This is a genomic window from Pseudomonas putida, assembly GCF_001941965.1.
GTDB classification, from domain to species: domain Bacteria; phylum Pseudomonadota; class Gammaproteobacteria; order Pseudomonadales; family Pseudomonadaceae; genus Aquipseudomonas; species Aquipseudomonas putida_L.
In genome coordinates, this window is record NZ_MKZO01000024.1 from 1 (window position 1) to 87,894 (window position 87,894).

The 87,894-nt window shown below is 64.6% G+C and carries 78 protein-coding genes and 1 pseudogene; 38 read left to right on the top strand and 41 right to left on the bottom strand.

Annotation, left to right across the window (positions count from 1 at the left end; genetic code table 11):
• Nucleotides 1–213: 213 nt before the first annotated feature.
• Nucleotides 214–1,197 (bottom strand): hypothetical protein, encoded by a 984-nt coding sequence (locus tag PSEMO_RS13940; RefSeq protein ID WP_075803580.1) that lies wholly within the window; start codon nucleotides 1,195–1,197, stop codon nucleotides 214–216.
• 424 nt (nucleotides 1,198–1,621) lie between these two features.
• Here PSEMO_RS13940 and cprA point away from each other — a divergent pair, with 424 nt between their 5' ends.
• From cprA to PSEMO_RS13960, 4 genes are all read left to right on the top strand, one after another.
• Nucleotides 1,622–2,758 carry a cationic peptide resistance protein CprA gene (cprA, locus tag PSEMO_RS13945; protein WP_075803581.1) on the top strand — a complete coding sequence of 379 codons (1,137 nt, stop codon included), beginning with the start codon at nucleotides 1,622–1,624 and terminating at the stop codon, nucleotides 2,756–2,758.
• 93 nt (nucleotides 2,759–2,851) lie between these two features.
• Nucleotides 2,852–3,166: a DUF7693 family protein gene (locus PSEMO_RS13950; protein WP_075803582.1), complete on the top strand. Its 315-nt coding sequence runs from the start codon at nucleotides 2,852–2,854 to the stop codon at nucleotides 3,164–3,166.
• Between the two features lie 126 nt (nucleotides 3,167–3,292).
• The gene (locus tag PSEMO_RS13955; RefSeq protein WP_075803583.1) at nucleotides 3,293–3,508 is read left to right on the top strand and encodes a hypothetical protein; all 216 of its coding nucleotides are present in this window, start codon (nucleotides 3,293–3,295) and stop codon (nucleotides 3,506–3,508) included.
• A 112-nt stretch (nucleotides 3,509–3,620) separates the two neighbouring features.
• A complete protein-coding gene (locus PSEMO_RS13960) occupies nucleotides 3,621–7,742 on the top strand; it encodes a CheR family methyltransferase (protein ID WP_075803584.1) in 4,122 nt (1,373 codons plus the stop codon).
• A 224-nt stretch (nucleotides 7,743–7,966) separates the two neighbouring features.
• On the opposite strand, the pseudogene PSEMO_RS13965 reads toward PSEMO_RS13960, so the two are convergent.
• From PSEMO_RS13965 to PSEMO_RS14045, 17 genes and pseudogenes are all read right to left on the bottom strand, one after another.
• Nucleotides 7,967–8,470, bottom strand: a pseudogene (locus PSEMO_RS13965) (DUF4142 domain-containing protein); the annotation flags it as partial.
• A 265-nt stretch (nucleotides 8,471–8,735) separates the two neighbouring features.
• Nucleotides 8,736–9,599 (bottom strand): SDR family oxidoreductase, encoded by an 864-nt coding sequence (locus PSEMO_RS13970; RefSeq protein ID WP_075803586.1) that lies wholly within the window; start codon nucleotides 9,597–9,599, stop codon nucleotides 8,736–8,738.
• A 141-nt stretch (nucleotides 9,600–9,740) separates the two neighbouring features.
• Nucleotides 9,741–10,661, bottom strand: coding sequence for a pyridoxal-phosphate dependent enzyme (locus PSEMO_RS13975; protein WP_075803587.1), 921 nt, complete (start codon nucleotides 10,659–10,661; stop codon nucleotides 9,741–9,743).
• Complete coding sequence (locus PSEMO_RS13980; RefSeq protein WP_075803588.1) at nucleotides 10,658–11,455, bottom strand: PhzF family phenazine biosynthesis protein; 798 nt, start codon at nucleotides 11,453–11,455, stop codon at nucleotides 10,658–10,660. Before PSEMO_RS13980 ends, PSEMO_RS13975 begins: the two co-directional genes overlap by 4 nt.
• Before the next feature lie 9 nt (nucleotides 11,456–11,464).
• The gene (locus tag PSEMO_RS13985; RefSeq protein WP_075803589.1) at nucleotides 11,465–12,136 is read right to left on the bottom strand and encodes a helix-turn-helix transcriptional regulator; all 672 of its coding nucleotides are present in this window, start codon (nucleotides 12,134–12,136) and stop codon (nucleotides 11,465–11,467) included.
• Between the two features lie 171 nt (nucleotides 12,137–12,307).
• Entirely contained in the window at nucleotides 12,308–12,886 is a 579-nt protein-coding gene (locus PSEMO_RS13990; RefSeq protein WP_075803590.1) for a flavin reductase family protein, read from the bottom strand.
• 95 nt (nucleotides 12,887–12,981) lie between these two features.
• Nucleotides 12,982–13,923: a peptidylprolyl isomerase gene (locus tag PSEMO_RS13995; protein ID WP_075803591.1), complete on the bottom strand. Its 942-nt coding sequence runs from the start codon at nucleotides 13,921–13,923 to the stop codon at nucleotides 12,982–12,984.
• A complete protein-coding gene (locus tag PSEMO_RS14000) occupies nucleotides 13,920–14,381 on the bottom strand; it encodes a YbjN domain-containing protein (RefSeq protein WP_075803592.1) in 462 nt (153 codons plus the stop codon). Before PSEMO_RS14000 ends, PSEMO_RS13995 begins: the two co-directional genes overlap by 4 nt.
• A 115-nt stretch (nucleotides 14,382–14,496) precedes the next feature.
• A complete protein-coding gene (locus PSEMO_RS14005) occupies nucleotides 14,497–15,693 on the bottom strand; it encodes an EAL domain-containing response regulator (protein WP_075803593.1) in 1,197 nt (398 codons plus the stop codon).
• A 114-nt stretch (nucleotides 15,694–15,807) separates the two neighbouring features.
• Nucleotides 15,808–19,452 carry a transporter substrate-binding domain-containing protein gene (locus PSEMO_RS14010; RefSeq protein ID WP_081430258.1) on the bottom strand — a complete coding sequence of 1,215 codons (3,645 nt, stop codon included), beginning with the start codon at nucleotides 19,450–19,452 and terminating at the stop codon, nucleotides 15,808–15,810.
• Complete coding sequence (locus PSEMO_RS14015) at nucleotides 19,439–20,065, bottom strand: response regulator transcription factor (RefSeq protein WP_075803594.1); 627 nt, start codon at nucleotides 20,063–20,065, stop codon at nucleotides 19,439–19,441. The genes PSEMO_RS14010 and PSEMO_RS14015 overlap by 14 nt, the downstream gene beginning before the upstream one ends.
• A 171-nt stretch (nucleotides 20,066–20,236) precedes the next feature.
• A complete protein-coding gene (locus tag PSEMO_RS14020) occupies nucleotides 20,237–20,968 on the bottom strand; it encodes a pilus assembly protein (RefSeq protein ID WP_075803595.1) in 732 nt (243 codons plus the stop codon).
• A 21-nt stretch (nucleotides 20,969–20,989) separates the two neighbouring features.
• Nucleotides 20,990–21,979, bottom strand: coding sequence for a hypothetical protein (locus tag PSEMO_RS14025; protein WP_178391998.1), 990 nt, complete (start codon nucleotides 21,977–21,979; stop codon nucleotides 20,990–20,992).
• Between the two features lie 198 nt (nucleotides 21,980–22,177).
• Entirely contained in the window at nucleotides 22,178–24,718 is a 2,541-nt protein-coding gene (locus PSEMO_RS14030; RefSeq protein ID WP_075803596.1) for a TcfC E-set like domain-containing protein, read from the bottom strand.
• Between the two features lie 103 nt (nucleotides 24,719–24,821).
• The gene (locus PSEMO_RS14035) at nucleotides 24,822–25,304 is read right to left on the bottom strand and encodes a CS1 type fimbrial major subunit (RefSeq protein WP_075803597.1); all 483 of its coding nucleotides are present in this window, start codon (nucleotides 25,302–25,304) and stop codon (nucleotides 24,822–24,824) included.
• A gap of 395 nt (nucleotides 25,305–25,699) precedes the next feature.
• A complete protein-coding gene (locus PSEMO_RS14040) occupies nucleotides 25,700–26,995 on the bottom strand; it encodes an ATP-binding protein (protein WP_075803598.1) in 1,296 nt (431 codons plus the stop codon).
• A 9-nt stretch (nucleotides 26,996–27,004) separates the two neighbouring features.
• The gene (locus PSEMO_RS14045; protein ID WP_075803599.1) at nucleotides 27,005–27,706 is read right to left on the bottom strand and encodes a response regulator transcription factor; all 702 of its coding nucleotides are present in this window, start codon (nucleotides 27,704–27,706) and stop codon (nucleotides 27,005–27,007) included.
• 160 nt (nucleotides 27,707–27,866) lie between these two features.
• On the opposite strand from PSEMO_RS14045, the gene PSEMO_RS14050 reads away from it, so the two are divergent.
• The 3 genes from PSEMO_RS14050 (at nucleotide 27,867) to mobA (ending at nucleotide 32,952) form a co-directional block, all read left to right on the top strand.
• Entirely contained in the window at nucleotides 27,867–29,045 is a 1,179-nt protein-coding gene (locus tag PSEMO_RS14050; protein WP_144443576.1) for an efflux RND transporter periplasmic adaptor subunit, read from the top strand.
• 11 nt (nucleotides 29,046–29,056) lie between these two features.
• On the top strand, nucleotides 29,057–32,179 hold the full coding sequence (locus PSEMO_RS14055) for an efflux RND transporter permease subunit (RefSeq protein WP_075803600.1): 3,123 nt from the start codon (nucleotides 29,057–29,059) through the stop codon (nucleotides 32,177–32,179).
• Nucleotides 32,180–32,358: 179 nt separating this feature from the next.
• On the top strand, nucleotides 32,359–32,952 hold the full coding sequence (gene mobA / locus PSEMO_RS14060) for a molybdenum cofactor guanylyltransferase MobA (protein ID WP_075803601.1): 594 nt from the start codon (nucleotides 32,359–32,361) through the stop codon (nucleotides 32,950–32,952).
• On the opposite strand, the gene PSEMO_RS14065 is transcribed toward mobA, so the two are convergent.
• The 3 genes from PSEMO_RS14065 to gnd form a co-directional block, all read right to left on the bottom strand.
• A complete protein-coding gene (locus PSEMO_RS14065; RefSeq protein WP_075803602.1) occupies nucleotides 32,938–33,366 on the bottom strand; it encodes a MarR family winged helix-turn-helix transcriptional regulator in 429 nt (142 codons plus the stop codon). The two genes, mobA and PSEMO_RS14065, sit on opposite strands and share 15 nt — an antisense overlap.
• 597 nt (nucleotides 33,367–33,963) lie before the next feature.
• Entirely contained in the window at nucleotides 33,964–35,466 is a 1,503-nt protein-coding gene (zwf, locus tag PSEMO_RS14070; RefSeq protein WP_075803603.1) for a glucose-6-phosphate dehydrogenase, read from the bottom strand.
• Nucleotides 35,463–36,503: a phosphogluconate dehydrogenase (NAD(+)-dependent, decarboxylating) gene (gnd, locus tag PSEMO_RS14075; RefSeq protein WP_256721138.1), complete on the bottom strand. Its 1,041-nt coding sequence runs from the start codon at nucleotides 36,501–36,503 to the stop codon at nucleotides 35,463–35,465. Before gnd ends, zwf begins: the two co-directional genes overlap by 4 nt.
• A gap of 127 nt (nucleotides 36,504–36,630) precedes the next feature.
• Between gnd and PSEMO_RS33495 the strand changes: the two genes are divergently transcribed.
• The gene (locus PSEMO_RS33495) at nucleotides 36,631–36,798 is read left to right on the top strand and encodes a DUF6026 family protein (RefSeq protein WP_178391999.1); all 168 of its coding nucleotides are present in this window, start codon (nucleotides 36,631–36,633) and stop codon (nucleotides 36,796–36,798) included.
• A gap of 1 nt (nucleotide 36,799) precedes the next feature.
• Here the strand turns inward: PSEMO_RS33495 and PSEMO_RS14080 are convergent, their stop codons facing one another.
• Nucleotides 36,800–37,408 (bottom strand): LysE family translocator, encoded by a 609-nt coding sequence (locus tag PSEMO_RS14080; RefSeq protein WP_075803605.1) that lies wholly within the window; start codon nucleotides 37,406–37,408, stop codon nucleotides 36,800–36,802.
• 112 nt (nucleotides 37,409–37,520) lie between these two features.
• Between PSEMO_RS14080 and PSEMO_RS14085 the strand changes: the two genes are divergently transcribed.
• From PSEMO_RS14085 to PSEMO_RS14095, 3 genes are read left to right on the top strand one after another with little or no spacing between them, the layout of a single operon-like run.
• Nucleotides 37,521–38,453 carry a LysR substrate-binding domain-containing protein gene (locus tag PSEMO_RS14085; RefSeq protein ID WP_081430260.1) on the top strand — a complete coding sequence of 311 codons (933 nt, stop codon included), beginning with the start codon at nucleotides 37,521–37,523 and terminating at the stop codon, nucleotides 38,451–38,453.
• A gap of 36 nt (nucleotides 38,454–38,489) precedes the next feature.
• A complete protein-coding gene (locus tag PSEMO_RS14090) occupies nucleotides 38,490–40,139 on the top strand; it encodes an MFS transporter (RefSeq protein ID WP_075803606.1) in 1,650 nt (549 codons plus the stop codon).
• On the top strand, nucleotides 40,136–41,269 hold the full coding sequence (locus tag PSEMO_RS14095) for an HlyD family secretion protein (protein WP_075803607.1): 1,134 nt from the start codon (nucleotides 40,136–40,138) through the stop codon (nucleotides 41,267–41,269). The genes PSEMO_RS14090 and PSEMO_RS14095 overlap by 4 nt, the downstream gene beginning before the upstream one ends.
• A 1-nt stretch (nucleotide 41,270) precedes the next feature.
• Here the strand turns inward: PSEMO_RS14095 and PSEMO_RS14100 are convergent, their stop codons facing one another.
• Nucleotides 41,271–41,873, bottom strand: a complete 603-nt coding sequence (locus PSEMO_RS14100; protein ID WP_075803608.1) for a TetR/AcrR family transcriptional regulator — start codon at nucleotides 41,871–41,873, stop codon at nucleotides 41,271–41,273.
• Nucleotides 41,874–42,000: 127 nt separating this feature from the next.
• On the opposite strand from PSEMO_RS14100, the gene PSEMO_RS14105 reads away from it, so the two are divergent.
• The 4 genes from PSEMO_RS14105 to PSEMO_RS14120 all read left to right on the top strand — a co-directional run bounded on the left by PSEMO_RS14105 (nucleotide 42,001) and on the right by PSEMO_RS14120 (nucleotide 47,303).
• A complete protein-coding gene (locus tag PSEMO_RS14105; RefSeq protein WP_075803609.1) occupies nucleotides 42,001–43,239 on the top strand; it encodes a serine hydrolase domain-containing protein in 1,239 nt (412 codons plus the stop codon).
• 9 nt (nucleotides 43,240–43,248) lie between these two features.
• Nucleotides 43,249–44,346: a polyamine ABC transporter substrate-binding protein gene (locus PSEMO_RS14110; RefSeq protein ID WP_075803610.1), complete on the top strand. Its 1,098-nt coding sequence runs from the start codon at nucleotides 43,249–43,251 to the stop codon at nucleotides 44,344–44,346.
• A 137-nt stretch (nucleotides 44,347–44,483) separates the two neighbouring features.
• Nucleotides 44,484–45,305 (top strand): TorF family putative porin, encoded by an 822-nt coding sequence (locus PSEMO_RS14115; protein ID WP_075803611.1) that lies wholly within the window; start codon nucleotides 44,484–44,486, stop codon nucleotides 45,303–45,305.
• A gap of 150 nt (nucleotides 45,306–45,455) precedes the next feature.
• A complete protein-coding gene (locus PSEMO_RS14120; protein WP_075803612.1) occupies nucleotides 45,456–47,303 on the top strand; it encodes a CocE/NonD family hydrolase in 1,848 nt (615 codons plus the stop codon).
• A 132-nt stretch (nucleotides 47,304–47,435) separates the two neighbouring features.
• Here PSEMO_RS14120 and PSEMO_RS14125 read toward each other — a convergent pair whose 3' ends face one another.
• Complete coding sequence (locus tag PSEMO_RS14125) at nucleotides 47,436–48,359, bottom strand: carbon-nitrogen hydrolase family protein (RefSeq protein WP_075803613.1); 924 nt, start codon at nucleotides 48,357–48,359, stop codon at nucleotides 47,436–47,438.
• A gap of 85 nt (nucleotides 48,360–48,444) precedes the next feature.
• Between PSEMO_RS14125 and PSEMO_RS14130 the strand changes: the two genes are divergently transcribed.
• Entirely contained in the window at nucleotides 48,445–49,344 is a 900-nt protein-coding gene (locus PSEMO_RS14130) for a LysR family transcriptional regulator (RefSeq protein WP_075803614.1), read from the top strand.
• A gap of 121 nt (nucleotides 49,345–49,465) precedes the next feature.
• Here the strand turns inward: PSEMO_RS14130 and PSEMO_RS14135 are convergent, their stop codons facing one another.
• From PSEMO_RS14135 to pedF, 3 genes are read right to left on the bottom strand one after another with little or no spacing between them, the layout of a single operon-like run.
• Nucleotides 49,466–50,392 carry a quinoprotein relay system zinc metallohydrolase 1 gene (locus PSEMO_RS14135; protein WP_075803615.1) on the bottom strand — a complete coding sequence of 309 codons (927 nt, stop codon included), beginning with the start codon at nucleotides 50,390–50,392 and terminating at the stop codon, nucleotides 49,466–49,468.
• Between the two features lie 8 nt (nucleotides 50,393–50,400).
• The gene (locus PSEMO_RS14140) at nucleotides 50,401–51,156 is read right to left on the bottom strand and encodes a quinoprotein dehydrogenase-associated SoxYZ-like carrier (protein ID WP_075803616.1); all 756 of its coding nucleotides are present in this window, start codon (nucleotides 51,154–51,156) and stop codon (nucleotides 50,401–50,403) included.
• A 4-nt stretch (nucleotides 51,157–51,160) separates the two neighbouring features.
• A complete protein-coding gene (pedF, locus tag PSEMO_RS14145; RefSeq protein WP_075803617.1) occupies nucleotides 51,161–51,598 on the bottom strand; it encodes a cytochrome c-550 PedF in 438 nt (145 codons plus the stop codon).
• A 354-nt stretch (nucleotides 51,599–51,952) separates the two neighbouring features.
• Here pedF and exaA point away from each other — a divergent pair, with 354 nt between their 5' ends.
• A complete protein-coding gene (exaA, locus tag PSEMO_RS14150) occupies nucleotides 51,953–53,740 on the top strand; it encodes a quinoprotein ethanol dehydrogenase (protein WP_256721139.1) in 1,788 nt (595 codons plus the stop codon).
• A gap of 177 nt (nucleotides 53,741–53,917) precedes the next feature.
• Nucleotides 53,918–54,571, top strand: coding sequence for a pentapeptide repeat-containing protein (locus tag PSEMO_RS14155; RefSeq protein ID WP_075803619.1), 654 nt, complete (start codon nucleotides 53,918–53,920; stop codon nucleotides 54,569–54,571).
• A gap of 94 nt (nucleotides 54,572–54,665) precedes the next feature.
• On the opposite strand, the gene PSEMO_RS14160 is transcribed toward PSEMO_RS14155, so the two are convergent.
• Entirely contained in the window at nucleotides 54,666–55,298 is a 633-nt protein-coding gene (locus tag PSEMO_RS14160) for a response regulator (RefSeq protein WP_075803620.1), read from the bottom strand.
• Nucleotides 55,299–55,456: 158 nt separating this feature from the next.
• Between PSEMO_RS14160 and PSEMO_RS14165 the strand changes: the two genes are divergently transcribed.
• The 12 genes from PSEMO_RS14165 (at nucleotide 55,457) to PSEMO_RS14220 (ending at nucleotide 68,999) form a co-directional block, all read left to right on the top strand.
• The gene (locus tag PSEMO_RS14165; protein ID WP_075803621.1) at nucleotides 55,457–56,005 is read left to right on the top strand and encodes a PQQ-dependent catabolism-associated CXXCW motif protein; all 549 of its coding nucleotides are present in this window, start codon (nucleotides 55,457–55,459) and stop codon (nucleotides 56,003–56,005) included.
• Between the two features lie 48 nt (nucleotides 56,006–56,053).
• The gene (locus tag PSEMO_RS14170; RefSeq protein ID WP_075803622.1) at nucleotides 56,054–56,719 is read left to right on the top strand and encodes a response regulator; all 666 of its coding nucleotides are present in this window, start codon (nucleotides 56,054–56,056) and stop codon (nucleotides 56,717–56,719) included.
• Nucleotides 56,720–57,257: 538 nt separating this feature from the next.
• Nucleotides 57,258–58,340 (top strand): 3-deoxy-7-phosphoheptulonate synthase, encoded by a 1,083-nt coding sequence (locus tag PSEMO_RS14175; RefSeq protein ID WP_075803623.1) that lies wholly within the window; start codon nucleotides 57,258–57,260, stop codon nucleotides 58,338–58,340.
• A gap of 187 nt (nucleotides 58,341–58,527) precedes the next feature.
• Entirely contained in the window at nucleotides 58,528–58,809 is a 282-nt protein-coding gene (locus PSEMO_RS14180) for a peptidylprolyl isomerase (RefSeq protein WP_064304619.1), read from the top strand.
• 9 nt (nucleotides 58,810–58,818) lie between these two features.
• Entirely contained in the window at nucleotides 58,819–60,663 is a 1,845-nt protein-coding gene (locus PSEMO_RS14185; protein WP_075803624.1) for an extracellular solute-binding protein, read from the top strand.
• The gene (locus PSEMO_RS14190) at nucleotides 60,660–61,712 is read left to right on the top strand and encodes a microcin C ABC transporter permease YejB (protein WP_075803625.1); all 1,053 of its coding nucleotides are present in this window, start codon (nucleotides 60,660–60,662) and stop codon (nucleotides 61,710–61,712) included. The genes PSEMO_RS14185 and PSEMO_RS14190 overlap by 4 nt, the downstream gene beginning before the upstream one ends.
• Entirely contained in the window at nucleotides 61,712–62,734 is a 1,023-nt protein-coding gene (locus tag PSEMO_RS14195) for an ABC transporter permease (RefSeq protein ID WP_075803626.1), read from the top strand. Before PSEMO_RS14190 ends, PSEMO_RS14195 begins: the two co-directional genes overlap by 1 nt.
• A gap of 21 nt (nucleotides 62,735–62,755) precedes the next feature.
• Complete coding sequence (locus tag PSEMO_RS14200) at nucleotides 62,756–64,150, top strand: sigma-54 interaction domain-containing protein (protein WP_075803627.1); 1,395 nt, start codon at nucleotides 62,756–62,758, stop codon at nucleotides 64,148–64,150.
• 275 nt (nucleotides 64,151–64,425) lie between these two features.
• Nucleotides 64,426–65,817, top strand: coding sequence for a GntP family permease (locus PSEMO_RS14205; RefSeq protein WP_075803628.1), 1,392 nt, complete (start codon nucleotides 64,426–64,428; stop codon nucleotides 65,815–65,817).
• A gap of 13 nt (nucleotides 65,818–65,830) precedes the next feature.
• Nucleotides 65,831–66,601, top strand: a complete 771-nt coding sequence (gene hbdH, locus PSEMO_RS14210) for a 3-hydroxybutyrate dehydrogenase (protein ID WP_075803629.1) — start codon at nucleotides 65,831–65,833, stop codon at nucleotides 66,599–66,601.
• 128 nt (nucleotides 66,602–66,729) lie between these two features.
• Entirely contained in the window at nucleotides 66,730–68,685 is a 1,956-nt protein-coding gene (locus PSEMO_RS14215) for an acetoacetate--CoA ligase (RefSeq protein WP_075803630.1), read from the top strand.
• A gap of 38 nt (nucleotides 68,686–68,723) precedes the next feature.
• The gene (locus PSEMO_RS14220) at nucleotides 68,724–68,999 is read left to right on the top strand and encodes a peptidylprolyl isomerase (protein ID WP_064304626.1); all 276 of its coding nucleotides are present in this window, start codon (nucleotides 68,724–68,726) and stop codon (nucleotides 68,997–68,999) included.
• Between the two features lie 122 nt (nucleotides 69,000–69,121).
• On the opposite strand, the gene PSEMO_RS14225 is transcribed toward PSEMO_RS14220, so the two are convergent.
• The 7 genes from PSEMO_RS14225 to PSEMO_RS14255 form a co-directional block, all read right to left on the bottom strand.
• Entirely contained in the window at nucleotides 69,122–69,364 is a 243-nt protein-coding gene (locus tag PSEMO_RS14225) for a DUF1652 domain-containing protein (RefSeq protein ID WP_372239120.1), read from the bottom strand.
• Between the two features lie 137 nt (nucleotides 69,365–69,501).
• Entirely contained in the window at nucleotides 69,502–70,128 is a 627-nt protein-coding gene (locus PSEMO_RS14230) for a LysE family translocator (protein WP_075803632.1), read from the bottom strand.
• A 233-nt stretch (nucleotides 70,129–70,361) separates the two neighbouring features.
• Entirely contained in the window at nucleotides 70,362–72,785 is a 2,424-nt protein-coding gene (locus PSEMO_RS14235) for a TonB-dependent siderophore receptor (RefSeq protein ID WP_075803633.1), read from the bottom strand.
• 77 nt (nucleotides 72,786–72,862) lie between these two features.
• Nucleotides 72,863–73,693 (bottom strand): FecR family protein, encoded by an 831-nt coding sequence (locus PSEMO_RS14240; RefSeq protein ID WP_075803634.1) that lies wholly within the window; start codon nucleotides 73,691–73,693, stop codon nucleotides 72,863–72,865.
• Nucleotides 73,690–74,196: an RNA polymerase sigma factor gene (locus PSEMO_RS14245; RefSeq protein ID WP_075803635.1), complete on the bottom strand. Its 507-nt coding sequence runs from the start codon at nucleotides 74,194–74,196 to the stop codon at nucleotides 73,690–73,692. Before PSEMO_RS14245 ends, PSEMO_RS14240 begins: the two co-directional genes overlap by 4 nt.
• Nucleotides 74,197–74,589: 393 nt before the next feature.
• Nucleotides 74,590–75,519 carry a LysR family transcriptional regulator gene (locus PSEMO_RS14250; protein WP_075803636.1) on the bottom strand — a complete coding sequence of 310 codons (930 nt, stop codon included), beginning with the start codon at nucleotides 75,517–75,519 and terminating at the stop codon, nucleotides 74,590–74,592.
• Nucleotides 75,516–76,490, bottom strand: a complete 975-nt coding sequence (locus PSEMO_RS14255; protein ID WP_075803637.1) for a quinone oxidoreductase family protein — start codon at nucleotides 76,488–76,490, stop codon at nucleotides 75,516–75,518. Before PSEMO_RS14255 ends, PSEMO_RS14250 begins: the two co-directional genes overlap by 4 nt.
• Nucleotides 76,491–76,718: 228 nt before the next feature.
• Here PSEMO_RS14255 and PSEMO_RS14260 point away from each other — a divergent pair, with 228 nt between their 5' ends.
• Nucleotides 76,719–77,516 (top strand): alpha/beta fold hydrolase, encoded by a 798-nt coding sequence (locus tag PSEMO_RS14260; protein ID WP_075803638.1) that lies wholly within the window; start codon nucleotides 76,719–76,721, stop codon nucleotides 77,514–77,516.
• 98 nt (nucleotides 77,517–77,614) lie between these two features.
• On the opposite strand, the gene PSEMO_RS14265 is transcribed toward PSEMO_RS14260, so the two are convergent.
• The gene (locus PSEMO_RS14265; protein WP_075803639.1) at nucleotides 77,615–78,295 is read right to left on the bottom strand and encodes a metallophosphoesterase; all 681 of its coding nucleotides are present in this window, start codon (nucleotides 78,293–78,295) and stop codon (nucleotides 77,615–77,617) included.
• Nucleotides 78,296–78,374: 79 nt separating this feature from the next.
• Here PSEMO_RS14265 and PSEMO_RS14270 point away from each other — a divergent pair, with 79 nt between their 5' ends.
• Together PSEMO_RS14270 and PSEMO_RS14275 are read left to right on the top strand one after the other, a co-directional pair.
• The gene (locus PSEMO_RS14270; RefSeq protein ID WP_075803640.1) at nucleotides 78,375–78,872 is read left to right on the top strand and encodes a DUF3016 domain-containing protein; all 498 of its coding nucleotides are present in this window, start codon (nucleotides 78,375–78,377) and stop codon (nucleotides 78,870–78,872) included.
• A 60-nt stretch (nucleotides 78,873–78,932) separates the two neighbouring features.
• Nucleotides 78,933–79,160, top strand: a complete 228-nt coding sequence (locus PSEMO_RS14275; RefSeq protein ID WP_075803641.1) for a hypothetical protein — start codon at nucleotides 78,933–78,935, stop codon at nucleotides 79,158–79,160.
• Nucleotides 79,161–79,175: 15 nt separating this feature from the next.
• Here the strand turns inward: PSEMO_RS14275 and PSEMO_RS14280 are convergent, their stop codons facing one another.
• Together PSEMO_RS14280 and PSEMO_RS14285 are read right to left on the bottom strand one after the other, a co-directional pair.
• Nucleotides 79,176–79,358 (bottom strand): hypothetical protein, encoded by a 183-nt coding sequence (locus PSEMO_RS14280; protein ID WP_075803642.1) that lies wholly within the window; start codon nucleotides 79,356–79,358, stop codon nucleotides 79,176–79,178.
• Between the two features lie 70 nt (nucleotides 79,359–79,428).
• Nucleotides 79,429–79,905, bottom strand: coding sequence for a GNAT family N-acetyltransferase (locus PSEMO_RS14285; protein WP_075803643.1), 477 nt, complete (start codon nucleotides 79,903–79,905; stop codon nucleotides 79,429–79,431).
• 194 nt (nucleotides 79,906–80,099) lie between these two features.
• On the opposite strand from PSEMO_RS14285, the gene PSEMO_RS14290 reads away from it, so the two are divergent.
• Nucleotides 80,100–80,384, top strand: a complete 285-nt coding sequence (locus PSEMO_RS14290; RefSeq protein WP_075803644.1) for a hypothetical protein — start codon at nucleotides 80,100–80,102, stop codon at nucleotides 80,382–80,384.
• A gap of 3 nt (nucleotides 80,385–80,387) precedes the next feature.
• Here the strand turns inward: PSEMO_RS14290 and PSEMO_RS14295 are convergent, their stop codons facing one another.
• A complete protein-coding gene (locus PSEMO_RS14295) occupies nucleotides 80,388–80,786 on the bottom strand; it encodes an SH3 domain-containing protein (protein WP_075803645.1) in 399 nt (132 codons plus the stop codon).
• A 565-nt stretch (nucleotides 80,787–81,351) separates the two neighbouring features.
• Here PSEMO_RS14295 and PSEMO_RS14300 point away from each other — a divergent pair.
• A complete protein-coding gene (locus PSEMO_RS14300) occupies nucleotides 81,352–82,938 on the top strand; it encodes an ABC-F family ATPase (protein WP_075803646.1) in 1,587 nt (528 codons plus the stop codon).
• A gap of 134 nt (nucleotides 82,939–83,072) precedes the next feature.
• The gene (locus PSEMO_RS14305; protein ID WP_075803647.1) at nucleotides 83,073–84,269 is read left to right on the top strand and encodes an MFS transporter; all 1,197 of its coding nucleotides are present in this window, start codon (nucleotides 83,073–83,075) and stop codon (nucleotides 84,267–84,269) included.
• Here PSEMO_RS14305 and PSEMO_RS14310 read toward each other — a convergent pair.
• Together PSEMO_RS14310 and PSEMO_RS14315 are read right to left on the bottom strand one after the other, a co-directional pair.
• Nucleotides 84,249–85,280 carry an alpha/beta hydrolase family protein gene (locus tag PSEMO_RS14310; protein WP_075803648.1) on the bottom strand — a complete coding sequence of 344 codons (1,032 nt, stop codon included), beginning with the start codon at nucleotides 85,278–85,280 and terminating at the stop codon, nucleotides 84,249–84,251. The genes PSEMO_RS14305 and PSEMO_RS14310 overlap by 21 nt on opposite strands.
• A gap of 103 nt (nucleotides 85,281–85,383) precedes the next feature.
• Nucleotides 85,384–85,995: an FMN-dependent NADH-azoreductase gene (locus tag PSEMO_RS14315; RefSeq protein WP_075803649.1), complete on the bottom strand. Its 612-nt coding sequence runs from the start codon at nucleotides 85,993–85,995 to the stop codon at nucleotides 85,384–85,386.
• A gap of 121 nt (nucleotides 85,996–86,116) precedes the next feature.
• On the opposite strand from PSEMO_RS14315, the gene PSEMO_RS14320 reads away from it, so the two are divergent.
• Nucleotides 86,117–87,025 (top strand): LysR substrate-binding domain-containing protein, encoded by a 909-nt coding sequence (locus PSEMO_RS14320; protein WP_075803650.1) that lies wholly within the window; start codon nucleotides 86,117–86,119, stop codon nucleotides 87,023–87,025.
• Nucleotides 87,018–87,380 carry an MmcQ/YjbR family DNA-binding protein gene (locus PSEMO_RS14325; protein WP_075803651.1) on the top strand — a complete coding sequence of 121 codons (363 nt, stop codon included), beginning with the start codon at nucleotides 87,018–87,020 and terminating at the stop codon, nucleotides 87,378–87,380. The genes PSEMO_RS14320 and PSEMO_RS14325 overlap by 8 nt, the downstream gene beginning before the upstream one ends.
• Nucleotides 87,381–87,894 lie beyond the last annotated feature (514 nt).

Here is an 87,894-nt window from a genome sequence, read left to right on the forward strand (position 1 = left end):
TCAAGAACCATGCTGGCAGCACGTTGCTTAAACTCGCGGGTGTAGGTCTTCCGTTCTTGCATAGAACCTCCTGAATGGGCGAATCATATCGCCCTTAAGAGGTGTCCGGGATCATTAGGCCAGTTCACGCCGGCTCCCACAAGGACCGCGTGCACCGCAGGACCTGTGGGAGCTGGCTTGCCAGCGATGAGGCCGGGAGCAGCAACCAACGAATCAAGGCAGATCGAACAGCACCGAGCGCCCCTCGACCGAAGGCAGCACACACTCCACCCGATGCCCGCACCCCGGCACCACCAGCATCCGCCGCTGCACCTTCAGCACCTCCCGCTCGTAGGCCTGGAACCCCAGCCCGCGCTGCAACCTGAACGGCCCCTGCAGCATCGCCCCGCAGGACTTGTCGAGCACCGGATAGGCCGCGCCCTTGCTCGCGCTGCTGTCCAACCCGCCTTCCAGATAATCCACCCGCGCCGCCGCATATCGCGCACGGGCCTGCGCGGCATCCCCGGACAACCAGCCGGGCAAGGCTTCGGTGCCGTATTTCCAGGCGTTGTAGCCCGCGCACACCTCCGTCGGTACGGCCATGACAAAGCCGCTACCCTGTGCCACCGGCCGCAGCGGATCGAAATACAGCCAGCTTCCCGGGTCGGCGATCACATAACGCAAGCCGACCCCGGCCGGCGACTCGGCGGCAAAAGCAATGCTGTGCTGGAGCATCTGCGCCCCGGCGGAAAACCCGGCCAGCGTGACATTGCGCACCTGCGGAAATTGCCGGACCAGCTCGACCAGCAGAGCATCCAGCGCGGCAAAGGCACTGATCGGATGCGCTCCCAGCGAAGGTTCGCCGGCCAGCCAGCTACCACAGGTCCACAGCGCATCCCCCGGCTGCGCCGGAGGCTCACCCGGCGAGCTGCAATGACGCGCATCCTCGACCTGGTACAGCGGCGCCACCACCAGGGTGTCCTGCAGCCGCCCCGCCATCCGCGCTGCCTGCAAGCCGGCGGCGAAACTGCGACCGGCATCCCGCGGGTGACCATGCATCACCAGCAGTACCGTTCGCACATTGTCATCACCCGCCGGACGCGACGCGTAGTAATGCAGCGCACCCGCCTCATCCGGCAGCTCGAATGTGCGCAGATCAGCGGCAAGTGCGCCACGGGCGAGGGTCAGCAGGAGGAGCAGGCAAACAGAAAATTTCATCCGGACTCTCTTGTTGTCATTTGAACATCGATGAACTTGGGTTCATATTCGCAAGCATGCTAAGCAATTGAGCCGATTAAAACCCCTGTCAACATGCGTGCCAGAACAACAACATGAGATTAATTTAATAATTTCCCTCCCGGGCAACTTTCCAGTGGCCTGATTAACTTTATTTCACTGAAATGACGCTGCTGTTTAATTGCCATCCTGGCTTTCCCCGGAGATCATGGCTCGCCCTTGTCACTCCCGTGCAAGGCACATTCCACAAGGCATCCCGCCCATCCACCACGCCCGAGAACCCGCGTGGAGGATAACCGCATGCTGCCAGAAAGTTCGCCGTCATCGACAACCCAGGTTAATCCAGAAGTTCCGGCACGAGGCCTTGAAACATGGGTAACCCACTCTTTGCAGGACACCTGTGACTATGCAAGCCGCTCCTATCGCTATTGAAGAACGCATTCTGCTGACCGGTGCCACCGGATTCCTCGGCGGCTCGGTGACCGCGCAGCTGCTTGCCGAGGGCCTTGGCGACAACCTGTCGTTCCTGGTGCGTGCCGACTCCCGCGAACAGGGCCTTGAGCGCCTGCGCGACAACCTGCGCCAACACGGTGTCGGCGAGTGCGCCCTGCAGTTCCTGCACGCCGAGCAGATCATCTGCGGCGACTTCCTCGATACCACCTGGCTACCCCGGGAAACCCCACGCCTGATGCAGATCGAGCGGGTGATCAACTGCGCTGCCGTGGCCTCGTTCTCGAAGAACCCGACCATCTGGCCGGTCAACGTCGAGGGCACCTTTGCCTTTGCCGAAGTGATGAGCCGCTCCAAGCGGCTCAAGCGTTTCCTGCATGTCGGCACCGCCATGTGCTGCGGTCCGCAGCAGGAATCGCCGATCAGCGAATCCTGGAACTTCCCCGACGGCGCCGAGCAACTGGTGGACTACACCGCCTCCAAGGCGGAAATCGAGCGGCGCATGAGCGAAGACCTGCCGGGCCTGCCGCTGGTGGTGGCGCGCCCGTCCATCGTGGTGGGCCACCGCACCCTGGGTTGCCAGGCTTCGGGCAGCATCTTCTGGGTGTTCCGCATGGGCTTCGCCCTGGAAAGCTTCACCTGCGGCCTGGAAGAGCAGATCGACGTGATCCCGGTGGATTACTGCGCCGAGGCGCTGATCGGCCTGGCCCTGAAGCCGCAACTGCGGCACAACCTCTACCACATTTCCGCCGGTCATCATGCCGCCTGCACTTTCGCCGAGATCGACGAAGCCTTTGCCAGCGCCAACGGCGCCACGCCGGTCGGCGCGCGCTATCGCAAGATCGGCGTGGACGACCTCAAGGAACTGGCCGGCAGCTTCGAAGCGCGCATCGGCCCGGCCAACCCGCGCCTGGTCCTGCGTGCCCTGCGCCTGTACAGCGGCTTCGCCGACCTCAACTACCTGTTCGACAACAGCCGCCTGATCGAGGAAGGCATCGCCCTGCCACCGCGTTTCACCGACTACCTGGATGTCTGTGTCAGGTCCTCCAGCGGGGTCAGCATCGCCACGCAAATGCAATGGGATTTCAAATAGTTAGCCTTTCGGCTGATTCGGGCGGCTGGCGGATGAATTGCGCTGGCCGCTGCTGTACCCTCAGCCGCGAAACCCGCCAGATACCCGCCGACCTTGAATACTCCAGCACTGACACCCCGTGAGGCTTACCAGATTCTCCGCGACATCGCCCAGGGCATCCGTCCCATGCGGCGAATCGGCGAGCAGGGCTGGAGCGATGTGCGCAATGGACTGCTGACGGTGGAAGTGGATGGCTGGGTCTTCACCCTCTACAACGATGGCGATGCCCTGGGCCATTGCGACCGCTGCTATAGCCCTGAGGGTGCCGCCTATATCTTCGATGCCGGGCATCCCTACGGGACCAATCCCGTGGAGTTCATGAGCCAGTGGGAGCGCCAGCGGGTCGAGGAGATGCTTCAGGTTATCTAGATCTTTCAAGGCGCGGCCCGGGTCTCTGGCGGGTGCTGCTGCAAAGAATCTCTCCACCAGGCAACCTTCCACCTATCCTCAGGGTCCATAACTAGATCGAACCTAAATCTGCCAGGGAAATCTCCGATGCGTTTGCCCGACGAACCCCAACGGACACGGCACCTCCTGCAAGGCGCGCAGTTGGGCGACTCCATCGCCGCCCACCTCGACAGCCTCAAGCGCCTGCAAGCCCAGGTCAGCTACATGACCCGCGCGGCAGAACTGCTGGACCTGCACCTGAGCAGCATCGAGAACGACCTCGACCAGGTTCGTGCACAACTCGCCGCTCGCCCGCGACTTTGAGCCCTGCACGGCGATTTATGCGGTAAAGTTCCGCCCTTGCGCCAGGAAGGCAGCAGCTTGGCTGTCTGAATTTTCACTGGTCGGCCTTCAAGTGTCAGCAGAGCACCGATAAATGAACAAACCCGACGAGACGCTACAGGCCCGGACGCCCTACACCTCGCTCCCCTCTTTCCTGGCCTTCCCCATCGTCGGCCTGGGCGCCTCCGCTGGCGGCCTGGCCGCGCTGCTGCATTTTTTCGAGGAAATGCCCAACGAGAGCGGCATGGCCTTCGTGGTGGTGATGCACCTCTCCGCCGAACACGAAAGCAGCGCCGACCGTATCCTGCAGAAAGTCACCGGCATGCCGGTACAACAGGTGACCAAGCCGACGCCAGTGGAGGCCAACCACGTCTACCTGATTTCCCCGGCCATGCAGCTGGAAATGCTCGACGGCTACCTACGTGTCACCGAACGCCCAAGCGGCCGACCGCGGCATATCGCCATCGATGTGTTCTTCCGCACCATGGCCGATGCCCATCGCCATCGCAGCATCGGCATCGTCCTCTCCGGCGCCGGCAACGACGGCAGCGCCGGACTGGTGCGGGTCAAGGAACAGGGGGGCATGACCCTCGCCCAGTCCCTCGACGACGCCGAATACGAAAGCATGCCGCGCAACGCCATCGCCACCGGCCAGGTGGACTTCGTTCTGCCGGTGGTGGACATGCCGCAGAAGCTGGTGGAACTGTGGGACAACATGCGCAAGATCGAACTGCCCCTGGGCGACGAGATCGAGCCGCCGCTGCACAACCCCGACACCGCCGAGGACGAACGCGCCGCCGATGCCGCCCTGCGGGAAATCATCGTCATCCTGCGCACCCGTACCGGCCACGATTTCAAGCACTACAAGCGCGCCACCGTGCTGCGCCGCATCGAGCGGCGCATGCAGGTCAACCGGGTCAGCGACCTGCCGGCCTATCGCGACTTCCTCAACGCCAACTCCGACGAAGCCAGCGCCCTGCTCGACGACATGCTGATCGGCGTGACCAATTTCTTCCGCGACCGCGAGGCCTTCGAGGCACTGGAACGGGAGATCGTCCCGCGCCTGTTCGAGCTGCCCGGCGAAGGCGACCCCACGGTACGCGCCTGGTCGGCGGGCTGTTCTTCCGGCGAGGAGGCCTATTCCATCGCCATGCTGCTGGCCGACCACCTGGATTTCAGCCACAGCACCCACAAGTTCCAGGTGTTCGCCACCGATATCGACGAGCACGCCATCGGCGTCGGTCGTGCCGGGGTCTATCCCGAGGCGGTGGTTACCGATATTCCGCCGGCCCGCCTGCGGCAGCATTTCGCCAAGGAACAGACGCATTTCCGGGTGAAGAAGGAGATCCGCGAGCGGGTCCTGTTCGCCCTGCACAACCTGCTGCGCGACCCGCCGTTTTCCAAGCTGCACCTGATCAGTTGCCGCAACCTGCTGATCTACCTCGACCGCCAGGTACAGGCGGACATCCTGCAGATGTTCCACTTTGCCCTGGCCCCGGGCGGCTACCTGTTCCTCGGCAGTTCCGAGTCGGCGGACGTGTGCCTGGACCTGTTCACTCCGGTGGACAAGAAGAACCGCATCTACCGGGCCAAGGCCAGTTCCAGCCTCGGGCGGCCGACCCCTACCCTGCCCCTCAACGCCTTCACCGGGTTTTCCCTGCCCAACGTCGAGCGCAACCTGGAGCGGCGCAAGGTGTCCTTCGCCGAGGTCCACCAGCGCGTGCTGGAGCAGTACGGCCCGCCGAGCGTGGTGGTCAACCAGGACTCGGACATCGTGCACATGTCCGACCGCGCCGGGCGTTTCCTGCGCTATGTGGGCGGCGAGCCCTCGCACAACCTGCTGGTGCAGGTCCTGCCGGAGCTGCGCCTGGAGCTACGTACCGCGCTGTTCCAGGCCTTCCAGACCGGCAAGAGCATCGAGGCGCGGCGCGTGCAACTGGAGCGTGACGGGCGCAACTATTACGTGAACATGGTGGCCCGACCGTTCCGTGACCTGGACGCCGACTTCGTCCTGGTGCTCTTCGACGAGGTCGAGGAAACCATGAGCGCCGAGGTCAAGGGGCCTCGCGACAACGGTAAGGACAGCGTGCTGTCGCAGCTCGAAGGCGAGTTGCAACGGACCAAGGAACAGTTGCAGGCCACCGTCGAGCAGTCCGAGACCTCCACCGAAGAACTGAAGGCCTCCAACGAAGAGCTGCAGGCGATCAACGAGGAACTGCGCTCCACCACCGAGGAACTGGAAACCAGCAAGGAAGAGCTGCAATCGATCAACGAAGAGCTGATCACGGTCAACCAGGAACTCAAGAGCAAGGTCGAGGAAACCGGCAAGATCAACGACGACCTGCAGAACCTGATCGCCTCCACCGATATCGCCACGGTGTTCGTCGACCGGCGCATGCGCATCAAGTCCTATACGCCGCGGGCCACCGAGATCTTCAGCATCATTCCTTCGGATACCGGGCGCTCGCTGCTGGATATCACCCATCGCCTCGATTACCCGGGCATGGCCGATGACGCCGTGGCCGCCTTCGAGTCGCTGCGCATCATCGAGTGCGAAGTGCCGAGCAACGATGGCCGCTGGTATATCGCCCGGCTGCTGCCGTACCGCACCACCGAGGACCTGATCGATGGCGCGGTGCTGACCTTCATCGACATCAGCGAGCGGCGCCAGGCCGAGGAGCAGGTCCGCGAAGGCGAGGAACGCCTGCGCCTCGCAGCGGAAAGCACCCAGGACTTCATCATCCTGACCATGGACGCTCAAGGCCTGATCACCACCTGGAACCGCGGCGCCGAGCGTACCTTCGGTTACCGCGAGGAGGAAGTGCTGGGCCGCAGCGCCGAACTGATCTTCCTGCCCGAAGACCGCGACAACGACGTGCTCCAGGAAGAATTGCGCCTGGCCCGCCGGGATGGCCGCGCCGACGACGAGCGCTGGTTGCAGCGCAAGGACGGCAGCCGCTTCTTCTGCAGCGGGGTGACCACCGCGCTGCACAACGGCCAGCACGGTTTCGCGAAAATCGGCCGGGATATCACCGACAAGAAACGCCAGGAGTCCGAGCAGGTCTGGCAACTGCAACAGAGCCGCACCAGCAGCAAGCTCAAGGACGAATTCTTTGCGGTCATGTCCCACGAGCTCAAGCACCCGCTCAACCTGATCCAGCTCAACGGCGAGCTGATGACCCGCCTGCCCCAGGTGCGCGGCAATGCCGTGGCCGGGCGCGCAGTGGACACCATCCTCGGCGCGGTGCGCAGCCAGGCGCGGATCATCGATGACCTGCTCGACCTGTCGCGGATCAACACCGGCAAGCTCAAGCTCAACCGCGGGCCGGTGTTGCTGCAGCAACTGCTCGGCGATATCGCCAGCGTGGCCCGGGCCGATGCGGCCAACGAGCAGATCCAGGTCGAACTGGAGCTGCCCGACGACAGCCACGAGCCGCTGGTGATCGATGCCGACCCGGTGCGTGTCGAACAGATCATCTGGAACCTGCTGAACAATGCCCTCAAGTTCACCGATGCCGGCGGACGTGTGTGCCTGCGCCTGGTGGATGAAGGCAACCAGGTGCGCCTCGATGTGCAGGACAACGGCCAGGGCATCGCGGTCGAATCGCTGCCGCTGATCTTCGACATGTTCGGCCAGGTGCCGGAGCACCGGCATGGGCAAAACCGTGGTGGGCTGGGGATCGGCCTGGCCTTGGTACGCGAGTTGGTGGAGGCTCATCACGGCCGGGTCGAGGCGAAATCCGCCGGGCTGGGGCGTGGCGCGACCTTCAGTGTGTGGTTGCCGCACTACAGTCGCGAGCAGGTGCCGGTGATTAACGAACTGGACGAAACGCCGGGGAATTTCCTCGGGCTCAAGGTGCTGATCGTCGATGACTCCGAGGATATCCTCGAGATCATGACGGCGCTGATGGAACTGGAAGGTGCCGAAGTCACCGTGGCCGGCAACGGTGCCCAGGCGCTGGAGCGGCTTGAGGAAGGCGTAGTGTTCGACCTGGTCCTGTCGGACTTGGGCATGCCGGTGATGAATGGCCTGGAGTTGATCGCGCGGTTACGCAGTGACGAGCGTTTCCGCAGCCTGCCGGTGGTGGCGCTGACCGGATTCGGGGCCAGCCAGGACAAGGCTGAAGCGCTGAAGGCCGGGTTCAATGCCCATGTCGACAAGCCGGTGGCGTTCGAGGTGTTGCAGGAGACGGTGAGGACGGTGCTGGGCCGTTAACCTTGCTGTGTTCTTTAGGGCCCTATCGCTGGCAAGCCAGCTCCCACAGGTATCGCATGCACCGCTGAACCTGTGGGAGCTGGCTTGCCAGCGATAGGGCCATCAGCAGCCCCGATAATCTATGGCTTGGTGGTTTCCGAATGGTCTTTCGGAGTAGTCGGCACCCCACCAGGCCCCGGCACCACCGGATCCACCGCATCCCGGGTGGTAGCGCCCGGCCCTACCGAACTCCCGCCATGGGCCGCAGCCAGCTGGCGAGCCTTCTCCAGATGCGCCTTCAACGTCGGCAGCGTCTCCTGGGCAAATGCCTTCAGTTCCGCATCCTTGCCATCCTTCGCATAGTCATCGAACAGCTTGATCGCCGCCTCATGGGCATTGACCTGGTTGTTGGCATAGGCCTGGTCGAACGACTTGGCCCCGCGCAGTTCCAGGATCATCGCCTTGGCCTTGTCGATCAGGTCGGCATCGGTCGAGACTTCCAGCTTCTTGCTCGCCGCCAGCGCCTTGAGCTTCTCGTTGGCTGCGCCGTGATCCTTGAGCATCATCGCGGAGAAGGTCTTCACATCCGCCGCCGTGCCTTTCTCCTGCGCCAGTTTGGCCGCTTCCACTTCGGCCACGCCCTTGGCCGAGGCGTCCTCGACGAAGTCATCGGCATCCTGGGCGGCATGCACCGCGCCCGCCAGGGTGAAGGCCAGGGCAAAGCCCGCGCTACGCAACAGTGTGTTCATCATTGAATCCTCGGGTCAGTTCCGGTTCTGGTGTCACTAGTTGTTCTGAGCCGGGCACCGCGACCGAGGTTCATCTTTTTTGCGAGGAAGGGTTGGCGCTGGTTTAGGAGCTCCTGAAAGAAATCCAGCCTTTGAGGCCTGCACCGTACCCTGTGGGAGCTGGCTTGCCAGCGATGGGGTCGGCACTGGCAATGATGTTGTCAGATAGGGCCAAATCGCTGGCAAGCCAGCTCCCACAGGGGACGATGCAGGGTTTCAATATTGTTCAGGGCAACGGATTGCCCCCCGTCACTCCAAACACCTCCCCGGTGATATAGCTCGACTCCTGCGAAGCCAGCAGCACATACAACGGCGCGCACTCCGCCGGCTGCCCCGGCCGCTTCATCGGTACCTGCTCGCCAAAGTGCGGGATCTTTTCTGAAGGCTGCCCGCCGCTAGGCTGCAGCACCGTCCAGATCGGTCCCGGCGCCACGGCATTGACCCGGATCCCGCGCTCCACCACCTGCTTGGCCAGCGCCTTGGTGAAGGCCACGATCGCCGCCTTGGTGGTCGCATAGTCCAGCAAGGTCGCCGATGGCTGGTACGACTGGATCGAAGCGGTATTGATGATGGTCGCCCCCGCCGGCATCAACGGCACCGCCGCCTGGCACAGCCAGAACAACGCATAGACATTGGTCTTCATGGTCGCGTCGAACTGCTCGCTGCTGACCTGCCCCACGTCCTTGCGCGCCACTTGCTTGCCGGCAACGTTGACCAGGATATCCAGCCCGCCCAGTTGCTCATGGGCCTGGTCCACCAGTTCCTTGCAGAAGCGCTCGTCCTTGAGGTCACCAGGAATGGCGACAGCCCGACGCCCCTCGGCCTCGATCAGTTTCACCACCTCCCGTGCGTCAGCCTGCTCGATGGGCAGGTAGTTGAGCGCGATATCTGCCCCTTCGCGAGCAAAGGCGATGGCCACGGCGCGCCCGATACCCGAGTCGGCACCGGTGATCAGCGCCTTGCGCCCGGCCAGGCGACCGAAGCCCTTGTAGGTGGTCTCACCATGGTCCGGCTCCGGGTTCATGTGCGCATCCAGCCCCGGCGCCGTCTGGCCCTGGGCCGGAAACGGCGGCTGCGGGTACTGGGTCAGCGGGTTCTAATGCTGAACTGGTCGTGTTTTTTCGTCGACATCGGAACACCTCCACGGAACGGAAAACTTCAGGCTCGTGGAGGTGAGAGAGGATGCGGTCCGGGAAGGTTTGTCCGGGACGGGCTCAGGGCCGACAGGCGGTCAGTCCGCGGCTTTGCGCCATTCGCGGATCTGGTTGATGGACGCCGTGACACCGCCGCAGACCACTACCAGCACGCGCTGGTACTGACGCAGTGCTTCGCTCGGGGCGTAGGCCAGGGCCAGGGCGGCACCGCAGGCCGGCTCCACCAGCACGCGATGGTCGGAGAGAAAACGCTCACAGGCATCCAGCGCCTCGGCGTCGCTGACCACATGGCTGATCACGTTCATCTGCTGGCTGACGCGGAAGGCCTCGTCGCAGACGCGTTTGGCCCCAAGCGAGGTGGCCACCGTAGCGATGCTGTCGATGGTGACCAGCTCACCCTCGGCCATCGCCGCCGCCAGCGAGGCTGCTCCCAGGGTCTCCACGGCGAAAACCGGGAGATCAGACCAGCCATTGCGCTGCAGCCCTTGCGCGACGCCCGACAGCAGGCCGCCGCCGCCGACTGCCACGACCACGGCGTCGGGCTTGATCCCGGCCGCAGCCACTTCATCCACCAGGCTGGCATGGCCTTGCCATAGCAGCGGATTGTCGAAGGGATGGATGAACGCGTCGTCGGCACCTACCAGCGACAGTGCCAGCTCATTGGCCTCCTGCCACACCTTGCCGTGAACGATAACCTCGGCGTTTTCCTGGCGAATCAACTGGCGTGCGCGTTCGGTGGTGGTTTCCGGAACCACCACAGTGACCGGCAAACCGAGACAGCGCCCGGCATAGGCCACGGCGATACCGGCATTGCCGCCGGAGGACGAGACGAAGCGACGCTTGCCCTGTTGGGCGAAGTGCTCACAGGCCAGGCCGACGCCGCGCAGCTTGAACGAACCGCAAGGCTGCAGGGCGTCCATCTTCAGCCAGACGTCCTGCCCGGTCGCGAGGCTCAGCGGCCGCGACGCCAGCAACGGCGTATCCAGATGCAGGCTCATGCGCGCTCTCCCAGGTACAAGGTGCCGCGCATATACAGCGCACCTCTGCCGCTGATGATCACCCGGCCATTGCCCGGCAGTTCGCAGTGCAACTGGCCACGCCGCGCGCCACCCTGGCGGGCACTCAGGCGGGTCTTGCCAAGGCGCCGGGACCAGTAGGTCGCCAGCGAGGTATGCGCCGAACCGGTCACCGGATCTTCATTGACCCCGACCTGCGGCCCGAACCAGCGCGAGACGAAGTCGAATTCGCCCGTGCCCGGCGCGGTGACGGCGACACCACGCACGTCGTAGCGGCTCAGGGCCGCGAAGTCCGGTTGCAGGCCTTCGATCACGGCGGCGCTTTCCACCACGGCGATGTAGTCGTCACTGCGCAGCAGTTCGAGAATCTCGCAACCCAAGGCTTCGGCCAATCCCTCCGGCATTGGCGCCGGTTGCGGATGCTTAAGCGGGAAGTCCAGCGCCAGGCGCTCGCCGTCGCGGCTCACCCGCAATTCACCGCTGCGGGTGAAGAAGCGCAAGGTCTCATCGGTCGCGCCCAGTTCGTTGAACAGCACCCAGGCCGAGGCCAGCGTGGCATGCCCGCACAGGTCCACTTCCATGCCCGGGGTGAACCAGCGCAGCCGGTAGCCCTCGCCTTCTGCCACGAAGTAGGCGGTTTCCGACAGGTTGTTCTCTTCGGCGATGCGTTGCAGGGTCGCGTCGTCCAGCCAGCTGTCCAGCGGGCACACGGCGGCCGGATTGCCGCCAAAGATGACGTCGCTGAAGGCATCGACCTGATAGATCGGAAGTTGCATGGGGATTCCTCAACCGTTGCGGATTTCTTCGAGATAGTTGTAGACCGTGTAGCGGCTCACTCCGAGGGCGGCGGCGGCCTTCTCCACCGCGCCCTTGACGATGAACAGGCCGCCGTCGTGCATCTGCCGTACCGCTTCGAGCTTCTGCGCCTTGCCGAAGCGCACGCCCTGGGCGCGGGCGTCCTGCAGGGCGCCGTCGATGATGCGGGTCATGAGCTGTTCCAGGTCCGGGGTGGGTTCCGGGGCGGGGGCCGGGGCTTCGGAGGTGGCCAGCAATTGTTCGAGACAGGCCTGGGCGGCAGCGATGCCACTCAGGTCGGTATTGACGCAAAGACTGGCGAAAGGCTCGCCGGCCGCATCGCGGAACACGGCGGTGGCGCTGCGGAAGGTTTTGCCGTCGTGGCCCTGGGTCGGGTAGTTGCCAATCACTACCGGGGTCTGGCTGCCCTTCTCCAGCGCAGCGTGGAGCACAGCGTCGAAGCCACGGTCATGCCGCGGGCCGGCGAGGATCGGGCTGCCGACCTGGCGGCCGCTGATATGGCCATTGACGATCGCCAACACCGAGTGCTCGGGCCGGGTCAGGTCGTGCAAGACCACTTCGGTGTTGCGGCCGAGGACGGTACCGAGCATGCGCACGGTGGCCTGGAGGACGTCGAGGACGAGCTGGCGTTCGGGGGGCATGGGGGCTGTCCGTCAGAATCGGACAGGAAAAATATCAACATAAAGTTGAATATTCAACAGAAAGCCAGATTTCTTGTTGTTCTCTGGTCAGTCATCGCTGGCAAGCCAGCTCCCACAGGGTTCGCGGCGCTGCACAATCCTGTGGGAGCTGGCTTGCCAGCGATGAGGCCCTCAAGGCTGCTCTACATCCAGCGCCTCACCAATGGCATAGAAATGCCCACCCGCCACATAGTGCAAGCTGCGCAACGCCGGATCGGCCTTTTCGAACACCCAGTGCCCCTCCTCGAACACGCGCTCGTCCGCCCAGGCAGCCACCACCTCGGCAATGAACAGGTCATAGGTGTTCTGGTTATGCGGCTCGTCGATCACCCGGCACATCAGCCAGGCCGAGCAGCCTGCCACCAGCGGCGCAGGATAGCCCTCGACTCGGAACAGCTCGACGCCAGCCCGGGCCAGCTTGTCCGGCGCTTCCGCCAGGCTGTGGCTGCCAACCTGGTGAGTCAGTTGCAATTGCCCGGCATTGGGCACCTGCAGCACCATCCAGCCGCTGTTTTCCACCAGCGCGCGGGTGCGGGTGATCTTGTCGATGACCACCGTGACCTTGGGCGGGTCGAAATCCAGGGCGCAGGCCCAGGCGGCAGCCATGACGTTGTCGACGCCGGCGTGGCTGGCGGAGACCAGCACGGTCGGGCCATGGTTGAGCAGGCGGTAGGCTTTTTTCAGGTCGACAGGCTTGAAGTGGGGAGACATGGTTACCTCGGGAGTAATGGGGCTGCAAACGCGGCCCCAATACTGACTCACCCGCGGTAGAGAATCACCCGGTCATTGACCGGCCCCGGCGGACGCTACTTCTCCGCTTCGATCACCTGGTTCAGCACTTTCCCGTCGATGGTCAGCGACGCGGTGTTGAACATGTTCTCGACATAGGCCTTGGCCGCCTGCTCCTGGCGCTGGGCGCGCAGGGCATCACGCAGTTGCCCGCGCATTTCGTCGAAGGTCGCCACCCGCGCCGGCAGCAGCTCGGTCAGCTTGATGATGTGCAGCCCCAGCGAGCTTTGCAGCGGCTCGCTGACGTTACCCACCTTCATCTTCGCCACGGTGCCGCGCACCTCCGGCAACAGCTGGTTCAGCGGTTGCAGGCCAGTGTCGCCACCGCGGTTGTTGCTACCGGCGTCCTGCGAGTAGGAACGCGCCAGTTCGGCGAAGTCCGCATCGCTGGCCTGGGCGCGCTTGGCCAGGCTTTGCGCCTGCTTGCGCACCGACTCCAGGGCACCCTCATCCGGCACGGCGAGGAAGATCTGGCTGACCCGATACAGCGCCGGCACCTGGAAGCCTGCCTTGCCGTTCTCGTAGGCCTGTTTCAGCTCGTCGTCGCTGGGAAAGTCCTTGGGCACTTCGGTCACGCTGTTCAGGTAGCTGCGCAACACGATCTGCTCGGTGGCCGCGCGGGTCTGGGCTTCCACGTCGGGACGCTTGGACCAGCCCTTGGCCTCGGCCTGCTGGTACAGGGCCTTTTCCGCAAGACGGGCACGGATCCAGGTTTCCAGGGCCGAACGGTCGTTACGCAGTTGCTGGCGCGCCTGCACCGGCAGTTGCGCGAACAGCGCCTTGAGCTCGTCGGCATCGACCTTTTGTTCACCGAGGCTGGCCAGGGCGGTACCGCTGGCCGTGGCTTCCGGCACAGCACGGCTGGCCGCGACCGGGTCGGCACCCGGACGCAGGGCCAGCCCTACCGCCACCGCAAGGATGGCCAGCGCACCCGCGCCGGCCCACAGTTTGCGACTCACGAGGCGTTGGCCTCTGCGGCAGCTTGTGCGGCAGCGAGGTTACGGCTGAAGTCGCGCAGGTAGATGACGAACTCCTGCAGCACGCGATCCCACAGGACCAGCGAGCCCAGCAGGTTTTTCGGGCTGACGCCGTCGGCGACCACGACGTCCTGTTCCAGCACCAGGAATTCGCCCTGGGACGACAGGCGCGCGAAGCGACGGGAGATGTTCCACTGGTTGACCAGGTTTTCCGGGATCTCGCCCTGGACACGCAGGGCGCAGCTGTAGGTGAAGTCGAGGAACTCGCCCTGCTCCCTGGCGTGGTTACCGAAGCGTACGGAGTAACCGATGCCCTGGCTGGCGGTCTGCAACTGAACGACCTGGTTCTGCTCGATGCGGTTGACGCGGCAACCGGCGTCCTGCAGCAGAGTGGTCATGGAATCGGCGGTTACGACTTCGATCAGGGTGGCTTCAGTCATGAATCTACTTCCTTGTGCAGTTAATAGTTTGAAGTACAAGGCAAAATTTGTAGCACATTGATAGTAGCCGGTATAGCGCGTACGCAAACCTTCTTCGCAACGATCGGGCTACCGTTCATCCGTTCCGTGCGCCACTGCCGAGGCGCCTGAGCAGTTCTTCCGCGCTCAGCAGCGGCGCGAAATACCGCCCCTGGCCCAGGGTGCAGCCCATGTCCATCAGCAGCAAATGCTGCTCGGGGCTTTCCACACCGGTCACGGTGATTCCGAGACCCAGGCTGCGGGCGATGCCCAGGCAGCCACGCAAGACCGCACGATGGCGTGGCTGCTGCTCCAGTTCGTGCATGAACCGCGCGCTGGTGCGCACCTCGTTGAACGGCAACTGGCACAGGCGCTGCAGCGAGCCGGCGTGGGAGCCGAATTCGCCGAGAGCCAGGGCGCAACCCAGTAGGCGCAGGCGAACCAGGCTTTCCAGGTGAATGACCGTGGGTTGCCCCGGCTCGGCGAAGCTCAGCTCGAAGGCGACGCCCTGCCCCATCGAGCGCTGGAACTGCATCAGCGACTTGATCCGCCGGGTCAGGCCGCGGCGGCCCAGTTGCTCCAGATGCAGGGCAAAGGACATGCGCAGCATCTGGCCGCTGGAGAACAGCTCGCGCTGCAGTTCAAGGCCCTGTTCGAGCAGCGTCAGCAGCAGGTCGTCGAGCAGAGCGGTGTTCTCCAGCACCGGCATGAAGCGGTTCTGCTCGAGCGGGCCAAGGTGCGGATGGTGCCAGCGGGCAAGCACATCGACACCGCGGACTTCGCCATTGCCCAGGTCGCAGCGCGGCAGATAACAGGCAACGAATTCGTTGCAGGCCAGCCCGCGGCGGATATCCGCTGCGCTGACCCCGCCGGCCGGGGCCGGCGCCGGCAGCGCCAGGACCACCGGCTGGCGGCTGCCTTCAAGGGCCAGGCGCATGCTGTCCAGGTGCAGCGGCTTGCCGACATCGCCCAGGAACGCGATCCCCAGCCCGTTGACCCATTGCGCCATCGCCCGGCGCACTTCCGCATGCAGGCCGCTGCTGACGATCACCCCGCCGATCAGTGCCGCCCGCGCGGCACGATGAATGAATTCGAGTCCGTCCATACCTTCCATGCGCACGTCGCATACCACTACATCGACCCGGCCGATACGGTCGAGCAAGGCCAGCGCCCCGGTGCCGTCACAGGCTTCGAATACCTCGCGACAGCCCAACTGGCCGAGGATCTTCACTGCAATCGCACGCTGGAACGACTGGTTTTCGAGAATCAATACACGCAAAAACTTGGCAGGCACATCCACTTCCCTCGCAAAGGTCGAAACGTCATGGTGCTACCGCTTCGCTGCGGATAAATCAGGAGACTTCCCAGCCAGCGACGGAATTCTCCGACGGCTACCAGCGGTACTGGCTCAGGCCCGGCAGACCTGCTCCAGGCGCTGGGCCAGGGTCGCCATGGCCAGGCGCAGGTCAGCCACCAGGGGCTCGATGGGCTGCGTCTTGCGCGGCCCGTGAACCGCCTGCTCGATGTTTTCGCAGGCCCGCAGCAGCCAGCGCGCCTTGATGATTCGCGCGCCGCCCTTGACCCGGTGGGCCAGGTCGGCCAGCCCGCCGAGGTCGTCGGGGTGCAGCTCGGCCAGGCGCGCGAGGTCGTCGCGGTTGCTCAGCAACAGGTCGCGCAGCAGGTCCTTGATCGCCTGGTCATCGCCGCCGGTGAGCTGGCGCAGGCTGGACAGGTCATGGCCCTCGCCCAGTACGCCAGCAGCGCCGGGCTCGACCGCCAGGCGCTCTTGCGCGCGGGGCGCCAGCCTGGCGGCCAGCGCCGTCAGGTCCAGGGGTTTGAACAGGCAGTCATCCATGCCTGCCCGCAGGCAACGCACGCGCTCCTCGGCCTGGGCGTTGGCCGTGCAGCCGAGCAGCAGCACCGAGGACTTGCCCTTGCGCCGTTCATCCTCGCGTACCGCCCGGGTCAGGGCGTAGCCGTTCATACCGGGCATGTTGCAGTCGGTGATCAGCACATCGAAGTGCTGGCGCAACCAGGTGCGCAGGCCCTCATGGCCGTTGGCCGCGGTGACCACGCGATGGCCGAGGTAGCTCAGTTGCTGTTGCAACAGCAGGCGATTGGCCGGGTAGTCATCCACCACCAGGATGTCCAGCGCAGCCATCTCCCCGGCCTCGGGTTGAGGCAGGCTGGCCAGGGTCTCTGCGCAGGGCGTCAGCCGCGGCAGGTCGAGGCGCAATTGCGCCCGCGTGCCGACGCCCAGGGTGCTGTCCAGGTGCATCTCGCCGCCCATCATGGCGCACAGCGCATGGCTGATGCTCAGGCCCAGGCCCGTGCCGCTGCGCGCGCCCTGCAGGTTGTTGCTGGCCTGGCGGAACGGCCGGCCCAGTTGGCTCAGTTCGTCGGCCGGAATACCGACCCCGGTGTCTTCCACGGCCAGGTGCAGGCCAACCCGTTCGGCGCCGAGTTCCAGGCTCAGGGTGACGCATACCAGGCCTTCGTCGGTGAACTTGATGGCATTGCTGATCAGGTTCGACAGCACCTGCTGGAAGCGCAGCGGGTCGAGCAGCACCTGCACCGGCCCGTGGCCCTCCATGTCCAGTTTCAGTTGCAGGCGCTTTTGCCGGGCCTGGCCTTCGAACAGACGCACCGTGCTTTCCACTTCGCGATACAGGTCCACCTGCTGTGGCGCCAGGGTCAAATGGCCGGATTCGATGCGGGTGATATCGAGGATATCGCCGACCAGGTCACGCAGCCCCCGCGCTGCGCCGGAGGCGACCTCCAGGGCCAGGCGGTCGAGCACACCCTCGCCGGACTTGCGCAGGGCCAGCTCGAGCATGCCCAGCAGGGCGTTGAGCGGGTTGCGGATCTCATGGCTCATGGTCGCGAGGAAGTGGGTCTTGGCCCGGTTGGCCGCCTCGGCCTCGTCCTTGGCCTGTTGCAGGGCATGGTAGAGCTGCTGGCGTTCGGAAATGTCGATCCAGCCACCGATCAGGCCCTTCACCGCACCGTCGCTGCCACGATACGGCAGCATCCAGTGATAGATGGTGATGCGCCGGCCGCCGAGCACCAGCTCGCGGTCCTCCACCAGTTTCTGGCCGAGGGCAATGACCTGGCGCGAGGCTTCGCGACAGTGGCGGCTCTGGGCTGCGCCGATCAACCATTCCGGCAGCGCCTGGTCGATCACCGACTCGAAGGTGACGCCCAGGGCATCCAGGTAACTGACATTGCAGGTGATCAGCCGCCCGCGGCGGTCGCGCACGTAGATCGGGTTCGGCGTGCCGTCGATCATCACCCGCATGAACTCCACCTGCTCGTTCAGCGCCTTTTCCGCTGTCTGGCGCCGGCGTACCTGGCGGCGCAGACTGCGAATCCAGTACACCGCGAGAAACATCAAGGCCACGGCCATGAGGAAGGTCTGCAGGATCATCCCGCGGTACTTGCGCCAATAGGTGTCGGCGATGATGACCTCGCTGCGCCAGCGACTGGTCAGGTCGTCCATTTCCTGCGGGCTGATGCTCAGCAGCACCTTGTTGAGGATCGACATCAGCTCGCTGGCGTCACGGCGCCCGGCAAAGGCGAAATGCAGGGCCGGCAGGGGCAGCGCGGCGCTGATGTGCAATTGGCCGCGGTAAAAGCGCGCGATGCTGTAGCGCGCGCCGATCAGGCTCACCACTGCGGCATGCGCCTCGCCGCTGACGACCCGCTCCAGGGCTTGCAGCGGGCCGTCGCTCCACAGCGGACGGATACCCGGGTGCTGTTCGCGCAGGTAGTCCTCGATCACGCTGCCCTCGACCAGCGCCAGGCGCTTGCCGTCCAGTTGCTCGAGGCTGTCGAAGCGGACGTTGTCGCGGGTCACCAGGACCAGGCCGTTGCTCAACCAGGAGCGGCTGAAGGCAACCTGTTGCTGACGGTCCTGGCTGAACGGCAGCGCGGCCAGCAGATCGACCTCGTCGGCCTCCAGGCGCCGGGTCATCTCGTTGAAGCCCGCGCGTTCGACAATGTCGAACGCCAGCCCGCTGCGCTGGCTGATGATCTCCAGCAGATCGGCGCTGATGCCGCGGAACGCGCCGTTGTCGTCGCGGTAGGTGACCGGCGGGAACTGCTCGTCGATGGCCACCCTGATTCGCGGATTGCGCTGCAGCCATGCCTCCTCGTCCGGCGTCAGGTCCAGCCGCTGGGGCTCGACGAAACCGGCCCTGCCGGCGTTCCAGCGGCGCAGGATGTCCTGGCGGGTCTGCTCGGGAATCTGTTCCAGGGCCTGGTCGACCAGCGCCTTGAGGCGCCGGTTGGCCGGGCTCAGGGCAAAACCGTAGTGGCCATCCTGGAAGCGTTCGGCGGCGCTCAGTTGCAGGGCGCTCAGATAGCTTTTTTGCAGCAGGTAGCGCGACCCCAGGGCGTCACCGATAAACAGATCGGCCTGGCCGAAGGCCACGGCGCCCAGGGCGTTGAGTACCGACGGGTAGACCACCGGCACGGCCTGGGGAAACAGCTGGTGCACACGCTCGGTGGACAGATAGCCCTCGCGCAGGGCCAGGCGCACACCGGGCTGGTGCGGGTCCGCTGGCGTCGCGCGGTCATTGCGGCTGACCAGTACCGGGAGGTTTTCCGCATAGGGCTGCGACAGCAGCAGGCCGCTGCGCAACGCCTCGTCGGCGTTGGAGGTGCCGAGCAGATCGATTTCGCCGCGGGCCAGGGCGTCCAATGCCGCGCTGCGGCTGGCATAGCGGCGCACCCGCAGGTCCAGGCCGAGCAATTCGCCGAGCAGGCCGGCATAGTCCGCCGTCAGGCCCTCGTAATCGCGCCCGATGGTGGTAATGTCGAACGGCACCCGGTCCGGACGGCTGACCCCCAGCCAGAGCGTGCGCCGCGCCCACAGCCATCGGCGGTCGTCATCCTCGAGCTGCAGCGGCAGTTGGTCGCCGAGGCTGGAGCGGGCCAGCAGGCTCGGCGCCTCGCCCCAGGCCAGGGCGGCGCCCAGCCACAGGCAGGGCCCGAGCAGGAGCAGCAGGCGGACCAGGCGCTTCAGCGGCCAGCGCCGCTCAGATAAGGTCATGACGCCTGGCCAGGTCGGCCAGGTCAACCTGGGAATCGACCCGCAGTTTCTCCAGCAAGCGGGTCTTGTAGGTACTGATGGTCTTGTTGCTCAGCAGCATGGTCTCGCCAATGACCTTGTTGCTCAGGCCACGCGCCAGTTGCTGAAGGATCAGCAGCTCGCGGTCGGTCAGGCGCTCGATGCGCTGCGCCTCGGTGGCCTGGCAGTCGTAGCGGTTCACCGAACTCAGCGACACCTCGGGAAAATAGGTATAGCCCGACAGCACCGCCATGACCGCCTTGCGCAGTTCGGTGAGGTCGTCGTTCTTCGAAACGAAGCCCGAGGCCCCGAGGCGCATGCAGCGCATGGAGAAATAACCAGGCACCTGGGAGGTCAGCACGAGCATTTTCATGCGCATGTTCGCCGACTTGACCCGGGTGATGATCTCCAGGCCGTCCATGCGCGGAATGGAAATGTCGAGGATGGCGATATCCGGCTCGTGCTCGCGCATCATGCGCAAGGCATCCACGCCGTTGTCGGCCTCGGCGACGATGTTGATGTTCTCCTGGCGCAGCAGCATGCGCACGCTGGCACGAATGAATGGGTGATCGTCGACGATCAAGGCTGTGTACATGTGTCCCTCACTCTCTGGGTGACATACCTGTCGGCGGGCAGTGCTGAATCGCAACCAGTCGCAATAGCGTCAAAGTGCCACTACCTTGTGGCACGCAGTATCGGTTGCCGGACGGGCACATGTGCATCAGACATTTCCTGTGTCGGCGCAGGAAATTTCCCAGCGTTAGCTTCAACCCTTGATTTCGACGCGTCGTCGCTCTCCTCCCTCGATCAGTTCGAAGCGGTACACCCGCCCCGGCGAGCGGGCGAACAGCCGCGACACGCCGGGGCGGATATGGTGCTTGGTGGCCACGGCACAGTGCTTGCCGCTGCTGTCGCAGTCATTGAAATGATCGAGGACCACGGTGGAGCTGCCCTGGTTGCTGACCCGGAACTGGCCGTCCAGCTCGCTGATCCCGGTGTCGAAGCGGGTGTCCTGTGGGCGGATGAACAGCAGCGAGCCATAGCCGGCAAGGATGTTCACCCCGGCCTTGAGCTCCTGCTCGTAGCGCTCGGCTTCTTCGTCGCTGATGGCGAAGCCGTCACCGTGCTCGGGCAGCACCGGCACGAAACGCAGGCGGAAATAACGTTCACCGCCCCGCTCGCCGCGGTACAGCAGGCGCACCGCCTGCATGCCGCCGGCCGGGACGATCAGCCGTGCCGGGCTGGCAATCAGCGGCCGCTCGGCCACCGGCAGGTCATCATGGGACACCTCGCGGGGCGCGCTCTGCCCGTCATGGATCAACTCGACCACGCTGACCTTGACGAAGGCGGTAGTGTCGCCCAGGTTGCGCACGCGCTTGAGCAAGGTACTGGATCCACCGTCGAGGTAGTCGTAGAGGCCGCCGACATTGATTTGCGGGCCGGCCTGCGCAGTGCCGGCCAACAGGCCCAGGCACAGCGCGAACAACAGGGTTTTCATGGTGCAGCTCCTGAAGAACACTTAGAAATCGGCATCGAATACCACCGTGACATCACCTTCGTAGCGCGCCCCGGGGTAGCGGGTCATTTCACTCACGGCGTGCTTGTCCACCTGGAAATGCAGGCTGCCGCCGCGGTTCAACGCCGGTTGCGTGGCCTCCAGTTCGATGGCGGTAGCCTCGCCAACCGGTAACGGCAGGCGGGTGACCGGTTGACCGTTGTGCAGGATGACGCTGGGCAGGGTCAGGGCGACCTGGACCGGCACCTGGTGGTCATTGGCGTCGTTGCGGATGGCGCACTGGCTGCCCAGCGGGTACTCGCAGCGGGTATGCACGGTGAACGGCCCCGACGACCAGATGCGCAGCGGCAGATCGCGGTACAGGCGCTCGGGCAGGCGCTTGTTGTTCAGCCATTGCGTCCAGCCACCCGGCGGCTCCAGCACCACCCGCTCGGAACCGGCCGGGAAGTCGATGACGAAGGCGTGCACCACGTCCAGTTCGAAGTTGATGGTCAGGTTGCTGGTGTTGAGGTTGCTGACGTCGTTGCCGAAGTCGAAATCGGCACCGGGGCCGACCTGGTAGGTGGTCTGGCCGCGGTACATGCCCTGCTTCATGCGCAGGGGCGACGGGGTTACCAGGCGGTAGGCAACGCCGAAATCACGAGTCTCCACATCGCGTTCCATCCCTGGCGTACCCGGACTACCGATGGGATAGCAGTAATCAGGGTTGCCCGGGCTTTTCACGCTCCACAGGTAGGACGCCCAGGCCCCGGTGCCCAGGGTGTACAGATAGCCGCACCCCCCGCGGACATACAAGGTGTACACCGGGCTGTTGCTGGTCGTGCTTACATACTGGCTGATAGCGAAGATTTCAAAGGTCAGTTGGTAGCTCTCGCCGGTCAGATCGTGGGTCACCGTCACCGTGCGCCGGCCTGGAACCTTGATGTAGAACAGGTCGCGATGGTCCGGCGCACTGTGGGTGGTCTTCTTGCTGTAGGTGATGGGTATGCCCACCGTTTCCACGCCGTTGCAGTAATGCGGCCAGCGTCCGCAAAACGCGGCCTGGGGCGTGGTGTTGATGAACTCGTTGCCCGCCGCGGTATTCGGCGGTGATGGTGACCTCCTCCGCCACCGCCGGCAGCGACAGGAGCAAGGCCAACAGTGCGAGGCCGATCAGCAGGCTTCGGGTCATGATGATTTCCTTGCGTGGCATCAGGCGTCACCTCCCTGGGTGCGCGGGTGGCGGACGGCGAGGCTGTCCGGCGAGCAGACCTGGTCGCCCACCAGCAGCACATCCTCCTGGCGCTGTACGCCGGGATCGAGGCTGAGCAGGCAGAGGCGCTGGCCGCCCTGGCGGATTTCCAGGGTCGGGGTCGATTCGCTCATTTCCACGGCGAAGAAGCCGTCGGCTTCGCTGACGCTGCGGCTGGCGTGGTTGATGACCATGGCCCCGCGCAGTGGCTGGCCGTTGTGGTCGAGCAGGCGGCCGAGTACGGTGACCGTGCGCATGACCCGCAGCACCCGGTAATCCACGCCCCCGCGGTTGAGGTGATAGGTCAGTGACGACGGCTGGATCACCGCCGCAGGCACACGGCCGTCCTCGAAGTCGAGTTGCACGCTGCCGGACTTGTAGGCGCTCACCGGAATCACGTTGCGCCCCGGGCGCAGCACGCTGGCATGGCCGTCGAGGTCATCGACCCGCAGCTTGAGGTCGGGGTAGTCCGACTCCACGTCGACGATCAGCCCGGCCTCGTACGGCAGGTACTGGCCACTCAGGGCGGCCTTGCCGCCGCCGATGGCCAGGGTGCTTTCCAGGTTGAGGCCGCCGCTGACCTGATTGTTGTACGAGGAGTTCTGCACATAGGCATCGCCATGCAGCGCGCGGTTCTCGAATTGCGCGTTGGCGGCGAACGCCGCGCCATAGCGGTCACCATTGATCGTGCCACCGACGGTGCGCAGGGTGCTGTCCTCGATATCCTGCTGGTAGGTCAGCGAGGTATTCAGGTCGCGGCCGCCGTCGCGCGAAGTGCGGGTGCCGAGGCTGCCGGACAGGCGCCGGCCCGGCCCGCCGAGGCTCATGCTCAGGCTCAGGTTGACCCCGCGGTTGCGCTGGTTGCCGCTGCTGGAGTTGCCGGGGCGATCGAACAGCGCGACCCGCCAGTTGGCATCCGAGCCCATCAACTGGCCGTGTTGCGACCAGCCCAGGTCCAGGGCCACGCCGCTGTTGCCGTAGCCGCCATCGCTGTGGCTGAGGCGCAGGGTCGCCGTGCTTTTGCGGGTGATGCGCTGGCTGACCGACAGGGACGACTGGCGCATCTCGTGACTGCCGGGCTGCTGGCGGTAGTCGTCATCGTTGTAGTCGTAGCCGTCCAGACGGCGCTGGCGCGGGTATTCGATCCACGAACGGTTGTGGCTGAGGACCACGCTGCCCGACTCATGGTGCCAGACACCTTGCAGGTCATAGCCATTGCCACGCTGGTCGGTATGGAACACATTGCCGAACACCTTGAGGCGGTCCAGGGCATCCCAGTCCAGCGAGGTGCCGTACTGCATCTGCCCGTCGATGCGCTGGGCCGAGGCCCCGGCCACCAGGCGCGGGTGCAGCAGGTAATTGGTGATGACCCCGGCGGCCAGCCCGCCGTAGTCCTCGTCGTCCCAGTTGCTGAGCAGTTCGCTCTGCTTGCCCAGGTACAGGTTGTAGCGCCAGGGTGAGGCGTTGTTGCTCCAGTTGTTGGGCTTGTAGATGAACTCTTCGTTACGCGAAGTGACCTGGCCGTCCTCGATCAGGCGCACCTCCACCTCGTAGATGCCACCGGGCAGGACCCGGGTGTCGATGGCCTGCAGGCCGGGTTGTACCGGCTGGCTGTTGATCAACTGGCCATTGCGGTAGATCTCGACGAGCCCCGGGCGGTTGGGGGTGACATAGATCGGCGTGGCACTGGCCTTGCCGTTGTCGATCGCCAGGCTGTCGCTGCTGCCGAACATCAGCCCCAGGGTGGTATCCGGGCTGTTGCCGAGCAGGCGCGGCTGGCGGCTCATGGCCTGGGCGCCAGGGGTGAAATAGCCGAGGCGGAAGAAGTTGTCCTGGTGCACGCGCTCGGCGAACAGCTCGTCGACCCGGTGCCGGGTCTGTGGACGGTCCTCGTTGCTGCGGTCGACCTGGGCCTCGGCCACGGTGGTCCAGTTGCCGACGCTGCCCTGCCCGCGCAAGGCGTAGCGGCCGACGGTTTCCTCGCCGTCACGGCTGAGGTTGAGCTGGTTGCGCAGGATCACGCCCTGGCTGCCCTGCTCGGGCAATGGGTGCCAGGCGGCCTGCTGGTCGCGTTCGGCGTTGCGGGTGAGGATCGACAGTTGCGAGTTGGCCAGGCTGTAGTGCACCGCCAGCAGGTCCTGGGGGCAGGCCTTGATGCAATTGCCCAGGGCCTGGCCGGCCCGCAGCACCTCGCCCCAGCGCTGGCGCACGGTATCTGGCTCCCGGCTTTCGTGGGTATCGGTGAACTCCAGCAGCTGGACCCGCTCGTCACGGCTGAGTACCACCATGGCTTCACCGAGCAGGCGACCGTCGAGGTCGATGCGCACGGCCAGGGGTACGTCGAAAAAGTGCTCGTCGAATTCCTTCGGCAATCCTTCGGCCTGCCGCAGGATGCCAAGCTGACTGGTATTCCCCGTCTCTTCCCTGGCGCTGACCTCGGTCAGCCAGGCGGCGGCCACGCAGCAGCCCACCGCCATTCGTATGGATGTCGCAAGAGACATGTGTGATTGCTCGTCGCGGATGGAGGCAACTCCAACCACCCCCGGCCCGGCATGGGGAGCGCCGGACCGGGGACGATTGGAAAAGGGAGGGACTGGCCCGGATTTACTCGGCGGTGGTTTCGAACATCATGTTGACCACGCCCAGGTAGTTGCCCGGGGTGTAGCCACCGGTGCCTGCGGCCTTGGCGGCCACTTCGAAGCCGACGATGGCGCCGGGGGCGGCCTGTTCCTGGCTGATGACCTCGGCGGAGGTCAGGGTCAGGGACTTGCCGGCGACGCTGACTTCGAGGCCGATGGTGTCGGCGCCGCTGGTGATGGTCGCCGGGTTGGTCAGGTAGGCCGAGATCGGTCCGGTGGTGCTGCGTACCTGGAGTTGCTTGCGGATCGGTTGCAGGGTTTGCTGGAACGAGTTCCAGGCCATGTCCTGCGGCTCGTTCATCCAGTTGCCGCCTACCGGCTCGACGTAGAAGCTTTCGGTCGGGATGGTGGCGGTCACGGTGACCTGTTTCTCGATCGGGTCGGCCGCCACGGCGGTACCGGCCGCCATCATCAGTGCCAGTGGGAGTGCGAGAACGCTGTATTTCATGACCAATTTCCTTGTTGGGTGGCAAATTTTCCGGTAGTCCGGCAATGGCGCCGGACGGAGCGGATTATTCGCTAACAGGGGAAATGGCTTACATCAGACATATCCCAGCGAGACGAGGAAATTTCCCACCGTCGTCCGCTGAAAGGTGATTGGAGACTACCCGTGGGGTGGTAGGACATACGGATACCGCGATCCGTGTAGGAGCTGGTTTACCTGCGATGGACCGCGTTAGCGGTCCCAAAACCTGCCACTCCGAGCATCTGGAGGAATGCCATTCGAAAGTTGCTGTGAATCCAGGATTTCACATGACACCGACTCGTGCGGGATGGTTTTGGGACCGCTACGCGGTCCATCGCAGGTAAACCAGCTCCTACACCGACCGAGTGGGATTCAGTTCAGTGTTTTGGCAGGAAGATGCTGAAACGCGCCCCGCCCAGCGCCGACTGCCCGACCGTCAACACCCCGCCCTGGCTCTCGATCACCCGTCGGCTGATCGCCAGCCCCAGGCCAAAGCCGCCAGTGGCCCGGTCGCGACTGCGATCCAGGCGGTAGAACGGCTGGAAGATCTGCTCGCGCTCCTGCTCGGGAATGCCGATGCCGTCATCCTCCACGGTGATCAGGCAGTTGCCCTGCCCGTCCAGGCTCAGCTCGAGGACCAGGCGCCGGTGGCAATAGCGCATGGCATTGCGGATCAGGTTCTGCACCGCGCGGGCGGTCATGCGTGGATCGAGGGCGAAGCGCTGCTCGCCGCCACCGCGTACTTCCCAGCAGATATCCCGGCTGTCCAGTTCTTCGGCAAAGCTGCCGAGGATGCTGTCGACGAACTCCAGCAGCGACACCTCGACCCGCTCGACGCTCTGTCCCGGCGTCTGCAACCGGCTATAGGACAGCAGCTCGAGTACCAGCTCATCCAGTTCGCGCACATGCCCGACCAGTTGCATCAAACGCTTGCGGCTGGCCGCCGGCAGTTCGTCGTAGAGCAGCACCAGGCCGAAATCCAGGCGGGTCAATGGCGTGCGCAATTCATGGGAGACCGCATTGAGCAGCTCGCGCTGCTGGGTCAGCAAGTGCTCCAGGTCCTGGGCCATGGTGTCGAACACCGCCGCCAGCGCACCGATGTTGGAGCGCGGCGAGATCAGGGTGCGCTCGGAGAGCTGGCCGCGACCGAGCAATTGCGCGGTGGCCTTGAGCCGTTGCAGGTCGCGCCAGTGCGGCCACAGCCAGAGCAGCAGGCAACCGAGCAGCGCAGCACCGATCAGTACGGTGATGCCCCACGACAGCAGGTTGATATCGAACGGATCCGGCGGATTGCGCAAGGCGACCAGCCACTGACCACCGAGGGGCGCAATGGCGGTGTCGTAGTAGCCCCAGTCGCCCAGGCGCACCACGTTGTGACCGGCGTCGAGACGCTCGCGCTCTTCATCGCTCAGGTCCAGTTGCTCGCGGGTGCGCAGCTCGATGGCCAGGGGCGCGAAGTCCGCCGCCAGCGCCTCTGCCACCCGCGGCCATTCATTCTCCGGCGTCTGGCGGAACTGCTTGACGATCAGGCTCTGCACGCCCCGGGCCTGATCGAGGTTGTAGGCCACGTAACGGTCGTTGAACAGATGCAGGATCGCGTCCGGGATCAGGAAGATACCGCCGGCATAGGCAATGATGGTCAGCAGGTACAGGCGAATCAGGATCTTCAGCATGGCCCGTCCTCAGACTTCCCATTCCACGCGACTGAACAGATAGCCCTTGCCCCACACCGTCTTGATCTTGCGCGCTTCGCCGGCATTGTCGTCGAACTTGCGGCGCAGCTTGGAGATGGCCACGTCCACCGAACGGTCGGTGCCGTTGAACTCGATGCCGCGCAGGTGCTGGAGGATGTGGTCGCGGCTGAGCACCGTGCCGGCGTTCTTCGCCAGCACCACCAGCAGGTTGAACTCGCCGCTGGAAAGCTCCACCGGCAGGCCGCGCCAGGTCACAGTGCGTTCGGCCAGGTCGATGGACAACCCGCCGACCAGCAGGCGGTCGCTCTCCAGGTGCGGCTCGGCGATGCTGCTGCGGCGCAGCAAGGTGCGCACCCGGGCCAGCAGAACACGGGGCTCGCAGGGTTTGCTGACGTAATCGTCGGCGCCCATTTCCAGGCCGAGGACCTGGTCATGGCTATCGTCGCGGGCGGTGAGCATCAGGATCGGCAGGGTCTGCGATTCGGCGCGCAACAGCCGGCACACCTGCAATCCATCGAGACCCGGCAGCATCAGGTCGAGGATCACCAGGTCAGGCCTGTCCCGGCGCACCTGCTCCAGCACCTGGTCGCCGCGGGCAATGACGCTCACGGTGAAACCATTGCGTTGCAGGTAGCTGGCAATCAGCTCGGACAGGGCGCAGTCGTCTTCGACCAGAAGGATGTTGGGCATGGTTTGGCTTGATCGGGTGGGCAGGAAAAGTCGGCAGGATATAGAACCCGGAAAGGTAAGAAGTTATTTCTTCACACTTTTTAACAGACGTTCTACAGAGCTTCACAGCCCGATGCCGGGCGGCTGCGTACCATGCGACGGTCATTTATGGAAGATCCCTATGTTTCCTTCAAGTCCCGTCCGTCTGCGCCTGCTGCCCCTCGCCGCCGCCTTTCTTCTGCTTGCCGCCTGTGGTGATGAACAGGCTGGCGAAGAGGCCCAAATGCCCACGCCCAATGTCTCGGTGGAGACCGTGCAGGTCCAGGCGCTGGCGATCAGCAGCGAACTGTCCGGTCGCATCCAGGCGCCGCGTATCGCCGAGGTGCGGGCGCGGGTCGCCGGGGTCGTGCTCAAGCGTGAATACCGTGAAGGCAGCGATGTGAAACAGGGCGACGTGCTGTTCCGCATCGACCCGGCACCCTTCCAGGCCGACTACGACAGTGCCCGCGCGACCTTGGCCAAAGCCGAGGCGACCCGCTACCAGGCGAAGCTGCAGGATGAGCGCTACGCCGAGCTGATCGCGATCAATGCCGTCAGTCGCCAGGACCGCGACAACGCCCGTGCCGCCGCGATGCAAGCGGATGCCGATGTCGCGGCGGCCAAGGCTGCCGTGGAGCGGGCGCGCCTGAACCTCGGCTATGCCACGGTCACCGCGCCGATTTCCGGGCGCATTGGCCGTGCCCTGGTCACCGAGGGCGCACTGGTCGGACAGAACGAAACCACGGCCCTGGCGACCATCCAGCAACTCGACCCTATCCACGCCGACGTGACCCAGTCGACCCGCGAGATCAACGCCCTGCGCCGTTCGTTGCGGGCTGGCGAGTTGCAGCAGGTCGGCCAGGACCAGGCCAAGGTCACCCTGATCCAGGATGACGGCACGCCCTACCCGCTGCCCGGCAAGCTGCTGTTCTCGGATATCGCCGTGGACCAGAGCACCGGGCAGATCACCCTGCGCAGCGAGTTCCCCAACCCGGATCTTGACCTGCTGCCAGGCAGCTTTATCCGCGTGCGCGTCGAGCAGGCGGTGCAGCCCAAGGGCATCAGCGTGCCGCAACAGGCGATCCTGCGCGACAGCGCCGGGCAGCCGCGGGTATTGGTGGTGGATGGCGAGCAGCGCATCGTCGAACGCCCGGTGCTGCTCGGTGCCGCGCAGAACAACCGCTGGATCGTCAGCGACGGCCTGAACCCGGGCGAACGCGTGGTCACCGAGGGCCTGCAACACGTCAAGGCCGGTGATCAGGTGCAGGTCACGCCCGCCGCCGGAGCCCGGCAGCCCATCGTCCAGACTTCCGGCCAGTGAGGGCCTGATCCATGCCACGGTTTTTCATTGATCGCCCGGTGTTCGCCTGGGTGGTCGCCCTGTTCATCCTTCTCGCCGGCGCCCTGGCCCTGCCCAAGCTGCCGGTAGCCCAGTACCCCAACGTTGCGCCGCCGCAGGTGGAAATCTACGCGGTGTACCCCGGCGCTTCGGCGCAAACCATGGACGACAGCGTGGTCAGCCTGATCGAGCAGGAGCTCAACGGTGCCGACCACCTGCTGTATTTCCAGTCCCAGAGCAGCCTGGGCAGCGCCACCATCACCGCCACCTTCGAGCCCGGGACCAACCCGGAACTGGCCCAGGTGGATGTGCAGAACCGCCTGAAGATCGTCGAGTCGCGACTGCCCCGGGCCGTGACCCAGCAAGGCTTGCAGGTGGAGAAAGTGTCCACTGGTTTCCTCCTGCTGGTGACCCTGGCCTCCGAGGACCCGCGCCTGGACGAAACCGCGCTGAGTGATTTTCTGGCGCGCAACGTGATGAACGAGATCCGCCGCCTGCCCGGCGTCGGCAAGGCGCAGTTGTATGGTTCGGAGCGGGCCATGCGCATCTGGATCGATCCGCAGAAGCTGATTGCGTTCAACCTCACGCCTGAGGACGTCAATACCGCTGTTGCGGCGCAGAACGCCCAGGTCGCTCCGGGCAGCATCGGCGACCTGCCCGGCCGCCCGGGTCAGGAAATCACCGCCAACGTGCTGGTCAAGGGGCAACTGTCGAGCCCGGAAGAGTTCGCCGCCATCGTCCTGCGCGCCAATCCGGACGGTTCCAGCGTGACCATCGGCGATGTCGCCCGGGTCGAGATCGGCGCCCAGGAATACCAGTTCGGCACCCGCCTCAACGGCAAGGCCGCCACCGCCTTCAGCGTGCAACTGGCACCCGGCGCCAACGCCATGCAGACCGCGACCCTGGTCCGCGAGAAGATGGACGACCTGTCGCGCTACTTCCCGCCCGGCGCGAAGTACGACATCCCCTATGACACCTCGCCCTTCGTCAAGGTCTCCATTACCCAGGTGATCCACACCCTGGGCGAGGCCATGGTCCTGGTGTTCCTGGTGATGCTGCTGTTCCTGCAGAACATCCGCTACACCCTGATCCCGACCCTGGTGGTGCCGGTAGCGCTGATGGGCACCTTCGCCGCCATGCTCGCCCTGGGCTTTTCGATCAACGTCCTGACCCTGTTCGGCATGGTCCTGGCCATCGGCATCCTGGTGGACGACGCCATCGTCGTGGTGGAGAACGTCGAGCGGATCATGATGGAGGAAGGCCTCCCGCCGAAAGAAGCCACGCGCAAGGCCATGGGCCAGATCAGCGGCGCCATCGTCGGCATTACCGTGGTGCTGGTGGCGGTATTCCTGCCGATGGCCTTCATGAGCGGTTCGGTGGGGGTGATCTACCAGCAGTTCTCCATGTCCATGGCGGTGTCGATCCTGTTCTCGGCGTTCCTCGCCCTGAGCCTGACCCCGGCCCTGTGCGCCACCCTGCTCAAGCCGGTGGCCAAGGGCGAGCACCATGAACGGCGCGGCCTGTATGGCTGGTTCAACCGCCGCTTCGAGGCGATGAGCAACGGCTACCAGCGCTGGGTGGTGCACGCGATCGCGCGCAGCGGGCGCTACCTGCTGGTCTATGCCGTGCTGTTCGGCGCATTGATCTTCAGCTTTGGCCAGTTGCCGTCGTCGTTCCTGCCGACCGAGGACCAGGGCTACACCATTACCGACGTACAGTTGCCGCCGGGGGCCAGCCGTGAGCGGACCGAACAGGTGGCGGCGCAGATCGAAGAGCACAACGCGGCGGAGCCGGGTGTCGGCAATACCACGGTGATCCTTGGCTTCAGCTTCTCCGGCAACGGGCAGAACGCGGCGCTGGTGTTCACCACGCTCAAGGACTGGTCGGAACGGGCCGCGGATGACGCCGCCGCGGCGATTGCCGAGCGCGCCACCATCGCCTTCAGCCAGTTCAAGAACGCCATTGCCTACTCGGTGCTGCCGCCGCCGGTGGACGGCCTGGGCACCTCGACCGGCTTCGAGTTCCGTCTGCAGGACCGTGGCGGCCTGGGCTATGCCCGGCTGATGGCGGCCCGCGACCAGTTGCTCGCCGCTGCGGAAAAAAGCCCGGTGCTGGTCAACGTGCGCGAAAGCGCCCTGGCGGAAAGCCCGCAGGTGCAGCTGGAAATCGACCGCAAGCAGGCCAATGCCCTGGGCGTGTCCTTCGCCGATATCGGCACGGTGCTGAATACCGCAGTGGGTTCCAGCTACGTCAACGACTTCCCCAACCAGGGGCGCATGCAGCGGGTGGTGGTGCAGGCCGAAGGCGACAGCCGCAGCCAGGTCGAGGACCTGCTGAAGATCCATGTGCGCAACAGCAGCGGCAAGATGGTCCCGCTGGCGGCTTTCGCCAAGGCGCAGTGGGTGTCCGGGCCGGTGCAACTGACCCGCTACAACGGCTATCCGGCGATTGCCGTCAGCGGCGAGCCCGCTGCGGGCCACAGCTCGGGTGAAGCCATGGCGGAAATCGAGCGCCTGGTAAGTGAGCTGCCATTGGGCTTCGGCCTGGAATGGACCGGTCTGTCCTTGCAGGAGCGTTTGTCCGGCAGCCAGGCGCCGCTGTTGATGGGCCTGTCGTTGCTGGTGGTGTTCCTCTGCCTGGCGGCGCTGTATGAAAGCTGGTCGATCCCGACTTCGGTGCTGCTGGTGGTGCCGCTGGGGATTCTCGGGGCGGTGCTGGCAGTGACTCTGCGCGGCCTGCCTAACGATGTGTTCTTCAAGGTTGGCCTGATCACCTTGATTGGTCTCTCGGCAAAGAACGCCATCCTGATCATCGAGTTCGCCAAGAGCCTGGTGGATGAAGGTCATGACCTGGTGGATGCGACGGTGCGGGCAGCGCGCCTGCGCTTGCGGCCGATCGTGATGACGTCGCTGGCGTTCATTCTCGGCGTGGTGCCGTTGGCCATCGCTACCGGGGCCAGTTCGGCGAGCCAGCAGGCGATTGGTACCGGTGTGGTCGGCGGGATGCTCACTGCGACCCTGGCGGTGGTGTTCGTGCCGGTGTTCTTCGTGGTGGTGATGCGGGTGACGGGGTATCAGAAGAAGACTGAGGCGCTTGCGGGCGAAGTGAACTCCTGAAGATGTGAGGCTGGTTGTACCGGCCTCATCGCTGGCAAGCCAGCTCCCACAGGGTCCGCGGTGAATGCGATCCCTGTGGGAGCTGGCTTGCCAGCGATGAGGCCCTCAAGAACAACACAGTTGAAACCTGCCATCGCCCATGGGATGGTGCCAGCCTTGACCTGCCGGAAGCCCTGCCCATGAGCAACACCCTCCCCCCCTGCTCCATCCTCATCCTCGCCGGCGGCCGCGGCCAGCGCATGGGAGGGCGGGACAAGGGGTTGCTGGAGTGGCGCGGCGAGCCGATGGTCGCCCATCTGCATCGCACCCTGCGCCCGCTGACCGACGACCTGATCATTTCCTGCAACCGCAACCTCGAGGCCTACCGCCCCTACGCCGACACCCTGGTGCAGGATGCCGAAGGCGACTTTCCCGGCCCTTTCGCGGGGGTGTTGGCCGGCCTGGCGGTAGCCCGGCATGACTGGCTGCTGGTGCTGGCCTGCGATGCACCGAAGGTCGATCGAGCGTTGCTGGAGTCGCTGCTGAAGCTGGCCAGCGACGCCCATGCCCCGGCCATGGTCCGCCAGGGCAGCCATTGGCAGCCCATGTTCAGCCTGATCCCGCGCACACTCACAGCCACACTTTCAGCCGCCTGGGAAAGTGGCGAACGTAGTCTGTCGTGGGTGTTGCGCGGCGGGCCCTTGCTGGCTCTGGAATGTGCCGAAGACGATCCCCGGCTGGCCAACTTTAATACGCCCGATTACCTGGACGATCCTGCTTCAGCGCAGCCGTGAGCGGATTTGCTGGCAGGTGTCGAGCATCTGCTGCATGTTGCCCGGCTCCAGGCCCAGCTTGCCGTTCATGCAGTCGAGCAGTTGCGCGGCCTCGAGCTTGAGCGCCTTGCCCTTCTCGGTCAGCAGCACCTTGCGCCGGCGCCGGTCGCCGGGGTCGAGGTAGACGGTGATGAAGCCCGCGTCGGTCAGACGACGGATGATCGGCGTCAACGTGCCGAGGTCGAACAGGGTCACCGCACTGAGGGAACTGATGGACATGTCGTCCTCGCCCCAGAGGCCAATCAGCACCAGCAACTGCGGGTAGGTCACGCCATGCCGGCGCAACGGCTCGCCATAATCGCGGACCATGGCATTGGCGGTGGAATACAGGGTGAAGCACAGCATTCTGTCGAAATCGAAGGTTGGTTCTTCCATAGGCGTCTCTCGTGCGGTGCTCATGCAGCCACCGCGGCTTGCTCGTTGCGTGCCCGGTCCTGCGGCAGAGTGCGTGTGCCGGGCATGGTATTTTTCTTCGGTGTCCAAACCCCATACGCAAGCATCGGGCCAGCGCAGCACCTGACCGTAATCAGGCCGTGCGGAGTCAGGAAAATAGTGTTGGAAAGCAGACGGTTCATCCTTGAATACCTGGGGCGCCAGGCCCCGGGATCGGCGTGGCGCCAGTCGCTACGACCTTGCGCACCCGGTACAGGCCTTGGTGGGCGGACAATGGCAGGCGATACGGGAGGTTGTCAGTGACTTCACGGGCCAGATTAGTGCGTAACGAGTCCAGTACAGGGACGCTCTCCATGGGAGCCCTTATTGGTTTGTGCAAAAAGTAAAGAGGCAGTTGGTCGGAAATGTCTTGAAATGTGAACTGCTTCCGGTTTTTGCCAAGATTGCCGTATTCGAACGAATATAGCCAGTTGCTAGTGCGGCGAATAAATGGCGTCAAAAAACGGCAAAATGCCCGTACCAGACGGGCATTTTCAGGGGATCGTGAACGATAGAGGGGAAATGTTGCAGTCTCGGGTTTCAGCCCAAATCATGCCAATTGCGTTTGTCTTTATTCAGCAAATCGTTCGCGGCTGCCGGGCCATCTTCCCCGGCGGCATATTCATGCACCACGCCACCCTCCTTCCAGGCATCGAGGAACGGCTGCACCGCACGCCAGCCGTTTTCGATGTTGTCGGCGCGCTGGAACAGGGTCTGGTCGCCGGTCAGGCAGTCGTAGATCAGGGTTTCGTAACCGGTGGCCGGCTGCATCTTGAAGAAGTCCTTGTAGGCGAAACCCAGGGCGATGGTTTCCATCTCCAAGGCGGGCCCGGGACGCTTGGCCTGCAGGTCGAACCACATGCCTTCGTTGGGCTGGATCTGGATCTTCAGGTAGTTGGGCTTGGGCCGCTCGGCATCGCTGTCGCGGAACTGCGCATACGGCGCCGGCTTGAAGCAGATGGCGATCTCGGTATCGCGCACGCTCATGCGCTTGCCGGTACGCAGGTAGAACGGCACGCCGACCCAGCGCCAGTTGTCGATCATCACCTTGAGCGCGACGTAGGTTTCGGTCTGGCTGTCCGGTTCGACCCGCGGCTCCTGGCGATAGCCCTTGAGCTTCCTGCGGCCCTGCTTGCCCTCGGTGTACTGGCCACGTACCGAGTTCTTCAAGGCCATGGCCTTCGACCAGGGCCGGATCGCACCGATGACCTTGGCCTTCTCGCTGCGCACCGCATCGGCGCCGAATGCGGCCGGTGGCTCCATGGCAACCATCGCCAGCAACTGGAACAGGTGGTTGGGGACCATGTCGCGCAATGCGCCGGTGTGGTCGTAGAAAGCTGCGCGCTCCTCGACGCCGACGGTTTCCGCTGCGGTGATCTGCACATGGTCGATGTAGTGGTTGTTCCAGAACGACTCGAACAGACCGTTGGAAAACCGGCTGACCAGGATGTTCTGCACGGTCTCCTTGCCCAGGTAATGGTCGATCCGGTAGATCTGCTTTTCGCTCATGACCCGCAGCAGGCTGGCGTTGAGCATCTCGGCGCTGGCCAGGTCCGAGCCGAACGGCTTTTCGATCACCACCCGCCGAAAACCCTCGGTTTCATTCAACAGGCCGGCTGCGCCGAGACGCTGCACCACGTCGGAGAAAAACCGCGGCGCGGTGGCCAGGTAGAAGATCGCGTTGCCATTGCGTGACCTGCCGATGTGCTTGCCGATGGCCTGGTAGGTGTCGGCGTCGAGGAAATCACCGGTCAGGTAGTCGATGCGCTTGGCCAGGCGTGCCCAGCGCTTCGGGTCGAAGCATGCCGCGCCCTCTGCGGCACCCTTGTCGCGCTCGCGCATGAAGCTTTCCAGGCGCGCGGCAAACTCGGCGCCGGTGGCCTGGTTGTGATCGACCCCGACGATGCGCAGGTTGTTGTCCAGCAGGCCGTCACGGCTGAGGTTGTAAAGCGCCGGCATCAGCAGGCGCTTGACCAGGTCGCCGCTGGCGCCGAACAGGAACAGGGTGCAGGGTGGCGCGGTTTCCACGTTGTATTGATTCATTCGGGACGCTCGACATGGCCGCCGAAACCGAAACGCATGGCCGACAGCAGCTTGTCACCGTAGGTGCCCTGCTGCTCCCGCGAGCGGAAGCGGGCGAACAATGCGCTGCTCAACACCGGCACCGGCACCGCCTGTTCCACGGCGGCGTCGATGGTCCAGCGGCCCTCGCCACTGTCGGCGACGGCGCCGCTGTAATGACTGAGTTGCGGGTCCTGCGCCAGGGCGTCCGCGGTCAGATCCAGCAGCCAGGAGGTGACCACACTGCCGCGCCGCCAGACCTCGGCGATCTGTGCCAGGTCCAGATCAAAGCGCTGGTCCGCCGGTAGTGCCTCGCTGGCCTTGCCACGCAGGATGTCGAAGCCTTCGGCGTAAGCCTGCATCAGGCCATATTCGATGCCGTTGTGGATCATCTTGACGAAGTGTCCGGAACCGGCCGGGCCGGCGTGGATATACCCCTGCTCGGCGCGGCTTGGCTGGCCTTCGCGACCGTGGGTGCGGGGGATGCTGCCGACTCCGGGTGCCAGGCTGGCGAACAGCGGATCGAGGCGCTCGATGATCGCCTGCTCGCCGCCGATCATCATGCAATAGCCGCGTTCCAGGCCCCAGACGCCACCCGAGGTGCCCACGTCGACGTAGTGCAGCTGGCGTTTCTGCAGCTCGCCGGCGCGGCGGATGTCGTCCTTGTAGAAACTGTTGCCACCGTCGATCAGGACGTCGTCGGCGTCCAGCAGGTCGGCCAGTTGCGCCAGGGTCTGCTCGGTCGGTTCGCCGGCCGGCAGCATCACCCAGATCGCCCGGGGCTTGCTCATCTGCTTGACCAGCGCCGGCAGGTCCTTGGCGCCTTGCGCGCCCTCCGCCACCAGCGCGTCGATCGCCGCCTGATTGCGGTCATTCACTACCACTTGATGCCCGTTTCGCATCAAGCGCCTTGCAATATTGCCGCCCATGCGGCCCAGCCCCACGATTCCCAGTTGCATGTGCCGATGCTCCAGTCGATGGAAGAAGTCCTCAAGGTTAGTCCAGTGGACAGGAGCGATGGTTTCACGACGAACGGCGAGACAGTGCCCAATAAAAAAGTTCCCTCCATGGAAAAAAGAATTCAGAATCGCGCCCCGTCAAGCGTCTACGCTTCAGTTGTGTGACACGCCATTAGTGAGGTCCCCTATGCAAACCCTGATCTCGGCAGCCCCGCCCCAGACGCTCTACGTCTCGATCCGCCGCGACGAACTGCAACGCCTGAAGCAGGAGCGCGACCAGCTCCAGGAGCAGGTGGCGCGCCTCAACCTGCTGCTCCAGCAGGCCCAGTTGAACAACCACGAAATGTCCCGCTGATTCAGCCCAGCAATACGCGGCACCAGTAGATCACCCCCACTGCCGCCAGCAGCAACAGCATCCACGCTGACAGCCGCGACACCCACGCCCTGCAGCGTTGCGCCAGGGCGTGACGCATCAGGCCGATGTACAGCGCCAGGATGCCCAGGTCCACCACCAGCCACAGCAGGGCCAGCAGGCCGATACTGGTACCGAAGGACTCGGTCACCGGGATGAACTGTGGAAACAGGGCGACGAAGAACAGGATGTCCTTGGGGTTGGCAATCCCGATCAGGAAACCCTGCCACCAGCCGTTGGCTTTTTTCGCCGTGCCCTCCTCGCCCGCGCCACTGTCGCGCAAGCCACTGAACCCCAGCCAGCCGATGAACAGGCAGCCTGCCAGCGCGCCCCATTGCAGCACCTGCGGGCTCAGCGCCAGCGTCCCGGCCAGCACCGCCGCCGCGGCGGCCACCAGGATCAGCGACGCCGCATTGGCGCCAAGGGCCGTGCGCACGGCGCTCGCGGTACCGGAACGGCTGGCGGCATCCAGGACCAGTAGCACCACCGGCCCCGGGGTAGCGATCAGCAGGATGACAGTGCCTAGGTAGGCGATCAGCAGCGGTGTGTTCATTTCTCCCCCTTCGAAGCTTTCAGTCCGCGCATTCTGGGGTGTACCTGGTACCTTGAAAAACGCAAAAAGCGCTGGCCTACTATGATTCCAACTCATGATGAGCCTGCCCGCCATGGCCGATCGCCTGCCTCCGCTCTATGCCTTGCGCGCCTTCGAGGTCGCCGCTCGCTCCTGTTCCTTTACCCGCGCGGCCGATGAACTGGCCCTGACCCAAAGCGCGATCAGCCGGCATATCCGCAGCCTGGAAAGCCATCTGGGCTGTCGCCTGTTCGAGCGCAATGGACCGCGCCTGCGCCTGACTGATGTCGGGCAGCAGTTGGCCAGGCAACTGAATGCCGGCTTCAGCCTGATCGAACAGGCTTGCCAGCCATTTCACGAAGGCGCCCGGCAACTGCGCCTGAAAGCCCCGTCGACCCTGACCATGCATTGGCTGCTGGCGTGCCTTGAGCGGTTTCGCCAGGCGCCGGAGAGCATCGCCGTGCAGTTGGCCAGCGTGTGGATGGACCAGGACCATGTGGATTTTTCCAGCGAGCCCTATGACTGCGCCGTGCTGCTGGGCAATGGACAGTTCGGTGAGCAGGTTGAATGCCGCAAGCTGTTCGAGGAGTGGCTGATACCCATCTGTGCGCCGTCGCTGCTGGGGGACGGCAGCTGGGATGCGTCGCGTCTTGCCCGGGTTGCGCTGGTGCATCCCTCTGCCGATCGCCGGGACTGGAAGCGCTGGCTGCAGGGCAGCGGCCTGTCGGGGCAAGTCGAGCTGGACCGGGGCATTTGTTTCGACACTCTGGACCAGGGCATGGGGGCAGCGATGGCCGGGCATGGCGTGTCGATCGGCGATCTGGCGCTGGTTGCCGGGCATGTGCGCGATGGCCGGCTGGCGCTGCCGTTCCGCCAGGCCGTGGCGACCGGTGATGGCTACTACCTGGTCTGGCCGCGAGGGAGTGCCTGGGAGCAAGGGGTCGGGCGGCTGGGGGATTTTCTGATGACGCATCGGCCAATGCTGGCACTTCCCGGGATGGATGTTATTCCCCGACACCTCGCGTAAAGTTTTCCTACGCGCTCATGGATTACCGCCCTACCGATGGACAAATACGCCCCCCGCCAGTGGCTCCCCCACGAGAAACCCACCCTGCCCGGCTCGCCCTCGACGCCGCTGCATGCACCGGGCAAGCGCCTGGCTTATGGCGCGGTCGGCCTGCTGGTGGCGATCACCGGCGGCCTGGGCAATGCCCTGGTTACCGCCAACCTGACCTTTCTCCAGGGCGCCCTCGGCGCCACCAGCGCCGAGATGGCCTGGCTGCCCGCCGCCTTCGTCATGACCAACGTGTCGATGAACCTGCTGCTGGTGAAATTCCGCCAGGAATTTGGCCTGCGCGCGTTCACCGAGGTGTTTCTGGTGCTCTACGCGCTGGTCACCTTCGCCCACCTGTTCGTCAACGACCTCAACTCGGCGATCGCGGTGCGCGCCGCCCATGGCATGGTCGGCGCGGCCCTCAGTTCCCTGGGCCTGTATTACATGATCCAGGCCTTTCCGGCGCAGTGGCGGCTCAAGGCCATGGTGCTCGGCCTGGGCGCCTCGCAACTGGCAGTGCCGCTGGCCCGGGTATTCTCCGAAGACCTGCTGCAGATCGCCGAATGGCGCGGCCTGTACCTGTTCGAACTGGGCCTGGCCCTGGCTGCGCTGGGCTGCGTATTGATGCTCAAGCTGCCTCCCGGCGATCGTTTCAAGACCTTCGAACCCCTGGATTTCCTGACCTTCTCGCTGATGGCCAGCGGCACCGCCCTGCTCTGCGCGGTGCTGTCCCTCGGGCGTATCGACTGGTGGCTGGATGCGCCGTGGATCGGCGTCGCCCTGGCGTCGTCCATTGCCCTGGTCTGCAGCGGCCTGGCCATCGAGCACAACCGCAGCAACCCGTTGCTGATGACCCGCTGGCTGGGCAGCGGCGCGATTGTGCGCCTGGCCCTGTGCGTGGTGTTGATCCGCATGGTCACCTCGGAGCAGTCCACCGGCGCGGTGGGCTTCCTGCAGGCGCTGAACATGGGCAGCGAGCAGATGCGCCAGTTGTACTGGATCATGCTCCTCGGCGCCGCGGCGGGCCTGGCCACCAGCGCCCTGACCATCAATCCGCAGCATCTGGTCCTGCCGCTGTTCATCTCCCTCGCGGCCATGGCCACCGGGGCCTTCATGGACAGTTCGTCGAGCAACCTGACGCGCCCGGCGCAGATGTATTTCAGTCAGTTCCTCCTGGCCTTCGGCAGCACCTTCTTCCTCGGCCCGAGCATGGCCCTGGGCATCGGCCATGTGCGCGCCAACCCACGCAACCTGGTGAGCTTCTCGGTGATGTTCGGGATCTGCAACAACCTCGGCGGCCTGCTGGGCGCGGCGCTGCTCGGCACGTTCCAGAGCGTGCGGGAGAAATTCCACTCCAGTCACCTGGTGGAAAACCTCAGCTACCTGGAACCCCTGGTCAACGCCAGGATCCAGAGTGGGGGCGCCGGCTACGCCGGGGTCATCGCCGACCCGGCCCTGCGCAGCGAAGCCGGCATGCGCCTGCTGGCCAGCGCCGCCACCCGCGAGGCCACTATCCTGGCCTATAACGATGTCTTCATGCTGATCGGCAGCATCGCCGTGCTGACCATGATCTGGATCTTCATCCGCAGCCTGCGCTTGCGCTATCTCGCCCGCCAGGCCGCGGCCACCACCACTCCAAGCGACGCGCCGAGCCGATGACCCAGGAAACGCCCTCGACCACCACCACCGCCATCGCCGAAACCCCGGAAGGCGTCACCCCGCCCAGCGAACCGACCAGCCCGGCACGCACGCGCCGGGTGCACTGGCTGGCAACCCTGAGTTTTGCCGCCGTGGCCATCACCGGGATTCTCGTGGTGCTCTACGCCTGGCGCCTGCCGCCCTTCGGCAGCGCCATCGAAAGCACCGAGAACGCCATGGTGCGTGGTCAGGTGACCATCATCGGCCCGCAACTGGCCGGCTATATCGTCGAAGTGCCGGTGCACGACTTCCAGTTCGTCAAGGCCGGCGACCTGCTGGTGCGCCTCGACGACCGCATCTACACCCAGCGCCTGGCCCAGGCCACGGCGCAGTTGCAACAGCAACGGGCGGCCCTGGCCAACAACCTGCAGCAACGCAACAGCGCCGAGGCGGTGATCGCCCAGCGCCAGGCAGCCATCGATGATGCCGCCGCCCAGGCCACGCGCAACCAGGCCGACCTGCGCCGCAACCAGGCGCTGGCCAGCGATGGTTCGGTCTCCCGTCGCGAGCTGGACCTGAGCCGCGCCAGCCACGCCGCCGCCGTCGCCAGCCTGGCCCAGGCCAGGGCCGCTCTGGAAATCGCCCGCCAGGACCGCGAGACGGTGATCGTCAACCGCGCCGCCCTCGAAGCCGCCGTGGAAAACGCCAAGGCCGCGCTGGAACTGGCACGCATCGACCTGGACAACACCCGGGTCACCGCTCCGCGGGACGGCCAGCTCGGGCAGATCGGCACCCGGCTAGGGGCCTACGTCAACTCGGGCGCGCAACTGATGGCGCTGGTGCCGGAGGTCAAATGGGTGATCGCCAACCTGAAGGAAACCCAGATGGCCAACGTGCGCATCGGCCAGCCGGCGACCTTCACCGTGGATGCCCTGAACCACCTCAAGCTGCACGGCCATGTACAGCAGATCGCCCCGGCCACCGGCTCGGAATTCGCCTTGCTGCAGGCTGACAATGCGACGGGCAACTTCGTCAAGATTGCCCAGCGAATTCCGGTGCGGATCACCGTGGATGAGGACCAGCCGGAGGCGCGGCATCTGCGGCCGGGGATGTCGGTGGTGGTGAGTATCGATACCCGCGACGAACGCTGATTCACACGCCCAGGCCGTCCACCAGGGTCTGGGTCAGCTTGCGGATGCGCCGCTCGTGGGCCTCCAGGTCCGGCACATCGTCCTGCACCAGGCGCATGAACAGGGTCGAGCTGTAGTCGTTGAGGAATTCAGCGACGAACGCCACATCGAACGACGCCTTGAGCAACCCGCGCCCCTGCAACTCCCGCAGCAGTTCCGCCACCTCGTCGATCAGCCGCCGGTTCAGGTGCGAGGCGGCCTCCGGTCTCGGGGTCAGCAGCCCCAGCGGCAGCAGTTCGCGCCAGATCGCCGCCGGCAAGGCTTCCAGCTCGCGACGGATGATCCGCGACTCCAGGTGACACATGGCATCCACGGCATTGTCGAAGGCCGGCATCTGTTCCCGCGAATCGGACAGGGCACGCTGGTCGGCACGCTCCATCAGGGCCAGGAGAATGTCCTGCTTGGTACCGAAGTAGTTGAACACCGTCGGCGTGGAAACCCCCACCTGCCCGGCGATCTGTTCCACCGTGGTGGCGTTGAAGCCTTGCGTCTCGAACAGCCCCAGGGCCGCCTCGAGAATCGCCTCGCGGCGCAGTTCCTTTTGCTTCTGGCGTAGTCCGCTCACTCGTCTTCCTCGGCAGTCTGTGCAAGGTGCTGATTCTAGTAAATTTTCAATTCAAATGAAATATTTTATTTGACTATAAAATTTAACGAAGATAAAAACTTGCCATCACCACCGCAGAGAGCAGTTCATGAGCAACGAGTTCACCGAGGCGCTACGCAGTGCCTATCGTGCCGGCAATCCAGCCGCCGTGCCGTTGATGCAGGGGTTTCCACCGCCCCCGGAACAACGGGTGACCTGGCACAACTTCATGACCCCGCCGCACAATCGCTGGGCCTTCCAGAACATGGAGCGGATCCGTCCGGGTATCGTCATCGAACGCGGCAGCCAGCCGGTCAGGGCGCTGCCTGCCGCCGCCAATCACCTGGAGGACTTCAGTTTCGAAAGCGCTTCGGGCGACATCCTAAGCCTGCACGAGCACCTCAAGGCCACCCACACCGATGGCTGGCTGGTGCTCAAGGATGACCAGTTGGTGCAGGAGCTGTACGCCCTGCACCACCAGCCCCGGCAGCGGCACATCATGTTCTCGGTGACCAAGTCGCTGATCGGGATGCATGCCGAAGAGCTGGTGCAGGGCGGCGTACTGGATGACCGTCTGCCGGCCCTGCATTACGTCCCGGAATTCGCCGGCAGTGCCTTCGCCGATGCCAGCGTGCGCCAACTGATGGATATGGCGGTAGGCATCGACTACGACGAGGTCTACGACGACCCGGACTCCGGCAGCTTGCACTTCGGCTACGCCTGCGGTCTGACCCCGGCGCCCGAAGGTATCCACGTCTGTGCCTCGCTCTATGAATACCTGCCGGGGATGCGCAAGCGCGGCGAGCATGGCGGCTTCTTTCACTACGTCACCGCCGTCACCGAAGCCCTCGGCTGGGTGATGGAACAGGCCAGCGGGCGCAGTTGCGCGCAGATGGTCGAGGCAGTCTGGCGCGAGCTGGGTTGCGAGCGCGACGCGTTCTTCGTCGCCGATCCCTGGGGGCGCAATGTCACCGGCTGCGGCTTCAACGCAACGCTCCGGGACATGGCGCGCTACGGCCAGTTGCTGCTGGACCGCGGCGAGTGCAATGGCCGCCAGCTGATTGCCCCGGCGGCCATCGATGCCGTATTGGCCGGCGCCGACCCGGCGATCTACGCGACCAACGAAGGCTTCGCCCAGTGGAGCCCTGGCGCCACCTACAAGAGCCAGTGGTACGTCTACCCCGACGAGGCGCTGCTTGCCGTGGGGATTCACGGGCAGATCCTCTATGTCGACTTCCAGCGCCAGGTGGTGATGGTCAAGCAGTCCTCGCAGCCGGAGGCCGAGAGCATCCTGGACATCGACACCCTGCGCCTGATCCGCGCCCTTGCTGTCTCACTACAAGAATAAGGACGAGCCATGCACCTTCGACACCTTGCCAGCGCCCTGCTCCTCGGCGGCAGCAGCCTGCTGGCCCAGGCCGACCCTTTGGGCGGCGAGCTGCGCATCTACAACTGGATCGAGTACCTGCCCAAGGATGTCCTGCAGGACTTCCAGCAGCAGACCGGAATCCAGGTCACCTACGACGTCTTCGATAGCCCGCAGACCCTGGAAGCGCGCCTGCTCACCGGCACGGCCGGCTACGACCTGGCCTTCCCGAGCAGCAGCCAGGTGCCCAACCTGATCGGCGCCGGCGCAGTGATCCCGCTGGACCGGGCGAAACTGCCGCACTGGAACCAGCTCGACCCGCTGTTCATGGAAGAACGCGACCGCCTCGATCCCGGCAACCGCTATACGGTGCCCTATCTGTGGGGCAGTACCCTGATCGGCTACAACCAGGCCAAGGTCGAGGCGGTGCTGGGCCAGGGCGTGGACATGCGCAACTACGACCTGCTGTTCAAGCCAGAAAACATCGAGAAGCTCAGCCAGTGCGGCGTGGCGATGCTCGACAGCCCGACCGAAGTGGTGCCGATCGCCCTGCACTACCTGGGCCTCAACCCCGACAGCACACGCCAGGTCGACTACGACAGGGCCGAGGCCCTGCTCAAGTCGATCCGCCCTTACGTGCGCTACTTCAACTCGGCCAAGTATCCGCAGGACCTGGCCAACGGCGATATCTGCGTGGCCCTGGGCTGGTCCGGCGGCATGCTCGCGGCGCGCAACATGGCCCTGGCCGCCGGCAATGGCCAGGACATCCGCCTGGCCCTGCCACGCCAGGGCACCTTGATGTGGTCGGACGACATGGTCATTCCCAAGGACGCGAAAAACCTCGACCAGGCCCACGCCTTCATCGACTTCCTCCTGCAGCCAGAGGTGATCGCCCGGGTCAGCAACCAGATTGGCTACCCCAATCCGACCCCGGCGAGCAAGGCACTGATCGACCCGCAACTGCTGAACGATCACAACCTGTTCGTCCCTGACGAAGAGCGCCGCCTGTTGTTCCAGACCGAGCCGCCACAACGCCAGGTCCTGCGCATGCTCACCCGTATGTGGAACCGCATCCGCTCCAACGTCTGAGCGCCTCTTCACCCTGAATGCCCCGAGGTTCGCCCCGTGCCGAGCCTGCGGACCCGGCTTGCCCGGAAAACCCATAACAACCAGCAGTACGCAACGCCCTTCTCTGCCAAAGCAATCACAACAATGGAGCAGATGTAATGAAGCAGTTTGCACTTCGTGGCCTGGCCAGCGCCTTGCTCGGCCTGTCCGCCACCGCCCAGGCCCTCGACCTGACCCCGGAAACCTTGCTCGATATCAATATCGGTCTGGCCAGCGACTACCGCGTCGGCGGTTTTTCCCTGAACCAGGATGACGGCCCCGTGCTGCTCACCTCGGCAACCCTGGTACACAAGCTCAGCGGCCTGTATGCCGGGGTGTTCACCGCCAACGTCGACATGGGCACCCAGAGCAATCGGGAATGGGACTACTACGTCGGCATCGCCCGGCCGATCACCGAGAACACCCGGTTCTCACTCTCCTACGTACGTTACGAATACCCCGGTGACAGCTGGATCAACTTCGGCGAGTTCATCGGCACCTTCGGTTATCGCAACGCCACGGTTGGCTTCAAGTACGCCAACGACCTGCGCAACCCGCCGGCCCGGGCGGCGGCGGCGGCCCAGGTGGATCAGCTGATCCAGTGGGGCGTGCTGCCGGCGGATGCGGCCATCAGCAAGCGCGACAGCCACCGGCTGATCAGCTGGGCCGAGTACGACTTCTACCTGCCCTGGCAGACCAAGCTCAACCTGCGCTACGGCCATACCTCGACCCCTGATGAGCAGGCCTGGCTGTCCGCCAGCGGGCACTACCGCAGCGACTACAACGACTGGCAGGTGGCGTTGAGCAAGCGGGCATTCGGGCTGGAGTGGAAGGCGGCGTACATCGACACCGACCTGTCCGAGGCGGAGTGCCGCAACAACTTCGGCAAGGGCGGGGACTGCTCGGCGACGGTGGTGTTTTCCGCCAACCGGCGGTTCTGACACCCCGCGCCCCCAGCCCTGCACAGGCCCCTGTGGGAGCTGGCTTGCCAGCGATAGGGCCCGACCAGACAACCACTTTGTTCCTGCTGACCTCATCGCTGCAAGCCAGCTCCCACAGGTCCGCGCAGTGCCATTCAAACGGGATAACCCATGTACTTCAAACACGCGCTATACCTCACCCTGGCCCTCACCCTCGGCGCCTGTGCCACCCCGCCGCCGCCCGAGGGCATGCCCCCTTCCGACCGCAGCTTCCAGCCCTTCTGGGCCAAGCGCGTCACCGGCTACATCAGCGCCGACGACGGCACCGAGCTGCGCTACTCGGTGCTCCTGCCCAAGGGCGAAGGCAGGTTCCCGGTGCTGATCCGCTACAGCGGCTATGACTCCGGCAGCATCGGCGGTTCCGCCTACCTGGAGGACAACGAAACCTTCTCCGTGGCCATGGACAAGGACCTGGTCGAACGCGGTTACGCGGTAATGGGCGTGCAGGCCCGGGGCACCGGTTGCTCCCAGGGCACCTTCGATTTCCTCGGTCGCGAATACGGCACCGACGGGCGCAACGCCGTGGAATTCGCCGCCACACAGCAATGGTCCAATGGCAGCGTCGGCATGTTCGGCTGGTCCTGGGCCGGCATGTCGCAACTGATGACCGCCTCCGAACGCCCGCAAGGCCTCAAGGCCATCGCCCCGGGCATGATCCTCGGCGACGCCTACACCGACAGCTGGTCCCAGGGCGGTGTGCCGAACCAGGAGTTCACCACTACCTGGCACTGGTTCGTCGACCAGCGCTGGGAGGCGGTCAAGGCCAGCGCGAAGAGCGAGGGCGACCAGCGCTGCCTGGCCCAGGTCGCGGAAAACCAGGGTAAGGTCGGCAAGACCTCCCTGATGTACCAGATGCTCCGTCATCCGCAGCACGATGAATGGATGAAGCAGCGCGCGCCAAGGGATCGCGCTGACCAGGTGCAGGTCCCGGTGCTGTCGATGCAGGCCTGGCAGGACGAGGCGGTGCTGGCCCGGGAAGGCTTCTACCAGGAACGTCTCGATCCGCAGCGCCTGTGGATGGTGCAAAGCAGCGGCGGCCACAACCTCTACGAGTCGGAGCGCTTCCGCCAGAAGCTCTATGCCTTCCTCGACCACTTCGTCAAAGGCATCGGCAACGGCTTCGAACGCACGCCGCATCTGGAAATCTGGCAGGAAACCGTGGCCGACCAGCGCGAAGGCCGCCATCAGCCCAACGAAACCGCACGGCCGGGCTGGACCATCGAACGCCACCAGTACCCGCTGCCGGTCAAGCCGGTGAGCTTTGCCTTGAGTGAAGACGGCGAGCTGATCGAAAACGGCCAGGGCACGGGCAAGCCGGACGCCTACCTCTATCCGATCCCCGGACCGGATGTGAACACCTACCTGAAGGACCATGCCTGGGGCTGGCAGCATCCGCTATGGCGCCAGGGCAGCGTGGCCTATACCAGTGCGGCCTTCGAACGGGACTTCCTCAGTTATGGCAGCGCCAGCGCGGATATCTGGCTGTCGACCTTCCTTGCGCCGGACACCGATGTGCAGGTGACCATCACCGAGGTGCGGCCGGACGACAAGGAGGTGTTCGTGCAGCGCGGGTGGTTGCGCATGTCCAACCGGGCACTGGATCAGGGCAAGTCCACGGAACTGCGGCCGGTACAGCTCAACGAGCCGGATGCGCTGCAGCCGATGCAGCCCAATGTGCCGGCACTGGGCCGAGTGGAGATCCCGCCGTTTTCCCATCCGTTCCGCAAGGGTTCGAAGCTGCGGATCTGGATCGATGCGCCGTCGCGGACCGGGGGGTATGGGTTTGCCTATTACGCGCTGCAAAGCCGCAATTCGGTGTTCCACGATGCACAGCATCCGTCGCGGCTGGTGTTGGGGGAGTTGACCGGAGTGACGGTTCCGGAGGATCTGCCGGAGTGCAACTCGGTGCTGAAGCAGCCTTGCCGGCATGATCCGTTGTCTTCGTGGCCGCCGTTTTGACCACTGATCTGTAGTGCCTCTACTGGCCTCATCGCTGGCAAGCCAGCTCCCACAGGTTCAGCGGTGCACGCGATCCCTGTGGGAGCTGGCTTGCCAGCGATGAGGCCGGTAAAAGCACAGAAAGACTATGGCTTAGCGCCGAAACTCCACCGTCCGCTTCTCCCGCTCATCCACCACCAGCGAAAACACATCCGGCCGCGCGTAGTGCCCGACCACATCGAAGTCATACCGCGCCCGCACCAGTTCCTCCAGATCGATCTGCGCCGTCAGCAAACCCTCCTCGCCACGCAGAGGCCCCGCCAGCACCTCGCCCAGCGGCCCGACGATCACGCTGTTGCCCTGGATCAGCGGCCGCTCGCCGTCCCATTGCGGCACCTCGATCCCCAGCGCCTTCGGCGACGGCTGCACCTGACAGGCACTGACCAGGAACAGGCGCCCCTCATGCGCGATATGGCGCATCGACGCCTGCCACACATCGCGCTCGTCCACCGTCGGCGCACACCAGACCTGCACGCCCTTGGCGTACATCGCCGTGCGCAGCAGCGGCATATGGTTCTCCCAGCAGATCGCCGCGCCGAGCTTGCCCACGGGTGTGTCCAGCACAGGCAAGGTCGAGCCGTCGCCCTGGCCCCAGATCAGGCGCTCGGTGCCGGTGGGCATCAGCTTACGGTGCTTGCCGACCAGGCCCTCTTCTGGCGAGAAGAACAGCGCGGTGCAGAACAGCGTATTGCCCGAGCGCTCGATCACCCCGATCACCAGATGAGCACCGGTGCGCTGGGCCAGGCCGGCCAGTTCATCGGTCTCGGCACCAGGCACATCGATGGCGTTCTCGTAGTAACGCTGGAAGGCCTTGCGGCCCTCGGGCAGGCGGTAGCCGAGGTAGGTGCCGAAGGTCTCGCCTTTCGGGTAGCCGCCCAGCAGGGCCTCGGGCATGACCACCAGGCCGGCGCCGGAGGCCTTGATGCGTTCTTCGTAGGCGAGTACCGCCTCGAGGGTGGCGGCCTTGCCCTCGGGGCGTGAACCGATCTGCAGCGCGGCAACGATGGAAGTTGGCATGGGTCTGTCTCGCTTGTCGTGGGTGGATTGAGGCATAGTCGCCAGCGCCGCGTTATCAATCAATTCAGTGCAGGCACCATCTGATATGAGCCAAATCGATATCTGGTCGCTCGACCTCAACCTGCTGAAAGTCTTCGAGGCCCTGTACGAGGAAGGCGGCGCCGGGCGTGCGGCGATCCGCCTGGGGATTACCCAGTCGGCGGTGAGTGCCGCCCTCGCCCGCTTGCGCCTCGTTTACGGCGACCATCTGTTCGAGCGCACCGGGCGCGGCTTGCGGCCGACGGCGAAAAGCGAAGAACTGCGCCCGATCATTGCCGCCGGGCTGGAGAAGTGTCGGCAGAGCCTGTTGCTGGTCAGCGGCGCGGGTGCTGCGTTTCATGGGCGCACCGTGGCCCTCGGGCTGTCGGACGATCATGAACTGGCGATCGGCCGGGCGTTGATCGATCTGGCCAAAGAGCGCGCGCCCGGCCTGCGCCTGCTGTTCAAGCAAACCCACAGCATGCTCGCGGCAGATGCGTTGATGAGCCGGCAGATCGATCTGGCCCTTACCGCTGGAGCCATTGCTTCACGGGCGCTGGGGCGGCAGGTGTTGGCGAGTGGTGGCTACAGCTGTCTCAGCGCCGTGCCGGGTGAACTGGGGATGGAGGATTTTCTCCGGCGCGGGCATGTGCTGGTGTCGTCCGGGGGCTATGTCGGGGTGGTGGACGAGGCGCTGGCGGCGCTGGGGCAGAGCCGGCGGGTCGAGGCGTCGACCACGCATTTCGCGGCATTGCCGGCGTTGTTGCAGGGGAGCGAGAGCATTGCCACGCTGCCGATCCATGCGGCGCTGGCGTTGGCGCGGTTGTCCGGGTTGGTTTGCCTGCCGTGTCCGATCGGGTTGCCGCGGTATTCCGTGGAATTGGGCTGGCGGGGGGACAGTGCGCGGGATCCGGTGATCCAGGTGGTAATGGAGATGGTGCGTGAGGTGGTCAAGCAGATGGAATGATGCGGATTTTCTTTGCTCTCACGGGCCTCATCGCCGGCAACGCCGGCTCCCACAGGGTGCGGCGGTGCACGCGGACCTTGTGGGAGCCGGCGTTGCCGGCGATGAGGCCAGTAAGGACACTCTATTGCTCGACCCGTGCCATGGCCGCCTGCTCATACCGCGGATACAGATGGCTAACACTGCGAATCAACTCATACTTGCCCAGCTTCACCATCGCGAACCGCTCGGGAATCGGCGTGGCGATCACCTCATTCATCTCCAGCCCGTTCGCCGCGCTGTCACGCAGCAGGTCATCCAGCCAGCCCAGGTAATCCACCATCTGCTCGAACGGCCCGCGATCCTGGCTGACCGGCCCGTGCCCCGGCACCAGCACCTTCCACGGCAAGCCCTGCAACCGCTGCAGATCATCCACCCACTGCACAAGCCCTGGACTGTGCGGCGTGGTCAGCGCACGCTGGTAGAACAGCAGGTCCCCGGTAAACAGCACCCCGGTCTTTTCATCCAGTACCGCGAGGTCGGCGCCGCTGTGCCCGGTGAAAGCCAGCAAGCGCAGCGGGTGTGAACCAAAGGTCTTCACGCCCGGCGCCAGCACCTGCTCCGGCAAGCGCACCTGGGTCCCGCGCATCCAGTCGCCGACCATGCGGTACATGTTCTCCGCCAGGGCATCGCCCTCCTTCGCCAACTGCGCCTTCGTCCCCGGCAAGGCGCCGATGGGCACATCGGCAAAGGCCTGGCTGCCCAAGGCATGATCAGGATGGTGATGGGTGATCAGCACCTGCACCACCGGTTTGTCGGTGATCTTGCCGATCGCCTCGCGCAGGGCCTGGCCATAGCGCAGCGAAGGACCGCTGTCGATCACCACCACGCCGGCCTCGCTGACGATAAACCCGGTATTGACGATATTGCCGCCATTGTCCCGGGAGAAATTCTCGGTGCTGCCTTCCAGCACCCAGGTGTCGGCGGCGATCTGGCGGGGTTCGAGACGGTAGTCCAGGTCGGCCAGGCTCGGCAGGCTGACAAGGCTCAACAGGCACAGCAAGGCTCGCATCCGGGACCTCATTCGATGGCGGCGTCGAAGGCATTGCCGTTGTTGTCACGCAGGCTCAGGCGTACCGGGCCCGGGCGGCGCAGATCGAACGACAGGCTGGGGTTTTCGCTCACGGCCGGCCACAGTTCTAGGGTCGCCAGGGACTGGCCAGTGGCGTCGAACAGTTCGGCGTGCTCGATGAAAAATTCCGGAATCCCGGCCATCAGGCCGTTATCCATGGGGTGCGAAACCGACAGGCGCAAGCGGCTGAAGTCCTCGCGGGGGTAGCGCCCGCCCAGCACCTGGCCGAGCCGCTCCTCCCAGCCCGGCTGGCTGCGCACCACGCTGGGCGCGGTACAGCCACCGCCGGCGGCGTCGATCAGGGTCGAACCGACATGCCAGACACCGTCCTCGGTCTGCACGGCGGCCCGCAGCGGCGTGGCCTGTTCGATGCGGATACGGATCGCCAGCCATGGCAGCACCTGCGGCCCCGGGGCAAAGTCGACGATCCGCGGCAGCGGGTTCAACTCGGCCCAGACCAGCATGCGCTTCACCGTACCCGGCAGCTCGCGGGCATCCACCTGCAGCGGCACCTGCCGGGCGTCCTCGGCGAACGGCGGCGCGACGACCTTGACCCGCTGGTCGAAGCGGTAAGGTTCATCGCCAATCCATTGCTTGCGGTAGAACTCCCACATCACCGAGGGCACCGGGTCGGGGCCCGGATCCACGGCGTAGGCCGGGGCGCCCATGCATAACGCCAGCAACAGCAACGGCACCCGGGTCATGGCATCACTCCGTGACGTGGACGCTGTCCAGGTAGGTGCGCACGGCCCAGAGCGCTTCCTGGCTCAGGTAGTCGGCCATCTTCGGCATGTACACGCGCCCGTCGCGCACCGAGCCGTGGCGGACCCGCTCGACGAACCACTCGTCCCCGGCAGCGCCTTCATCGAGCATGCGCAGGTCCGGGGCGATACCGCCGGACTTGGCTTCCAGGCCGTGGCAGGCCGCGCAGTTCTGGTTGTAGGCCGAAGCGCCGATGGTCACCGCTTCGTCATGCTGCGGGCTGTTGCGGTAGGGGTTTTCGGTGCGCCATTCCTCACCGAGCTTTTCCAGGTTGCCAGTATTGACCGCGGTCGGCGTGACGTTGCCATGGGCCAGGACCGCCCCTGCACTCACCAGGCCAGCCAGGAAAATGGCACTCAGGCAGGCGTTCTTCACTCTTGTCATTGTTTTGCCCTCGACTACTTCAGGTTGCACGATTTGCACGCGAAAACCTCTCTGGAGAAAGGTTCTGCCGGCCATCTTAGGAAGCACCCGGAGCAGTCCCCATGCTGCTTTGGTGGTCGCGGTCTACTCCGTTGGTAGTAGGGCTTGTGGGGCAATGCCAAGTCATGCCCGGCCTGGGAAGTTTTCCCGGCAAGGGCGGGAGTTTTTCCGTATCCGGGGTGAGGCTGGCGTTCCAGTCTATGCAGGCCAAAACCTCCATTGGGAAACACCAACATGACAATAAGATCGTTACCCGCCGCTCTCTCCCCTATCTCCCTGGCTGTGCAGGCCGTGCTGCTGGTCGGCACCCTGGCCATGGCGCCTGCCCATGCCAAGCCGGTTACCTGGGAAGACATCGCCGACGACCACAAGACCACCAACAACGTGCTGCAATACGGCATGGGCACCAACGCCCAGCGCTGGAGCACGCTGAACGCGGTCAACGACAAGAACGTGTTCAAGCTGACCCCGGCCTGGTCGTTCTCCTTCGGCGACGAGAAGCAGCGGGGACAGGAGTCGCAAGCGATCGTCAGCGACGGCGTGGTCTACGTGACCGGTTCCTACTCGCGGGTGTTCGCCCTCGACGCCAAGACCGGCAAGCGCCTGTGGACCTACAACCACCGTCTGCCGGACAACATTCGCCCGTGCTGCGACGTGGTCAACCGCGGTGCGGCGATCTTCGGCGACAAGATCTACTTCGGCACCCTCGACGCCCGCGTAATCGCCCTGAACAAGGACACCGGCAAGGTGGTGTGGAACAAGAAGTTCGGCGATCACTCCGCCGGCTACACCATGACCGGCGCGCCGACCCTGATCAAGGACGGCAAGACCGGCAAGGTCCTGCTGATCCACGGCAGCTCCGGCGACGAATTCGGCGTGGTCGGCCAGCTCTATGCCCGCGACCCGGACACCGGTGAGGAAGTGTGGATGCGTCCGTTCGTGGAAGGCCATATGGGCCGCCTGAACGGCAAGGACAGCACCCCGACCGGCGACGTGAAAGCGCCGTCCTGGCCGGATGATCCGACCACCGAGACCGGCAAGGTCGAGGCCTGGAGCCACGGCGGCGGGGCCCCCTGGCAGAGCGCGAGCTTCGATGCCGAAACCAACACCATCATCGTCGGCGCCGGCAACCCGGGCCCGTGGAACACCTGGGCACGCACCTCGAAGGACGGCAACCCGCACGACTACGACAGCCTCTACACCTCCGGCCAGGTCGGCGTCGACCCGAGCACCGGCGAGGTCAAGTGGTTCTACCAGCACACCCCGAACGATGCCTGGGACTTCTCCGGCAACAACGAACTGGTGCTGTTCGACTACAAGGACAAGGACGGCAAGCAGTACAAGGCCACCGCCCACGCCGACCGCAACGGCTTCTTCTACGTGGTCGACCGCACCAACGGCAAGCTGAAGAACGCCTTCCCGTTCGCCGACAACATCACCTGGGCCAGCCATATCGACCTGAAGACCGGGCGTCCGGTGGAAAACGAAGGCCAGCGTCCGCCCAAGCCTGCCCCGGGTGAAACCAAGGGCAAGTCGGTGGAAGTCTCGCCGCCGTTCCTCGGTGGCAAGAACTGGAACCCGATGGCCTACAGCCAGGACACCGGCCTGTTCTACGTGCCGTCCAACCAATGGAAAGAGGAATACTGGACCGAGGAGGTCAACTACAAGAAGGGCTCGGCGTACCTGGGCATGGGCTTCCGCATCAAGCGTATGTACGAGGACCACGTCGGCTCGCTGCGGGCCATGGACCCGACCACCGGCAAGATGGTCTGGGAACACAAGGAGCGCCTGCCACTCTGGGCTGGGGTGCTGGCGACCAAGGGCAACCTGGTGTTCACCGGTACCGGTGATGGCTTCTTCAAGGCCTTCAACGCCAAGACCGGCGAAGAGCTGTGGAAATTCCAGACCGGCAGCGGCATCGTCTCCCCGCCCATCACCTGGGAACAGGATGGCGAGCAGTACATCGGCGTGACCGTCGGCTACGGCGGCGCGGTACCGCTGTGGGGCGGCGACATGGCCGAGCTGACCAAGCCGGTGGCACAGGGCGGTTCGTTCTGGGTGTTCAAGATCCCGAGCTGGGATACCAAGACTGCGCAGCGTTGATCTGAAACAGGTCAAAGGGGGGTGATAGCCCCTTTGACCTGGCTTGCACAATCCCTGTGGGAGCTGGCTTGCCAGCGATAGGGCCAGACCTCACAACATCACTGTTCCTGCCGGCCTCATCGCTGGCAAGCCAGCTCCCACAGGGTATTGCGCTGACCTCTAATGACGGAGCTATCCATGAAATACCTCCCGCTACTCCTGACCCTCGCCATCACCCCTGCCTTCGCCGTGATCGCCGACGACGGCGACGACCAGCCACTGATCGTCAACGGTTGCGTGATCCAGCCGGAAAGCCAGTGCCCGAATGCCAACCTCGCCGGCGCCGACCTGAACAACCAGGACATGACCAAGATGAACCTGGCCGGTGCCAACCTCAAGGGTGCCGACCTGCGGCATGCCATCCTCGACCTGGCCAACCTGGAAAAGGCCCAGCTGCAAGGTGCCAACCTCAACCGTGCCAGCCTGCAACAGACCAACCTGCGCATCGCTGACCTCACCGGTGCCAGCCTGATTGCTACCCAGGCCTGGGGCATGTTCGCCCAGGGCGCCAAATTCAATGACGCCAACCTGAGCGGCGCCTACCTGGAATTCGCCCGCCTGTCCGGGGCCAAGCTGCACAACAGCAACCTGCAGGCCGCCGACCTGGAAATGACCTGGCTGAGCCGCGCCGACCTGCTCGGGGCGAACCTGTCGGATGCCAACCTGCAGGAAGCCAAGTTCGGTGAAAGCAATCTGGAAAAGGCCGATCTGCGGGGAACCCGCAAGCATTATGCGAATTTCCAGGATGCCAACATGGAAGGCTGCGAAGGCTGTCCCAAGACCTGGGATTGATAGTGTTTCCACTGGCCCAATCGCTGGCAAGCCAGCTCCCACAGGGTTTTGCGTAACCTGTGGGAGCTGGCTTGCCAGCGATGAGTCCCTCACGTCAGGCCGCGATCCTGAGCAACCCCGTCTCGATCGCCAGATGCACCAGCTCCGCATGGGAGCTCACCTGCAACTTGCTCTTCAACACCGTCAGGTAGTTCGACACGGTCTTCCCGCTCAAACACAGATGCTCGGCAATCATGCGCATCGGCGTGCCCTTGGCCAGCATCAGGAAGATCTCGGTCTCACGCTGGGTCAGCCCGCCCAAGCGGGCATCCTTGTCCTCGGCCCGATGCGGCTGGGTGGCCAGTTGCGTGGCCAGCGCCTGCTCGATATAGGCATGCCCCGCCAGCACCCGGCGCACCGCTTCCAGCAGGGTCGCCGCCGCCACCGACTTGGACAGGAAGCCACAGGCCCCCGCATCCAGCGCCTGGCGCACCAGCCCCAATTCGGTGTGTTCGCTGAAGAACAGCACGCGCAACTGCGGCAGGCGCTGGCGCAAGCGCCGGGTGGTCTCCAGCCCGCTGATACCGGGCAGGTCGAAATCCATCAGGACCAGGCCCGGCACCTGCTCCTGCACCCGTAACAAGGCTTCTTCACCGGAGGCGGCTTCGCGCACCGGCAGTTCTTCGGCAAGCACGGCGCTCAGGCCCAGGCGCAGCATGGGATGGTCGTCGACCAGCAGGATGTCCATCGGCGTTTTCTCTTTTGTTATCGCCACAGCCCCATGCTAGAGCGCTGCCCAAGCTCTCTGCCTACTACTTTGGTAGCGCTTTTGCTGTCGATGGTCGCATTCACAAAGCCCCGGCACTGACCTGTAATACCGGCATAACAAAAACGAGACTGACGACCATGCTGCCCCGTGTCCTGTCCGCCCTCTCCTGCCTGGCCCTGTCCGGCCTGCTTGCCGGCAATGCCCTGGCCGAAGCGCCGCCGTTTTCCGCCGATGGCTACCGCAACGGCCTGTACCGCAGCCCGACGCCAGCCACTGCCGAATCCGCGAAAACCGTCGATACCGCCCAGGTCCAGGCCTTGCTCCAGCAGCAACCCTCGGCCCTGCTCATCGACGTGTACAAGCGTCAGTTCCTCAATGGCCAATTCATCGCCAGTGAACCCCACGCCAACCTGCCCGGCAGCCACTGGCTGGCCAATACCGGTGACGGCGAACTGGATGCGCAATGGAACCGGTACTTCAGCCGTCACCTGGAACGCCTGAGCGATGGCAACCGCCAGCGCGCCATCGTCTTCTACTGCCGTTCCGATTGCTGGCTGAGCTGGAACGCGGTCAAGCGCGCCACGGCGCTGGGCTACACGCAGCTGTACTGGTACCGTGACGGTCTCGATGCCTGGGAAAATGCCGGCCTGCCCGTGGTCGCCGCCACCCCCGAAGCCTTTCCCTGAACCAGCTGTTCCTTGCGGTCGAAACCAAAACAATAAGGTGCAAACGCCATGTACAAGATTCTGATCGCCGACGACCATCCGCTGTTTCGCGAAGCCATCCATAACGTCATTAGCGACGGTTTTCCCGGTAGCGAAGTGATGGAAACCGCCGACCTGGACAGCGCCCTGGCGCTGACCGGCGAGCACGACGATCTCGACCTGATCCTGCTCGACCTGAACATGCCCGGCATGCATGGCCTGGGCGGGCTGATCAACCTGCGCAACGAGGCGCCGACCATTCCGGTGGTGATCGTCTCCGCCGAACAGGACAAGCAGATCGTCCTCCAGGCCATCACCTACGGCGCGGTGGGCTTTATCACCAAGTCCTCGCCGCGCTCGCAGATGACCGAGGCCATCGAGCAGATCCTCAATGGCAACGTGTACCTGCCGCCGGACATCATCCGCACCCAGAAGAGCGGCAGCCGCCGCAGCCAGAGCGAGGCCCAGGGCTTTGCGCCCGAGCTGTTGCAGGCCCTGACCCGCAAGCAACTGCTGGTGCTGGAACGCATGACCAAGGGCGAATCCAACAAGCAGATCGCCTACAACCTGGATATCGCCGAGACCACGGTAAAGGCCCACGTGTCGGCGATCCTGCGCAAGCTCAACGTGCATAACCGGGTGCAGGCGATCCTTAGCGCGGGGGATATCGACTTCACGGCCTATCTGCGTCGTTAGGAATAATTAATCGTTACGATGGAAATTAATCGTTGAAACACGCAGTTACGCTGAAGTAAGCTCGAACGCATTCAACTGGAGCAGCACATGAACCACACCACTCACCTCCACGCACAGCAAGCCGGTCGCCCAGCGCGTTCCGTTGCGTCCGTGGCTGCCTGTGGCTGCGCTGCCCCGGCCGCGTTTTATTTTGGGTATTGGTTTAGCCACAGGCGCCGCTGATACCCACACCGGCGCCCATTAACAGGGCCGCCGAACACGAGAACTCTCGAACCCCCGGACGGCCCAGCCCTCCGGGGGTTTTGTTTTTTGCGCCGTCACCACCAGACACCATTGAGGAATCGACACATGAACTACGCCACCTACTACCGCTACCAAAGCTCTGCCTGGCGATTTAGCCACTGCCGTTCGGGCCAGCCAGCCGCCTCCGACCGGTCCGTTGCGGGTGGCATCAACACACATTCAAGTATCTGTCGAACACAACGATAGGGCCGAAGGCGCGGGACAGAACCCGCCTTCCGCCCAGGGAATTCCGAACATGCAAGCGACTACCCAGGCACTGCCACTGAACACCCCTGCCGCAGCCAACACTTCCGTGAGCCTGCGTCTGCCCAGCCCCGTGCAACTCAAGCAGCAGTTGCCGCTCTCTGCGGCCCTCGCGGCCCAGGTCCAGCAGCACCGTGACGCGGTGAAACAGATTCTCGACGGTCACGACCCGCGCCTGCTCGTGGTGGTCGGCCCCTGCTCCCTGCACGACCCGCGCTCCGCCCTCGAATACGCCGACCGCCTGGCCGCACTGGCCCGCGAACTGGATGACCAGTTGCTCCTGGTGATGCGCGCCTACGTGGAAAAGCCCCGCACCACCGTCGGCTGGAAAGGCCTGGCCTACGACCCGCAGCTGGACGGCAGCGACGATATGCACGGTGGCTTGCGCCTGTCCCGGGAACTGATGCTGGGCATGCTCGAACGCGGCCTGCCGGTGGCCACCGAGCTGCTGCAACCCATGGCCGCCGGCTACTTCGATGATGTGCTGAGCTGGGCGGCGATCGGTGCGCGCACCACCGAATCGCAGATCCACCGCGAGATGGTCAGCGGCCTCGGTCTGCCGGTGGGCTTCAAGAACGGTACTAATGGCGGTGTCGGTATCGCCTGTGACGCGATCCGCAGTGCAGCCCATCCGCACCGGCATTTCGGCCTGGACGCCCAGGGCCACCCGGCCATTGTCGAGACCCTTGGCAACCCGGATACCCACCTGGTCCTGCGGGGCGGGCACAAGGGCCCGAACCATGACGCGGACAGTGTCGCCATGGCCCGCCAAGGGCTGGCCAAGGCCGGCATCGCCGCGCGGATCATGGTCGATTGCAGCCACGCCAACAGTGGCAAGGACCCGCTCAAGCAACCGGCTGTGCTGCGCGATGTGATCGACCAGCGGGTCGCGGGTGATCGCTCGCTGGTGGGGGTGATGATCGAGAGCCATCTGTTCGACGGCTGCCAGGTGCTGGGCAAGGGGCCGTTGAAGTACGGGGTGTCGATTACCGATGGTTGCCTGGGCTGGGACGGGACCGAGGCGATGTTGCGTGAGGCGGCTGGTCGGCTGCGCAAGGAGCGGGATTTTTCGTGATCTCTCGGGCCCTATCGCCGGCAACGCCGGCTCCCACAGGATTCGGCGGTGCACGCGGATACTTGTGGGAGCCGGCGTTGCCGGCGATAGGGCCCTCAAGAACACGGCAAACTTCCTACAAGGTTTCAGGAGAAATCACCCACCAATTCCGGTAGGCTCTGGCTTTTCCCAACAGGAGTACGTCCCCATGGCCCGAGCCACTGCCCGCCACATCCTCGTCAGCAGCGAAGACAAGTGCAACGAACTGAAAGCACAGATCGAAGCCGGCGCGGACTTCGCCGAAGTTGCCAAAGCCAACTCCACCTGCCCGTCCAGCCGCCAGGGCGGTGACCTGGGTTCCTTCGGCCCAGGCCAGATGGTCAAGGAATTCGACACCGTGGTGTTCAGCGCCCCGATCAACGTGGTACAGGGTCCGGTCAAGACCCAGTTCGGCTACCACCTGCTGGAAGTCACCAGCCGCCAGGACTGATCGGTCTTGATGCGTAAGGCCATCCTGGCCTTTGGGGGCTGCCTGGCAGCCCTTCTTGGGTTCAGCGCCCAGGCCGCCCCCACCCATGCCCTCACCGTCTACGGCGAGGCGCCACGCTACCCGCAGCACTTCCAGCACTTCCAGTACACCAACCCTGACGCCCCCAAGGGCGGCAGCCTGCGTCGTTCGGCCATCGAGATCGGCCAGTTCGACCATATCCTTCCCTATATCGACAAGGGCATCGGCGTCAGCGAAATCGATGGCTGGCTGTACGCGCCCCTGGCCGTGCGCTCGCTGGACGAGCCCTACACCGTCTACGGCCTGGTCGCCCGGCGCATGGAACGGGCCGACGATGGCCTGTGGCTGCGCTTCTACCTTGACCCCAAGGCACGCTTCGCCGACGGCAAGCCGATCCGCGCCGAAGACGTGCGCTTCACCTACGACCTGCTGCTGCGCGACGGCAGCCTGAAGTACCGCACCCAGTTCGCCGATGTCGCCGACGTGGTGGTCGAATCGCCGACCCAGGTGCGCTTCGACTTCAAGACCAACCAGAACCGCACCCTGCCCCTGGACCTCGCCTCACTGCCGGTGCTCCCGGAACACTGGTGGCGCGGCCGCGATTTCGCCAATGGCGGCGGCTTCGAGGCACCGCTGGGCAGCGGGCCGTACAAGGTCGGGCGGATCGACAACGGTCGCAGCATCACCTTCGAACGCGACCGCGACTGGTGGGGCAAGGACCTGCCGGTCAACCGCGGACGCTACAACTTCGACCAGATGCGCATCGAGTACTTCGGCGACACCGACGTGGCACGCCAGGTGTTGCGCGGCGGCGGCTACGACTACAACCGCGAGTTCTCCGCCACCGGCTACACCATCGGCTACGCCGGGCCCGCCCTTGACGACGGCCGCCTGCAACGCGCCCATCTGGCGAAAGAAGCCCCGCAGAACGCCCAGGGCTACGTGTTCAACCTGCAACGTCCGATGTTCCAGGACCGTCGCGTGCGCCAGGCCATCGCCCTGCTCTGGGACTTCGAATGGAGCAACCGGCGGATGATGCGCGATATGTATATCCGCCAGCAGAGCTACTTCGCCAATAGCCCGTTGGCGGCCCGGGAATTGCCGGATGCCGAAGAGCTGAAGATCCTCGAACCGTTGCGCGGGCAGATCCCCGACGAGGTCTTCACCCAGGTCTTCGAAGCACCGCGTACCGACGGCTCGGGGATCATCCGCGACAAGCAGCTGCAGGCCCTGGCCCTGCTGGCCGAAGCCGGCTGGCACCCGGACGGCGATCGCCTGGTCAACGCCCAGGGCGAACCGCTGAGCTTCACCTTCCTCAACGGCCAGAACGGCATGGAGCGCCTGCTGCTGCCGTGGAAGCGCACCCTGGCGCAGATCGGCATCGACATGCAGATCCGCCGGGTCGACTCGGCGCAGTACGTCAACCGCCTGATGGCACGGGACTACGACATGATCGTCACCGGCTACCCGGTCACCACCTCGCCGGGGCTGGAGCTGTACAGCTATTTCGGCTCGGCGGCGGCCAAGGACCCGGGCTCGAACAACTTCATGGCCCTGCAAAGCCCGGTGGTGGACCAACTGATCGACGGCCTGGTGCGTGCCGACACCCAGGCCGGCATGCAGCGCCATGCCCATGCCCTGGACCGGGTGCTGCAATGGAATTACTACTGGATTCCCAACTACTACCCGCCAGGCACCTCCAGCGTGTGGTGGAACCGCTTCGGCCTGCCGAAGATCCCGGCGGCCAATGACCCGGCGCTGGACACCTGGTGGGAAATCAGCCCCACCGCGCTGACCAACGACCAGATGGCCGAACGTACCAAGGGCAAGCCATGACCGCCTATATCCTGCGGCGCCTGCTGCTGATCATCCCGACCTTGCTGGTGATCCTGCTGGTCAACTTCGTGATCGTCCAGGCCGCACCGGGTGGACCGGTCGAACAAGCCGTTGCACGCTTGCAAGGTATTGGCGGCGGCGCGCCGGGCGCGTCCTCGATGCAGCTCGATTCCCGAGCCAGCCGCGGCCTCGACCCGGCCCTGCTGGAAACCATCAAGAAACAATACGGTTTCGACAAGTCCGCGCCCGAGCGCCTGTGGCTGATGCTCGGCAACTACGCCCGGCTGGACTTCGGCGAGAGTTTCTTCCGCGGCGCCAAGGTCACCGACCTGATCCTCGACAAGATGCCGGTGACCCTGTCCCTGGGCTTCTGGGCCACCTTCATCACCTACCTGGTGTCGATCCCCCTGGGTATCCGCAAGGCGGTGCGACATGGCAGCGCGTTCGATGCCTGGAGCAGCAGCCTGATCGTGATCGGCTACGCCCTGCCCTCGTTCCTCTTCGCCCTGCTGCTGATCGTGCTGTTCGCCGGCGGCACCTCGCTGAACTGGTTCCCGGTGCGCGGGCTGGTCTCGGAGAACTTCGCCGAGCTGAGCTTCATCGGCAAGGTCGCCGACTATTTCTGGCACCTGGTGCTGCCGGTGGGCGCCCTGGTGATCGGTGGTTTCGCCACCCTGACGTTGCTGACCAAGAACGCCTTCCTCAACGAGATCACCCGCCAGTACGTGATCACCGCCAAGGCCAAGGGCCTGACCGAGCGCCGGGTGCTCTACGGCCATGTGTTCCGCAACGCCATCCTGCTGGTGGTGGCCGGCCTGCCCCAGGCGCTGATCACCGTGTTCTTCGCCGGCTCGCTGATGATCGAGGTGATCTTCTCCCTCGATGGCCTCGGGCGCATGAGCTATGACGCGGCGGTAAGCCGGGATTATCCGGTGGTGTTCGGCACCCTGTTCATCTTCACCCTGTTCGGCTTGCTGATCCGCCTGGCGGGCGATATCGCCTACACCCTGGTGGACCCGCGCATCGACTTTTCCACGAGGGCGCACTGATGTTCTGCCTGTCGCCCATCAGCCAGCGGCGCTGGCAGCGCTTTCGCAAGAACCGCCGGGGCTGGTTCTCGCTCTGGGCCTTCGCCGCCCTGCTCACCCTGAGCCTCGGCGCCGAGCTGATCGCCAATGACAAGCCGCTGGTCCTGAAGTACGACGGCAGCTTGTATTTCCCGGCGTTCAAGCGCTACACCGAGCAGCAGTTCGGCGGCCAGTTGCCGTTCCAGGCGGACTACCGCAGCCAGTACGTGCGCGAGCTGATCGAGGGCAAGGGAGGCTGGATGCTGTTCCCGCCGATTCCGTTCAGCGCCGATACGCCCAACTATGACCTCCAGGTGCCGGCACCGAGCCCGCCGACCGCAAGCAACTGGCTGGGCACCGATGACCAGGCCCGGGATGTGCTGGCCCGGGTGATCTATGGCACCCGGGTCTCGATCCTGTTCGCCCTGGCCCTGACCGTCATCAGCACGATCATCGGCGTCACGGCCGGGGCCCTGCAGGGCTACCACGGCGGCTGGGTCGACCTGATCGGCCAGCGCCTGCTGGAAGTCTGGTCGGGGCTGCCGGTGCTGTACCTGCTGATCATCCTCAGCGGCTTCGTCGAGCCGAACTTCTGGTGGCTGCTGGGGATCATGGCGCTGTTTTCCTGGCTGGCCCTGGTGGACGTGGTACGCGCCGAATTCCTCCGCGGGCGCAACCTGGAGTATGTCCAGGCCGCCCGGGCCATGGGCCTGTCGGACCGCCTGGTGATCGTCCGGCATATCCTGCCCAACGCGATGAACGCCACCCTGACCTACCTGCCGTTCATCCTCACCGGGGCCATCTCCACGCTTACCGCCCTGGACTTCCTCGGCTTCGGCATGCCCGCCGGCAGCGCCTCGCTCGGCGAGCTGGTCAACCAGGGCAAGCAGAACCTGCAGGCGCCCTGGCTGGGCTTTACCGCCTTCTTCGCCCTGGCGCTGATCCTCACCCTGCTGGTGTTCATCGGCGACGCCTTGCGTGAAGCCTTCGACCCCCGAGCCTGACTTTCCCTGACGGAATACCCCATGCAAGACGACAGCCTCAAGGACTACCAGCGGGTGCGCCGCCTAGCGATCAAATCGCTGTTCGAGATCATCGAGCAGTCCAGTGAAGGTACGGTGATCGTCGATCGCGAGGCGCGGATCGTCTGGATGAACGAGCGTTATGCCCGGCGCTTCGGCCTGGCCGATGCCAGCGCCGCCATCGGCCAGCCCTGCGAGCAGGTGATCCCCGGCAGCCTGATGCGCGAGGTGGTCAGCCAGGGGCGGCCGATCCTCCTGGACATGCTCGACACGCCCAAGGAACCGCTGGTGGTGATGCGCCTGCCGATCCAGGACGCCGGTGGCGAGGTGATCGGCGCCATCGGCTTCGCCCTGTTCGACGAGTTGCGCAGCCTGTCGCCGCTGCTCAAGCGCTATTCCAGCATGCAGCAGGAACTGGCCTCGACCCGCTCGCTGCTCAAGGCGCGCCAGGCCAAGTACAGCTTCAACCAGTTCATCGGCACCAGCCCGGCCAGCCTGGAAGTGAAGCGCCGGGCGCGGCGTGGGGCGAGCAGTGATTCGCCGGTCCTGTTGCTGGGCGAGACCGGCACCGGCAAGGAGTTGCTGGCCCATGCCATCCATGCCGCTTCGCCCCGGGCGCACAAGGCCTTCGTCAGCATCAACAGCGCGGCGATTCCGGAAACCTTGCTGGAGGCCGAGTTCTTCGGGACTGCGCCCGGGGCCTTCACCGGTGCCGAACGCAAGGGCCGCGCTGGCAAGCTGCAACTGGCCGAGGGCGGCACGCTGTTTCTCGACGAGATCGGCGATATGCCCCTGCCCTTGCAAAGCAAGCTGCTGCGGGTGTTGCAGGAGAAGGAATACGAGCCGGTAGGTTCGAACCAGATGCTGCAGAGCGATGTGCGGGTGATTGCCGCGACCTCCCGGGATTTGCAGGCGGCCATGGCCCGCGGGGAGTTTCGTGCCGACCTGTATTACCGGCTGAATGTGCTGCCCATCGAGGTGCCGGCGTTGCGTGAACGGATCGAGGATCTGCCGGCGCTGACCGAGGCGATCCTCGAAGACCTGGGCAGTCGGCATGAGCTGGAGGATGAGGCCCTGGCCCTGCTGGGGCGGCATGCCTGGCCGGGGAATATCCGTGAGTTGAGGAATGTGCTGGAGCGGGCGACCCTGCTGGCGGACCGGGCGCGCTTGGGGCTTGAAGATATTCGAGGGGCGCTGGGGACCTTGATGCCCCGGGCGGTTGAGGAGACCACGCCGGTGCTGGGGTATCGGGAGGCGTGCGAGGCGTTCGAGCGGCAGCTGTTGCGGGAGGCGCTGGAGCGTTGTGCTGGAAATGTGCCGGAAGCGGCGCGGCAGCTGGGGTTGGGGCGGTCGACTCTGTACAAGAAGTTGGTGGCTTTGGGGATTCAGTCTCAATAAAGAGACCGGTATCTCCCGACAGAGATTGTTCTTGAGGGCCTCATCGCTGGCAAGCCAGCTCCCACAGGTACTGCGTGCGCCACGAAACCTGTGGGAGCTGGCTTGCCAACCATGAGGCCCTTGGGCTCAAAAGAAGTCTCATTTCAGAGACAAAATCGACCAAACAATTCAAATAAACAGAATTTACCCTTGTAAATCAGTCACTTAAACACCTGGCACAATCCCTGCTATCTCCTTGCCACCAACAAAAACAAGATTCACCAAGGAGACACTCGATGAGTGTGATCATCGCCCTGGCAGCCCTGGCGCTGCTGATGCTGGCCGCCTACCGTGGTTACAGCGTCATTCTGTTTGCCCCCATCGCCGCCCTCGGCGCGGTACTGCTCACCGACCCGTCCGCCGTGGCGCCCGCCTTCACCGGGGTGTTCATGGAAAAGATGGTCGGCTTCATCAAGCTCTACTTCCCGGTGTTCCTGCTCGGTGCGGTGTTCGGCAAGCTGATCGAGCTGTCGGGCTTCTCGCGCTCTATCGTCGCCGCCGCCATCCGCCTGCTCGGCACCCGCCAGGCCATGCTGGTGATCGTGCTGGTCTGCGCCCTGCTGACCTACGGCGGCGTGTCGCTGTTCGTCGTGGTGTTCGCGGTCTACCCATTCGCCGCCGAAATGTTCCGCCAGAGCAACATCCCCAAGCGCCTGATTCCGGCAACCATCGCCCTCGGCGCATTTTCCTTCACCATGGACGCCCTGCCCGGCACCCCGCAGATCCAGAACATCATCCCCAGCACCTTCTTCAACACCACCGCCTGGGCCGCGCCCTGGCTGGGGCTGATCGGCACCCTGTTCGTCTTCTGCACCGGCATGCTCTACCTGCAACGCCAGCGCAACAAGGCCCTGCGCGCCGGCGAAGGCTACGGCACCGAGCTGCGCAACGAGCCGGAAACCGCCGATGACCTGAAGCTGCCCAACCCGCTGCTGGCCCTGTCGCCGCTGCTGCTGGTAGGCATCATGAACCTGCTGTTCACCCACTGGATTCCCGAGTGGTACGGCAAGAGCCACAGCCTGCAACTGCCGGGCATGGCCGCGCCGGTGCAGACCGATATCGCCAAGCTCACCGCCATCTGGGCGGTGGAAGCGGCATTGTTGCTGGGCATCCTGCTGGTGCTGGTCAGTGGCTTCAGGGCGATCAAGACGCGCCTGGCCGATGGCACCAAGGCCGCCGTCGGCGGCGCCTTGCTGGCGGCTATGAACACCGCTTCGGAATACGGTTTCGGCGCGGTGATCGCCTCGTTGCCGGGCTTCCTGGTGCTGGCCGATGCCCTGCGCGCAATCCCCAATCCGCTGGTCAACGAAGCGATCACCGTCACCCTGCTGGCGGGCATCACCGGCTCGGCGTCCGGCGGCATGAGCATCGCCCTGGCCGCCATGTCCGAAACCTTCATCAGCGCGGCCAACGCCGCCAACATCCCGCTGGAAGTGCTGCACCGCGTCGCCGCCATGGCCAGCGGCGGCATGGACACCCTGCCGCACAACGGCGCGGTCATCACCTTGCTGGCCGTCACCGGCCTGACCCACCGTGAGGCCTACAAGGATATTTTCGGTATTACCCTGATCAAGACCCTGGCGGTGTTCGTCGTGATCGCCACCTTCTACGCCACCGGCATCGTTTGAGGATCGGACCTGTATGAAGCTTTCCGGAAAAACCGCACTGATCACCGGTTCCACCAGCGGCATCGGCCTGGGCATCGCCCGGGTCCTGGCCGAGGCCGGTGCCGATATCCTGCTCAACGGCTTCGGCGACCCGGCGGCAGCGCTGGCGGAAGTCGGCCAGTTCGGCGGCAAGGTCGCCCACCATCCTGCCGACCTGGGCGATGTAGCCCAGCTCGAAGCCTTGTTCGCCTACGCACAGCGGGAATTCGGCGGGGTCGATATCCTCGTCAACAACGCCGGGATCCAGCATGTGGCGCCGGTGGAGGAATTCCCGGTGGAGCGCTGGGATTCGATCATCGCCCTGAACCTGTCGGCGGTGTTCCATTGCACGCGCCTTGCTCTGCCGGGAATGAAGCGCAGCGGCTGGGGGCGGATCGTCAATATCGCCTCCGTGCATGGCCAGGTGGGGTCGGTGGGCAAGGCGGCTTACGTGGCGGCCAAGCATGGCGTGATCGGGTTGACCAAAGTGGTCGCGCTGGAGACCGCGACCACGGCGATCACCTGCAACGCCATCTGCCCCGGCTGGGTCCTGACGCCGCTGGTGCAGAAGCAGATCGATGCGCGCATCGCCGAGGGTATAGAGCCGCAGCAGGCGCAGCATGATCTGCTGGCGGAGAAACAGCCTTCGCTGGCGTTTGTCACGCCGGGGCATTTGGGGGAGCTGGTGGCGTTCCTGTGCGGCGAGGCCGGGAGCCAGGTTCGGGGGGCGGCGTGGAATGTGGATGGGGGGTGGCTGGCGCAGTAGATGTGTTGGGTTGCTCATGGCCTCATCGCTGGCAAGCCAGCTCCCACAGGGATCGCGTGGAAAGGGCCATCGGCGGCACCATAAAAGCTAGACTCAGGACATTGACAGACCACCAGGAAGAACCCCGCATGAACGATGTGCTCTGGCGCCCGGACGCGGCGCGTATTCAGGCCAGCCGGATGGAGCGTTTCCGGCATGCGATCAATCAGCGTTTCAACCTCGAACTGGCGGACTACGCCGCGCTGCACCAGTGGAGCATCGACCAGCGCCCAGCCTTCTGGCAGGCCCTGGCCGACGAGTTCGAGGTCATCTGGCACACAGCGCCCAGCCGTGTGCTCGAAGAAGGCCCACACATGCCCGATGCGCGCTGGTTCCCCGGCGCCACCCTGAACGTCGCCGAACACCTGCTGCGTCGCCGCGATCAAGGCACCGCCCTGGTCGCAGTCCGCGAGGACGGCCAGCGCCGCACCTTGAGCCATGCCCAGCTGGCCGCCGAGGTAGCCGGGTTGCAACGGGCCTTCAAGGCCGCCGGCATCGGCGTCGGCGACCGGGTTGCCGCGTGCATGCCCAACACCTGGCAAACCCTGGTCGCCATGCTCGCCGCCACCAGCCTGGGCGCGATCTGGTCCAGTTCCTCGCCGGAATTCGGCACCCAGGGCATCGTCGAACGCTTCGGCCAGATCGAGCCGAAGCTGCTGCTGGTCTGCGCCGGCTACCAGTACGCCGGCAAGTCGCTGTCCCAGGTCGACAAGATCAACGAAGTGCTGGCCGCCCTGCCGACCCTCGATCACCTGTTGGTGGTGCCCCACGGCGACACCCGCACCGACGCCTTCCACACCCCGGCCACCACCTGCCTGTGGGACGATTTCTACCAGCCCGGCGGCGAACCCGAATTCGTCGCCCTGCCTTTCGATCACCCGCTGTACATTCTCTATTCCAGCGGCACCACCGGGGTACCCAAGTGCATCGTCCACAGCGCTGGCGGCGTGCTCCTGCAACACCTCAAGGAACACGGCCTGCACAACGACCTGGGCAAGGACGACTGCCTGTTCTACTACACCACCTGCGGCTGGATGATGTGGAACTGGCTGGTCAGCGGCCTGGCCCTCGGCGCGACCCTGGTGTTGTACGACGGCTCGCCGTTCCATCCCGGCCCCGAGCGCCTGCTGGACCTGATCGACGCCGAAGGCATCAGCGTATTCGGCACCAGTGCCAAGTACCTCGCGGCACTGGAACAGGCCGGCCTGCGACCGCGCCATAGCCACCGCCTGGAGCGCCTGCGCCTGCTGCTGTCCACCGGTTCGCCGCTGTCGCCGCACAGCTACGACTATGTCTATCGCGAGATGAAAACCGAGGTGTGCCTGGTGTCGATGTCCGGCGGCACCGATATCGTCTCCTGCTTCGTCCTCGGCAACCCGACCCTGCCGGTGCGTCGCGGGGTCATCCAGTGCAAGGGCCTGGGCATGGCCGTCGAGGTGTGGAACGACCAGGGCCGGGCGGTGCTCGAGGAAAAAGGCGAGCTGGTCTGCACCCGGCATTTCCCGGCAATGCCCCTGGGCTTCTGGCACGACCCGGACGGCGAGCGCTTCAGCGCCGCCTATTTCAGCCAGTTTCCCGGTGTCTGGTGCCAGGGCGACTATGCCGAGGCGTTCGCCGACGGCAGCCTGGCGATCCATGGCCGCTCGGATGCCGTGCTCAATCCCGGCGGTGTGCGCATCGGCACCGCAGAGATCTACCGCCAGGTGGAAAAGCTCGGCGAGGTGCTGGACAGCGTCGCCATCGGCCAGCAATGGCAACACGACGTGCGCGTGGTGCTGTTCGTCCGCCTGGCCGACGGCGTGGAACTGGACGATACCCTGCAGGCGCGGATCCGCAAGGTCATCCGCGACAACACCAGCGCCCGCCATGTGCCGGCGGTGATCCTCCAGGTGGCGGACATCCCGCGGACCATCAGCGGCAAGATCGTCGAGCTGGCGGTACGCAACGTGGTGCACGGCTTGCCGGTGAAAAACACCGACGCCCTGGCCAATCCGCAGGCGTTGGAGCATTTTCGTGACCGCATCGAGCTGCGCGATCAGGCATAATCGCCGGCTTTTACCCGCAACCCCGAGGCACCCGCATCATGAAAGCACAGGCCCGTCACATCCTGGTCAAGACCGCCGAAGAGGCCGAGCAGCTCAAGCAGCGCATCGCCAAGGGCGAGGCCTTCGACGTGCTGGCGAAGAAATACTCCACCTGCCCGTCGGGCAAGCGCGGTGGCGATCTGGGCGAGATCCGCCCGGGGCAGATGGTCGGCGCGATCGACCAGGTGATCTTCAAGAAACCGCTGCGCACGGTGCATGGGCCGATCAAGAGCAAGTTCGGCTATCACCTGGTGCAGACGTTCTATCGGGATTGAGGATTTGTGTTGCTGCTGAAGGCCTCATCGCTGGCAAGCCAGCTCCCACAGGGTTCAGCAGCGCCGCCGACACTGTGGGAGCTGGCTTGCCAGCGATAAGGCCCTCAAGAACAACCCATGATCTAGCCGGCATCCCGCAATGGCTGCTTATCCAGCAACTCACAACGCAACTTGCTGACCAGGCTGGCGATCGCCCGGCTGTCGAGCTGTTCCGCGCGGATTCCGGTGACCTGCAGGTCGTGATGGGGGGAACCGCGATTGAATAACTGCACGGTCAGTGACTGGTCCGCCGCCTGGGTGCAGCGGCAGCGAACCGGCAAGAAACTCTTCTCGATGATATCGCGCAGTTCCAGCGTAGATAGCATGTCCATGACTCCAGGGCAGTTGAGGGACTGCAGCTCCGTGCTTGCAGTGCGTTCTCAAGCGTAGGCCAGCCGCCGCGAGGCAATAAGATCATTTCCCGATAAGCCGCAAGGTTTTTCTCTGTTATCGGATCGATAGCTCACGCCCGCCGGGCTGCCAGCAGCCCCAGCCCCGCGCAACTCAGCAACCCCGCACTCACCCGATTGAACAAGCGTCGCGGCCCCGGCTGGTTGAACCAGCGATGCAGGTACGCGCCGAGCCAGGCGTAGATGGCGATGGCGAACCACTCCAGCAGCAGGAACATCACCCCCAGCCAGAGGAATTGCTCGCCTACCGGCACGGCGCTGTTCATCGAGACGAACTGCGGCAGAAACGCCGTGAATATGAGTATTGCCTTCGGATTTCCTGCAGCTACGAAAAACTCCTGCCGCGCCAGCTTCAGCACCCCGCCCTTGCGCTCGACGACCGCCCCACCCTCGCCCACCGGCGCACGCCAGAGTTGCCAGGCGATAGAGAAGAGGTAGAACGCACCGATGACCTTGATCGCCAGGAACAGGTATTCGCTGGTGTGCAGCACCACCGCCAGGCCGAGGGCGGCCAGGAGGATCATCCCGGCGAAGGCGAACAAGCGGCCGATCCCGGCGACGCAGGCGGTGCGCAGGCCGTAGCGGCTGGCATTGTTCAGCGACAGCAGGTTGTTCGGACCGGGGGCCATGTTGAGGGCGAAGCAGGCAGGGATGAAGAGTGCGAGGGTGGACAGGTCCATGGCGGGCTCCTTGGGCAAGGAGGCTAGAGTGGGTGGCGGTGGTGGGCGGCGTCAAGATCGATGAATCGTCGGCGCGGCCAAGGGCCTCATCGCTGGCAACGCCAGCTCCCACAAAGTCCGAGTCGGGCATCAACCCTGCTGCTGACTCAGGACCCTGTGGGAGCTGGCGTTGCCGGCGATGAGGCCATCAGCAACAGCAGAAATCCATTGCTGATCCGGGGGTTCGGGCCCCCTTACCAGTCGTGGCTATACCCCACCGTCAACACCGTCCCCGGCGCCGGCAGATGGCTGGTATTGGTACTGCTACGCATCAACTGGCTGTACAGCGGGTAGTAGTCACGGTTGAACAGGTTCTGGATGCCCAGGCTGACCCGGTCATTGGCCGTGACCCGGTACTGGCTGACCAGATCCACCGTGGCATAACCATCCACCTTGCGCCGGCCAAAGCTGGCGACGCCATCCAGGCGATAGTCGTGGCCATCGAACCAGGTGAGCTGGGCACGGTGGCTCCAGTCTTCATCCGGTTTGTACTCCACGTATCCAGTGACCTTGAGCGGCGGGATGCGGTAGCCGGTCATGTCCTGCCAGTCGCCGTTGTCCGGCTTTTCGCGCCCCTTGAGCCAACTGAAGGTACCACCCGCGCCCCAACGCTCATCGACGCTGAGCCAGTCGGCACTGCCCTCGATACCGTAGATGCGCTCCTGGGTACGGGTGAGGATCAGGCCATTGTTGAAGCTCTGCACGTCACCCAGCTTGGAGGTGGTGTAGAACACTGCCAGGGTCGCGAGGGTCTGCTCGCCCACCGCGCCGCGCCAGCCCAGCTCATAGTTGTTGGTTTTCACCGGTTCCAGGTTCGACGAGTCGATATCGAACCCGCGCCGGGCATTGCGCACCTGGACACCGATATCCGGCAACTGGAAGCCCTGGCTGAACGCCGCATACAGCTCCTGCCCGCTGACCGGCGACCAGGTCAGGCTGATATTCGAGAGCAGCGCATCGTAGTTGACCTCGCCTCCAGCCACGGTTGCGGGTGAGACTGCCGTGGACTCCGACAGCGGCACGAAGTCGTCATAACGCGCCGTGGCGTACTCGTAGCGCACCCCGCCTTCCATCGACCATTGCTCGTTGAAACGGTGCTGTAGCTGGGCAAAACCGCCGAGGCTGCGCGTGGTCAGGTCGGGCATGTAGGTGAGCCGGCCGATCTTGTCGTAGACCCGTCCGCCACTGGCGTCGTACTGGCGCGGGTCGAAGATGTCGATGGGCATGTCGCTGCGTTCCTGGTTGAAGTCCGCGCCCCACAGCAGCTCGGTATCGCCCGCCGTGCCCAGCGGCGTGCGCAGGGTCACGCGGCTGCCGAACACCTCGCTGTTCTGCATCACCTGGTCGACATTGCGTCCGCGGGTGGCCACCCCCCGGGCATCGAACGGGGTGAAACGGGTGAAGTAGTCGCGGTAGTAGAGCTGCGCATTGAGGGAGCTGCCGAACACATCGGCATGCGCATACTCCAGGTTGACCAGGGTGTTCTTGATCTGGTTCTGCTCGTCGAGGGACAACCCCGACAGCGCATGGGCCGGCACCGATCCCGGCGGCAGGCGGGCGACACTCGGGTCGGAGGTGTAGTCGCTGTCCTGGTCGGCGTTGTAGTGGCTGGCGGAGAGCTGGATGCGTTGCGCGTCGTCGATGCGCAGGCCGAGCTTGCCGCCGATATTGTAGGTATTGGAGTCGAACAGGTCGCCCTGGCTCGGCTCCGGGGCAATGCGATGGCCCTTGGCGTCATAGGAGGCGCCAATATGCCGGGCACCGAAATCGAGGGCGTAGTCGACCTTGCCCTCGGAACCGGAGAAATGCTGCTGCAACTGCCCGCCCAGGCCATCGTTGCCCAGCTTGCTCAGGGGCGATTCGGCCTTGAGGGAGGTCTGCGCACGGTTTTCACCGCCCGCCGGACGGGTGGTGATGGAGATGATCCCGCCGGTAGCACCAGCGCCGTAGATCGCACTGCTGCCGCGAATCACCTCGACCCGCTCGATCAGCGCCGGGTCGATATTGGCCAGGTTGCGCGAGGAGTCGCGGTTGGTGTTGAGCGGCACACCATCGACCAGCACCAGCATGGTCCGTCCACGCAGGGTCTGGCCGTAGTCGGTGATGGTGCGGCTGGAGTCGGCCATGCCCGGCACGCTCTTGGCCAGCACCGTGGCCAGGCTGTCGGAGCCTTCACGCAACTGTTCCAACTGCTCGCGCTCGATCACATTGACCTGACGGGCCGGCGGCACCAGGTTGCTGCTGGTGCGCGACGAGGTGATTTCCAGGCTGGACAGTTCCATGACCTCGGGCTCGGTAGCCGGCGCCACTGCTGCAGCCGGCACCACCACGAAGGTCTGCTCGCCACGCTCTTCGACACTCAGCCCGCTATTGCCCAGCAACCGTTGCAGGGCCTGCTCCAGGGTGTAGCGGCCTTTCAGCGCCGGCGCCTGCTTGCCGGTGGTGATATCGCTGGCAAAGAGGATCTGCGCCTTGGCCTGACGGGCCAGGGCATTCAGGGATTGTTCAAGCGACGCAGCAGGGACATCGAATTCCTGCGGCGCCGACTGGGCCAGGGCGATCGAACTCGACAGCAGGCCGGCGGCCAGCAACGACAGGGACAACGGGGACTGACTCACGCAAGGCGCTCCATGAAATGAAAGGGTCATGGAGATAGCCGCCCGCCGACCCGCGCAACCCTACCCTGATAGTGAAATTATTTTTTCCCGCGGGGGCTGATCAACACGGCACCCTCGGCGCCAGTGTTCAACTGCACCGGCAGGATGCTCGGCAGCAACGCCAGCAGACGCTCGACATGGGCGCTGTCGAATACCCCGGACACCGGCAGCGTGCCGAGCCTGGCGTCCTGCAGGCGCACGGGCTTGTCCTGGTAACGCTGGATCACCGCGAGCACTTCGCTGAGCGGTGTCCGTTCGAAGACCAGTTGTCCGCTGCGCCAGGCGCCGACACCGCCGGCATCCACCGCCGTCACGGCGCCGGACTGACCGTTGCCGAGGCGTACTTGCTGACCCGGCGCCAGCTCACGGTCCGCAGCGCCCGCCTTCACCGCCACGCGGCCTTCGGCCACGCTGACCCGAACCTCGCCGGCCTGGCGATCGACGTTGAAACGTGTACCGACCACCCGGATCGAAGCCTCGCCGGCCTCCACCAGGAATGGCCGGTAGACCCGCGGCGCCACCTCGAACAGGGCCTGACCGCCCAGCAGTTCGGTGCGTCGGCTGAACAGATGCCAACTGACGCCGAGTTCGCTGGCACCGTCGAGGGTTACCTGGGAGCCATCGCTCAAGTCCAGGGTCTGTCGCTCGCCGACCTGGGTCCGGTAGTGCTCGCTGCGGTAGGCCGGATCGACCCACACCAAGGTGCCCAGCAGCGCCAGGGACAGCAGCCCCGCAGCCGTCACACCGACGCGCTTCTTGCGCGGCTTCGGCTCGGGCATGGGAAAGCGCTGCTTGAGCGCTTCGCGCAGGCGGGCAATGGCCTGGTCTTCGTCGGCGTATTTGCCGGGCCGTGTAGTGCGTTCGCTCATGCCAGGTACTCGCGGCAGGCGGCCATACCGAGGCGCAGGTGCTTTTCCACGGTTTTCAGGGAGATCCCCAGACGCTCGGCGACCTCGGCCTGGGGCAGTTCGTGGATCTTGTGCATGACGAACACCATCTGGCAGCGCGGCGGCAGGCCTTCGACGGCGCGGACCAGACGTTCGAGCGTCTGGCTGGCATCGAGCTGGCGCTCCTGGCTGGGGATATGCGCCTCCACTTCCGGCAGCTCGGGTACCGCCACGATCCAGCGCTGCCGACGGCGTTCGCCACGGTAGCGGCTGACGGCGTTGTCGTGGGTGATCTTGCGCAGCAGGGCCAAGGGCGTGCGTACACCTTCCTTTTCCTGTTTTTCCAGAAGTTGCACGCAGACGTCATGGACCACCTCGCGGGCAAAGCCGCGCTCACCGAATCGGCGGCGGATATGTTCCACCAGTTCGTCGTAATGACGAACCAGGGTGGACAGCAGCGAGGGCTTCGGAGGATCGGCCTGCACAGTACTCTGCCTGGAAAAGTGCCTGGGAAGGAATGCTGGGGCCGGAGTGTAAATGAGAATCCATTTTATTTGAAACAAGTTTTGATGGTGCTGCAACGGGCCTCATCGCTGCATGGGGATCTACACATCTTTTCCGAAGTCCAGTGGTGACCCCGGGGCGCTTGTCGAGAGACCGCATGATGGCCACCAGGTGCAAGCCGACAGATCTTCAGCGTTCTCCAGATCGAGCGCCGCGCGGGCGACGCTCGATCTCAAGGGCGCCAGAAAAGTCGTGGCAAGCACCTGTCAGCCCTGATGCGATCTACTGACGGGCCTTCTCACCTCAAAAGATGTGTAGATACCCATGCTCATCGCTGGCAAGCCAGCTCCCACAGGGGCCGCGGTGTTCTCGACTCATGGATTCAACCAGGGCGCCTGCGGCTCGAACCGCCCCTCGATCCACTGCTTGAACGCCAGCACCGTCGCCGCCGGAAACCGCGCCGAAGGCCGCACCAGGTACACGCCTCCGGTTGGGTCCAGTTGCCATTGCGGCAGCACCCGCACCAGCCGACCCGCAGCCAGGTCCTGGCTCATCAGCCATTCCCCGGCACCGAGAATCCCGGCGCCGGCCCGGGCAGCCGCCAGCAACGATTCGCTGTCATTGGCAGTAAGGTTGCCCTTGGGCGTAACCGTGCACTGCGCTTCCCCTGCGTACAGGCGCCATTGCGGAAAAGACGCCAGGCCACTGAAGCGCAGGCAATTGTGCTGCTGCAGGTCGTGAGGCTGCTGCGGCACACCCCGGCGTTCGAGGTAGTCCGGTGAAGCACAAAGAATCCGCCGGTGATCGCAGAGTTTTTTCGCGATCAGCCGGTTGTCCTCCAGCTCGCCGATACGAATGGCGATGTCGAAGCCTTCGTCGATGATGTCCACCAGCCGTTCGCTGTAGTCGGCAACGATGGATACCTGCGGCCAGGCCTCGAGAAACTCCGGCAACATGGGCCCGATGCACAGGCGTCCCATGGCCGCCGGCAACGCCAGGCGCAACACCCCGCGCACTTCGGCAGCCCCGGAAATCGCCTGCTGCTCGGCCTCGGCGATCATGCCCAGGGCGGCGCGCAGGCGTTGCTCCAGCCTTTCGCCGGTCGGAGTGACCCGCACCTGACGGGTCGAACGCTCGATCAGGCGCACGCCGAGGCGCTTTTCCATCGCCGCCACGCGCTTGGAAATCACCGTGGGATGGCGCTCCAGCAAGCGCCCGGCGGCGACGAAGGAGCCTTGCGCAGCCACGGCAAGAAAGGCAGCTATTTCATCGCTGTGGGGGTTGTCCAGCAGGTCGAGATTCATGGTGTGAGAATGATCGCTCCCGAGGATCGTCCGGATTCCAGATCGGCGTGGGCCTGGGCGGCATCGGCCAGCGGGTAGCGAGCCCAGATGCGCGGACTGATGATACCCGCCTGCAGCGCTCCCAGCACATCGGCGGCACGTGCCTGGTACTCCTCGCTGCTGGCCGTATGGGCCGCGAGCGACGGGCGGGTGATGAACAGCGAGCCCTTGCCATTGAGGGTGGCCATTTCAACCGGCGCCGGGGCACCACTCGAGGCGCCGAAGGACACCATCAGGCCGCGAGGGCGCAGGCTGTCCAGGGACGCTTCGAAGGACGCCTTGCCGATCGGGTCGTAGACCACGTCCACCTTGCGGCCCTGGGTAATGCGCGCAACGTCTGCCGCCAGGGTCTGCGGATCGAACACCAGCACCGCGTCACAGCCCAGGGCACGGGCCTTGTCGACGCTGGACTGGCGCGATACCACGCCGATGACGAAGGCACCAAGATGCTTGGCCCAGGGCGCCATGATCGAGCCCAGCCCGCCCGCCACTCCGTACAGCAGAACGGTGGTTCCCGGCCCTACCGCATAGGTGGAGGTGAGCAGGTACTGGGCGGTGATGCCCTTGAACAACAGCGCCGCAGCGTCTTGCGCACTCACCGAATCCGGCAGCTTCACCAGGCGCTCGGCGGGAAACAGCCGGGCACTGGCATAACCGCCCAAGGGACCTGTGGCATAGGCGACGCGATCACCTGGGGCGACATTGCTCACCCCTGCCCCCACCCGCACCACCCGACCCGCACCTTCCAGCCCGAGCCCGCCCGGCAAAGGCACGGGTACCGCGCCCTTGCGCTGGGTGATATCGAGGTAGTTGACGCCGATGGCTTCCTGCTCCAGCCAGACTTCGCCGGGACCGGGAGCCAGGTCATCCACGGCCTGCAGCTCGAGGACATCCGGCGCACCGGGTTCGCTGAAACGTATTGCGTGAGCCATTGCCATTCTCCTTGCCTGTTCAGGCAACTGGTTGCGGTATGACCCGCAGTATGGGTATCACCTCCTACACCAACAATACGGGCTATGCGCACTTCATTGCTGCACTAGTTGCAGCAATCTGCTGAATGGATGGACATCACAACCTGGCACCATGGTTCCGTTAAGGATTGTCACATCTGTCGCGGTTTGTTATTCATCAAGCACTTGGACATGAATCTGGAAGCCCGTATGTCGTCGCCCGTCAGTGCAGAAGCGGTATGGATCGAAACCCCTTATGGCCAGCTGTTCGCCCGACGCTGGTTTCCGGCGCAGCTGGACAGCACTCGGCCGGTGATCGTGCTGTTCCATGATTCACTCGGTTGCGTGGCGCTCTGGCGGGATTTTCCCGAGCAGTTGTGTGCCCGCACCGGGTTGCAGGTGGTGGCCTATGACCGGCTGGGATTCGGGCAGTCAACCCCCTGGCCTGGACCCCTGCCGCTGGACTTCATCGAGAACGAGGCGCGGCGTTTCTTCCCGCTGCTGCGCGATGCCTTGGGTATCGGTCGCTTCATTGCCTTTGGCCACAGTGTCGGCGGCGCCATGGCCAGCGCGTGCGCAGCGCACTATGGCGAGGCGTGTCAGGCGCTGATCACCGAATCCGCCCAGGCCTTTGTCGAGGACCGCACGCTGGAAGGCATTCGCACAGCGAAGGCGCAGTTCCGGGAGCCCGGTCAACTGGAGCGCCTGGCCCGTTATCACGGCGACAAGGCCCGCTGGGTACTGGATGCCTGGACCGAGACCTGGCTGTCGGAGGCGTTCGCCCACTGGACGCTGGAGAGTATCGTCGGGCGCCTGCACTGTCCGCTGCTGGCCCTTCACGGTGAGCTGGATGAGTACGGCTCGACCCTGCACCCCCAGCGGATTGCCGCACTGGCCGGGGATCGGGGTGAGGCGGTGATCCTGGAGGGCCATCATCATGTGCCGCACCGGGAGGACGCAGCGCTGGTGCTGGACAAGGTGGCGGATTACCTGAAGCACGCCACGTAACCTGTGGGAGCTGGCTTGCCAGCGATAGCTGTAGTGAATTCACCGACGTCATCGCTGGCAAGCCAGCTCCCACAGGGTACGCCGTCGTTCCTATGTAGCTAGGCAGGCTCCAGCGTCGCCAGATCCAGCAAGGTGAAATGCCCCTTGGTCCAGCCTCCGGTGTCGATGTGCCAGACATTCCCCAACACCTTCACCTCGGTCACCGGGGTATGCCCGACCAGCAGCGCCCGCAGGTCCGCCACACCGCTTTCGTTACCGTCCTTCAGGCGCAGTCGCGACCACTGGCATACTTCACGGATCTTCTCCGGTACCGGAGACGCCTCGAGCAAGGGCCGCAGGTCGCGCCAACGGCTCACCGGGCAGTCGGCATGCAGCAGTCCTACAGGTCCGCGTTCGGTCTCGACCTGCAGGGCCAGCGGCAGTCGCTCGAAAACCTCGGCAAAACGCAGTTGTTCAGCGTCCGGCAGATCCAGGAACCAGTCACCCCCTGCCGCGAGGTACATCCGATAGTCGAGCCACTCACCGCGCACATGGGCAATCGCCAACGCCTCATGATTACCCTGCACCGCATGGAACCAGGGCTGGGCCAGCCAGTCCGGCGCTTCTTCGCATTCCGGGCCGCGGTCCACCAGGTCGCCGACGCTGAACAGGCGGTCCCGGGTCGGATCGAACGCCACCCGCTCCAATGCCTCGCGCAGGCGGGAAAAGTGCCCGTGAATATCGCCGACCGCCAGGTCGCGCCCGTGCAGATTGCGGCTCAGATACATCACCTTGCTCATGGCTTCGCTCCTGCTCTGCATTGCGCCTTTGCGGGCGTACAATAGCAATTTGCGCGGTTATCGTTTCCAGAGGTCAATCATGCGCCTGCCCACGAAACTTGCCATCCTTGGTGTGCTTTTCTTCACCAGCGTGGCACAGGCGGCTACCCCAGCCGTCGAGGTCACCTACATCCACCCGGAAAAATTCCGCGATGCCAGCCTGCGCGGTGAGGGGTATGCCCGCGGCGCCGACGAACAGGTGCTCAAGCAGATCCGCGCCTACCTGGAAACCCTCGGCAAACGCTATCTGGGTGAAGGCCAGAGCCTGCACATCGATATCCGCGATATCGACCTGGCCGGGCGCTACGAGCCCTGGCAGCCGCAGGCGAACTCGGTGCGCTTCATGCGCGATATCACCTGGCCGAGCATCGACCTGCACTACCGCCTGGAACAGCGCGGTCAGGTCCTGAAACAGGCCGATGTACGGGTCGACGACAAGTTCTACCTGCAACGCCCGGGACGCCTGGGCAACAACGACTCGCTGTACTCGGAAAAAGCCATGCTCAACGACTGGTTCCGCGAACTGGTAAAACCCTGAGGCAACCGTTCCTTTTTCCAGGCGCTGCTACACTGAAATCGCTTACAGGAGGAACGAGTCATGTCCGACAAAGACATTCAAACCCTGCTCACCCTCATCAACCACCGCCAGGACCGCCTGGCCAGTGCCTGCAAGGACATCGCCGACTGGATCGACAGCCAGGGCGACCTGCCCGCCGCCGGCAGGATCCGCGAAAGCCTGCGGGCGGTGGAGGCCGATGAAGCGCTGGTGAAGCGCACCCTCACCACCCTCAACCTGGACAGGCCGCTACCGCGCTTCCGCCACTAGGCTGGATGTTGAGGATCAGTCGTCCAGATGGTCGTCGTGGTCCTCGTCGTCCAGCACATCCAGGCCGTATTCCTCGTCTTCATCCTCGACGTCATCGAACATCGGGTCGGCGTACTGTTCGCCCTCCTCGTCATCGTGAAATTCGTGGTCAAGAAGATGATCGTGCTCCGGTTCGTGGAGTTCGTCTTCGTCGTGCATGGGCGGTTTCCTGCGTGCTCAAGGGATATGACCGCGCCTGTATAGGGCGTCGTTCGTGCGGCGTCAACGGTCAGAGGCGCTGGTGCATCTGGACCAGGGCTACCCGCTGGCCATTCTGGTCCTGGCGTTCCTCGATGCCGAAGGGCACGAAACCCAGTTTCGGATACAGCAACAGGCCAGCGGTATTGTGGTTGAAGCAGGACACCTTCATCTCCCGGGCCTGATGACGCTGGCGGGCCACCTCCATCATCTGCTCCACCAGATAGCGCGCCACCCCACGGCCTCGGGCGTTGGGCGACACCAGCACATTGCCGAGGGAACAGGTACCGCCCTGCTCCCACTGGTAGAAGTTGGCGAACGCCAGCACCTCGTCGCCCTCCACCACCACGCTGGAATCACTGCGTTGCGCAACGGCGGCGGCCAGTTGCTCCGGGGTCAGCGGCCAGGTGCATTTGGGAAAGAAGAAGAACGCCTCATCTGAAGATTGGGCGAAGGTGCAGACGACGGGAATATCGCCAGGCTGGGCGGTACGGAAACTCAGGGTCACGGGGTTCACCTTTACTGGGTGGCGGTCGATCAGTTAACTACACGGGCTCCGAGGCCGCAAATGATGCTGGCGCTTTCACCTCGAACGCTCTATCACGGCTCATATAGCGTTAAAGTAAGACTTTGTGCGAATACCATTGGATCTTTTCAAATGATAATATTTCGCAACTCTGAGTCATCGCCCAGGGAAGGGACATGCAGGACAAGTACGAGATCCACTATGTGAAGAACGGCCTGAAGAAGGTCGTGGTGACCAATCGCAACGGCATGAACTGGCTGGAAGCCTGGAAGGCAGCGCTATTGATCGACGGCACCTGTGCCGGCGCGACGGTGGGCCTGCGCTGCATCGACGACGCCATGGCCCGCGCCGGGGAAAGCGGCATCAGCAAGGTGCGCTGGAACAAGGCGAGCCATATCGTCTCCTGGAGCGAGCGGGCCAGGCTGGATGAAAGCCGGTTGCTGGTGACGCAGATCGACTGAAGCTCAGGCCGGCTGGAGGTTACGCAAGGGCACCCAGCCGCTTTTCAACTCAGTGCCAACCTTGTGGGAGCCGGCGTTGCCGGCGATGAGGCCCTCAGGCTCGACATATGAACACCAGACCCAGCCATTCATCTGCCGCGCCCCGAAAACCCTCTGCCCTGAATCCACATCCAGCTCCCGAGCCGTGTAATCCTCCAGCGCCACCCCCTGCCCCGCTGCCAGTATCCTGATCACCTGCCCCGGCACCCAACCGCCCTGCTGTCCGGGCACGTCGCAGAAGTACCAGTTGTCCCAGCCCTCGTCGCCCTCATAGCGCTCGCCCACCGCCAAGGGTGTGTGCTTGACGAAGCTGATGGGCTCGGGAAATTCGCTGCGGTGGGGTTCGATAACCAGATAAAGCATGGGGTGCTCCTTGCATGACCGGGCCGTCTATCCTGAGCAGCAAAGCGTGAGATTGCTACAACGTCGTTATGAAGTGGCAGAAGTCGCGCGGCGGTGGAGGGATCCTGGTCTACCCAAGGCCGAAGCCGAGCAAATTGCCATGCACCTTGGCGAGGGGCCCGAGACCTTCGAGGTGACCCCGGGTCGCTTGTCGACAGACCGCATGATGGCCACCAGGCGCAAGCCGACAGATCTTCAGCGTTCTCCAGATCGAGCGCCGTGCGGACGGCGCTCGATCTCAAGGGCGCCAGAAACGTCATGACAAGCACCTGTCAGCCCTGATGCGATCTGCTGACGGGGCTTTAGATACCCACGCTGCGATGAGGCAGCCCTCCCGCCGTACACATTCCCCACAACACCGTCATACAACTCCCCTGCAAGCTGTGCGACAATGCGCGCCAAAATCCGGCCTCACCCCGCCTTCACTCCCCGACAGCCCGGTCCTGACGTGCCTTCCGTGCACGGCGGACGAGCACGTCTGCCCCGGGCTGCAAGGCGTCACCCAAGTTACTGATAGGTAAGCATTTTGATTTCCACCGCGAATATAACCATGCAGTTTGGCGCCAAGCCGCTGTTCGAGAACGTTTCCGTCAAGTTCAACAACGGCAACCGCTACGGCCTGATCGGTGCCAACGGTTGCGGCAAGTCGACCTTCATGAAGATCCTCGGCGGCGATCTGGAGCCGAGCGCCGGGCAGGTCATGCTCGAGCCGAACACCCGCCTCGGCAAGCTGCGCCAGGATCAGTTCGCCTACGAGCAGTTCACCGTGATCGACACGGTGATCATGGGCCACGAGGAGCTGTGGAAGGTCAAGGCCGAGCGCGATCGCATCTATTCGCTGCCGGAAATGACCGAGGAAGACGGCATGGCCGTCGCCGAGCTGGAAACCGAGTTCGCCGAGATGGACGGCTATACCGCCGAATCCCGCGCCGGCGAGCTGCTGCTGGGCCTGGGTATCCCGCTGGAACAGCATTTCGGCCCGATGAGCGAAGTCGCTCCCGGCTGGAAACTCCGCGTGCTGCTGGCCCAGGCGCTGTTCTCCGACCCGGAAGTGCTGCTCCTCGACGAGCCGACCAACCACCTGGATATCAACACCATCCGCTGGCTGGAAAACATCCTCACGGCGCGTAACAGCACCATGATCATCATTTCCCACGACCGTCACTTCCTGAACTCGGTCTGCACCCATATGGCTGACCTGGACTACGGCGAGCTGCGCCTGTTCCCGGGCAACTACGACGAGTACATGACCGCCGCGACCCAGTCCCGCGAGCAGTTGCTGGCCGACAACGCCAAGAAGAAAGCCCAGATCGCCGAGCTGCAGACCTTCGTCAGCCGCTTCTCGGCCAACGCCTCGAAAGCCAAGCAGGCCACCTCCCGCGCCAAGCAGATCGACAAGATCCAGCTGGCCGAAGTCAAGCCGTCGAGCCGGGTCAGCCCGTTCATCCGCTTCGAGCAGACCAAGAAGCTGCACCGCCAGGCGGTGACCCTGGAGAAAGTCTCCAAGGGCTTCGAAGACAAGCAACTGTTCAAGAACTTCAGCTTCACCGTCGAAGCCGGCGAGCGCGTCGCGGTGATCGGCCCGAACGGTATCGGCAAGACCACCCTGCTGCGCATGCTGGTCGGCGAAATGGCCGCTGACGCCGGTAGCGTGAAGTGGACCGAAAGCGCCGAGGTCGGTTACTACGCCCAGGACCACGCCCACGACTTCGAGGACGACGTCAGCCTGTTCGACTGGATGGGCCAATGGACCCAGGGCGAACAGGTGATCCGCGGCACCCTCGGGCGCATGCTGTTCTCCAACGACGAGATCCTCAAGTCGGTGAAGGTGATCTCCGGTGGTGAGCAAGGCCGCATGCTGTTCGGCAAGCTGATCCTGCAAAAGCCCAACGTGCTGGTGATGGACGAACCGACCAACCACCTGGACATGGAATCCATCGAGGCGCTCAACCTGGCCCTGGAAAACTACCCGGGCACCCTGATCTTCGTCAGCCACGACCGTGAATTCGTGTCGTCCCTGGCCACCCGCATCATCGAGCTGAGCCCGGATGGCGTGGTGGACTTCAGCGGCACCTACGACGATTACCTGCGTAGCCAGGGCGTCGTGGTCTGATAAACAGGTCGGCCCGGTCCCATATGTTGGGACTGGGCCGGTTGCTGATCGATTAATTCGTTAGCCTGCTTTCTTTTATTTCCGCACGCAGCCATGATGTAAGCCTTCAACCGCTTGCCTGCGAACGAAACCCCATGCCCGCCGCACCCTCCGCTTCGCCCTCGTCGCTGTCTGTCACCCTGCAGATCCTTTCCATCGTCTTCTACACCTTCATTGCCTTCATCTGCATCGGCCTGCCGATCGCGGTACTGCCCAGCCATGTGCATGACGTGCTCGGCTACAGCGCAGTGGTGGCGGGCCTGGTGATCGGCATCCAGTACCTCTCGACCCTGCTCAGCCGGCCCATGGCCGGGCGTCTGGCCGACAGCCTGGGGACCCGCCGGACCATCGCCTACGGCCTGTTCGGCATTGCCTTTGCCGGGTTGCTGACCTGGGCATCAGCCTTGGTGATCAGCCTGCCGCTGCTGAGCCTGGTGCTGTTGCTGGTCGGCCGGGTGCTGCTGGGCATCGCCCAGGGCCTGATCGGCGTCGGCACCCTGAGCTGGGGCATCGGCCAGGTGGGCGCCGAACACACCGCGCGGGTGATCAGCTGGAACGGCATCGCGTCCTACGGCGCCATCGCCATCGGTGCGCCGGTCGGGGTGATCCTGGCCGGCGAGACCGGCTTCTGGAGCATCGGCCTGGCCCTGACCGCCCTGGCGGTGATCGCCCTGCTGGTGATCAGCAGCCAGCCATCGCTGCCGGTGGTGCGCGGCGAGCGCCTGCCGTTCTGGGCCGCCTTCGGCCGCGTCGCGCCCTGCGGCCTGGCACTGACCCTGGCCTCCATCGGCTACGGCACCCTGACCACCTTCGTCACCCTGTTCTATCTGGAGCGCGGCTGGAGCGGCGCCGCCTGGTGCCTGACCGCCTTCGGCCTCTGCTTCATCGTCTCGCGCCTGCTGTTCGTCAACGCGGTCAACCAATGGGGCGGCTACCGCGTGGCGATCGCCTGCATGGCCGTGGAAACCCTCGGCCTGGCCTTCCTGTGGCTGGCCCCGTCACCGGCCCTGGCCCTGGTCGGCGCCGGCCTGACCGGCTTCGGCCTGTCATTGGTCTATCCGGCACTGGGTGTGGAGGCGATCAAGCAGGTGCCGCCCACCAGTCGCGGGGCCGGGCTCGGTGCCTATGCGGTGTTCTTCGACCTGGCCCTGGCGATCGCCGGGCCGGTGATGGGCTTTGTTGCCGCCCACCTGGGTTACGCCTGGATCTTCTGCGTCGCGGCGCTGTTGTCGCTGGTCGGCGTGGGACTGGTGCTGGTCCTGCTGCGCCGTTCAGTTGCCGGCGGTGTGTAGGCCAGCGCGACTGGACACACCCAATGCCTTGTTGAAGAAGTGCGAGGCTTCCGACTGCAGCGACAGATGGATGCCCAGGCGGTCGACGCCCTCGGCATCGTTGCACAGCGCCGGCATCCGCGCCCGTTGCACGTCATCGCAAGGCGACATGAAGACGAAGTGCCCCGCCCCTTCCAGGCGGCGATAGTTGGGCGTCACCGGCAACTTGCGGGCCAGAGCCTCGGCATTTTTGTCCACGGCCAGCAACTGGTCGTGGTCACCGCTGTAGATCAGCGACGGCACCTTCACATCGGACAATGCCTGACGCCCGAAACTCAGGCTCAAGGGCGCCATCAGCAGCAACGCGCGAATCCGCGGATCAGCTTCCGGCAGCAGGTCGGCGCGATCGGCGACCAGCTCGCCGTGGCGGGTGCAGGCATCGGCGTCCAGCGGGCGTTCCTGGCAGTAACGCCGCAGGCGCTGCAGGTCAGGCCGTGCCCCGGACAGAATCAACGCCGTCTCGGCACCGGCCGAATAGCCGATCATGCCGACCTGGTCGGGGCTGACTTCGGGCGCCAGCAACGGGTCGTCGAGGGCGGCGGTGATCGCCGCGCTGATCTGCAAGGGACGCCCATACAGATTGCTCAGGGTGCCAAGGCGGCTGTGGTCCTTGTTGTTGTCGCCCGGGTGCACCGCCGCGACCACCACGAAACCGCGCCGCGCCAGGGCACTGGCCAGGTCGTGCAGGGCCATCGGCGTGCCGGTATTGCCGTGGGACAGGGCCAGCAGCGGGAAGCGCCCCATCACGACCGGACCCTCGGCGGCCACATTCAGTCGATAGCCGTCGATGCGCCGGACATGGGGCTGGCCACTGGAGGGATAGAACGCCAGCACCTGCATGGGCTGGCCATCCAGCGGGTCGGGGATGCTCATGCGGTGCAGGCCGACGCTCCAGTGCTGCGCGGGCTCGGCCTGCACCAGCAGGCTGCAACCGAGCACCGAAAGCACCAACAATGTCCGTAAGACCCGCATTCTGTTTCACCTTGACCCAAACGGCGACGACCCGCTCCATGCAAAGCATAGAGCGGGCCAAAACGCAGCGGATGAAAGCTGGATGAAACTCCTGACAGCCGGATCAGGCGGCGACGAACAGCTCGTTGGCGATCTGCGCCTGGGCGGCCTGCATCGCGTTGTTGCGCGGCTCTTCGCCATAGGCCAGGCCGTGGGCGCGAACGAACTCGACGTCGGTGATGCCGATGAAGCCGAGGAACACCTTGAGGAAATCTTCATGACCCACGCCGGTAGGCTGGCCAACGTGCAGGCCACCGGCAGTGGACACCACGATCACCTTCTTGTTGCCGCACAGGCCTTCCGGGCCGGTTTCGGTGTAGCGGAAGGTCTTGCCGGCGACGGCGATGCGGTCGATCCAGGCTTTCAGTTGGCTGGCGATGCTGAAGTTGTACATCGGCGCGCCGATGACCACGGCGTCGGCCTCGAGAAACTCTTGCAGGGTTTCGGCGCTGAGCCTGGCTTCATGGGCCAGGGCGGCATCGCGCGCCTCTTCCGGGGTGCCGGCGGCCAGCAGGGTCGCCGAAGAGAAGTGGCTGATGGCGTCGGCAGCCAGGTCGCGGTAAATCACTTCCACGCCCGCTTCGGCAGCTTGCCAGGCCTGGACCACTTGCTGGCTCAATTGGCGCGAAGCCGAGTTGTCGCCGAGGATGCTGGAATCGATATGCAAGAGTTTCATGGGGTTCTCCCTGATTTGAGGACCGCTGGTCGGCGGTGACGATGGGGTGAATCCTACCGATAGGATCAATGAGTGATAAGATCCCGAATTCGCGTTAGTTCGTCCTACTGATGGAACAATCATGCAAGACCTCAATGACCTGTTCTACTTCGCCCGCGTGGTCGAAGCGGGGGGCTTCGCCGCCGCAGGGCGCCAGCTGGGCATTCCCAAGTCGCGGCTGTCGCGGCGCATCGCCGAGCTGGAGGAGCGTCTCGGCACCCGCCTGCTGCAGCGCACCACCCGGCAACTGAAGCTGACGGCGGTGGGCGAGCGTTATCTGCGGCACTGCCAGGCCATGTTGCTGGAGGCGGAAATGGCCGACGAGGCCGTGGCCAGCATGACCAGCGAACCTCGCGGGCGCCTGCGGGTATCCAGCCCGGTCGGGCTGGCCCATGCCTTCCTGCCGGTGGTCATCACCCGCTTCCTGGCGCTCTACCCGCAGGTGCAACTGGAGATGGTCCTGGTCAACCGCCGCGTCGACCTGATCAACGAAGGCATCGATGTGGCCCTGCGCGTGCGCGATGTCGGGGACGAAGACCCGGCGCTGGTCACCCGCCGCCTCAACCGGGCGCAGATGCAACTGGTGGCGTCGCCGGATTTTGCCCGTGCGCACCCGCTGCAGCACCCGTCGGAACTGGCCGGGCTGCCGGTGCTGGGCGCGGTGGAGGCTGATCGCCTGGTGCACCTGCGCCTGCTGGATGCCGACGGCAAGCGCGAGGAACTGGCTCTGGAAGCCCGCCTGGCCATCGACGACTTCGTCGTGCGCAAGGCCGCCGCCCTCGCCGGCCTGGGCTTCACCGCCCTGCCCCTGTTGCACTGCGAGGAAGAACTGGCCCGGGGCGAACTGGTCAACCTGTTGCCGGACTGGTCGATGCCCAGCGGCTTCCTGCAGGCGGTCTACCCTCATCGACGCGGTGTGTTGCCGGCGGTGCGGGCGTGGATCGACCATCTGGTGGCATCGTTCGAGGAATGTGGAGAGCGTTATGTCTGAGCGGCAGTTGAATGAAGAACAGGTCGCGGCCTTCTGCCTGGGCTTGCCCGGGGCCCGGGAAGACTACAAATGGGGCGGCGTGCGGGTGTTCTCCGTGGCCGGGAACAAGATGTTCGCGGTGATGGACCTGGCGGGTGCGGGGTTGTCGTTCAAGGTCGACAAGGATCTGTTCGTGGGTTACGTGGATATGCCGGGGATCAGGCCGGCGCCGTATCTGGCGCGGGCGCACTGGATCAGCGTGGCCCGGCCCTATGCCCTGGGGCGCGAGGCGCTGGAGGATCTGTTGCAGCGTTCACACCAGTTGGTGGTGGGCAAGTTGCCAAAGGCACTGCGGGTGGGGTTGTTGCTCGACTGAGGCTCTGGCCTTGTGTGTGGGCTGATGGCCGACGCGGTTCAGGGAGGAGCGTGGCTTGCCCGCGAAGGCATGGGTATCTACATATCTCTCAGTGCCATACTGAGTGCTTTGGCTTTGGCTTTGGCTCTGGCTCTGGCTCTGGCTCTGGCTCTGGCTCTGGCTCTGGCTCTGGCTCTGGCTCTGGCTCTGGCTCTGGCTCTGGCTCTTGATCTTGATCTTGATCTTGATTGTCCCGGCCTTCAGGAGGCTGAGTGGAGCGCTGATGTAGGGGGTGGAGGCCCATGGATGGCCCGGAAAGCGCCATAGGGCAGGAGCCCGTATGGCGCGGCCCCCGGAATCAGTGCGGAAGGAAGGGACCCGGAGCGAAGCGTAGGGCCGGATGCGGGCCGGTGTACGGATCACCCACATGGGTTACAAAAAAGTGCACTCACATAGGTAACACTTGAAGTGTCACATAGCCATCAATGGCATCTCTTTCATCGATCCTCCCAAGGATGATTGGGCCGAAGATAAC

Coding starts and splice junctions, on each gene's coding strand:
- PSEMO_RS13940 (WP_075803580.1), bottom strand. CDS start 1,197: ATGAAATTTTCTGTTTGCCTGCTCCTCCTGCTGACCCTCGCCCGTGGC.
- cprA (WP_075803581.1), top strand. CDS start 1,622: ATGCAAGCCGCTCCTATCGCTATTGAAGAACGCATTCTGCTGACCGGT.
- PSEMO_RS13955 (WP_075803583.1), top strand. CDS start 3,293: ATGCGTTTGCCCGACGAACCCCAACGGACACGGCACCTCCTGCAAGGC.
- PSEMO_RS13960 (WP_075803584.1), top strand. CDS start 3,621: ATGAACAAACCCGACGAGACGCTACAGGCCCGGACGCCCTACACCTCG.
- PSEMO_RS13975 (WP_075803587.1), bottom strand. CDS start 10,661: ATGAGCCTGCATCTGGATACGCCGTTGCTGGCGTCGCGGCCGCTGAGC.
- PSEMO_RS13980 (WP_075803588.1), bottom strand. CDS start 11,455: ATGCAACTTCCGATCTATCAGGTCGATGCCTTCAGCGACGTCATCTTT.
- PSEMO_RS13985 (WP_075803589.1), bottom strand. CDS start 12,136: ATGCCCCCCGAACGCCAGCTCGTCCTCGACGTCCTCCAGGCCACCGTG.
- PSEMO_RS13990 (WP_075803590.1), bottom strand. CDS start 12,886: ATGTCTCCCCACTTCAAGCCTGTCGACCTGAAAAAAGCCTACCGCCTG.
- PSEMO_RS14000 (WP_075803592.1), bottom strand. CDS start 14,381: ATGACTGAAGCCACCCTGATCGAAGTCGTAACCGCCGATTCCATGACC.
- PSEMO_RS14010 (WP_081430258.1), bottom strand. CDS start 19,452: ATGACCTTATCTGAGCGGCGCTGGCCGCTGAAGCGCCTGGTCCGCCTG.
- PSEMO_RS14015 (WP_075803594.1), bottom strand. CDS start 20,065: ATGTACACAGCCTTGATCGTCGACGATCACCCATTCATTCGTGCCAGC.
- PSEMO_RS14020 (WP_075803595.1), bottom strand. CDS start 20,968: ATGAAAACCCTGTTGTTCGCGCTGTGCCTGGGCCTGTTGGCCGGCACT.
- PSEMO_RS14030 (WP_075803596.1), bottom strand. CDS start 24,718: ATGTCTCTTGCGACATCCATACGAATGGCGGTGGGCTGCTGCGTGGCC.
- PSEMO_RS14035 (WP_075803597.1), bottom strand. CDS start 25,304: ATGAAATACAGCGTTCTCGCACTCCCACTGGCACTGATGATGGCGGCC.
- PSEMO_RS14040 (WP_075803598.1), bottom strand. CDS start 26,995: ATGCTGAAGATCCTGATTCGCCTGTACCTGCTGACCATCATTGCCTAT.
- PSEMO_RS14045 (WP_075803599.1), bottom strand. CDS start 27,706: ATGCCCAACATCCTTCTGGTCGAAGACGACTGCGCCCTGTCCGAGCTG.
- PSEMO_RS14050 (WP_144443576.1), top strand. CDS start 27,867: ATGTTTCCTTCAAGTCCCGTCCGTCTGCGCCTGCTGCCCCTCGCCGCC.
- PSEMO_RS14055 (WP_075803600.1), top strand. CDS start 29,057: ATGCCACGGTTTTTCATTGATCGCCCGGTGTTCGCCTGGGTGGTCGCC.
- mobA (WP_075803601.1), top strand. CDS start 32,359: ATGAGCAACACCCTCCCCCCCTGCTCCATCCTCATCCTCGCCGGCGGC.
- PSEMO_RS14065 (WP_075803602.1), bottom strand. CDS start 33,366: ATGGAAGAACCAACCTTCGATTTCGACAGAATGCTGTGCTTCACCCTG.
- zwf (WP_075803603.1), bottom strand. CDS start 35,466: ATGAATCAATACAACGTGGAAACCGCGCCACCCTGCACCCTGTTCCTG.
- PSEMO_RS33495 (WP_178391999.1), top strand. CDS start 36,631: ATGCAAACCCTGATCTCGGCAGCCCCGCCCCAGACGCTCTACGTCTCG.
- PSEMO_RS14080 (WP_075803605.1), bottom strand. CDS start 37,408: ATGAACACACCGCTGCTGATCGCCTACCTAGGCACTGTCATCCTGCTG.
- PSEMO_RS14085 (WP_081430260.1), top strand. CDS start 37,521: ATGGCCGATCGCCTGCCTCCGCTCTATGCCTTGCGCGCCTTCGAGGTC.
- PSEMO_RS14090 (WP_075803606.1), top strand. CDS start 38,490: ATGGACAAATACGCCCCCCGCCAGTGGCTCCCCCACGAGAAACCCACC.
- PSEMO_RS14095 (WP_075803607.1), top strand. CDS start 40,136: ATGACCCAGGAAACGCCCTCGACCACCACCACCGCCATCGCCGAAACC.
- PSEMO_RS14105 (WP_075803609.1), top strand. CDS start 42,001: ATGAGCAACGAGTTCACCGAGGCGCTACGCAGTGCCTATCGTGCCGGC.
- PSEMO_RS14110 (WP_075803610.1), top strand. CDS start 43,249: ATGCACCTTCGACACCTTGCCAGCGCCCTGCTCCTCGGCGGCAGCAGC.
- PSEMO_RS14115 (WP_075803611.1), top strand. CDS start 44,484: ATGAAGCAGTTTGCACTTCGTGGCCTGGCCAGCGCCTTGCTCGGCCTG.
- PSEMO_RS14120 (WP_075803612.1), top strand. CDS start 45,456: ATGTACTTCAAACACGCGCTATACCTCACCCTGGCCCTCACCCTCGGC.
- PSEMO_RS14125 (WP_075803613.1), bottom strand. CDS start 48,359: ATGCCAACTTCCATCGTTGCCGCGCTGCAGATCGGTTCACGCCCCGAG.
- PSEMO_RS14130 (WP_075803614.1), top strand. CDS start 48,445: ATGAGCCAAATCGATATCTGGTCGCTCGACCTCAACCTGCTGAAAGTC.
- PSEMO_RS14135 (WP_075803615.1), bottom strand. CDS start 50,392: ATGCGAGCCTTGCTGTGCCTGTTGAGCCTTGTCAGCCTGCCGAGCCTG.
- PSEMO_RS14140 (WP_075803616.1), bottom strand. CDS start 51,156: ATGACCCGGGTGCCGTTGCTGTTGCTGGCGTTATGCATGGGCGCCCCG.
- pedF (WP_075803617.1), bottom strand. CDS start 51,598: ATGACAAGAGTGAAGAACGCCTGCCTGAGTGCCATTTTCCTGGCTGGC.
- exaA (WP_256721139.1), top strand. CDS start 51,953: ATGGCGCCTGCCCATGCCAAGCCGGTTACCTGGGAAGACATCGCCGAC.
- PSEMO_RS14155 (WP_075803619.1), top strand. CDS start 53,918: ATGAAATACCTCCCGCTACTCCTGACCCTCGCCATCACCCCTGCCTTC.
- PSEMO_RS14160 (WP_075803620.1), bottom strand. CDS start 55,298: ATGGACATCCTGCTGGTCGACGACCATCCCATGCTGCGCCTGGGCCTG.
- PSEMO_RS14165 (WP_075803621.1), top strand. CDS start 55,457: ATGCTGCCCCGTGTCCTGTCCGCCCTCTCCTGCCTGGCCCTGTCCGGC.
- PSEMO_RS14170 (WP_075803622.1), top strand. CDS start 56,054: ATGTACAAGATTCTGATCGCCGACGACCATCCGCTGTTTCGCGAAGCC.
- PSEMO_RS14175 (WP_075803623.1), top strand. CDS start 57,258: ATGCAAGCGACTACCCAGGCACTGCCACTGAACACCCCTGCCGCAGCC.
- PSEMO_RS14180 (WP_064304619.1), top strand. CDS start 58,528: ATGGCCCGAGCCACTGCCCGCCACATCCTCGTCAGCAGCGAAGACAAG.
- PSEMO_RS14185 (WP_075803624.1), top strand. CDS start 58,819: ATGCGTAAGGCCATCCTGGCCTTTGGGGGCTGCCTGGCAGCCCTTCTT.
- PSEMO_RS14190 (WP_075803625.1), top strand. CDS start 60,660: ATGACCGCCTATATCCTGCGGCGCCTGCTGCTGATCATCCCGACCTTG.
- PSEMO_RS14195 (WP_075803626.1), top strand. CDS start 61,712: ATGTTCTGCCTGTCGCCCATCAGCCAGCGGCGCTGGCAGCGCTTTCGC.
- PSEMO_RS14200 (WP_075803627.1), top strand. CDS start 62,756: ATGCAAGACGACAGCCTCAAGGACTACCAGCGGGTGCGCCGCCTAGCG.
- PSEMO_RS14205 (WP_075803628.1), top strand. CDS start 64,426: ATGAGTGTGATCATCGCCCTGGCAGCCCTGGCGCTGCTGATGCTGGCC.
- hbdH (WP_075803629.1), top strand. CDS start 65,831: ATGAAGCTTTCCGGAAAAACCGCACTGATCACCGGTTCCACCAGCGGC.
- PSEMO_RS14215 (WP_075803630.1), top strand. CDS start 66,730: ATGAACGATGTGCTCTGGCGCCCGGACGCGGCGCGTATTCAGGCCAGC.
- PSEMO_RS14220 (WP_064304626.1), top strand. CDS start 68,724: ATGAAAGCACAGGCCCGTCACATCCTGGTCAAGACCGCCGAAGAGGCC.
- PSEMO_RS14225 (WP_372239120.1), bottom strand. CDS start 69,364: ATGCTATCTACGCTGGAACTGCGCGATATCATCGAGAAGAGTTTCTTG.
- PSEMO_RS14230 (WP_075803632.1), bottom strand. CDS start 70,128: ATGGACCTGTCCACCCTCGCACTCTTCATCCCTGCCTGCTTCGCCCTC.
- PSEMO_RS14240 (WP_075803634.1), bottom strand. CDS start 73,693: ATGAGCGAACGCACTACACGGCCCGGCAAATACGCCGACGAAGACCAG.
- PSEMO_RS14250 (WP_075803636.1), bottom strand. CDS start 75,519: ATGAATCTCGACCTGCTGGACAACCCCCACAGCGATGAAATAGCTGCC.
- PSEMO_RS14255 (WP_075803637.1), bottom strand. CDS start 76,490: ATGGCTCACGCAATACGTTTCAGCGAACCCGGTGCGCCGGATGTCCTC.
- PSEMO_RS14260 (WP_075803638.1), top strand. CDS start 76,719: ATGTCGTCGCCCGTCAGTGCAGAAGCGGTATGGATCGAAACCCCTTAT.
- PSEMO_RS14265 (WP_075803639.1), bottom strand. CDS start 78,295: ATGAGCAAGGTGATGTATCTGAGCCGCAATCTGCACGGGCGCGACCTG.
- PSEMO_RS14270 (WP_075803640.1), top strand. CDS start 78,375: ATGCGCCTGCCCACGAAACTTGCCATCCTTGGTGTGCTTTTCTTCACC.
- PSEMO_RS14275 (WP_075803641.1), top strand. CDS start 78,933: ATGTCCGACAAAGACATTCAAACCCTGCTCACCCTCATCAACCACCGC.
- PSEMO_RS14280 (WP_075803642.1), bottom strand. CDS start 79,358: ATGCACGACGAAGACGAACTCCACGAACCGGAGCACGATCATCTTCTT.
- PSEMO_RS14290 (WP_075803644.1), top strand. CDS start 80,100: ATGCAGGACAAGTACGAGATCCACTATGTGAAGAACGGCCTGAAGAAG.
- PSEMO_RS14295 (WP_075803645.1), bottom strand. CDS start 80,786: ATGCTTTATCTGGTTATCGAACCCCACCGCAGCGAATTTCCCGAGCCC.
- PSEMO_RS14305 (WP_075803647.1), top strand. CDS start 83,073: ATGCCCGCCGCACCCTCCGCTTCGCCCTCGTCGCTGTCTGTCACCCTG.
- PSEMO_RS14310 (WP_075803648.1), bottom strand. CDS start 85,280: ATGCGGGTCTTACGGACATTGTTGGTGCTTTCGGTGCTCGGTTGCAGC.
- PSEMO_RS14315 (WP_075803649.1), bottom strand. CDS start 85,995: ATGAAACTCTTGCATATCGATTCCAGCATCCTCGGCGACAACTCGGCT.
- PSEMO_RS14320 (WP_075803650.1), top strand. CDS start 86,117: ATGCAAGACCTCAATGACCTGTTCTACTTCGCCCGCGTGGTCGAAGCG.
- PSEMO_RS14325 (WP_075803651.1), top strand. CDS start 87,018: ATGTCTGAGCGGCAGTTGAATGAAGAACAGGTCGCGGCCTTCTGCCTG.